The sequence below is a fragment of the Longispora albida DSM 44784 genome, assembly GCF_000379825.1.
Lineage (GTDB): Bacteria > Actinomycetota > Actinomycetes > Mycobacteriales > Micromonosporaceae > Longispora > Longispora albida.
This window is the reverse complement of sequence record NZ_KB903815.1, coordinates 55,735-168,073: the sequence shown is the minus strand read 5'-3', so window position 1 is coordinate 168,073 and position 112,339 is coordinate 55,735. Positions and strand designations below refer to the sequence as shown.

General features: G+C 69.5%; 107 protein-coding genes, 1 tRNA gene and 5 pseudogenes (2 of these 113 running past the window's edge). 50 read left to right on the top strand and 63 right to left on the bottom strand.

From position 1 onward, the window contains the following. The 3 genes from A3G1_RS33980 to A3G1_RS0109020 all read right to left on the bottom strand — a co-directional run. Positions 1-259, bottom strand: partial view of a DUF1707 SHOCT-like domain-containing protein gene (locus A3G1_RS33980; RefSeq protein ID WP_018349154.1) — the start only. It extends 356 nt beyond the left edge of the window; only the first 259 of its 615 coding nucleotides appear in the window; its start codon is at positions 257-259; its stop codon lies off the left edge, out of view. Positions 260-289: 30 nt separating this feature from the next. Continuing rightward, positions 290-1,252 (bottom strand): hypothetical protein, encoded by a 963-nt coding sequence (locus tag A3G1_RS38320; RefSeq protein WP_018349153.1) that lies wholly within the window; start codon positions 1,250-1,252, stop codon positions 290-292. Positions 1,253-1,423: 171 nt separating this feature from the next. Further along, the gene (locus A3G1_RS0109020) at positions 1,424-2,119 is read right to left on the bottom strand and encodes a glycosyltransferase family 2 protein (RefSeq protein WP_026211952.1); all 696 of its coding nucleotides are present in this window, start codon (positions 2,117-2,119) and stop codon (positions 1,424-1,426) included. Between the two features lie 128 nt (positions 2,120-2,247). On the opposite strand from A3G1_RS0109020, the gene A3G1_RS0109015 reads away from it, so the two are divergent. From A3G1_RS0109015 to A3G1_RS42305, 3 genes and pseudogenes are all read left to right on the top strand, one after another. Beyond that, on the top strand, positions 2,248-2,952 hold the full coding sequence (locus tag A3G1_RS0109015; protein ID WP_018349151.1) for a class I SAM-dependent methyltransferase: 705 nt from the start codon (positions 2,248-2,250) through the stop codon (positions 2,950-2,952). 34 nt (positions 2,953-2,986) lie between these two features. After that, positions 2,987-3,901 (top strand): annotated as a pseudogene (locus A3G1_RS42310) (S1 family peptidase); the annotation flags it as partial. A 24-nt stretch (positions 3,902-3,925) separates the two neighbouring features. After that, positions 3,926-4,300: pseudogene (locus A3G1_RS42305) on the top strand (proprotein convertase P-domain-containing protein); the annotation flags it as partial. Positions 4,301-4,481: 181 nt separating this feature from the next. Here A3G1_RS42305 and A3G1_RS0109005 read toward each other — a convergent pair. Genes A3G1_RS0109005 through A3G1_RS33965 form a run of 3 tightly spaced genes read right to left on the bottom strand, consistent with a single transcriptional unit; the run spans position 4,482 to position 9,406 of the window. Then, positions 4,482-5,969: an acyl-CoA mutase large subunit family protein gene (locus tag A3G1_RS0109005; RefSeq protein WP_018349149.1), complete on the bottom strand. Its 1,488-nt coding sequence runs from the start codon at positions 5,967-5,969 to the stop codon at positions 4,482-4,484. Beyond that, the gene (locus tag A3G1_RS0109000) at positions 5,959-7,395 is read right to left on the bottom strand and encodes a class I adenylate-forming enzyme family protein (RefSeq protein ID WP_018349148.1); all 1,437 of its coding nucleotides are present in this window, start codon (positions 7,393-7,395) and stop codon (positions 5,959-5,961) included. The genes A3G1_RS0109005 and A3G1_RS0109000 overlap by 11 nt, the downstream gene beginning before the upstream one ends. Position 7,396: 1 nt before the next feature. Continuing rightward, positions 7,397-9,406: an acetate--CoA ligase family protein gene (locus tag A3G1_RS33965; protein WP_211216262.1), complete on the bottom strand. Its 2,010-nt coding sequence runs from the start codon at positions 9,404-9,406 to the stop codon at positions 7,397-7,399. 210 nt (positions 9,407-9,616) lie between these two features. On the opposite strand from A3G1_RS33965, the pseudogene A3G1_RS41700 reads away from it, so the two are divergent. Next, a pseudogene (locus tag A3G1_RS41700) lies at positions 9,617-9,796 on the top strand (helix-turn-helix domain-containing protein); the annotation flags it as partial. A gap of 47 nt (positions 9,797-9,843) precedes the next feature. Here A3G1_RS41700 and A3G1_RS0108985 read toward each other — a convergent pair. Next, positions 9,844-10,392, bottom strand: a complete 549-nt coding sequence (locus A3G1_RS0108985) for a YciI family protein (protein ID WP_018349146.1) — start codon at positions 10,390-10,392, stop codon at positions 9,844-9,846. A 10-nt stretch (positions 10,393-10,402) separates the two neighbouring features. Continuing rightward, entirely contained in the window at positions 10,403-11,062 is a 660-nt protein-coding gene (locus A3G1_RS0108980; protein WP_018349145.1) for an alpha/beta fold hydrolase, read from the bottom strand. 54 nt (positions 11,063-11,116) lie between these two features. On the opposite strand from A3G1_RS0108980, the gene A3G1_RS0108975 reads away from it, so the two are divergent. From A3G1_RS0108975 to A3G1_RS0108965, 3 genes are all read left to right on the top strand, one after another. After that, positions 11,117-11,911 (top strand): enoyl-CoA hydratase-related protein, encoded by a 795-nt coding sequence (locus tag A3G1_RS0108975; protein ID WP_018349144.1) that lies wholly within the window; start codon positions 11,117-11,119, stop codon positions 11,909-11,911. A 25-nt stretch (positions 11,912-11,936) separates the two neighbouring features. Further along, positions 11,937-12,425 (top strand): bacterial proteasome activator family protein, encoded by a 489-nt coding sequence (locus A3G1_RS33955; protein ID WP_018349143.1) that lies wholly within the window; start codon positions 11,937-11,939, stop codon positions 12,423-12,425. 94 nt (positions 12,426-12,519) lie between these two features. Continuing rightward, a complete protein-coding gene (locus A3G1_RS0108965) occupies positions 12,520-13,314 on the top strand; it encodes an HAD family hydrolase (protein WP_018349142.1) in 795 nt (264 codons plus the stop codon). Here the strand turns inward: A3G1_RS0108965 and A3G1_RS0108960 are convergent. The 5 genes from A3G1_RS0108960 to A3G1_RS0108935 all read right to left on the bottom strand — a co-directional run bounded on the left by A3G1_RS0108960 (position 13,311) and on the right by A3G1_RS0108935 (position 17,477). Beyond that, the gene (locus tag A3G1_RS0108960; protein WP_018349141.1) at positions 13,311-14,126 is read right to left on the bottom strand and encodes an HAD family hydrolase; all 816 of its coding nucleotides are present in this window, start codon (positions 14,124-14,126) and stop codon (positions 13,311-13,313) included. The two genes, A3G1_RS0108965 and A3G1_RS0108960, sit on opposite strands and share 4 nt — an antisense overlap. After that, positions 14,123-15,367 (bottom strand): serine--tRNA ligase, encoded by a 1,245-nt coding sequence (serS, locus tag A3G1_RS0108955; protein ID WP_026211951.1) that lies wholly within the window; start codon positions 15,365-15,367, stop codon positions 14,123-14,125. The genes A3G1_RS0108960 and serS overlap by 4 nt, the downstream gene beginning before the upstream one ends. Positions 15,368-15,819: 452 nt before the next feature. After that, the gene (locus A3G1_RS0108945; RefSeq protein WP_040477892.1) at positions 15,820-16,161 is read right to left on the bottom strand and encodes a metallopeptidase family protein; all 342 of its coding nucleotides are present in this window, start codon (positions 16,159-16,161) and stop codon (positions 15,820-15,822) included. A 16-nt stretch (positions 16,162-16,177) separates the two neighbouring features. Next, positions 16,178-16,987, bottom strand: a complete 810-nt coding sequence (pheA, locus tag A3G1_RS0108940; protein ID WP_157641014.1) for a prephenate dehydratase — start codon at positions 16,985-16,987, stop codon at positions 16,178-16,180. Between the two features lie 76 nt (positions 16,988-17,063). Continuing rightward, complete coding sequence (locus A3G1_RS0108935) at positions 17,064-17,477, bottom strand: ACT domain-containing protein (protein ID WP_018349136.1); 414 nt, start codon at positions 17,475-17,477, stop codon at positions 17,064-17,066. Positions 17,478-17,569: 92 nt separating this feature from the next. On the opposite strand from A3G1_RS0108935, the gene A3G1_RS0108930 reads away from it, so the two are divergent. Then, positions 17,570-18,163, top strand: coding sequence for a TMEM165/GDT1 family protein (locus A3G1_RS0108930; RefSeq protein WP_018349135.1), 594 nt, complete (start codon positions 17,570-17,572; stop codon positions 18,161-18,163). 82 nt (positions 18,164-18,245) lie between these two features. Here the strand turns inward: A3G1_RS0108930 and A3G1_RS33950 are convergent, their stop codons facing one another. From A3G1_RS33950 to A3G1_RS0108915, 3 genes are all read right to left on the bottom strand, one after another. Beyond that, positions 18,246-18,830, bottom strand: coding sequence for a nuclease-related domain-containing protein (locus A3G1_RS33950; RefSeq protein ID WP_157641013.1), 585 nt, complete (start codon positions 18,828-18,830; stop codon positions 18,246-18,248). A gap of 116 nt (positions 18,831-18,946) precedes the next feature. Beyond that, a complete protein-coding gene (locus tag A3G1_RS0108920; RefSeq protein WP_018349133.1) occupies positions 18,947-19,807 on the bottom strand; it encodes a DUF5926 family protein in 861 nt (286 codons plus the stop codon). A gap of 68 nt (positions 19,808-19,875) precedes the next feature. After that, positions 19,876-20,286 carry an ATP-binding protein gene (locus A3G1_RS0108915; RefSeq protein ID WP_018349132.1) on the bottom strand — a complete coding sequence of 137 codons (411 nt, stop codon included), beginning with the start codon at positions 20,284-20,286 and terminating at the stop codon, positions 19,876-19,878. A gap of 140 nt (positions 20,287-20,426) precedes the next feature. On the opposite strand from A3G1_RS0108915, the gene A3G1_RS0108910 reads away from it, so the two are divergent. Then, the gene (locus A3G1_RS0108910) at positions 20,427-21,053 is read left to right on the top strand and encodes a 2'-5' RNA ligase family protein (protein ID WP_018349131.1); all 627 of its coding nucleotides are present in this window, start codon (positions 20,427-20,429) and stop codon (positions 21,051-21,053) included. 16 nt (positions 21,054-21,069) lie between these two features. Here A3G1_RS0108910 and A3G1_RS0108905 read toward each other — a convergent pair whose 3' ends face one another. The 7 genes and pseudogenes from A3G1_RS0108905 to A3G1_RS0108875 form a co-directional block, all read right to left on the bottom strand. Then, entirely contained in the window at positions 21,070-21,405 is a 336-nt protein-coding gene (locus A3G1_RS0108905) for a rhodanese-like domain-containing protein (RefSeq protein ID WP_018349130.1), read from the bottom strand. 89 nt (positions 21,406-21,494) lie between these two features. Beyond that, positions 21,495-22,526, bottom strand: a complete 1,032-nt coding sequence (locus A3G1_RS0108900) for an LCP family protein (protein WP_018349129.1) — start codon at positions 22,524-22,526, stop codon at positions 21,495-21,497. A 56-nt stretch (positions 22,527-22,582) separates the two neighbouring features. Next, complete coding sequence (locus A3G1_RS33945; RefSeq protein ID WP_018349128.1) at positions 22,583-23,644, bottom strand: LCP family protein; 1,062 nt, start codon at positions 23,642-23,644, stop codon at positions 22,583-22,585. After that, positions 23,644-24,714 carry an LCP family protein gene (locus tag A3G1_RS0108890; protein WP_018349127.1) on the bottom strand — a complete coding sequence of 357 codons (1,071 nt, stop codon included), beginning with the start codon at positions 24,712-24,714 and terminating at the stop codon, positions 23,644-23,646. Before A3G1_RS0108890 ends, A3G1_RS33945 begins: the two co-directional genes overlap by 1 nt. Before the next feature lie 139 nt (positions 24,715-24,853). Continuing rightward, entirely contained in the window at positions 24,854-26,053 is a 1,200-nt protein-coding gene (locus A3G1_RS0108885; RefSeq protein WP_083936820.1) for an LCP family glycopolymer transferase, read from the bottom strand. Positions 26,054-26,436: 383 nt separating this feature from the next. Next, positions 26,437-27,891: pseudogene (locus A3G1_RS0108880) on the bottom strand (solute symporter family protein); the annotation flags it as partial. Further along, complete coding sequence (locus tag A3G1_RS0108875; RefSeq protein ID WP_040477945.1) at positions 27,878-28,231, bottom strand: DUF485 domain-containing protein; 354 nt, start codon at positions 28,229-28,231, stop codon at positions 27,878-27,880. The pseudogene A3G1_RS0108880 and the gene A3G1_RS0108875, both read right to left, overlap by 14 nt. Positions 28,232-28,429: 198 nt before the next feature. Between A3G1_RS0108875 and A3G1_RS0108870 the strand changes: the two genes are divergently transcribed. Next, positions 28,430-29,335, top strand: a complete 906-nt coding sequence (locus A3G1_RS0108870; protein ID WP_018349123.1) for a hypothetical protein — start codon at positions 28,430-28,432, stop codon at positions 29,333-29,335. Here A3G1_RS0108870 and A3G1_RS0108865 read toward each other — a convergent pair whose 3' ends face one another. The 5 genes and pseudogenes from A3G1_RS0108865 to A3G1_RS0108845 all read right to left on the bottom strand — a co-directional run bounded on the left by A3G1_RS0108865 (position 29,336) and on the right by A3G1_RS0108845 (position 34,550). Beyond that, positions 29,336-29,845: a flavin reductase family protein gene (locus A3G1_RS0108865; RefSeq protein ID WP_018349122.1), complete on the bottom strand. Its 510-nt coding sequence runs from the start codon at positions 29,843-29,845 to the stop codon at positions 29,336-29,338. A gap of 175 nt (positions 29,846-30,020) precedes the next feature. Further along, complete coding sequence (locus A3G1_RS0108860) at positions 30,021-31,595, bottom strand: hypothetical protein (protein WP_040477944.1); 1,575 nt, start codon at positions 31,593-31,595, stop codon at positions 30,021-30,023. Further along, on the bottom strand, positions 31,592-32,347 hold the full coding sequence (locus A3G1_RS0108855; protein ID WP_018349120.1) for an ABC transporter ATP-binding protein: 756 nt from the start codon (positions 32,345-32,347) through the stop codon (positions 31,592-31,594). The genes A3G1_RS0108860 and A3G1_RS0108855 overlap by 4 nt, the downstream gene beginning before the upstream one ends. Positions 32,348-33,087: 740 nt before the next feature. Continuing rightward, positions 33,088-33,459, bottom strand: a pseudogene (locus A3G1_RS42300) (FHA domain-containing protein); the annotation flags it as partial. A gap of 170 nt (positions 33,460-33,629) precedes the next feature. Then, a complete protein-coding gene (locus A3G1_RS0108845) occupies positions 33,630-34,550 on the bottom strand; it encodes a serine protein kinase RIO (RefSeq protein ID WP_018349118.1) in 921 nt (306 codons plus the stop codon). Positions 34,551-34,836: 286 nt separating this feature from the next. On the opposite strand from A3G1_RS0108845, the gene A3G1_RS0108840 reads away from it, so the two are divergent. From A3G1_RS0108840 to A3G1_RS0108825, 4 genes are read left to right on the top strand one after another with little or no spacing between them, the layout of a single operon-like run. Continuing rightward, positions 34,837-35,985, top strand: a complete 1,149-nt coding sequence (locus tag A3G1_RS0108840; protein ID WP_018349117.1) for a sensor histidine kinase — start codon at positions 34,837-34,839, stop codon at positions 35,983-35,985. Between the two features lie 30 nt (positions 35,986-36,015). After that, positions 36,016-36,750, top strand: coding sequence for a LytR/AlgR family response regulator transcription factor (locus tag A3G1_RS0108835; RefSeq protein WP_018349116.1), 735 nt, complete (start codon positions 36,016-36,018; stop codon positions 36,748-36,750). Beyond that, positions 36,738-37,112 (top strand): hypothetical protein, encoded by a 375-nt coding sequence (locus A3G1_RS0108830; RefSeq protein WP_018349115.1) that lies wholly within the window; start codon positions 36,738-36,740, stop codon positions 37,110-37,112. Before A3G1_RS0108835 ends, A3G1_RS0108830 begins: the two co-directional genes overlap by 13 nt. A gap of 55 nt (positions 37,113-37,167) precedes the next feature. Beyond that, a complete protein-coding gene (locus tag A3G1_RS0108825) occupies positions 37,168-38,655 on the top strand; it encodes a sodium/solute symporter (protein WP_040477887.1) in 1,488 nt (495 codons plus the stop codon). A 288-nt stretch (positions 38,656-38,943) separates the two neighbouring features. On the opposite strand, the gene A3G1_RS41355 is transcribed toward A3G1_RS0108825, so the two are convergent. From A3G1_RS41355 to rfbA, 3 genes are all read right to left on the bottom strand, one after another. Beyond that, entirely contained in the window at positions 38,944-39,573 is a 630-nt protein-coding gene (locus A3G1_RS41355) for an excalibur calcium-binding domain-containing protein (RefSeq protein WP_018349112.1), read from the bottom strand. Positions 39,574-39,705: 132 nt separating this feature from the next. Then, positions 39,706-40,302 carry a dTDP-4-dehydrorhamnose 3,5-epimerase family protein gene (locus A3G1_RS0108810; protein ID WP_018349111.1) on the bottom strand — a complete coding sequence of 199 codons (597 nt, stop codon included), beginning with the start codon at positions 40,300-40,302 and terminating at the stop codon, positions 39,706-39,708. After that, positions 40,299-41,165: a glucose-1-phosphate thymidylyltransferase RfbA gene (rfbA, locus tag A3G1_RS0108805; protein WP_018349110.1), complete on the bottom strand. Its 867-nt coding sequence runs from the start codon at positions 41,163-41,165 to the stop codon at positions 40,299-40,301. Before rfbA ends, A3G1_RS0108810 begins: the two co-directional genes overlap by 4 nt. Before the next feature lie 107 nt (positions 41,166-41,272). Here rfbA and rfbB point away from each other — a divergent pair, with 107 nt between their 5' ends. From rfbB to A3G1_RS33935, 3 genes are read left to right on the top strand one after another with little or no spacing between them, the layout of a single operon-like run. Continuing rightward, positions 41,273-42,253 carry a dTDP-glucose 4,6-dehydratase gene (gene rfbB / locus A3G1_RS0108800; protein ID WP_026211947.1) on the top strand — a complete coding sequence of 327 codons (981 nt, stop codon included), beginning with the start codon at positions 41,273-41,275 and terminating at the stop codon, positions 42,251-42,253. Continuing rightward, positions 42,250-43,131, top strand: a complete 882-nt coding sequence (rfbD, locus tag A3G1_RS0108795; protein WP_018349108.1) for a dTDP-4-dehydrorhamnose reductase — start codon at positions 42,250-42,252, stop codon at positions 43,129-43,131. The genes rfbB and rfbD overlap by 4 nt, the downstream gene beginning before the upstream one ends. Position 43,132: 1 nt before the next feature. Beyond that, entirely contained in the window at positions 43,133-43,576 is a 444-nt protein-coding gene (locus A3G1_RS33935) for a hypothetical protein (RefSeq protein WP_018349107.1), read from the top strand. Positions 43,577-43,723: 147 nt separating this feature from the next. On the opposite strand, the gene A3G1_RS0108785 is transcribed toward A3G1_RS33935, so the two are convergent. After that, positions 43,724-45,208: a sugar transferase gene (locus tag A3G1_RS0108785; RefSeq protein ID WP_018349106.1), complete on the bottom strand. Its 1,485-nt coding sequence runs from the start codon at positions 45,206-45,208 to the stop codon at positions 43,724-43,726. 132 nt (positions 45,209-45,340) lie between these two features. After that, positions 45,341-46,846 (bottom strand): DUF2142 domain-containing protein, encoded by a 1,506-nt coding sequence (locus tag A3G1_RS0108780; RefSeq protein ID WP_018349105.1) that lies wholly within the window; start codon positions 46,844-46,846, stop codon positions 45,341-45,343. A gap of 29 nt (positions 46,847-46,875) precedes the next feature. On the opposite strand from A3G1_RS0108780, the gene A3G1_RS0108775 reads away from it, so the two are divergent. The 3 genes from A3G1_RS0108775 to A3G1_RS0108765 are packed head-to-tail and all read left to right on the top strand — an operon-like array spanning position 46,876 to position 49,350. Then, on the top strand, positions 46,876-47,727 hold the full coding sequence (locus A3G1_RS0108775) for a DNA-formamidopyrimidine glycosylase family protein (RefSeq protein ID WP_026211945.1): 852 nt from the start codon (positions 46,876-46,878) through the stop codon (positions 47,725-47,727). 13 nt (positions 47,728-47,740) lie between these two features. Next, positions 47,741-48,877, top strand: coding sequence for a glycosyltransferase (locus A3G1_RS0108770; RefSeq protein WP_018349103.1), 1,137 nt, complete (start codon positions 47,741-47,743; stop codon positions 48,875-48,877). A 5-nt stretch (positions 48,878-48,882) separates the two neighbouring features. Next, complete coding sequence (locus tag A3G1_RS0108765) at positions 48,883-49,350, top strand: RICIN domain-containing protein (RefSeq protein ID WP_018349102.1); 468 nt, start codon at positions 48,883-48,885, stop codon at positions 49,348-49,350. Positions 49,351-49,355: 5 nt separating this feature from the next. Here A3G1_RS0108765 and A3G1_RS40425 read toward each other — a convergent pair whose 3' ends face one another. Genes A3G1_RS40425 through A3G1_RS41690 form a run of 7 tightly spaced genes read right to left on the bottom strand, consistent with a single transcriptional unit; the run spans position 49,356 to position 56,111 of the window. Then, positions 49,356-49,529 carry a hypothetical protein gene (locus A3G1_RS40425; RefSeq protein ID WP_018349101.1) on the bottom strand — a complete coding sequence of 58 codons (174 nt, stop codon included), beginning with the start codon at positions 49,527-49,529 and terminating at the stop codon, positions 49,356-49,358. A gap of 47 nt (positions 49,530-49,576) precedes the next feature. Beyond that, the gene (locus A3G1_RS33930; protein WP_018349100.1) at positions 49,577-50,044 is read right to left on the bottom strand and encodes a helix-turn-helix domain-containing protein; all 468 of its coding nucleotides are present in this window, start codon (positions 50,042-50,044) and stop codon (positions 49,577-49,579) included. A 51-nt stretch (positions 50,045-50,095) separates the two neighbouring features. Next, entirely contained in the window at positions 50,096-51,481 is a 1,386-nt protein-coding gene (locus A3G1_RS0108750) for a hypothetical protein (RefSeq protein ID WP_018349099.1), read from the bottom strand. 49 nt (positions 51,482-51,530) lie between these two features. Then, positions 51,531-53,420: a DUF8189 domain-containing protein gene (locus A3G1_RS0108745; protein WP_018349098.1), complete on the bottom strand. Its 1,890-nt coding sequence runs from the start codon at positions 53,418-53,420 to the stop codon at positions 51,531-51,533. A gap of 47 nt (positions 53,421-53,467) precedes the next feature. Then, positions 53,468-54,727 carry an MATE family efflux transporter gene (locus tag A3G1_RS0108735; protein ID WP_018349097.1) on the bottom strand — a complete coding sequence of 420 codons (1,260 nt, stop codon included), beginning with the start codon at positions 54,725-54,727 and terminating at the stop codon, positions 53,468-53,470. Beyond that, on the bottom strand, positions 54,727-55,425 hold the full coding sequence (locus A3G1_RS41695) for a CDP-alcohol phosphatidyltransferase family protein (protein WP_018349096.1): 699 nt from the start codon (positions 55,423-55,425) through the stop codon (positions 54,727-54,729). The genes A3G1_RS0108735 and A3G1_RS41695 overlap by 1 nt, the downstream gene beginning before the upstream one ends. Then, a complete protein-coding gene (locus tag A3G1_RS41690) occupies positions 55,422-56,111 on the bottom strand; it encodes a phosphocholine cytidylyltransferase family protein (protein WP_018349095.1) in 690 nt (229 codons plus the stop codon). The genes A3G1_RS41695 and A3G1_RS41690 overlap by 4 nt, the downstream gene beginning before the upstream one ends. Positions 56,112-56,191: 80 nt before the next feature. Between A3G1_RS41690 and A3G1_RS0108720 the strand changes: the two genes are divergently transcribed. The 3 genes from A3G1_RS0108720 to corA all read left to right on the top strand — a co-directional run bounded on the left by A3G1_RS0108720 (position 56,192) and on the right by corA (position 59,289). After that, positions 56,192-56,578 (top strand): CBS domain-containing protein, encoded by a 387-nt coding sequence (locus tag A3G1_RS0108720; protein WP_026211942.1) that lies wholly within the window; start codon positions 56,192-56,194, stop codon positions 56,576-56,578. Positions 56,579-56,815: 237 nt separating this feature from the next. Then, positions 56,816-57,907 carry an aminotransferase-like domain-containing protein gene (locus A3G1_RS0108715; protein ID WP_018349093.1) on the top strand — a complete coding sequence of 364 codons (1,092 nt, stop codon included), beginning with the start codon at positions 56,816-56,818 and terminating at the stop codon, positions 57,905-57,907. Between the two features lie 269 nt (positions 57,908-58,176). Further along, positions 58,177-59,289: a magnesium/cobalt transporter CorA gene (corA, locus tag A3G1_RS0108710; protein WP_018349092.1), complete on the top strand. Its 1,113-nt coding sequence runs from the start codon at positions 58,177-58,179 to the stop codon at positions 59,287-59,289. Between the two features lie 51 nt (positions 59,290-59,340). Here the strand turns inward: corA and A3G1_RS0108705 are convergent, their stop codons facing one another. After that, complete coding sequence (locus A3G1_RS0108705; protein WP_018349091.1) at positions 59,341-59,877, bottom strand: YtxH domain-containing protein; 537 nt, start codon at positions 59,875-59,877, stop codon at positions 59,341-59,343. Positions 59,878-60,037: 160 nt separating this feature from the next. Here A3G1_RS0108705 and A3G1_RS0108700 point away from each other — a divergent pair, with 160 nt between their 5' ends. After that, the gene (locus A3G1_RS0108700; RefSeq protein WP_018349090.1) at positions 60,038-60,562 is read left to right on the top strand and encodes a peptidylprolyl isomerase; all 525 of its coding nucleotides are present in this window, start codon (positions 60,038-60,040) and stop codon (positions 60,560-60,562) included. A gap of 58 nt (positions 60,563-60,620) precedes the next feature. On the opposite strand, the gene A3G1_RS0108695 is transcribed toward A3G1_RS0108700, so the two are convergent. After that, complete coding sequence (locus A3G1_RS0108695) at positions 60,621-61,610, bottom strand: DUF4034 domain-containing protein (RefSeq protein ID WP_018349089.1); 990 nt, start codon at positions 61,608-61,610, stop codon at positions 60,621-60,623. Between the two features lie 93 nt (positions 61,611-61,703). Here A3G1_RS0108695 and A3G1_RS0108690 point away from each other — a divergent pair, with 93 nt between their 5' ends. Next, positions 61,704-62,618: a rhomboid family intramembrane serine protease gene (locus A3G1_RS0108690; RefSeq protein WP_018349088.1), complete on the top strand. Its 915-nt coding sequence runs from the start codon at positions 61,704-61,706 to the stop codon at positions 62,616-62,618. 57 nt (positions 62,619-62,675) lie between these two features. Here the strand turns inward: A3G1_RS0108690 and A3G1_RS33925 are convergent, their stop codons facing one another. Both A3G1_RS33925 and A3G1_RS0108680 read right to left on the bottom strand, forming a co-directional pair. Beyond that, positions 62,676-63,146: a PH domain-containing protein gene (locus A3G1_RS33925; protein ID WP_018349087.1), complete on the bottom strand. Its 471-nt coding sequence runs from the start codon at positions 63,144-63,146 to the stop codon at positions 62,676-62,678. A gap of 348 nt (positions 63,147-63,494) precedes the next feature. Next, complete coding sequence (locus A3G1_RS0108680; protein ID WP_018349086.1) at positions 63,495-63,761, bottom strand: cell division protein CrgA; 267 nt, start codon at positions 63,759-63,761, stop codon at positions 63,495-63,497. A gap of 67 nt (positions 63,762-63,828) precedes the next feature. On the opposite strand from A3G1_RS0108680, the gene A3G1_RS0108675 reads away from it, so the two are divergent. From A3G1_RS0108675 to A3G1_RS0108660, 4 genes are read left to right on the top strand one after another with little or no spacing between them, the layout of a single operon-like run. After that, positions 63,829-64,665 carry a DUF881 domain-containing protein gene (locus tag A3G1_RS0108675; RefSeq protein ID WP_018349085.1) on the top strand — a complete coding sequence of 279 codons (837 nt, stop codon included), beginning with the start codon at positions 63,829-63,831 and terminating at the stop codon, positions 64,663-64,665. Continuing rightward, positions 64,662-65,570: a class E sortase gene (locus A3G1_RS0108670; protein WP_018349084.1), complete on the top strand. Its 909-nt coding sequence runs from the start codon at positions 64,662-64,664 to the stop codon at positions 65,568-65,570. Before A3G1_RS0108675 ends, A3G1_RS0108670 begins: the two co-directional genes overlap by 4 nt. 24 nt (positions 65,571-65,594) lie before the next feature. Next, positions 65,595-65,753, top strand: a complete 159-nt coding sequence (locus A3G1_RS40420; RefSeq protein ID WP_018349083.1) for a hypothetical protein — start codon at positions 65,595-65,597, stop codon at positions 65,751-65,753. After that, positions 65,750-66,406, top strand: a complete 657-nt coding sequence (locus A3G1_RS0108660) for an aminodeoxychorismate/anthranilate synthase component II (RefSeq protein WP_018349082.1) — start codon at positions 65,750-65,752, stop codon at positions 66,404-66,406. Before A3G1_RS40420 ends, A3G1_RS0108660 begins: the two co-directional genes overlap by 4 nt. An 18-nt stretch (positions 66,407-66,424) precedes the next feature. Here A3G1_RS0108660 and pknB read toward each other — a convergent pair whose 3' ends face one another. Genes pknB through A3G1_RS0108625 form a run of 7 tightly spaced genes read right to left on the bottom strand, consistent with a single transcriptional unit; the run spans position 66,425 to position 75,266 of the window. Next, positions 66,425-68,155, bottom strand: a complete 1,731-nt coding sequence (gene pknB / locus A3G1_RS0108655) for a Stk1 family PASTA domain-containing Ser/Thr kinase (protein ID WP_018349081.1) — start codon at positions 68,153-68,155, stop codon at positions 66,425-66,427. Further along, the gene (locus A3G1_RS33920) at positions 68,155-69,654 is read right to left on the bottom strand and encodes a protein kinase domain-containing protein (RefSeq protein WP_018349080.1); all 1,500 of its coding nucleotides are present in this window, start codon (positions 69,652-69,654) and stop codon (positions 68,155-68,157) included. The genes pknB and A3G1_RS33920 overlap by 1 nt, the downstream gene beginning before the upstream one ends. 13 nt (positions 69,655-69,667) lie before the next feature. Continuing rightward, positions 69,668-71,119 carry a peptidoglycan D,D-transpeptidase FtsI family protein gene (locus A3G1_RS0108645; protein WP_018349079.1) on the bottom strand — a complete coding sequence of 484 codons (1,452 nt, stop codon included), beginning with the start codon at positions 71,117-71,119 and terminating at the stop codon, positions 69,668-69,670. Continuing rightward, positions 71,116-72,504, bottom strand: coding sequence for an FtsW/RodA/SpoVE family cell cycle protein (locus A3G1_RS0108640; protein ID WP_018349078.1), 1,389 nt, complete (start codon positions 72,502-72,504; stop codon positions 71,116-71,118). The genes A3G1_RS0108645 and A3G1_RS0108640 overlap by 4 nt, the downstream gene beginning before the upstream one ends. Before the next feature lie 55 nt (positions 72,505-72,559). Further along, positions 72,560-73,996, bottom strand: a complete 1,437-nt coding sequence (locus A3G1_RS0108635) for a PP2C family protein-serine/threonine phosphatase (protein ID WP_026211940.1) — start codon at positions 73,994-73,996, stop codon at positions 72,560-72,562. Beyond that, complete coding sequence (locus A3G1_RS0108630; protein ID WP_018349076.1) at positions 73,993-74,466, bottom strand: FHA domain-containing protein FhaB/FipA; 474 nt, start codon at positions 74,464-74,466, stop codon at positions 73,993-73,995. The genes A3G1_RS0108635 and A3G1_RS0108630 overlap by 4 nt, the downstream gene beginning before the upstream one ends. 5 nt (positions 74,467-74,471) lie before the next feature. Continuing rightward, positions 74,472-75,266, bottom strand: coding sequence for an FHA domain-containing protein (locus tag A3G1_RS0108625; protein ID WP_026211939.1), 795 nt, complete (start codon positions 75,264-75,266; stop codon positions 74,472-74,474). Positions 75,267-75,472: 206 nt separating this feature from the next. Here A3G1_RS0108625 and A3G1_RS0108620 point away from each other — a divergent pair. Further along, positions 75,473-75,558: transfer RNA gene (locus tag A3G1_RS0108620), tRNA-Leu, on the top strand. Positions 75,559-75,599: 41 nt separating this feature from the next. Here the strand turns inward: A3G1_RS0108620 and A3G1_RS40415 are convergent. Both A3G1_RS40415 and A3G1_RS0108610 read right to left on the bottom strand, forming a co-directional pair. Next, on the bottom strand, positions 75,600-75,767 hold the full coding sequence (locus A3G1_RS40415; protein WP_018349074.1) for a hypothetical protein: 168 nt from the start codon (positions 75,765-75,767) through the stop codon (positions 75,600-75,602). A gap of 93 nt (positions 75,768-75,860) precedes the next feature. Beyond that, entirely contained in the window at positions 75,861-76,583 is a 723-nt protein-coding gene (locus A3G1_RS0108610) for a hypothetical protein (RefSeq protein WP_018349073.1), read from the bottom strand. 126 nt (positions 76,584-76,709) lie between these two features. Between A3G1_RS0108610 and A3G1_RS38315 the strand changes: the two genes are divergently transcribed. From A3G1_RS38315 to A3G1_RS0108585, 5 genes are all read left to right on the top strand, one after another. Further along, positions 76,710-77,153: a hypothetical protein gene (locus A3G1_RS38315; protein ID WP_018349072.1), complete on the top strand. Its 444-nt coding sequence runs from the start codon at positions 76,710-76,712 to the stop codon at positions 77,151-77,153. Then, positions 77,072-78,085 (top strand): adenosine deaminase, encoded by a 1,014-nt coding sequence (gene add / locus A3G1_RS0108600; RefSeq protein ID WP_425411376.1) that lies wholly within the window; start codon positions 77,072-77,074, stop codon positions 78,083-78,085. The genes A3G1_RS38315 and add overlap by 82 nt, the downstream gene beginning before the upstream one ends. A gap of 49 nt (positions 78,086-78,134) precedes the next feature. After that, the gene (locus tag A3G1_RS33910) at positions 78,135-79,067 is read left to right on the top strand and encodes a GNAT family N-acetyltransferase (RefSeq protein WP_083936819.1); all 933 of its coding nucleotides are present in this window, start codon (positions 78,135-78,137) and stop codon (positions 79,065-79,067) included. A gap of 27 nt (positions 79,068-79,094) precedes the next feature. After that, positions 79,095-80,006: a GNAT family N-acetyltransferase gene (locus tag A3G1_RS0108590; RefSeq protein WP_018349069.1), complete on the top strand. Its 912-nt coding sequence runs from the start codon at positions 79,095-79,097 to the stop codon at positions 80,004-80,006. A gap of 18 nt (positions 80,007-80,024) precedes the next feature. Continuing rightward, complete coding sequence (locus A3G1_RS0108585) at positions 80,025-80,921, top strand: GNAT family N-acetyltransferase (RefSeq protein ID WP_018349068.1); 897 nt, start codon at positions 80,025-80,027, stop codon at positions 80,919-80,921. Here A3G1_RS0108585 and A3G1_RS0108580 read toward each other — a convergent pair. Beyond that, the gene (locus tag A3G1_RS0108580) at positions 80,918-82,465 is read right to left on the bottom strand and encodes an AMP-binding protein (protein ID WP_018349067.1); all 1,548 of its coding nucleotides are present in this window, start codon (positions 82,463-82,465) and stop codon (positions 80,918-80,920) included. The genes A3G1_RS0108585 and A3G1_RS0108580 overlap by 4 nt on opposite strands. A gap of 123 nt (positions 82,466-82,588) precedes the next feature. On the opposite strand from A3G1_RS0108580, the gene A3G1_RS0108575 reads away from it, so the two are divergent. The 5 genes from A3G1_RS0108575 to A3G1_RS0108555 all read left to right on the top strand — a co-directional run bounded on the left by A3G1_RS0108575 (position 82,589) and on the right by A3G1_RS0108555 (position 86,135). Continuing rightward, the gene (locus A3G1_RS0108575) at positions 82,589-83,353 is read left to right on the top strand and encodes a PaaX family transcriptional regulator (protein WP_018349066.1); all 765 of its coding nucleotides are present in this window, start codon (positions 82,589-82,591) and stop codon (positions 83,351-83,353) included. A gap of 9 nt (positions 83,354-83,362) precedes the next feature. Next, positions 83,363-84,337 (top strand): GTP 3',8-cyclase MoaA, encoded by a 975-nt coding sequence (gene moaA, locus A3G1_RS0108570; protein WP_018349065.1) that lies wholly within the window; start codon positions 83,363-83,365, stop codon positions 84,335-84,337. Between the two features lie 25 nt (positions 84,338-84,362). Continuing rightward, positions 84,363-84,602 carry a MoaD/ThiS family protein gene (locus A3G1_RS0108565; RefSeq protein WP_040477882.1) on the top strand — a complete coding sequence of 80 codons (240 nt, stop codon included), beginning with the start codon at positions 84,363-84,365 and terminating at the stop codon, positions 84,600-84,602. Positions 84,603-84,666: 64 nt separating this feature from the next. Continuing rightward, the gene (locus A3G1_RS0108560) at positions 84,667-85,320 is read left to right on the top strand and encodes a TetR/AcrR family transcriptional regulator (RefSeq protein ID WP_018349063.1); all 654 of its coding nucleotides are present in this window, start codon (positions 84,667-84,669) and stop codon (positions 85,318-85,320) included. Positions 85,321-85,349: 29 nt separating this feature from the next. Next, complete coding sequence (locus tag A3G1_RS0108555; protein ID WP_018349062.1) at positions 85,350-86,135, top strand: rhomboid-like protein; 786 nt, start codon at positions 85,350-85,352, stop codon at positions 86,133-86,135. A gap of 14 nt (positions 86,136-86,149) precedes the next feature. Here A3G1_RS0108555 and A3G1_RS0108550 read toward each other — a convergent pair whose 3' ends face one another. Then, positions 86,150-86,911 carry a MerR family transcriptional regulator gene (locus tag A3G1_RS0108550; protein WP_018349061.1) on the bottom strand — a complete coding sequence of 254 codons (762 nt, stop codon included), beginning with the start codon at positions 86,909-86,911 and terminating at the stop codon, positions 86,150-86,152. A 221-nt stretch (positions 86,912-87,132) separates the two neighbouring features. Beyond that, positions 87,133-89,049: a glycoside hydrolase 5 family protein gene (locus tag A3G1_RS0108545; RefSeq protein ID WP_018349060.1), complete on the bottom strand. Its 1,917-nt coding sequence runs from the start codon at positions 89,047-89,049 to the stop codon at positions 87,133-87,135. A 51-nt stretch (positions 89,050-89,100) separates the two neighbouring features. Between A3G1_RS0108545 and A3G1_RS0108540 the strand changes: the two genes are divergently transcribed. Further along, positions 89,101-90,150, top strand: a complete 1,050-nt coding sequence (locus A3G1_RS0108540; protein WP_051110481.1) for a LacI family DNA-binding transcriptional regulator — start codon at positions 89,101-89,103, stop codon at positions 90,148-90,150. A gap of 11 nt (positions 90,151-90,161) precedes the next feature. On the opposite strand, the gene A3G1_RS33905 is transcribed toward A3G1_RS0108540, so the two are convergent. From A3G1_RS33905 to A3G1_RS0108525, 3 genes are all read right to left on the bottom strand, one after another. After that, the gene (locus tag A3G1_RS33905; protein ID WP_018349058.1) at positions 90,162-90,827 is read right to left on the bottom strand and encodes a class I SAM-dependent methyltransferase; all 666 of its coding nucleotides are present in this window, start codon (positions 90,825-90,827) and stop codon (positions 90,162-90,164) included. A gap of 9 nt (positions 90,828-90,836) precedes the next feature. Then, on the bottom strand, positions 90,837-91,205 hold the full coding sequence (locus tag A3G1_RS0108530; protein ID WP_018349057.1) for a hypothetical protein: 369 nt from the start codon (positions 91,203-91,205) through the stop codon (positions 90,837-90,839). A 64-nt stretch (positions 91,206-91,269) separates the two neighbouring features. Further along, the gene (locus A3G1_RS0108525; RefSeq protein WP_051110482.1) at positions 91,270-91,974 is read right to left on the bottom strand and encodes a hypothetical protein; all 705 of its coding nucleotides are present in this window, start codon (positions 91,972-91,974) and stop codon (positions 91,270-91,272) included. A gap of 262 nt (positions 91,975-92,236) precedes the next feature. On the opposite strand from A3G1_RS0108525, the gene A3G1_RS0108520 reads away from it, so the two are divergent. Beyond that, positions 92,237-93,805: a helix-turn-helix domain-containing protein gene (locus A3G1_RS0108520; protein ID WP_083936818.1), complete on the top strand. Its 1,569-nt coding sequence runs from the start codon at positions 92,237-92,239 to the stop codon at positions 93,803-93,805. A gap of 22 nt (positions 93,806-93,827) precedes the next feature. After that, positions 93,828-94,286: a PPC domain-containing DNA-binding protein gene (locus A3G1_RS0108515; RefSeq protein WP_018349054.1), complete on the top strand. Its 459-nt coding sequence runs from the start codon at positions 93,828-93,830 to the stop codon at positions 94,284-94,286. Between the two features lie 54 nt (positions 94,287-94,340). On the opposite strand, the gene A3G1_RS0108510 is transcribed toward A3G1_RS0108515, so the two are convergent. Genes A3G1_RS0108510 through A3G1_RS0108495 form a run of 4 tightly spaced genes read right to left on the bottom strand, consistent with a single transcriptional unit; the run spans position 94,341 to position 99,838 of the window. Beyond that, complete coding sequence (locus A3G1_RS0108510) at positions 94,341-96,728, bottom strand: endo-beta-N-acetylglucosaminidase (RefSeq protein ID WP_026211936.1); 2,388 nt, start codon at positions 96,726-96,728, stop codon at positions 94,341-94,343. Next, a complete protein-coding gene (locus tag A3G1_RS0108505) occupies positions 96,725-97,552 on the bottom strand; it encodes a carbohydrate ABC transporter permease (RefSeq protein WP_018349052.1) in 828 nt (275 codons plus the stop codon). Before A3G1_RS0108505 ends, A3G1_RS0108510 begins: the two co-directional genes overlap by 4 nt. A 31-nt stretch (positions 97,553-97,583) precedes the next feature. Beyond that, positions 97,584-98,522 carry a carbohydrate ABC transporter permease gene (locus A3G1_RS0108500; RefSeq protein WP_018349051.1) on the bottom strand — a complete coding sequence of 313 codons (939 nt, stop codon included), beginning with the start codon at positions 98,520-98,522 and terminating at the stop codon, positions 97,584-97,586. A gap of 8 nt (positions 98,523-98,530) precedes the next feature. Next, complete coding sequence (locus A3G1_RS0108495; RefSeq protein ID WP_018349050.1) at positions 98,531-99,838, bottom strand: ABC transporter substrate-binding protein; 1,308 nt, start codon at positions 99,836-99,838, stop codon at positions 98,531-98,533. Between the two features lie 194 nt (positions 99,839-100,032). Between A3G1_RS0108495 and A3G1_RS33900 the strand changes: the two genes are divergently transcribed. The 7 genes from A3G1_RS33900 to A3G1_RS33890 all read left to right on the top strand — a co-directional run. Next, on the top strand, positions 100,033-101,961 hold the full coding sequence (locus A3G1_RS33900; RefSeq protein WP_157641011.1) for an endo-beta-N-acetylglucosaminidase: 1,929 nt from the start codon (positions 100,033-100,035) through the stop codon (positions 101,959-101,961). A gap of 35 nt (positions 101,962-101,996) precedes the next feature. Beyond that, positions 101,997-105,062: a UvrD-helicase domain-containing protein gene (locus A3G1_RS0108485; RefSeq protein WP_040477921.1), complete on the top strand. Its 3,066-nt coding sequence runs from the start codon at positions 101,997-101,999 to the stop codon at positions 105,060-105,062. An 80-nt stretch (positions 105,063-105,142) separates the two neighbouring features. After that, a complete protein-coding gene (locus tag A3G1_RS38310; RefSeq protein ID WP_018349047.1) occupies positions 105,143-105,985 on the top strand; it encodes an LppU/SCO3897 family protein in 843 nt (280 codons plus the stop codon). A gap of 139 nt (positions 105,986-106,124) precedes the next feature. Continuing rightward, positions 106,125-110,177, top strand: a complete 4,053-nt coding sequence (locus tag A3G1_RS0108475) for a glycoside hydrolase family 38 N-terminal domain-containing protein (protein ID WP_018349046.1) — start codon at positions 106,125-106,127, stop codon at positions 110,175-110,177. Further along, entirely contained in the window at positions 110,174-110,890 is a 717-nt protein-coding gene (locus A3G1_RS0108470) for a DUF7158 domain-containing protein (RefSeq protein ID WP_018349045.1), read from the top strand. The genes A3G1_RS0108475 and A3G1_RS0108470 overlap by 4 nt, the downstream gene beginning before the upstream one ends. Before the next feature lie 26 nt (positions 110,891-110,916). Next, complete coding sequence (locus A3G1_RS0108465) at positions 110,917-111,816, top strand: ROK family protein (protein ID WP_018349044.1); 900 nt, start codon at positions 110,917-110,919, stop codon at positions 111,814-111,816. A 42-nt stretch (positions 111,817-111,858) separates the two neighbouring features. Further along, positions 111,859-112,339, top strand: partial view of a glycoside hydrolase family 18 protein gene (locus A3G1_RS33890; protein WP_018349043.1) — the beginning only. It continues 929 nt past the right edge of the window; 481 of the gene's 1,410 nt are visible here — the first part of the coding sequence; it begins with the start codon at positions 111,859-111,861; its stop codon lies off the right edge, out of view.

Genomic DNA, 112,339 nt, shown 5'->3' with positions numbered 1-112,339 from the left:
GCCAGCGGCCACTGCGCTTGGTGTCGCCCATGAAGTTCACGATCCGGGGCTGGACGGCCGCGCTGGACTGGCCGACGATCTGCACGTCGGCCATCGGCACGCCTTCCGTCGACTGCTGGAGCTCGACCGCGCTCTCGGCCGCCCAGACCGCGCCGACCCTGACGCTGAACTCCTCCAGGTTGATCCGGCCGTCGCCCACGGCCTTGTGGAGCAGTTCCGCCCGCTGCTGACGGTCGATGTCGGTGATCGGCGTGTCCATGCCTCAGAGGGTACCGAGTGCTGGCGATTCTCAGGTCGGGCGGATCGTGGGCTTCGGCGGGTTGGTCACGCCGAACACCTTGGCCGTGATGTCGCTCAGGGTACGGGCACCGAGGTCGAGCGAGTCACGTTCCGGCGACATCTGGTACATGATGGACAAGGTGTACCGTTCGTCCGGCCCGGCGAACCCGACCGTGCTCGTGCACCAGTGCGACTGCCCGCTGTGGAAGTTCTCCAGCCAGCCGTTCTTGTTGCCGGGGTTCAGGTCGGCACCGGCCGACCACACGCCCCAGTGCTGGACGTCGCTCACCTTGCGCATCGCGTTGGTCAGGTACGACCGGTCGTTGAGGTTGAGCTTGTCGAGGATGTAGGACATCAGGTTCGACAGGTCGTCGGCCCGGCAGGCCAGCGCGCCCCAGTCGTTGTTCGACCCGGCCATCGTCAGCCCGGACATGCCGTAGCGCTCCCGGAAGGCACCGAGCATGGTGTGCTTGCCGAACTGCGCCCAGAGCCGGTCGGCTGCGGCGTCCGACGACCAGGAGAGCATGTCCCTCATGTCCTTGCTCTGCGCGGTGGACAGCTCCCTGTCGCTTTCCAGGATGTGGGTGGCCATCGCCAGCTTGATGGTCGAACCAGTCCACATCTTCGTGTTCGTGTCGCCGGTACGCCAGACGGCACCGGTCTTCCGGTCGCGGAGCACGATGGCCAGCGCACCCGACTTGCCGTCCACAATGGCCTGCGCGGCGGCGAACCTGGCCGGCCAGTTGCAGTCCCAGCCGTCCTTCACCGGGCAGCCGTTGATGGTGACAGCTGGCGGCTTGGTGGGCTCGGCCGGAGGTACCGGCATCGGCGCAGGCACCACGCCCTGGGTGGGGGCAGGCAGCGGGGCGGTTCCGCCGGGCTGGCCCGGTGGGGTGTGCTGGGCCGCGGACGGGCCGCCGCAGCCGGACAGCAGCAACGCGAGCAGCGCGAGAAGCACGAGGGGTTTGCGCATGCCGGGTGACACCTCCTTGGGTGCACCCGGTCGGTGTGGGTGGGTGCCTCCAAGGAAGAGGACGCGGCAAGATCATTGAAAGGTTGACGGGAACTGATTACAGGCCGGTGACGCGAAGACGATTAGGGTCCAGAAGGGACAATCCCCGCTGGACCCCGATGTGGTACCTGGCTAGCTGCCCGGCTTGCGGCGGATCCGCTCCTTGCCGAGGATCCACAGCGCCTCGACGCCGTCCTTCCACGTGATCTTCTTGCCCTCCTCGCGGGACCGCGCCCGGTAGGAGATCGGTACCTCGTACGGGCGGACGCCCCGGCGGAGCAGCTTGCCGGTCACCTCGGCCTCCATGCCGAAGCCACGGGACCGGATGTTCAGCGAGCGGTACAGCGCGACCGGCATCAGCTTGTAGCAGGTCTCCAGGTCGCCGATGTAGCTGTTGAACAGCACGTTGGCCGCGAGCGTGACGCCCTTGTTCCCCATCACGTACCAGAAGGAGTACGAGCTGTGCCCGCCGAAGCTCCGGTTGCCGTAGACGACCTCGCTGTAGCCGTCGATCACGGGCTGGAGCAGCTTCGGGATGTCCTGCGGGTCGTACTCCAGGTCGGCGTCCAGGATCACCATGTAGTCGCCGGTCGCGCTCCGGGCCGCCGTGGCGATCGCCGCGCCCTTGCCCTGGTTGCGCTCGTGCCGGAACACCTTGACCTGCGGGTCGTCGATCGCGGTGAGGATCTCCACCGTGCGGTCCCTGCTGCCGTCGTCGACGATCACCAGCTCGATCTCGCACGGGTAGCTGACATCCAGCGCCTGCTTGACGGCCGCGGCGACCCGGGCTTCCTCGTTGTAGACGGGCATGAGGATGGACAGCTTCACGGCCTGCTCCACGAAGATCGTCGGGTACGGCACCCCCAGCATTTCTTTGGCCGGGTTCTGGCAGGTTAACGAACTTAGGGGGGTTACGGACGCTTGACACCGTGGGAAAAGTTGCCAAACTTCTGCGGGTGACGGCTGTGACGGGAGACACAGGCCTCCAGTCGGAGGTACTGGAGGACCTGAGCGACGCCCGCAACTATCGCCGCTGGCTGGCGGGCCTGGCACTGCCCCACCTGGGCGAGCACCCACTGGAGATCGGCTCGGGACTGGGCGACTACGCGGCGGAGTGGATCGAGCATCTTCCACGCCTGACGGTGTCGGAGGCTGACCGCGCTCGATACGAGCACCTGAGCACCCGGTACGCGGGCCATCCGGTGGTGAGTGCCCGTTTCCTCCAGCTTCCGGGGGAGGGGCCGGGGCCGGTGCACAGCTCGGTCGTCTCGCTGAACGTCCTTGAGCACATCCCCGACGACGTGGCCGCGCTGCGGAACATGGCCTCCTTCGTCCAGCCCGGAGGGAAGATCGTCGCCCTGGTGCCGGCCTTCCCGTCCGCGATGAGCCGCTTCGACCGGATGATCGGGCACCAGCGCCGGTACACGAGGAGGACGATGCTGGCCGCGATGACCGGCGCGGGCCTCACCCCGGAGATCGTCAGGTATGTGAACCCGCTGGGGCTGCTGACCTGGTACCTGAGCGCGAAGGCCCTCCGGATGATCCCGCGCAACGGGCCGGCCCTGCGGCTGTACGACCGGGGGATCGTGCCGGTGGCGAGGATGCTCGACCGGGTGCGCTCGCCGTTCGGGCAGTCGGTGTTCGCGGTCGCCAGCGTCTGAGCCCGCGTTTCCATCCCAGTCCTAAGTCCACCTTTTGCCACACATAAATACGGGTAAAGACTGTCTTAACTGGACCTGTTATAGGGTCTGCGCAAGGGTTTTCCCTGTCGTAACCGCGCCATTCGGGTGGTTACGGTCGCGGTCCCGCTGCCTCAACGGTGAGGCGCGGATCGCGAAGGGACCCCTCACGTTGCGAAAGCTACGAACACTGCTGGCCGCCGTCACGGTCGCCGCTGGAGCCGTCCTCGGCGTCGGGCTGCTCGGCACGGCGGGTAACGCCATCCCGGCCCCGGACTCCAACCACGCCAACATCGTCGGTGGCGGGTCTGCGACCACCACTTACTCCTTCATGGGCTCGATCCAGGTCGGCGGCGGGCACTACTGCGGCGCCTCCCTGCTGTCCTCCCAGTGGGCAGTGACCGCCGCGCACTGCACGTACAGCCAGTCCGGCCCGCTCAGCCCCAGCCAGGTGAGCGTCCGGTTCGGATCGAACAGCCGCTCCTCCGGCGGCCAGCTGTCCGGCGTCTCCCAGATCATCCGGCACCCGAGCTACCAGACCCAGTACGACATCGCGCTGCTGAAGCTGTCCAGCTCGATCTCGGGAGCCCCGATCACGATCGCCTCGGCCTCCCCGGCGGCGAACACCAACGTCCGGCTGCTGGGCTGGGGCCAGACCTGCCCGCAGCGCGGCTGTGACCAGGGACCCGACGGGCTCAAGCAGCTCGACACCCGGATCATCTCCGACAGCAGCTGCCAGGGCATGAACACCGGCAACGAGCTGTGCGTCTACGGCACGACGACGAACACCGCCTGCTACGGCGACTCCGGCGGCCCCGCCCTGGTCTCCTCCGGCTCCGGCTGGGCGCTCGTCGGCGCCACGAGCCGCAGCGGCGACAACAACACCACCTGCGGTACCGGCAACGCCATCTACACCGACGTGACGGCCTTCGCCTCGTGGATCAGCCAGAACACGGGCGGCACCACCACCCCGCCGTCGGGTACGTGCTCCGGCAACAACGGGCAGGCCGTGTCGATCCCGGACGCGGGCGCCGCCGTCACCAGCTCGATCACGATCTCCGGCTGCTCGCGCGCCGCGTCGTCCACCTCGAAGGTGACAGTGGACATCACGCACTCCTACCGTGGTGACCTCGTGGTCGACCTGGTCGCCCCGGACGGCAGCACGTACCGGCTCAAGGCGTCGAACAGCAACGACAGCGCCGCCGACGTGAAGACCACCTACACCGCGAACCTGTCGGGCGAGGCCGGCAACGGCACCTGGAAGCTCCGCGTCCAGGACGTGGCCTCCTACGACACGGGCCGCATCAACTCCTGGTCCCTCGTGCTGTAACCCTGGGGTGGGGTGGGCTGGCCGCTTCAGCAGGTTCCCTTCGCGCCCCGGCCCCAGGGGGCCTCCGCGCGAAGCGAACCGCGGCCAGCCCACCCAACCCGTGCCCAGGCGCCGTTACCCGTGCGACGCCTGCCGGCGCTTCACGGTCAGACCAGTTGTGGAGGCGTCAGCCCGGCTGTGGTCAGAAGATTCCTGTCGCCTGCCAGTTGCCGTAGACCTTGCGGAGTTCCGTGACGATCTCGCCGATCGTGGCGTACGCGCGGACGGCGGCCGTGCACGCTGGGATGACGTTGTCGCCGGCAACGGCTGCTGCCCGGACGTCGGCCAGTACGGCGTCGATCGGGCCGCGCTTGGCCTTCAGCGCGCGCACGGAGGTGACCTGTGCGGCCTCGACCGAAGGGTCCACTGTGAACACATCGAGGGAGCCGGTCGCTGACGGGTACAGGTTGACGCCGACAACGGGTTTGGTGCCGGACTCGACGGCCTGGGCCTGGCGGTAGGCGGCCTCGGACAGCTCGCCGACCAGGTACCCGGACTCGATGCACGCCAGCGCCCCGCCCCGCTCGGCGACCGCTGCCATGACGTCGCGGATCTCGCGTTCCATCGCGTCCGTCCGGGCCTCGATGTACGGTGCCCCGCCCAGCGGGTCGACCACGTCGCCGAGGCCGGTCTCGAAGGCCACGATCTGCTGGGTACGCAGTGCGAGCGTCGCCGCGGCCTCGGTCGGCACGCCGAGCGCCTCGTCATAGGCCGACACGTGCATGGTCTGGATGCCGCCGAGCGCCGCCGCGATCATCTCGGCCGTGGCCCGGACGACGTTGTTGAGCGGCTGCTGGGCTGTCAGGGAACTGCCGGCCGTGAAGGCGAAGATGCGGAGCTGTTCGCTGCGCGGATCCTTGGTGCCGTAGCGTTCCCTGACCAGGGTGGCCCAGACGCGGCGGGCGGCGCGGAGCTTGGCGATCTCGCCCAGCACGTCCATGTTGACGGACAGGAACGTGAACAGGGTCGGGGCGACGGCGTCGACGGACAGTCCACGGCGGACGCACTCGTCGAGGTACGCGATGGCGTTGGCGAAGGTGTAGCCGATCTCCTGCGCGGCGTCGGAGCCGGCCTCACGGATGTGGTAGCCGGACATCGCCAGCGGTACCCAGCGGGGCGTGTGCCGGACGCAGTGCTCGATCGTGTCGACGGCGAGCTTGAGCGAGGGGCCGGGCGGGAAGATCTGGGTACCCCGGGCGATGAACTCCTTGAGCACGTCGTTCTGGATGAACAGCCCGAACTCGTCCGGATGGACGCCACGGTTCTCCGCGAGGGCTGTGAACAGCGCTGTCCACAGGTACCCGATGGAATTGGCGGTTGTCCTGACCTGGCTGATCTTCTCCAGGGGGATGCCGGACATCAGGATCTCGATGTCGGCGAGCGAATCGATCGCGACGCCCACCCTGCCGACCTCGCCGGCCGCGCGCGGATCGTCGGAGTCGATGCCGAGCTGCGTCGGCAGGTCGAGCGCGACGGAGAAGCCGGTCACGCCCTCGGCGAGCAGACGCCGGAACCGCTCGTTGGACTGGGCCGGGGTACCGAACCCGGCGTACTGCCCCATGATCCAGGGCTTCGGTTCCGCGGCGATGCCCCGGGTGTACGGGAACTCGCCGGCCTGCTCAGGCGCCATATTCGGCTCGCAGCACGTTCTTGGCGATCTTGCCGGTGGAGTTGAGCGGGAACTCGGTCCGCCGGATCACCTGCTTGGGTTTCTTGTACGACGCCATCCGCGCCCGGCAGTGCTCCTCGACGGCAGACGGCTCGGCGGTGCCCGTGTACAGGGCGACGATCCGCTGCCCCCAGTCGGCGTCCGGCACACCGATCACGGCGACCTCGGCAACCCCTGCCACCTCGGCGATCACGTTCTCGACCTCGCTCGGGTACACGTTGTACCCGCCCGTGATGATCATGTCGCCCTTGCGGTCGACCAGCCACAGCCTGCCGTCGGCGATCCGGCCGAGGTCGCCGGTGTGTAGCCAGCCGTCGCGGACGACCTTGTGGGTGTCGCCGGCCTCGCCCCAGTACCCGCCCATCACGTGCTCGCCCCGGGTCAGCACCTCGCCGATCTCGCCGTCGGGCAGTGTCCGGCCGTCGCCGTCCACGATCCGCAGTTCGCAGCCGATGGCCGGGCGGCCAGCGCTGGTCAGCAGCTCCGGTACCTGGTGGTCGGCCGCGTCGAGCACCGTCACCGGGGGGATCGCCTCGACCAGGCCGTAGTACTGGACGAGGTTCGGGGTGAGGTGCGTGAGCGCCTGCCGGATCTGCTCGGGTGGCATCGGCGCGCCGGCGTACGCGAGCATCTTCAACTCCGCCAGGCTCGCCCCGGCCGCGAGCAGCCGGGCGACCATCGTCGGCACGAGCGCGGTGTGCGTGACGCCCTTCTCCTTCACCGCCTCAATCACGCCGTCCGCGGTGAAGGACGGCAGGATCACCTGCGTCGACCCGGCCGCCAGGAACGGCAGCACGAAAAGCCCTGACGTGTGGGTGATCGGGCCGGCGTGCAGGTACACGTCGGACGGGCCGGGCGGGCCGCCCAGCACGTCGTAGGTCATGTTCATCAGGCTCGCGTACCGGTTCCGGTGGGTCCGCCGGACACCCTTCGGGCGGCCGGTCGTCCCGGACGTGTAGTTGAGGCTGACCAGGTCGTGGTGTGCCTCGACGGCCCCCGGGGTCATGATCTGCTCGTAGTCGCGGCCGATCACGATCTCGTACGGCAGGTCGAGGCCCGGGTCGTAGCGCTCGTCCCGGATGATCGCCACCGCGCCGGAGTCCTCGGCGATCCGCGCCCAGTCGTCGCGGTGCAGCCGGTAGTTGAGCGCCACGCGGACCAGCCCGGCGGTGGCGAGCGCCAGGTCCGTCTCGACGTAGGTGTTCTGGTTGGGCTGGAGGTCGAGCACCCGGTCGCCCGGCTTGAGGCCCAGGCCGAGCAGGCCGCGCGCCAGCCGGGTCACCCTGTCCCCCAGCTCGGCGAACGTCTGCCTGCCCTGCGGGCCGTCCAGGGCGATCCGATCGCCGTACCGGGCGGCAGCCCTGGCCACGAGCGTGCCAACGTCCACGTCAGACCTCTTCCCTCACACAGGCGGCGTCCAGGACCACGGCTCCGGACGGCCGGACCAGGACGGGATTCAGCTCGATCGCCCAGTCAGCGGGCCAGTTCGCCGTCCGCTCGACGAGCTGGCGGACCACGGAGACGAAAGCGGGAATGTCGCAGGCCGGCGCGCCGCGCCACCCCTTCAGCAGCTTCTCGATCTTCAGCTCGCCCAGCATGGCCTCGACATCAGCGACCGGCAGCAGCCGCACAGCCACATCACCCAGCAGCTCGGCGAGCGTCCCGCCGGCCCCGATCGTGAGCAGCCGGCCGAGAGGGCTGGGCGTGATGCCGACCAGCATTTCCACCCCGCCTTCCACCTGCTCCTCTGCCCACACCTGACCGATGGCTTTGATTTTCTTGTACGCCGTACCAGCACCCGGCCGCGTGACCCCGAGCAGGACTCCCCCGGCCTCCGTCTTGTGCACGAGGCCCGGCGCGACAGCCTTGTAGACGGCCTTCCCCTCGAACGGGAAGTCCTCCGGCCCCTCCAGGAACCGCCCATACGGAACCGGGAGCCCCAGAATCCGCTTCAGCTCCTGCTCGGACGGCGGCTCCGCAGGCACATCACCTTCCGCGGCCTTGGTCTCCGCCCCGGCTGCGTCCGGCACCGGCCGGGCCATCGCGGCGATCGCCCTCGCCGGAGTCGCAAAACAAGGAACGCCCTGGTCCTTGAGTACCCTCGCCGCCTCCGGCGCCAGGTGCTCAGCCCCGGTGCGGGCCACGACCACGGGCTTCGTGAGGGTGGAGACCGACTCGACGATGCCGTCGACGTCCTCGCCCGTCAGTACACAGAAGCAGAGCAGGATCGCATCCACGCCTGGATCCGCGTCGATGGCCTGGAGGCAGCGGGACACCAGCGTCTGGTCGCGCATGACCGTGGCCGTGACGTCGACGGGATTGGCCGCGCTGCCGAAGGCCGGGACGATCGCATCCAGCGTCGCCTGGGTCTCGGGCGTGAAGGCGGCAAGTTCGAGGCCGTGCTCCTCGATCGCGTCGGCAGCCAGAATCCCGGAACCACCGGACGTCGTGACAACCGCGATCCGGCGCCCCGTCCGCACGATCTCACCGGCATCCAACAGCGCGTCCACATCGGACACCCGCTTGATGCCAAGCTGGCGGAGAACAGCCGTCGCCACCCGGTCATCGGTCGCCAGCGCACCCGTGTGCGAAGCCGCCGCCTTCCGCCCCGCGACGGACCGGCCCGCGACCAGCAACGTCACCGGCTTGCCGTACGACGCGAGCTTCCGCAGCGCCGGCCCATCCGAAAGCGACTCGACATAACCAAGCAGTGCCGTGCACTCCGGTTCGGCTGCGAGCCCCGCCAGGACCTCCAGGGCCGTCACGTCAGCCTCGTTGCCGGTCGTCACGACCCAGCCGAGGGGCAGGCCGCGCTCTACGGCCAGGCTCGCCGCGCCGAAGCCGAGCGCGCCGCTCTGGCTGACCAGCGCGAGCCCGCCGGGCTTACCGAGCGTGGTCTGCGCCCCGCCGAACCACGGGCTGAAACTCGCGACCAGTCCGGTGTGGAGGTTCGCGGCACCGATGCAGTTCGGCCCGAGGAGCCGGGTCTTCGTGCCGGCCCTGGCCAGCAGCTCAGCCTGCAACTCCGGCTGCCCGGCCTCCGCGAAGCCCGAGGCTCCGACGATCGCCACCGGTACCTGGTGGCGCGCGCACTGCTCGACAGCAGCAGGGGCGTGCTCGGCCCCCACCATGATCAGAGCGAGGTCGACCCGGTGCGGCAGCTCGGGATAGGCGGGCAGCCCGCAGACCTCGCCCGCCTTGGGGTTGATCGGCAGGATCTGCCCGGAGTATCCGTATCGTAGGAGGTACTCGACCGGCAGCCTGCCCAGCGAGCCCGGCTTGGACGAAGCCCCGATCACGGCGACCGACCGCGCCGCCCAGAGCAGCGGCAACAGCTCGGACGGGGCCTGGCCTGCGTCAGGGGGCGTGGCCCCTGGGGCCGCGGTGGGGGCCTTCACGGGCCTGAGCATGCCACGCATTTTTCACGCCCGTCAAGAACCCGGCATACCCAGCAGTGCCGGCCGGGTCGGCGGTACGTACGGGGAAAACTGATCTCCACGTCTGCGGAAGCCGCAGACCTGATCGAGGAGCAGGCCAAGGCCCGCGAGCTCGATCCCGGCCACGACGCCCCCGAGCGCGTCGCACGGCGTGAGCAGTACGGCGGGGAGATGGCCGCGAGGGTCCGGGGTCACCAGCTCGCCGAACTCCGCAAGCAGGTCGGCCTCACCCAGACCGAGCTGGCCGCCACGGCAGGACTGTCCCAGTCGAGGATCAGCCAGATCGAGAACGGCCAGTTCGAGAGCGTCGAGACGCTACGCGCCTACGTCGTGGCCCTGGGCGGGCAGGTGGACATTGTCGCCAGGGTCGGCGAAATCAGCGTGAAGGTCGCCTGGCTTCAGCGGCGGCCGCCGAACTCCCAGTTGTGCACCTCGATCGCGTCGTACCGCTCGGCCGTCAGCACCGCACGGGCCGCCTCCGGGCCGGCCGCTCGGAGCAGGACGGCCGTGCCGAGCCACGTCGCGGCGTCGTCGGAAAGCAGCGGGCCGTAGGCGACCAGGTCACCGGACGGGTCGGCCGGCACGTCGAGATCGGCCGCCTGACCTGCCCCGAAGCCGAGCACCAGGTACCGGCTGCCGCCCTCACGGCCACCCGGGTACTCCCACATCGTCCGGCCCAGCAGGTTGCGCCAGCGGCGGATCAGCACATCGCGGTAGGCACCCGCCTGGTAGTTGGGTTCGTCGAACGCGAACGCCCGGACGGCGGCCACGTCCGGCAGGTCCACGATGTGCACGCTGCCGGTCGGCAGCTCGTCGTCGGTGAACGTCGGGCCGCGCGCGATCAGCTCCGCCTCGAACTGGTCCATGTAGGACCAGTGCGCCTCGATCAGCGCCTGGCGGAGGGCCAGCGAGCCGGGCCGGTCACGGTGGTAACAGAGGAACTCCATGCCCCCAGTGTCACAGCAGCGCACGCAGCTCCGACAACACCGACGGCCACGCCGCCGACAGCGGGTCGATCAGTCCGAAGTGCTCGGTGTCCGGAAGTTCCACGAGGCGGGAGCCGGTCCGGGCCGCGTAGGCCCTGGACAGCTCCACGGGTACCTGCTCGTCCAGGGTGCCGTGGATGAGGGTGGCGGGGCGGCTGGGCTCGGCTGCGGCGTACACGTCCGGCAGGCCGGCCGGGGAGCCGCCGAGGAAGTCGCGCACGGCCCCGCCGTCGAGGTCGAGCTCGTACGCGCGGGGCAGGTCGGTCACCGGAGCCAGCGCGAGTACCGGGACGGGGCTGAACAGCAACGCCAGGTGCCCGCCCGCCGAGTGCCCGATCACTACACGCGGCTCGTCCAGCGAGGCGAGAGCCGCCCGCACGTCGGCCGAGGACCCCTCCCAGCCCGTCCGGCGGTACTCGATCGTCGCGACCGTGAAGCCCGCCTCGGCCAGCCCGGCGGACAGCGGCCCCGCGTGCGCCCGGTCGTACTCCGGCCGCCAGAACCCGCCGTGCACGAACACGACCAGCGGGCCGGCGCCCCGGAAGTCGATCACCTGGTCGGGGTGCTCGCCGTAGCGCCGGGTCTCGTCGGCTGGCGGGGCTGGGCGTTCGAGTACGTCGCGAGGATCCACCCGCCGATGCTAACGCCGGACCCCGCGCGGCGCCCCGGGCGTTATCGTGTCTCCGTGACGACCGTTGACTACACCGATATCCGCTACACGGTCACCGACCGGGTCGCGACGATCACGATCAACCGGCCCGAGCGGATGAACTCCTTCCGTGGCCGGACGGTCGACGAGCTCATCCACGCTTTCAAGACCGCGTGGGCCAGCCGCGAGGTGGCCTGCGTGATCCTGACCGGCGCCGGTGACCGGGCCTTCTGCGCCGGCGGCGACGTCAAGGAACGGGCGGAGACCGGCGGCTACGGTGAGACCGAGTGGGGCACGTTCGAGATCGAGCGGCTGCACCGGATGATCCGCGACATCCCCAAGCCCGTCATCGCCGCCGTCAACGGGGTCGCGGTCGGCGGCGGGCACGTGCTCCATGTGTTGTGTGATCTGACGATTGCTGCCGAACACGCCCGATTCGGCCAGTCCGGTCCCCGGGTCGGGTCGTTCGACGCCGGCTTCGGCTCGGCGTACCTGGCCAGGGTGATCGGCGAGAAGCGCGCCCGCCAGCTGTGGTTCCTGCTCGAACTGATCGACGCCCCGACCGCGCTCAGCTGGGGACTGGTGAACAAGGTCGTACCGGCTGAGGACCTGCTGACCAGCGCGCAGGACTGGGGCAGGCAGATCGCCAGCTACTCCCCGACGGCCCTGCGGTTCCTGAAGCACTCCTTCAACGCCGACAGCGACCACCTCGGCGGCCTGTCGCATCTCGCCTTCGACGGCCTGGAGTTGTTCAGCCACACCAAGGAGGCAGCCGAAGGGGCACAGGCGTTCGCCGAGAAACGCCAGCCCGACTTCGACCCCTACCGCTGAGCCGTGGTGAGGCAGGATGGAGGGCATGACACAGCCCCCGGAGCAGCAGATCATTCTGGTGAGCGGCGACGACGACCATGATCCGTCCCGCCTGGTCGAGCAGCCGGCCAAGGTCATGCGGATCGGCAGCATGATCAAGCAGCTGCTGGAGGAGGTCAGGGTCGCGCCGCTCGACGAGGCGGGCCGGCGCAGGCTCCGCGAGATCCACCACCGTTCCATCGCGGAGCTGGAGGACGGCCTGGCCCCCGAGCTCCGTGACGAGCTGGAGCGGCTCTCCCTGCCGTTCAGCGAGGAGGAGGTCCCGTCAGAGGCCGAGCTGCGGATCGCGCAGGCCCAGCTGGTCGGCTGGCTGGAGGGCCTGTTCCACGGCATCCAGGCCACGCTCGTCGCGCAGCAGATGGCGGCTCGGATGCAGCTCGAGCAGATGCGCCGTGGCGGCCCGGCTGCCCTGCCGCCCGGCCCCAGCGGCGCGGGCCAGCAGTCCGGCGAGGGCCCGACCGGCCAGTACCTGTAGCGGCGTGACCAGGGCCGGGAAGTTCACTGACCGGCCCTGGAATTTCACCAGCTGGCCCATAACACAGGGTCACCACATCGGATAACGTCGGACAATGACGACCAAGCTCGTTGCGACCGATCTGGACGGCACGCTGGTCCGCACCGACGGGACGGTGAGCCCCAGGACCCACGACGTCCTCCGCCGCCTCGCGGCCACCGGCATGCCGATCGTCGGCGTCACCGGCCGGGGCCCGCGCCTGATCGACCTGTGCCGGCTGGACATTCCCAGCGCCAGTTTCCTCGCCCTCGCCCAGGGCGGGCACGTCATCGACACCGGCTCCGGGGCCTGGCTGAGCGAGATCACTGTGGACGGCACCGTCTTCGCGAAGGCCGTCGACCTGATCGAGGCCGAGGCCGGAGAGCTGCACTGCACTGTGGAGGCCGACACGGCCCCCGAGTCGCCGCTCTGGGGCGACCCCGGTCCGAGCTGGCCATACCCCGGCACGTGGAAGCCGATGGCCCGCCAGGCGGCCCTGTCCGGCCCGATCCTCAAGGTCTTCCTCCGCGCGCAGGGCCTGTCACCCGACGAGCTGCTGGCCGTGGCCCGCCGGGTCGTACCGGTGACGTTGTGCGAGGTGACAGAGGCCGGCACCGGCTTCATCGAGCTGACCCCGCCCGGCGTGACCAAGGCGGCCGGGCTGGCGGTCATCGCCTCCGCGCTCGGCGTCAAGCCCTCCGAGGTGCTGGCCTTCGGCGACGCCCCGAACGACGGGCCGCTGCTGGCCTGGGCCGGGCGGGCCGTCGCCGTCGCCAACGCGCACCCGGAGGTCATGGCCCTCGCCGACGACGTCACCCACAGCAACGACGCCGACGGCGTGGCCAGCTACCTGGAGCAGCGCTTCCTCTAGAACCAGCGTTCCAGCGCCATCGCGACCCCGTCCTCGGCCACGGTCCCCGTGACCTCGTGCGCCGCGGCCTTCACGGTCTCGGTGGCCTGGCCCATCGCCACGGAATGCCCGGCCCACGCGAACATCGGCAGGTCGTTGCTGCCGTCGCCGATCACGGCACACTCGCTCGCCGCGATCCCCAGCCGACCGGCCAGCGTGGCCAGCCCGGAGGCCTTCGAGACCCCGGGCGCTGTCACGTCGATCCAGCCGGAGTAGCCCAGCTCGATCCCGTACTCGGCCTCGCTCAGCAGCCCGGCGACCCTCGCGGCCTCCGCGCGCCGGCCAGCCATGCCCGCCAGTGAACCACCGGCGTCCCCGGCCAGCCGGCAGATCATCCGGCTCGTCGGCGTCGCGGTCATCTCCTCCAGCGTGACCTCGGTCAGGAAACCGACCGGGTACTCCTGCACGAAGGACGAGGTGTACAGGTAACCCTGCGTCTCGTACTCGACGGCGAACCCGGCGTCCGGCACGGCCTCGGCCAGCACCCGCGCGGCGTGTCCCGGGTCGAACACCGTCCGGAAGATCACCGAGGCGGTGTCGAGGTCGTAGCCGACCGCGCCGTTGGAGCAGACCAGCTCGATGCCGGCCAGCCCCAGGGCACGCGCGGTCGGCAGCGCGTTCCACACGGCCCGGCCCGTCGCGACCGTGACGACAGCGCCGCCGTCGATCGCGCGGGCGATGGCCTTGCGCACCCGCTCCGACGGCACGGCGAAGTCCTGGGCGTAGGGGACCACCGTGCCGTCGAGGTCGAGCGCTACCAGCCGCGGTGTCATGCCACCTCGAGAACTTCCTTGCCCAGGAAGGGCTGGAGGGCCTTCGGCACGCGGATCGAGCCGTCGGGCTGCTGGTGCTGCTCGAGGATCGGCACGAGCATCCGGGTGGTGGCCAGGGTGCCGTTGAGCGTGGCGACCGGCGCGGTCTTCGCCTCGGCGTCCCGGTACCGGATGTTGAGCCGGCGGGCCTGGAAGGTCGTGCAGTTCGACGTCGAGGTGACCTCGCGGTACTGCTGCTGCGAAGGCACCCACGCCTCGCAGTCGAACTTCCGGGTGGCGCTCGACCCGAGGTCACCGGCAGCGACGTCGATCACGCGGTAGGCGAGTTCGAGCTTGCCGAGCAGCTCCTCCTCCCAGGCGAGCATCCGCTGGTGCTCCTCGATCGCCTGGTCGGGGTGGCAGAACGAGAACATCTCCACCTTGTCGAACTGGTGGACCCGGATGATGCCCCGGGTGTCCTTGCCGTAGCTGCCGGCCTCGCGCCGGTAGCACGACGACCAGCCCGCGTAGCGCTTCGGCTCGGCCAGGTCGAGGATCTCGTCCTTGTGGTACGCGGCGAGGGCCACCTCGCTCGTGCCAATCAGGTAGAGGTCGTCGGCCGGCAGGTGGTAGACCTCGCTGGCGTGCGAGCCGAGGTAGCCGGTGCCCTCCATCGACTCGGGCTTGACCAGGCTGGGCGTGATCATGGCGGTGAAGCCGTACTGCACGGCCTGCGCCATGCCCAGCTGGAGCAGCGCGAGCTGCATGAGCGCGCCGACGCCGGTCAGGAAGTAGAACCGCGAGCCCGAGACCTTCGCGCCCCGTTCCATGTCGATGGCGCGGTGCAGCTCGGCCAGTTCGAGGTGGTCGCGGCCGGCCGCGGCCAGCTCGCCGATCTCCTTGAGTACCAGATAGTCGTCTTCCCCACCCGGAGGCGCGGCATCCACGACATTCGGCACAGCCAGGTGCGCGGCGCGCATGGCTTCCTCTGCGGCGGTGACGGCCGCGTCGGCCTCCTTGACCTCGGCCGAGAGGCCCTTGGTCCGGGCCAGCAGCGCGGTCTTCTCCTCGCCCTTGGCCTGTGCTACCTGCTTGCCGAGCGTCTTCTGCTCGGCCCGCAGCCCCTCGAAGTGCGCGACGGCCTTGCGGCGGGACTCGTCGGCGGCGAGCAGGGTGTCAACAGCCGTTTCCGACTCACCACGGAGTCGCTGGCTCGCGCGGACAATATCCGGGTTATCGCGCAACAGGCGCAGGTCAATCATGCTGCCCGAGTTTATCGGGCCGCTCTGCCAGCCGCACTGGGGATACCGTGCCGATATGCGGACAGCCCGCCAACGAGCACACAGACCGCCCCAGCGGTGAACGTCCAGGCACCAGGCGCATCAGGCCAGGTCAAAACCGCAAATAAACCACTCAGTTGTACCGTGCCAGTGCAGCCCACCAGCATCCGCCGCAGCGGCATGCTCCCGCGTCCGCTGAGCACCCACAGCGCGGCGCAGAGCGTGCCAACCGCGCCGACCAGGCCGAGGGGTACCCGGCCAGCCTCCTCGGCCGGCCAGGTCAGCAGGGTCGCCAGGGACATGTCCCGTCCCCAGGGCAGCAGGAGGCCCGCAAGCTCGGCGACACTGCCGATGGCGACCAACAGGAGCCCCACACGCCACATACGTCTAATTGACGCTGAGCGATGACTCCAACACAACAGCCGTTCGGCCCTTTACCCCCAGCCCAACTCGTGCAGATGCTCGTCGTCAATCCCGAAATGGTGGGCTATCTCGTGCACGACGGTGATCGAGACTTCCTCGACAACGTCCTCTTCGGACTCACAGATCGCCAGCGTCGGCAGCCGGTAGATCGTGATGGTGTCGGGGAGCACGCCGGAGTAGTCCCAGCCGCGCTCGGTCAGCGCATGGCCCTCGTAGAGGCCCAGCAGCTCCGGGTCCTCGGGCGGGGCGGAGTCCTCGACCAGCACGACGACGTTGCTCATCAGCTTGAGGAGCTCGGCGGGCACCGCGTCCAGCGCGTCACCGACCAGCTCCTCGAACCGTTCCCGGCTCATCTCGACAGGCACGTGCCTATCTTCCCCCACTCACGTAGCTGCCGAGGAACGTCACCTTGGCACAGAACCGTTCCAGCGCGCCGAAGGCCTCGGCGATTGGCCGGTCACTGATGTGCCCCTCGCAGTCCAGGAAGAAGACGTACCGGCCCAGCGCCTCACCCGTCGGCCGCGACTCGATCCTGGTCAGGTTCACGCCACGGCTGGCCAGCTCCGTGAGCACCTGGAGCAGCGCGCCCACCTGGTCGTGCGCGATGTAGACGGCCAGCGTCGTCAGATCGTTCCCCGTGGCCCCCGGCCCGGTACCCGGCGGCGCGACGAGCACGAACCGCGTCGTGGCCGCCTGGTCCCCGATGTCGGAGTGCACCGGTGTCAGCCCGAGCTGCTGTGCCGCGATCGGTGACGTGATCGCCGCCGGGATCTCTCCACTTCGGACGGACAGCGCCGCGGCGGCGTTCGAGAGCATGTCCACGACAACGGCGTCCGGGTGGTGCTTGGCCAGCCAGCGGCGGCACTGCGCGCTCGCCTGCGGGTGCGCGCCGACCCGGTCGGGAGCCTCGTCGCCGACGAAGACGAACGTGACCGGGATCAGCACCTCGCGGATGATCTCCAGCGGGCTGCCGGCCACCAGCTCGTCGAGCGTCACGTCGACGCCGCCGCCGACCGAGTTCTCCACTGGCACCAGCGCGGCGTCCGCCGTACCGAGCCGGACGACCTCCAGCGCCTCCGGCACACTCCGGCAGGGCACCAGCTCGTCACCGTCACCGGCAAAGGTCCTCAGAGCCGCCTCGGTGAACGTTCCGGCAGGTCCCAGGTATGCGTACTTCACGGCCCCATTCTGCGCCCTGCCCACCCGAGATCGTGGGACCCCTCATGTCGCCATAGCAGCATGAGGGGTCCCACGGTCACTCCGACGGCAGGTCGCCCGACAGGCGGTGGCCGGCCTCCGAGAGGGCGGCGATGGCCTCGCCCAGGCGCACCGAGTTCACCAGGAGGTAGTCGGTGTCGTAGGTCGAGAAGCAGAAGATGTTGACCCGGGCCTCGGCCAGCGGGACGGAGAAGGCTGCCACGATGCCGGTCAGCGTCAGGTTCACCGGGCCGACCACCCGGAAGCAGCGCCAGCCGGGCTCGACGGTCGCCTCTGCCGGGGCCAGCTCGGCCGGGCACATGACACTCGTCTCGTACGGCGTCCACGTCACCGACACCGCCTGGCCCGGCTTGCCGGAGGCGGCAGCGTCGACGAGGGGCTGCGGCACACCGGAACCGGCGGGCAGGCGGCAGATGGCGTATTCACCCGGGAAGAGATCAAGGTCCAGCACGCAACGAAGCGTACAGATTCACGGCCGTACAGTGGCGACCGCCGCTCGGTGACCCCGATCGCACCGGCTGGGCTGGTTCCTCACTTAGGGTGATGGCCGTGGAGTATGCAGCACTACTGGCGACGTTTGGCCTGATCTTCCTGGTCGAGCTGCCCGACAAGACCCTGATGGCCACGCTCGTGCTGTCCAGCCGGTACCGGCCGGGCCCCGTGCTGGCCGGCGTGTCGGCGGCCTTCGCCGTGCAGTGCGCCATCGCGGTCACCGCCGGCTCCGTACTCACGCTGCTGCCTGCGGCTGTCGTGCTCGCCGTCGTCGCGCTGCTCTTCGGCCTGGGCTCGTTCCTGCTGTTCCGGGAGAGCATGCAGAAGGAGGACGAGGCAGAGAACGGCGGGCACGTCGAGGCGCCCTGGTGGCGGATCGTGCTCACGAGTTTCGGCGTGCTCTTCGCCGCCGAGTGGGGCGACGCCTCGCAGCTGGCCACGGCCGGGCTGGCCGCCAAGTACCAGTCACCGTTCTCGGTTTTCCTCGGCGCGTTCCTGGCGCTCGTCGGGGTCGCGACCGTCGCCGTACTGCTCGGGCGCGCCGTGCTCCGCTACGTCCCTCTCAAGTGGATCCAGCGGGGGGCTGCCGTGCTCTTCGCCGGCTTCGCGCTCTTCGCCGTCTACGAGCTGGTCAAGGCGCTGTAGAGAAAGAGGCAGGCAGCAAACCCGGTACAACGAAAGGGTTTGCTGCCTTGGGTGGTGCGGTGAGCAGGCGCGCAGCCTTGCCTTACGCGGCCTTCAGGGTGGGTGCGTCAGCGGGTGGCGCCCAGGTGGAGGGCCGGGCAGCCACCTCGTACAGGGTGTCGACGGAGCGTGACGAGAGGAAGCTGCCCCGGGAGAGCAGGATCCGGTCGATCTCGCGGTAGTGCGCGATCAGGCAGCCCTTCGGCAGACCCTGCATCGACAGCTGGCCAGAGCCGACGAACACCACGATGGGGATCACCGGGATCTGCCGGCCGGTGGCCTTCGTCAGGGCGGTGGACGCCAGCTTCGCGTCCCTCCGGGCCGAGGCGATGAACGGCGGCCGCTTGCCGTCGATCTGCACCACGTCCCCGGCCACCATCACCCGCGTCCGGCCCTGCGCCTTCACCTGCACGGTGAAGATGCCGCCCGGGCCGAACAGCAGGAAGTCGAGACTGCCGGGCAGGCCGAAGGACCTGGCGTCCAGCACCCGCCAGTCGGGGCCGAGCCGGTTGATCCGGTCGATCACGCGCTGGCGGGCAGCAGCTGACTGCCTTTCGGCCTTGACTGCCCGACGACGCTCCAGCCAGCCGAGGGACATTCCTGGGCCGGGAAGGTTGGCATCAGTCATCGGTACCGCACTCATCACGCACCTCGCCAGTTCGGGACTTGACACTACGTTAGGTGATCCAACCCTTACGTTGCGAGGTTTGGTACGTGAGTGAATGGGAACTATCTCAAGTGGAACTATCGCAAGGTGAGCTGTCGCGCGGTCAGACCCTGCTTGGCCTGGCGCTCCGCCGGGCTCAGCTCGGCATCCGACCCGTACGCCTCCGTGAAACGCTTCACGAAGTCGGCCAGCGGCTGCTCCCACTCGGCTGCCTGCGGCTCCAGCGGCACGTCCCAGACCGGCACCAGCAGGCCGTGCGCGCGGAACATGCCCGCGAACTTCGTGCCCTCGCCGAGCAGGATCTCCTGCCGGGCGGCCAGCCGGGCCAGCGCGTTCAGCCCGCGGTCCTCGTCGCCGCCCAGCACCCAGCGGATGTGGGACTTCTCGACGACCTGGCACCAGTAGGCGCCCTCGGCGGCGGCGAGCGCCTTCGTCGGGTAGATCGCCTCGTTGGCTCGCTCGACACCGGCGGTCACGCCCGGGTCGTCCACATCGGAATCCAGCCAGAACTCGAAGCCTTCGTGCACCGTGACCTCCAGCGGCACCTCTTCGAGGATGTCCTGGAGCCTGGGGCCCTCACCCGGCAGGGCGGGAACCGACACGGGCTGGCCGGGCTGGGTCTCGAGGCCGCGCAGGATCGCCACGGCGATGTCACGGCTGATGTCGCCGGACTGCACGTGCCGCTGGAGCGCGACGAACACCCGGCCGTCGGGCTTGGTCATGGCGGGCCACGCCATCGGCAGCACGGTCGCCAGGATGACCTCACGGCCCTCGACGGCGAACTCGGGCTTGAGCTTCAGCGGGGCGCTGGCGGCGGGCACCAGCTCCCGCAGCGCCACCCACTGCACCTCGCCGGGCAGACCCTCGAATGGCCGGGGCACGAAGACGTCGCGGATCTTCTGGCGCTTCTCGCCGGACTTCTTTGCACGCTTGCTCACCCTGAGAGGGTACGTCCTGCTGTCCGAGTTGTACCAACCGGGCAGCTCACGGGGCCGCCTGAGCCCCGCTACGCCCGCCTCAGCTGCGCCCAGACGCACTGGCCGAGGCCGTCACGGATCACGCCCCAGCGGTCCGCGAGGGCGGCAACGATGCCCAGCCCCCGGCCGTTCAGCGACTCGGGGCCGACCCGGCGGACGTGCGGCACCTCGACGGCGCCGCCGTCGGTGACCCTCAGCTCGATCTCGTCCCGCCCGAGCTGCCAGGCCACCCGCACGCCGCCGTCCGGCAGCGGCCGGGCATGGCGGACGGCGTTGCCGACCAGCTCGGAGACGATCGCCGTGATGTCGGCCAGGGTCTCGGGATCGACCCGGCCGGTGAGCTCGACGGCCAGGCGGCGGCGGGCCATCCCAGCTGCCTGGGCATGGTGCGGCACGACCACGACGGACGCCCGTTCGCCCAGCTCCACGCAGCCGCTCACGCCTCCCCCATCCGCCCAGGTACTCTCCGGCGACCTTCCGACAAAATACCCCGATACCGGGCAGTGAAACAGGCCCCCGGCGGAACTTCCGCCTCCTGTTCCGCCGGTGACGCCGCGGGGTGTGGCCTAGTGTGCCTGTTATGACCGTGGTGAATCACTGGACCGAACTCCCGCGCTGGTCCCCGGGCCGGGCTCTGTACTCGTGTTATCTCACTTTCGCCGGTCATCCGGCTCTGCACCAGCTCATTGACACCTATCAGACCGCGCTGGCGGATCTGCCCAATCTGGACCTCATCCTGCCCCAGTGGCGGCACATGACCATCCAGGGGATCACCTTCACCGACGAGCTGACCGAGAAGGAGATGTCCGCCATCGAGGCGGCGGTCCGCAAGGAACTCAGCCACGTCCCGCCGCTGACAGTGTGGACGGAGCCGGAAATCCTCGCAAGCGATTCGGTCTATATTCCCGTCGGCCCGATCGAACCTCTGACGCAGCTCCGCGAGGCCATCAGAGCCGGCGTGTTCTCCGTTGTGGACGAATCCCGGCTCTACGCGCTGCCGGGCCAGGAGACCGGGGAGTTCGAGCCGCACGTCTCCGTCGCCTACGTCAACGCCGACGGACCGGCCGAGCCCTTCCGGACCCGGCTGGCCGCGCTGGAGATCGAGCCGGTCGAGCTGCGGATCACCGAGGCCTCGCTGATCGCGCTGACCAAGGACGACCACAAGTGGTCGTGGACGAGGGAAGTCCCGGTCCCGCTCGGCGGGTGACCAGTTTTTCCGGTTACTAGATGACCGTGCCCGGCTGGGCGTTCCCGTCGACGACCGGGCGCCCGGCCGAGGCCCAGGCCTGCATGCCGCCGTCGAGGTTCACGACGTTGTCCCAGCCCTGGCCCTGGAGGTACGCGACGACGCGTGCCGAGCGGCCGCCGACCCGGCAGATGACCACGACCGGGTCCTCCTTCGGTACCTCGGCGAGCCGGGCCGGGATCTCCATCATCGGCAGGTGCACGGCGTCCGGGGCGTGGCCGGCGGCCCACTCGTCGTCCTCGCGCACGTCGAGCAGCAGCGCGCCCTCGGGGAGCTCGGCCGGGGTGACCTGGGGAATCTGGGTACCAAACATGCCTATGAGCTTATTCCAGCCTCGGCACGTCCCGCGCGGTGCGGAGCGCGGTTTCCGGTGCGCCCCGGAAACCGCGAGGGACTCGGTGCTCACCTGTTGACGAGGTCGGGGTTCCGCACCGTGAAACTGGCCAGGTCGCCGTCCCGGAGGGCGGCCAGCATGGCGGTGGTCCGCTCGGTGGGCAGGGCGTAGGAGACGCCGCCGATCCAGTCCCAGGCGACCGGGAGCTGGAGCATCACCAGGCCGGACGGGCGGAGGTCCCGGAGGGCGAAGAGCAGGTCGGCCGGGGCGTAGGCGGTGTCGACCGTCAGCGAGTCCCCGGCGGCGCGCAGCACCTTGTCGAGCTTGCGCGGGTCGGTGAGCGTGCCGGAGTCGAAGCCCTGCTCCAGTACCGCCTTGATGAACTGCTGCTGGTGCCGCTGCCGGGTCACGTCCCCGTCGGGGAAGTCGCGCTGGCGCACGTAGTCCAGCGCCTGGTGGCCCTGGAACACCTGGCAGCCGGGCTGCCACGTCATTCCTGTGTGGATGGAGGTCGTCTCCACGTCCACGCACAGCCGGACCCCGCCGATCGCCTCGACCAGCTTGGCGAAGCCGCTGAAGTCGATCACGGCCGCGGCGTCGAACCGCAGGCCGGTCAGGTCGTGCAGGGTGGCCGCGAGCAGCCGGTAACCCTTGGCCTGGTCGAAGGGCGGGCCGGCCCCGCCGTACGCGAAAGCAGCGTTGACCTTGTCGAGGCAGCCGCTCTCCGAATCGGGGCAGCGCGGGATCTGCACCTGGAGGTCGCGCGGGATCGACAGCACGAACGCCTGGTCCAGGGTTGGCGCCACGTGCAGGATCATGATCGTGTCGGAGCGCCAGGCCTCGTTCTCCAGGCCGCGCCGGTAGTCGGAGCCGACGAGCAGGATGTTCAACGGGCCGGTGACCTGGCCGCCGGTGCGGGTCACGCCTTCTGGCAGCAGATCGGCCCGGTGCAGGCTGCTGGTGTACCGCTCCAGGAGCACGCCGCCGGTCACGAGCCCGCCGGCGCTGGCCAGCATCAGCAGTGCCCCGATGCCGATGCACCACAGGGTCCACGCCGGGGCGTGCACGCTGCTCAGCCTCGGGATACGCACCCTGCCCATGCGTACCAGGCTAGGCGGGGAAAAGGGTCAGACGGGGGCGAACGCCGAGGACGGGCCTACACGCCCTTCAGCTTCGAGGCCAGTTCGGGGTGGCCGGCGATGAACGCGTCGATCTGCCCGCCGATCAGCGCCTGGAACATCTGCCCGCCGAGCGGCTGGGTCAGGATCTCGAAGGACTCGCCGTTGATCATCTTCGGCGTGTGCGGCACGGACAGCGGCACGATGTCGGTCGCCTTGATCCCGCGCAGCGCGAGGACGAGATCAATGAAGTCGAAGCCGCCGAGGTCCATCTGGAGCGACCGGCCGGCCTTGCGGATCACCGCGTCGAGCTTCTTCGGGTCCTTCAGCATGTCCTTGCTGGTGGCCTGCTTGATGATCTGGCCGATGAACTGCTGCTGGAGCTTCTGCCGGTCGTTGTCGCCGCCGGGCAGGTCGTAGCGCTGCCGGACGAGGGCCAGCGCCGAGTGACCGTTGTAGTGGTTGCAGCCCGCCTGGAACTGGTAACCCTTCAGGCCGGGCTGGGTGGACTTGAAGCCCTGGTCCAGGCACATCGTCACGCCGCCGAGCTCACCGGTGATCTCGGTGAAGCCGTACCAGTCGATCATGCCGGCCATGTCGAACTTCACCCCGGTGAAGGACTCCACGGTCTGCCGGAGCAGCCGGAGCCCGCCCGGCAGGTCGCGCTTGTCGCCGGAGCCGAAGGCGAAAGCCGCGTTCAGCTTGGCCTGGCACGGGTTGTTGCCGCCGTAGCACTTGGAGATGCTGACCTGGAGGTCGCGGGGCAGCGCGAGCAGGTACACCCGGTCGAGGCTGGCCGGGATGTGCGCCCACATCACCGTGTCGGAGCGGACCAGGTTGGTGTCGTCCTTACGGGCGTCGATGCCGGCCAGCAGGATGTTGATCGGCCCCTTGACCGACCGCTTCGGCTTCTCCTTGCCGCTGTCGTCGAGCACGCTGACGCTGGCGATCGAGCCGGTGTACCTGTCGATCAGGACCTGGCCGGTGATCAGGGTGCCGACGGAGGCGATGGTGAGCACCATGCCGAAGATCAGGCAGATCCTGGCCCACAGTGGACTCTTACGCTTGCGGTGCACGCCCGCCTTGTCCGTGGTGGCCATCAGCCGGGCAGCTTCGACGTGAGGTCGGTGTTGGCCACCAGGAAGCTGTCGATCCGCTCGTCGGCCATCGCCTTGAACAGCTCGCTGGCCCGGGGCTGCTCCAGGCTCTCGTAGTCCGTACCGTTGATCTTGAGCGACTTGTGCGGCACCTGCATCGGGATGATGTTCTCCGGGGTGATGCCCTTCAGCGACCAGACCAGATCCGAGAGCTCGTAGCCGCCCTTGTCGAGGACCAGCGAGTCGCCGACCGTCTTGACCAGCGCGTTCAGCTTCACAGGGTTGGTCAGCACGTCCTTGCCCATCGCCTGCTTCAGGATCTGCTTCACGAACTGCTGCTGGAGCTTCTGCCTGCCGTAGTCGCCGCCGGGCACGTCGTAGCGCTGGCGGACCAGCTCCAGGCCCCGGTGCCCGTTGTAGTGCTGGCAGCCCTTGGGGAACGTGTAGTCCGAGTGGTGGGACTTGATCGGCGTGTCGAGGCACATGGTCACGCCGCCCAGCTCTCCGGTGATGCCGGTGAAGCCGTACCAGTCGATGATCCCCGCCATGTCGAACCTGGCCCCCGTCACCTGCTCGACGGTCTTGACCAGGAGCTGCATCCCGCCCTCACGACCCTTGCCGTTGCCCATCCCGTCGCCGAAGGCCTCGTTGATCTTCTCCGTCCGGCCGCCGAACTTGGACGGGGCGAAGGCCGGGATCTCCACCCGCAGGTCGCGCGGGATGGACAGGATGTAGGCGCTCTTGTGATCGCGGGGGATGTGCACCCACATGATCGAGTCGGCGCGCTGGAACTTCTGGCTCTCGGGATCGTCCTTGCGGTAGTCCAGGCCGGCCAGCAAGATGTTGAGCGGGCCGTCGACCTCGCGGCGGGCCTGGTTCTCCGGTTCGCCACGGCCGAGCAGGTCACGCTGGGTGATCGAGCCCTCGACCTTGTTCTTCACCAGCTCGAAGGCGACAAGGGTGCCGCCGGCTCCCAGGCTGAGCACGAGGCCGAAGACCAGGCAGAGCCGAGCCCACAGGGGGCTGCGCCGCTGGCGGTGCACCCCGGGCAGGTCTGGCTTGCCGGACGTCACGGTCTCCTCTGCTCGGTGCTCTGGCCACAGGCTCGCGCTGCTGTGGGCGGGGGCTGATGGTCACGGACCGCGAACGGCGCCGAGTTCGGACCCTATGCCAACCGTGGCCCACCCGCCACCCGCACGAACCGGACCTTCATCACTTCTGGGGCGGGTTAGCCTGGACCCACTCGGCGATTTTGTCCTTGTTGACCGCTTCGTACAGAGCCTTGGCCTTGACCTTGTCCGAGAGGATGACGCTCTCTCCATCGACGGTGTCCGTGCCGGCGTTGGGGCTAGTCATGAAGGTCAGGTTGTTCGACCGCAGCCCCCTGAACTGGATGGCCATGTCGATGAGCTGGAAGTCCTTGTCGACGACGAGCGCCTTGATCGCCGAGTCGAGGAAGGCCTTGAGCTTCACCGGGTTGGTCAGCGTGCCGGTGTCGGCCGCCTTGTCCAGCATCGCCTTGATGAACTGCTGCTGGTGCCGCATCCGGGCGAAGTCCCCGTCCGGGAACTGCTTGCGCTGCCGGATGTAGTCGAGAGCCGCGTCGCCGGAGAAGTGGTTCATACCCTTCTTCCAGCTCCGGTGGCTGGTGTAGCCGTGGATCGACGTCACGTCCTGCTCGACGTACATGTCGACGCCGCCGAGCGCGTCGGTCACCGCGCGCAGCCCGTCGAAGTCGATCAGGGCGACGTGGTCGACACGTACCCCGGTGTATCCCTCCACAGTGGCCACCGTCAGCGGCGCCCCACCCCATGCGAAGGCCGCGTTGAGCTTGGCCATCTGGTTGCCCGGGCCGCCCTTCGGATTCTTCGGGACGTGCACCCAGAGGTCACGGGGCAGCGAGATCACGTACGCCTGGTCGTGCTTCGCCGTCACGTGCAGCAGCATCATGGTGTCGGCCCGCGCGTCGGCCTCGATGTTGTCCGGGTTCCGCGAGTCGCTGCCGAGCAGCAGGATGTTGAAAGCGCCGTCGACCGTCTTGGCCGGCCGGTTGCCGACCAGGCCCTCGAAGGCGTCGGTGCGCTTGACGTCGTCGTTGAGCCCGCTGAGGTACGACCAGGCGCCGAAGCCTGCCGCGATCAGCGCGATCACGAGCACCCCGGACACGACGAGGGCGATCCGGCCCCAGCGCGGCCTGCGCTTACCCGGGCCCTTGCCAGCACCCTTGCCGTACGCGGTCCCGCGCGGCGGCTGGACTGGCGGGCGTCCGGAACCCACGGCTGCCCGGCCGGAAGGGCGGTGCGGCGCGGCGGGCGCGACGTCGTCCCACGGGTCGGCCGGGGGCTGCTGCTGCGGGCGGGCTGCCCGGCCGGAGGGGACTGACGCGCGGCCGGTTGGTCGGGGCTCGGTCATGTCCCCAGGGTACGTGCGGCCCGCCAGGGTAACCGAGCCGACACTGTGTGCAACATGGACCGGGCAGCCGGAGAAATGGTGAATAGATCCCCAACTGCCCGGTATTGCGGTACTCAGTGAGCGTTGGCCCCGGTCAGTGCCCGGACCTCCAGCTCGGCGAACTTGCCTTTGTCCTGCTCACGGGACGTGAGAGCCCCCACAGCCGCGCACAGGAACCCGATCGGGATCGACAACAGCCCCGGGTTCTGGAACGGCACCGGCGCGACAGCCGTGCAGCTGATCAGCGCGGTCGGATTGGCGACAGCCTTCGAGGTCACGGGTACCCCGCAGGCGGCGGCCGACTTCTCGTTCAGCGCGGCCGGCGGCTGCGTGTCCGACGCGCCGCCCCACATGACCGGGCTCAGCAGTACCAGCAGAACTGCCGCGACGAGCCCGCCGTAGATCCCCCACAGCGCGCCACGGGTGTTGAACCTCTTCCAGAACAGGGAGAAGAGGATGGCCGGCAGGTTGGCGGACGCCGCGATGGCGAAGGCCAGCGCGACCAGGAACGCCACGTTGAGGCTGCGGGCGAAGACCGCCAGGACGATCGCCACCGCCCCGATCGCGAAGGCCGCCACCCTGGCGACCCTCACCTCCTGCCGCTCGTCGGACTTCCCGCGCTTGATCACGTTGGCGTAGAGGTCGTGGGCGAGGGAGGACGAGGAGGCGAGGGTCAGCCCGGCGACGACGGCCAGGATCGTCGCGAACGCCACCGCCGCGATGATCGCCAGCATCAGCGCCCCGCCGAACTCGCCGCCGAAGTACCTCTTGCCCAGCTCGGCGGCCAACTGCGGTGCCGCGGTGTTCCCGCTCGGGTCCTGGCTGGTGATCGCCTTGCCGCCGACCAGGGCCGCCGCGCCGAAGCCGAGGGCCAGGGTCATCAGGTAGAAGGTGCCGATGATGCCGATCGCCCACACCACGCTCTTGCGGGCGGCTTTCGAGTTCGGCACGGTGTAGAAGCGGATCAGGATGTGCGGGAGCCCGGCCGTGCCCAGCACCAGCGCCATGCCCAGCGAGATCAGGTCCAGCTTGCTGACCATCGTCCGTAGTGGACTGTCCAGCTCGCGGCCGTATTTCAGACCTGGTTCGAGGAAGGCCTGGCCCTTGCCCGACTTCTGCGCGGCCGAGGACAGCAGGTCCGACAGGTTGAACTTGAAGGCGGCGAAGACGAGCAGCGTCATCAGCAGCGCGCCCAGCATCAGCATGAACGCCTTGACGATCTGGACGTAGGTGGTGCCCTTCATCCCGCCGATCACCACGTACGCGATCATCAGGACGCCGATGATCACGATGGTGACGACCTTCGCCGTCTCCGGCCCCATCCCGAGGAAGGTCTGCCCCTCCTTGATCCCCAGCAGCAGCGCGACGAGCGAGCCTGCCCCGACCATCTGCGCGAGCAGGTAGAAGATCGAGACCACGATGGTGGACACCGAGGCCGCCGTCCGCACCGGACGCTGCCGCATCCGGAAGGCCAGGACATCACCCATCGTGTACCGGCCGGAGTTGCGCATCAGCTCCGCGACCAGCAGCAACGCCACCAGCCACGCGACGAGGAACCCGATCGAGTACAGAAACCCGTCGTACCCCGACAGCGCGATCATCCCGGCGATGCCCAGGAACGAGGCGGCCGACATGTAGTCCCCGCCGATCGCCATGCCGTTCTGGAAGCCGGAGAACGACCGGCCACCGTCGTAGAAGTCCGCGGCCGTCTTGTTCTGCCGGCTCGCCCACACCGTGATGGCCAGCGTGACGGCGACCAGCACGACGAACAGGACCAGCGTCAGGTTACGCGCGAGCATCGGCGGACTCCTCTTCCTCCAGCTCGGCCCGGATCCGCCCGGCGGCCGGATCGAGCCGCCGGCCGGCGTAGCTGGCGTACCACCAGGCGATCAGGAACGTCGAGGCGAACTGGAGCAGCCCGAAGACCAGCGCCACGTTCACCTCGGCGAACACCTTCGTGCCCATGAAGTCACGGGCGAAGGCCGACAGGACGACGTACAGCCCGTACCAGGACAGGAAGGCCACGGTCACCGGGAACACGAACCGGCGCAGCGCACGCCTCAACCCGGCGAATTCCGGGCTGGCCTGCACCTCCTCGTAACGGCCCTGACTTTGTTCTTCTGACATCTCTACCGCCATGAAGGTCGGATGCATGTGACGTGGCACACCGTAGAAACGATCATCAGGGCCGGGCGGTGATCCCCGGCCCGCGACCGGCGAACGGCGCCCCCGGTGCGCCGAACGGCCACCGGACGTCCGTTCGCCGGCTTGGCCGGACACAGTGGACCGGCCGATAATGATCTGGCTCGATCCGGCCCAGCCCCTCAGGAGGTCGCGATGTCCACCGATCAGCAGACCGCCCCGCCACCAGCGCCGCCACCGGCCACAGTGGAGCAGCACCGCATCCGGCGCCGGCTCGGCGAACGCTGGCTCTACGTCCAGACCCGCCGGATCGAGGGTCGCCCCGTCGTCCCGCTCGACAGCGTGCTCGGCCCCTTCGACGGCTCGTTCTCCGCCAGGGCGCTCGTCCCGCTCGCGCTCCTCAAGGGTCAGTATCTGGAAGGACAGCGCTATCTCGTACCCGACGACTGGCGCCTCATCCGCGAGCGCATCGAGGAGGGTGTCCGCACGGCGCTGACGCTCCCCGAGCCGCGCGTCGGCGCACCGGACCCGGTCGAGGCGTTCCTCAGCACCCGGGCCGCCGAGGTCGGGGCCGAGCTGAAGGCCCTCGCGCAGCGCCGCGTCCAGCGCGAGTACTTCAAGGGCACGATCTTCGGCGTCTTCGCCAGCCTCCTGCTGCTCGCGATCCTGTACCTCCTGATCGCCGCCTGCTTCGAGCTGTTCGCCGACGGCCTGCGCGGCAACAACAAGATCCTTGTCGAGCACGCGCTGGTCGCGATCGGCGGCGGGGCCGGCGGCGCGACGCTCAGCTCACTGATCCGGCTCCGCAAGCAGGAGGTCGAGAACCACCAGGCGTCCGGCATCCGGGCTGCCGCCATCCGGATCATGCTCGGCTGGTTCTTCGCAGGCGCGATCCTGTTCCTGGTCAAGGGCGAGCTGGTCAACATCTTCAAGGTCCCGGACGCCCCGCTCGCCGTCTGGTTCTACTGGGGGGCCCTCGGCTTCCTCGGCGGCTTCAACGAGGCCTGGGTCACCGACCTGGTCACCAAGAAGACAGCCGACGGCGCCAAGGACGCGGCCAAGAAGGCAGTAGAAGACCTCAAGGACCTCGTGAAGAAGTGATCAGCCGAGAGTGCGGTACCGGCCCCGGTGGTACACCAGCGGTTCGGCCTCGCCCAGTTCGACGTAGCGGATGACGCCCTCGACCAGCTCGCCGTAGCCGCACGGCCGGGTGTTCTCCACGGTGCACCCGGCCCAGGTCGTGGCGCCGACGAGAACCGGGCCCCACTCGGTCTCGGTCCAGCCGTGGTTACGGAAGGCGCCGCCGGGGACGGGTACGAGACCGGCGAACTCATCGGAGATCCGTTGCTGGCTGCCGTCGAGCACCATCACGGCGAACGTACCGCTGGCGGTCAGCGCGTCGAACACCTCCGACTCCGGGTCGAGCAGGCCCAGCACCCGGCCCGGCTCGCCGTCGGCGATCAGCGTCGAAGCGACCGGCAGCCCGGCCCGCCCCGGCTCGGCCCCGGCCGTCCACAGCGTGACGGTCGAGGCCAGCCGCCCGCGAAGCCGCCGTACGGGCCCGCGCTCCGGCTCGGGCGTGGCGAACGGATGCTCAGGATGAATCCCCATCCGCCCATTATCCTGCCCATCCCTCATCAGCCACTCCTTTCGTGAGCTGATCAGGATGGCCGGGGCCTGGCCCGTCCACTGTGAAAAAATTGTGGATTCTCCATGCCAGGCGTGCGCACAACCAACTGAGGCCGGCCGCGCTGTCGCGTGGCCGGCCTCGGGTGCTGCGGGGTTACTACCGTGACGGCGTCACGGCTGCGAGGAGTTCCGGGGCGCGGCGGTTGAGGGCGTCGCCGCCGATGAGGGTGCCGATGAGGACGGCGCCCACGCCGTACGCGACGCTGACCGGGATCACCACGACCGACCAGGCCGAGCTGCCAGCCCACCAGGCGAGGAGGGCCATCGGGGCGGCGAGTACCAGGGTCGCGAGCATCGCCGCGATGTTGACCAGGCCCTTCATGCACCCGCCACCGCTGTTCATCGCGAACGGGTTGCTCGACTCGGGCAGGGCGTAGGCGGCGTACACCGAGAGGATGGACATCATGCCGGCCGCGACGCCGAACGAGGCGTATGCCGTGCCGAGCGCGCCGGCGATGTTGCCGTACTGCCCGGTGAGCGCGCCGAGCGCCGGGACGATCACGGTCAGCGCAGGGACCGCGATCAGGGCGAGCCCTGCGGCCCGGCCGCGCAGCTCGGTCCGGCCGGGTACGCCGGCGAAGATGTGCTGGGAGTAGGACGCGCCGCCGAAGCCGAACTGGTTGCCGGCCGACAGGGCGAGGAACACGCCGACCCAGGTCGCGCCGAACGCGATCGGGGACTTGGCCGGGCCGACGCCGAGCGCGATGGGCATCGCGGCGCTCGCCGCCACCATCGACAGCAGGGTCGCACGACGGCGGGGGTCACGCCACCAGCCGCGCATGTCGGCGGCGACGATCGCGCCGTACACGGTCTTCGGGGTCCGGCCGAGGACGGCGAGCACCTTGCCGTTGTCCTGCTTGCCTGCCTGCACCCCGCCGACAGCTCCGATCATGGCGGACTCGATCGACCGGTCCCACCAGACCAGCATGAGTACCAGCACGACGAGCGAGCCGGCCAGCTTCAGGACGCCCAGCAGCGGGCGGCCGTCGGCGAAGTCGTAGAAGGCCGTGTACGGGGCCGCCAGCGGCGACCAGCCGGCCGCGCGCAGCGCCTCTCGTACCGCCTCGACGTTGCCAGCGGCCATCGAGTTGCTGCCAAGCGAGATCATCGGGCCGATCATGGTGAACAGCAGGGTGACGCCGATCAGGGCCAGGTCACGGGAACGGCGCGACCGGAGCGCTGCGGCGAACCCACTGGTCACGGCCCGGCTGCCGACCACGCAGAGCAGGGTGCCGAGCACGACGCCGATCGCGGCGGTGAGCGCGCCGACGACCCCGTCGACCAGGGCGCCCGCCAGGATCAGGCCCGCCGTGGCGAGGAAGGTCGCGATGGCGGGTACACCCAGGAAAGCCGCAGCCAGCAGGCCGGACAGCAGCGAGCGCTTGGGGATCGGGAGCAGCGCGAACCTGGCCGGGTCAACGGTCTCGTCCACGCCGAACATCGCGACGGGCATGACGATCCAGCCGATGACGATGAACGTGCCGAGCATCGCGACGACGCCCTTGCCCACGCCGTGCGAGAGCTGGCTGGTCGCCGCGAACATCGCGAAGCCGGCCGCCGCGAGCAGCAGGCCCATGATCGCGCTGAACACGAACGCGACGACCCGGCCGGTCTTGCCCTTGAAGCCGTTGCGCAGGATGCGCAGCTTCAGGCCGAGGAAAACGCGGATCATGCCAGCCACGCCAGTTCTTCACCGAGGGCTGTCCGGCCGCCGGCCTGCTCGACGAAGATCTCCTCGAGCGGGCGGCCGCCCCGGACCTCGTCCAGCGTGCCGACCACCTTGATCACGCCGTCGGCGAGGATCGCGACGTGACTGCACAGCCGCTCCACGACCTCCATGACGTGCGAGGAGAAGATGACCGTGCCGCCGGAGCGGACGTACTTGTTGAGAATGTCCCGGATCGTCGCAGCCGACACCGGGTCAACCGCCTCGAAGGGCTCGTCGAGCACCAGCAGCTTCGGGGCGTGCAGCAGCGCGCAGGCCAGGCCGATCTTCTTCTTCATGCCGGCCGAGTAGTCGACGACGAGCGTGCCGCGCGCGTCGGACAGGCCGAGCACGGCGAGCAGCTCGGTCGCCCGGGCGGAAATCTCGTCGTTCGGCATGCCGCGCAGCAGGCCGGTGTATGTCAGCAGCTCCAGCCCGGTGAGCCGGTCGAACATCCGGACGGCGTCGGGCAGGACGCCCAGGAGCTTCTTGGCGGCCGTCGGGTCCTGCCACACGTCGTGCCCGAGCACGTACGCGGTGCCGGCGTCCGGCCGGAGCAGGCCGACGGCCATCGACAGCGACGTGGTCTTGCCGGCTCCGTTCGGGCCGAGCAACCCGAAGAAGGAGCCGGCCGGGACGGCGAGGTCCACGCCGGCCACGGCTGTCTTGTCTCCGAACTTCTTCACCAAGCCCCGTAGCTCGAAGGCATTCTCGATCATGGGCCCAGCGTACGGGGCCTGACCGGCCGCTTCGTCATCCTCGGGAACCAGCGGACCATCCCTCAGCGGGAGGATCGTCAGGGGCGTGGAAGGCGGAGAGCGATGGTCGGCGCCTCCGCCATGATGCCGGAGGATGCCGGGGCGGCCTTCGCCGGACGCCGCCCGGCCCTGGCCAGCTCGACGCCCTGGTGGAGTTCCACGACGTCCTGCTCGCCGACGACCGCTGTCTGGTCCCTGCTCAGTTCGGCTTTCTGCCCGTTGCTCTTCTGTACGACGGTGCCGTTCGTGCTCAGGTCACGCACCACGAGCCCGTCCGGCCCGGCCGACAGCTCGACGTGCGCCCGGCTGACCCACTGGAGCGCTTCCTCGTCCAGCCACGGCCCGAGCATCACGCCCTGGGCCGGCGCCCGCCCGACCACCACGGGCCGCAGCGGATCGACGGGGAACCTGGTCTTCGCCGCACCCTTCACCCACACCGTCACCGCCATCGCCTGCGGCCGGGCCCCGTCGTCGCCGAGGGGCTGGCCGTGCCGGGGGCAGGTCGGATGGCCGGTGGTGAGCAGCAGCGGCACCGGTACGGGCTCACCCTCCGGGCAGCGCCACCGCCGGGCGAGCACCGCCTGGGGCGGGACGACTCCGGGGCGGTCGGCGCGGACAGGCGCGGCGCCCTGCCGGTCGATGAGCGCGACACCGCCGATGCCCGGTACTGGCGCGTAGGCCATCGCGACGGGCAGCGGGTTCCGGCTGACGACCGGGAGGCCCGTGATCGCGTGCAGCTCGATGAGGCGGCGGCCCGGTTCGACGTCGGACAGGACCTCGATGAGCCCGTCGTCTGCCCAGCGGCGGAGCACCATCTTCTCGTTGGAGGTGAGTTCGAGGCTGGACAGCAGTCCGCGCTCGGCGACCGCGTAGACCGGTACGGCCGCGTCGTCGAGCTTCACCGCCAGGGCGTCGATCACCGTGCCGACGCGCGGCAGGTACAGCGGGCGGCCGCCGTCGAGCTCCTGGGCACGGAGGAGTTCCCCGATGTCCAGGATCGCGCCGGCCAGGACCGGATCCATGCTGAGCCGGTGCTCGATCGCGTCCAGTACCTTGCTGATCTCGAAGCGCAATGTTCCCCCCAAGGCTATTGACGCAGGTCATGGGCTGCGCCGGGGGAGATGCTACCGGCAGGTCATCCGGATCGGGGTGTCCTGTCGCCGACTCGGCGCGACAGTCACGGTACGCACATGCAAAAGCCGATCCCGGACCCGTCGGCCCAGGATCGGCTTCGTGCGTACTCTCAACGGCCGGCTTCCCTGCGGAGCAGCGCGCCCAGGTCCTCCGGGGCGACGCTCGCGTTCCGCAGGCCCTTCTGGGTGAACCAGGTGCCGACGTTCTTCGCGTCGCGCTCCAGGAACTCCCCGCCGCGCGGGTTGGCCACCACGTCGACGATCTGCGGCAGGTCGATGATGTAGAGCTGCCCGTCCTTGACGAGGGTGTTGTACGGCGAGAGGTCGCCGTGCGCGTACCCCTTCTGGGCCAGCGTCACCAACGCCTCGACGAGCTGCTCCCACACGTCGGTGAGATCGTCGCCCTCGAGCCGGGCGTTGGCCAGGCGTGGCGCGCCGGTGCCGTCCGGTTCCCCGATGAACTCCATCAGGATCTCGGTGCCGGTGATCTGGACCGGGTACGGCACGGGAAGGCCCCACTGGTAGCAGGTCTTCAGCGCGTTGAACTCGGCGATCGCCCACTGTCCGGCCAGAACTTCCTTGCCGAACGACGTCTTGTTCTGGATGGCCCGCATCGTGCGGGACTCCTTCACCCTGCGGCCCTCGGTGTACCCGGTGTCGCGGGTGAACATCTTGTGGTCGGAGCTGCGATAGCGCTTGGCCGCCATCACGACGCTCCTGTCCGTGTCGGGTACCCAGCGCCGGACCAGGAAGACGTCGCCTTCCTTGCCGGTCTTCAGGATGCCCATCTCGGTGTCGACGGCACCCAGGTCGGTGACCAGCCACTCCGGGTACGGCAGGGGGCCGCGCTCGGTGGGCGGGGAGGTGTCCCAGGTGGACCAGCGGTCGCCGTCGGGGCGGCCGTCGGTGTCGTCGGAGATGTCCCAGTCCTCGTGCGACTCGAAGAACTTCTCGTACTGGACGTCGTCCTCGTCGAGACGCTTCTTGCCACGGGAGCGGGCGCTGAAATTAACGTGGTACGTGTCGCGCATGATGTGTGAGGTTCTCCTTGGGAGTGCCTCACCGGGGCGCAGTACTGCCTTGGCAGTACTAGAGAAAAGTAGGTGCGCTCAGACGGTGAGGCTGGGGACGGTCTGGCTGGACAGCGCAAACCGCATGACAGTCGTTGACATTGGTTCCGCCCCCTTCCCGGGACTCGTCCGCTCACACCGGAGCGTGACTCGCGCTCGCCGTGAGCGCGTCGCAGGCAAGTCTGCATGGGACACCGGCATCGCGCAAGGCTTTTTTTACCTGGTGTGACGGAGGATATTGGCAGCGATGAACGCTGTCTGGGCGGTGGCGGCCCTGGCCGCAGCCTTCGCGGCCGGGCTGGTCGCGCTGCTGAGACTGCGCCAGCGCCGCGGCATAGCGACCCAGCACCAGCGGGCGACCTACGAGGTACTGCGGACGGCTGGCCTGGCCGCCGAGCCGCTGCGGGCCGGGCTCACCGAGGCTGCGGCGGCGAAGTCCGTCCGGCACCTGAGGCGGCTGATCGGCGCGAGCGGCCTGGCGCTCCTGGACACCGAGCAGGTACTCGCGTGGGACGGCACGGGTGAGCACCACGCCGAGCAGGTACTCCGGGCGACGAAGGCCGTGCTGGCCGCCGGGGACCTGCCGTGCGACCGGCTCGACTGCCTGATCCGTGGCGCGGTGCTCGTCCCGCTGGAGACGGACGCCGGGCGGGTCGGGACGCTGGTCGCGCTGGCCGACGAGCCGGTGGCCCCTGGCCTGGTACAGGCGGCGATCGAGACGGGGCGGTGGGCGGCGACGCAGCTGGCGCTCGCCGAGCTGGACTCGTCGCGGGACAGGCTGGCGCGCGCCGAGCTGCGCGCGCTCCGGGCCCAGATCAGCCCGCACTTCATCTACAACGCGCTGTCGGCCATCGCCTCGTTCGTGCGGACGGACCCGCAGCGGGCCAGGGAGCTGATCCTGGAGTTCGCGGAGTTCACGCGGTACAGCCTGCGGTCGCATGGTGAGTACACGACGCTGGCGGAGGAGTTGCGATCCATTGATCGATATCTGACGATCGAGAGGGCGCGGTTCGGTGAGCGGTTGCAGGTGCGGCTGCAGATCGCGCCGGAGGTACTGCCGGTGTCGCTGCCGTTCCTGTGCTTGCAGCCGCTCGTGGAGAACGCCGTCCGGCACGGGCTGTCCCGCAAGCCCGGCGTCGGAACGGTGACGATCGTGGCGCGGGATGCCGGAGCCGAGTGTCACCTGAGCGTGGACGACGACGGGGTGGGCATGGATCCGGAGCTGCTGACCGAGGAAGAGTCGGGCGACGGGCAGCACGTCGGATTGTCGAATGTGGACGAACGTTTGCGGGCGGTGTTCGGGGAGGAGTACGGCTTGGTGGTCGAGACTGGCGTCGGCGCGGGTACGCGGATCATGCTCCGGATTCCCAAGTTCCACCCGGCGGTGCGGTCATGAGAGCGGCGCGGTCATGAGAGCGGCGCGGTCATGAGGCCGCTGCGGATTCTCGCCGTCGACGACGAGCTGCCGGCTCTGGACGAGCTGGCGTACCTGCTGCGCGCCGATCCCCGGGTCGGCAGCGTGGCGACGGCCAGCGACGCGACCGAGGCGCTGCGGGTACTGCGCTCGGCGGACGTGGACGCGGCCTTCCTGGACATCCGGATGCCGGGGCTGGACGGGATGGAGCTGGCCCGGGTACTGCACCGGTTCGCGGCGCCGCCGGCCGTGGTGTTCGTGACCGCGTACGACGACCGGGCAGCCGACGCCTTCGACCTGGGCGTTCTCGACTACATCCGCAAGCCGGTCGAGCCGGAGCGGCTGGCCGAGTCGCTGCGGCGGATCCTGTCGGCACGCGGCACGAAGGCACCGGTACCCGAGCCGGCCGTCATCCCCGTCGAGCTGGCCGGCACGATCAAGCTGCTGCCCAGGTCCACTGTGCACTGGGTCGAGGCGCAGGGCGACTATGCCCGGCTGCACACGGAGGAGGGCTCGCACCTCGTGCGGATCCCGCTGGCGGTGCTGGCCGAGCGGTGGGCCGAGGCCGGGTTCGCCAGGATCCACCGGTCTTTCCTGGTCCGGCTCGACCAGATCAGTGAGCTGCGGATGACCAACTCGGGCTATGTCGTGGTCGTCGGCGGCCGGACGCTGCCGGTGGCCCGCAGGCACACCCGGGAACTCAAGGATCTGCTGCTGCGGTCGGCGAGGGAAGAATGGCACCGCTGAGCAACCGCCCGAAGCGGACGCGCGTGGTGCTCGGGGAGGTGGCCCGGGCGCGCAAGGTCAGCCAGGCCCGGCGGGAGCTGGCCGAGCAGACCGAGATCGGCGACGCGCTGATCCGTGGCCTGGTCCGGGCGCAGCTCGCCCTCGCCCTGCGGCTCGCGCTGATCGTCGGGCTGGGGCTCGGCACGCTGCCGCTGCTGTTCAGCGCCGCTCCGGCGCTGGCCAGGGTCAAGATCTGGGAGATATCCCTGCCCTGGCTGCTTCTCGGCCTGCTGCCCTATCCGTTCCTGGTCGCCGCCGGCTGGGTGTACGTGCGGATGAGCGAGCGCAACGAACGCGACTTCACAGAACTGGTGGAGAAGTGACGGCAGAGTGTGGGACCCCTGAAGTCGCTATAGCGACTTCAGGGGTCCCACGATCATGGGGGGTGCTCGGGTGAGCTGGGCGCTGGCCGGGATCGTGCTCGTCACGCTCGTGACCCTGGTGATCGGCTTCTACGGGCTGCGGGTGGCCCGGACGACGAGTGACCTGCTCGTCGCCTCGCGCTCGGTCAGCCCGCGGTGGAACGCCGCCGCGATCGGTGGCGAGTACCTGTCGGCCGCATCGTTCCTGGGCATCGCCGGGCTGGTGCTCAGCTACGGGCTGGACGTGCTCTGGTACCCGATCGGGTTCGCGGCCGGGTACCTGGCGTTGCTGTTGTTCGTGGCCGGGCCGTTGCGCCGGTCGGGTGCCTTCACGTTGCCGGACTTCTGCGAGCTGCGGCTCGGGTCGCGGAAACTGCGGCGGCTCGTGACGGCCTTCGTCGTGTTCATCGGCTGGCTGTACCTGCTGCCGCAGCTCCAGGGAGCCGGCCTGACCCTGCGGACGGTCACCGGCGCGCCCTACTGGGCCGGCGTCGTGCTGGTCGCCGCCGTGGTCACCGGGTCGGTGGCGCTGGGCGGGATGCGGTCGATCACGTTCGTGCAGGCCTTCCAGTACTGGCTGAAGCTCACGGCGCTCGCCGTACCCGTCGTGTTCCTGCTGCTGCGCTGGCGGTCGAGCGGCTCCGGCGCGCTGGTGACTCCGGAGTCACCGGTCGGCACGGAGTGGCTGCTCGGGGGCGGCACGCCAGCTCAGGGGCTCTTCGGCACGTACTCGCTGCTCATCGCGACTTTCCTCGGCACGATGGGCCTGCCACACGTGCTCGTCCGGTTCTACACGAATCCGGATGGGCGCGCCGCCCGGCGTACGACATTGGGGGTCTTGGGGTTGGTGGGGGTGTTCTATCTCTTCCCCACCATCTATGGCCTGCTCGGCAGGATCTACACGCCGGGGCTGGCCACACCGGATGCCGTGGTGCTGGTGCTGCCGGGGGTGGTGCTCGGGGACGGGCCGCTCGGGCAGGCCCTCGGTGCGCTGGTGGCCGCAGGGGCCTTCGCTGCCTTCCTCTCCACGTCATCGGGTCTCCTGACCTCGGTGGCTGGCGTGCTGTCGACCGACGTGCTCGGCCGGGGCTCTGTGCGGGACTTCCGCTGGTCGGCGGTGATCGCTGGCCTGGTGCCCGCCGTGCTCGCGCTCAGCGTCGACGGGGTGGACGTGTCCAGAGTGGTCGGCCTGGCCTTCGCGGTGGCTGCGGCGACCTTCTGCCCGCTGCTGCTGCTCGGGATCTGGTGGCGCGGCCTCACCGACGCAGGCGCTGCGGCCGGCATGATCGCCGGGGGCGGGGCCGCTGCGGGTGCCGTGGTCTTCACGGTGTTCGGCGATCCGGGCCACGGCTGGCTAGCGGTCCTGGTTACCCAGCCTGCGGCGTGGACGGTACCGATGGCATTTGCAGTAATGGTGCTCGTGTCGCTTGCGACCCGGCGGCGGGTGCCAGCGGCTGTGGGCCGCATGCTGCTCCGGCTGCACGCCCCCGAGTCGCTCGTCTGAGGGCCTAGTAGGCCGTGGACTGCACACGGACGACCGTGCCGTAGACGGCGACCACGCGGTCGGGGCGGCTGGTCACCGGGCGGGTGGTGCGGGACCGGGGACGGCCGAAGAACAGCTTGCGCATGACGACTCCTCGCTTGATCTGCTGGGCGCTGCCACGGGTGGCGCTGCCGCATCATGACGACATCATTATGACGTCATGATGCGGCGCCATGTCAAGCGTTGGCGTCAGCCTATTCAGTTGTACCCGTTGTGAGCTGGGCTTTTATTGGCGTCAAAGTGGTGTCACTACTCGCAAGCGATGCCGTCCTTGTCCCGGTCGAGGGCGTCACGGTAGCCGGGCTGACCCCGGTACAGCGGGGCTTTGCCCGCCGCGCGGACGGCGTCACAGTTGGCGTAGTAGACGGGCGCGCTGCCGCCTCCGCCACCTCCGGTACCGCCGCCGCCCGTGTTGGTGTCGGTCTCGCAGGCGATGCCGTCGTTGTCGGCGTCGAGGGCTGCTCGGTAGCCGGGCGAGTTGCGGTACAGCGGGGCCTTGCCGGCGGCGCGGACGGCGTCACAGTTCGCGTAGTAGACCGGGGCGGGTGCTGTCGTCTTCGGGGCGGCCGGCGTCGGTACCGGCGGGGCGGGCGGTGCCGTGGTGGGGACGGGTGCGGCGGTGGTCGGGGGCGGCGGCGCGGGCTGTGTGGTCGCCGGTACCGGAGGAGGGGTGGTGACCTGGGCAGGCTGCGGAGCCTCCTGGTGGTTGCCCTTGTTGTCGGTCTTCGGCTGCGGGTCGACGAGGATCGCACCGCAGGCCGCCAGGCCGCAGCAGAGGAACAGGATGACGGCCAGGGCGGCCGCCACGATGATCGCGGCCTTGGCACCGCCCGGGAGGGCCTGCCAGGACTGCTTGCCGGGGGTCTTGCCGGGGTTCATGGTCTTCGCTCCAGGGAGGGGTCAGGCTCCAGGGGAGGGGCAGAAAGCCTGACCCTATGAGCCACCCACGGCACCCGTCTGGCCCACAGAACGTGACGATGCAGATGGTGAACCTAACGACAAGCCAGGCAACTACCCGCGCAACGTCGCGTAGAACTCCTGGCAGGCGGCGTAATCGGGGAGAAGTCCGGCCTCGCGGAGCTCCGCCAGCCGGGGAGCCTCGGCGTCACGCGGTGAGAGCTGCGGATCGTCCACCGGCCACTCGATGCCCAGCTCCTCGTCGAAGGCGTGCAGCGTGCGCTCGCGCTGCGGCGCGTAGTTCTCCGAGCAGAGGTAGGAGACGGTCGCGTCGTCGGTCAGCGCGCAGAAACCGTGGCCAAGGCCCTCCGCCACGTACACCGCGCGCCGGGAAACGTCGTCGAGCCGGACGAACTCGTGCTGACCGAACGTCGGCGACCCGACCCGCAGATCCACGACCAGGTCGAGCACAGCACCCCGGACACAGTGGACGTACTTGGCCTGGCCCGGCGGCACGTCAGCGAAGTGGATCGCGCGGACCACGCCCTTCGCCGAGACCGAAAGGTTGGCCTGGGCGAGGCGGAGCGGGTGGCCGGCGGCCTCGGCGAGCAGGTCGTGGCGGTACGTCTCCAGGAACAGGCCGCGCTGGTCGGCGTGCTGGACCGGCTCGACGGCGAACGCGCCGCCGATGCTCAGGGGGCTGATCTTCATGCGTTGTCCAGGATGTCGAGCAGGTAGGTGCCGTAGCCGCTCTTCAGCAACGGCTCGGCGAGGGCCGCGAGCTGCGCGTCGTCGATCAGCCCGGCCCGCCAGGCGACCTCCTCCACACAGCCGATCTTGAGACTCTGGCGCTCCTCGATCACCCGGACGAACTCGGCAGCCTGGACGAGCGAGGCGAACGTGCCGGTGTCGAGCCAGGCCGTGCCCCGGTCGAGGATGCTGACCTGGAGCTCGCCAGCCTGCAGGTACGTGTCGTTGACGGCCGTGATCTCCAGCTCGCCACGGGCGCTCGGCTTCAGGTTCTTCGCGATCTCCACGACACGGCTGTCGTAGAAATAGAGACCGGGGACGGCATACCGCGACTTCGGCTTGGCCGGCTTCTCCTCGATCGCGGCCGCACGGCCGTCGGCGCCGAATTCGACAACGCCGTAATCCTGGGGATTTGCCACCTGGTACGCGAAAATTCGCCCGCCGTGCAGATCGGTGTGCTCCGACAGACGCCGGCCGAGGCCAGCGCCGTGGAAAATGTTGTCGCCGAGAATGAGGCCGACCGGTTCGCCGGCGATGAACTCCTCGCCGAGGACGAACGCCTGGGCGATCCCCTCCGGCCTGGCCTGGACGGTGTACTCCAGCCGCAGCCCCCACTGCGAGCCGTCCCCGAGCAGCCGCTGGAACTGCTGCTGGTCCTCGGGGGTGGTGATCACCAGGATCTCGGAGATCCCGGCCATGATCAGGGTGGACAGCGGGTAGTAGACCATCGGCTTGTCGAAGACCGGCATCAGTTGCTTGGACACGGCCTTCGTGATCGGCCACAGCCGGGAGCCGGTGCCACCGGCCAGCAGGATTCCGCGCACCGGGGCAGTTTAGAGCAGCATGCCGCCAGTCCGGCGATTCACAAATTTGACAGTTTGACGGTCAGTGAACAGTCACGGAAGCAGGCTACGATCCTCTGTTCATGGGCATGAGAATCCTGGTTACCGGCGGGGCCGGCTTTATTGGTTCGCATTTTGTGCGTACCGCGCTGAACGGGCGGCTGGCCGGTGTCGAGGTCGATTCCCTTACAGTGCTGGACAAGCTGACGTATTCCGGAAACAGGGCGAATCTCGACCCGGTGGCCGACGATTCCCGGCTGACCTTCGTGCACGGTGACATCTGCGACGCGGCCGCCGTCGGCCCGCTGGCCGCCACCCACGACGCGATCGTGCACTTCGCGGCGGAGACCCACGTCGACCGGTCCATCGCCGGCGCAGCGCCCTTCGTGACCACGAACGTGGTCGGCACCCAGGTCCTGCTCGACGCGGCCCTCCAGCACGGCGTGAAGCGCTTCGTGCACGTGTCCACCGACGAGGTCTACGGCTCGATCGAGACCGGCTCGTGGACAGAGGACTGGCCGCTGGCCCCCAACTCGCCGTACTCGGCGTCCAAGGCGTCCTCCGACCTGCTCGCTCTCGCCTACCACCGCACGCACAAGCTGCACGTCTCGGTGACCCGCTGCTCGAACAACTACGGCCCGTACCAGTTCCCCGAGAAGGTCATCCCGCTGTTCGCCACGAACCTGATGGCCGGGCTGACCGTCCCGCTGTACGGCGACGGCGGCAACGTCCGCGACTGGCTGCACGTCGACGACCACTGCCAGGGCATCGGGCTCGTCCTCGCAGGCGGGCGGCCGGGCGAGGTCTACAACATCGGCGGCGGTACCGAGCTGACCAACAAGGACCTCACCAGCCTGCTGCTCGAAGCCACCGGCACCGGCTGGGACCGCGTCGAGCAGGTGAGCGACCGGCTCGGGCACGACCGGCGGTACTCGGTCGACATCACCAAGATCTCCACCGAGCTCGGGTACGCGCCGCGGGTCGAGTTCGCCGCCGGGCTGGCCGAGACCGTCCAGTGGTACGCGGGTAACCAGGCGTGGTGGCAGCCGCTGAAGGACCGGATGTCGTGACCAGCTGCCTGGTGACCGGGGCCGCCGGAATGCTCGGCACCGACCTGGTGGCGACACTGACGGCCAGCGGATACGACGTGACGGGCGCTGACCGCTCCGCCCTCGACATCACCGACGCCGAGGCTGTCCGGCGCGCTGTGGCCGGCCACGACATCGTTTTCAACGCCGCCGCGTATACCAATGTGGACGGTGCGGAGTCCGACGAGGCCGCCGCAGTGCTGATCAACGGCACGGGTGCCGCCATCGTGGCCGGCGCGGCTGCCAAAGCCGGCGCGCTCCTCATCCACGTCTCCACCGACTACGTACTCCCCGGCGACTCGGCCACCCCCTACGCCGAGGACGCCGGAACCAGCCCGATCAACGCCTACGGCCGCAGCAAGCTGATCGGCGAACGCGCCGTCCTCGCAGCCGGCGGCCACGTCGTCCGCACCGCGTGGCTCTACGGCGACAACGGGCCGAACTTCGCAGCCACCATGCTCCGGCTCGCCGCCGACCGCGACACGCTCGACGTGGTCGACGACCAGCACGGCCAGCCCACCTCCGCCTCAGCCCTCGCGAAGCAGCTCACCGCGCTCGCCGGAGCGGCCCAGGCCGGCCAGGCGCAGCCCGGGATCTACCACGGCACGGCGAGCGGCTCCACGACCTGGCACGGCTTCGCCAGGGCCATCTTCGAACTGTCCGGCCTGGACAGCCGCCGCATCCGGCCCACCACGACGGACAAGTTCCCGCGCCCGGCCCGCCGGCCCGCGTACAGCGTCCTGGGCCACGCCCGCTGGGCCGAGGCCGGGCTCACCCCGATGGCCCCGTGGCGCGAGGCCCTGGCCGCAGAACTGGCCCGGCCCGGCTTCCTCGCCCTGCGCACGGCAGCCGGGGGCTGACGTGGACCGCGTCGCACCGAACCTGACGTTCGGCGAGCTGATCGCCCAGACGCCACAGGTGATCCTGGACGCCCTGCCCCAGCACGTCCGCTGGAAACTCGACCGGCTCTGGGCACTGGACCTGCCGGTACACGAGTTCCCGCTCACCGAGCTGGACTACCTGCTGGACCTGCCGCTGTGGCAGGACAACGGCCGGCGGTTCCAGGTCACGCCCCGGCAGGTACAACGCTCACCGGAAGCCTTCCCGCACCACCTGGCCCGCGTACAGGCCGCCGACCTCGCCTACCCGGTGCACATCGTCACGCACCACGGCCGCCCCGTGATCCTCGACGGCTTCCACCGCCTCCTCAAGGCCGCCCTGGAGAACCGGACGACCATTCCAGCCATGGTCCTCACCGACGCCCAGTTCAGCGCCCTGGCCCCAGTACCCCCAAACAGCCCTTGATCTGCACTTTCATCTCTTGATCTTGATCTAACGCGAAGTGGCCCGCTGAGCGCGGGGCTGGCAAGCATTGAGCCCGTCTAGATACCGGTGTTGTATCTAGACGGGCTCAATGCGCAGTCCAGCGTCGCGCTCAGCGGGTCCAAACGGTCAGTAAGCGCCGCGGCGGGCTACTACCACGCCTACGGTTCTCCACAGGGTTCGCAGGTCCAGCAGCAACGACCAGTTGTCCACGTAGTACAGATCCAGGCGGACCGCGTCGTCCCAGGACATGTCCGAGCGGCCGGAGACCTGCCACAGGCCGGTCAGGCCGGGGCGGACGAGCATGCGGCGGCGGACGTCGCCGAGGAAGTCGCCGTCCTCCGCCGGAAGCGGCCGGGGTCCGACGAGTGACATCTCGCCCTTGAGGATGTTCACGAGCTGGGGCAGCTCGTCCATGGACGTCTTGCGGAGCCAGCGGCCGATCGGGGTGACCCGGGGATCGTCCTTGATCTTGAACAGCAGGCCGTCGGACTCGTTCTGGTCGACGAGGGTCGCCAGCCGCGCCTCGGCGTCGACGTACATGGTGCGGAACTTCCACACCTTGAAGTTGCGCGACTGGAGGCCCAGGCGGCGCTGCCGGAAGATCACCGGCCCCTTCGGGTCATTGATCTTGATCGCGATGCCGATCGCGAGCAGCACCGGGGAGAGGATGATCAGGCCGAGTGCCGCGGCGACCCGGTCCATCAGGTTCTTCGCGACCCAGCCGATGCCGGACAGGGTCGGCTCCTCGACGTGGAGGAGCGGCAGGCCCTCGACCGGGCGGATGTGCACCCGGGGGCCTGCGATGTCGGTGAGCTGCGGGGCGACCACCAGGTCGATGCCGGTGCCTTCGAGCTGCCACGCGAGCCGCCGCAGGTCGGCCGAGTCGGCCCCTGCCGCACCGCACACCGCGATCGTGTCGGCGCCCAGCTCCCGGACCAGCTCGACCAGGTCGCGGTTGGCGTACACGGGGACCGGGGTCTCCACGCCACGCGCCGCGCCGTAGCCCTCGGTCAGGTACAGGCCGACGGGGGCCATGCCAGCCTCGACGTTGCGGCTGATGACGGTGTGGACCTCAAGCGCCTCGGGCAGCGCTCCGACCAGCAGCACGCGCTGGACGCAGCGGCCGCGCGCGCGCAGGCTGTACAGCACCCGGCGGGCGAGCACCCTGGCGATCAGCAGCAGGATCAGGCCGAGCAGCAGGACAACGCCCACGGACATACGCGAGGCGTCGGTCTTCGTGCTCATGACGGTGAAGGAGACGACCGCGACGGCCGTCCAGAAGGCGCGCAGCACGCGCTTGCTCTCGTCGGAGCCGACACCCAGGTACCTGCGGTCGTATGCTCCGTGGCCCCACAGCACCAGCACCCAGCCGAGCGGCAGGAACAGGTACGCCACGATGTAGAACCATGCCGGGGTCGGAGCTTCCGGGTCGACCACGAAACCGGAGGCCGCCTGCGGGATCCACGAGATCGTGGCGAAGCTGGCGAGCGCGATGGCCGCGAAGTCGCCGAAGACGAGAGCGGCCGAGTACCACCATGCCCAGGTCGCGCTCGTCCCGGTCCGGTTGCCGCGGAAGAACGCCGAGCGTGGTACGCCGTTGGTCACCGGCACGGTCTCGGTGTCATCGCCAACCGCCTGTCTGTCGCCGGTTGCACCGGCTGTCCGGCCTTCTTTCCCGGCCGGTCGCTGGAGGCTCGTCGTCACCTCAACAGGCCCTCCGGCAGTCTGCTGCTCACGGCTCCCCTAGTGTGCCACGGCCCCCGCCTCGTCTTCTGACGACCGGCCGACATTATTCGGTGTGTCCGGGTCGCGTCGAGTCGGGGTCGGTTGCGAACTTCCGCCGATCCTCGCGACGCCCGTTCCTGTGACGCCGATCCACGCGACCGCGCCGAGAAGCAGCACTCCCGCTGTCCCGGCGCAGAAAGCGTACGCCGGTGACGGCATCGACGTAACCTGCTCACGATAACGGAGGGTCACCTCCATCACGGCGTAGATGTGCAGCAATCCGGTAACAAGGGCAACCATCCGGGTGAACCGTACAGCTAGGTCACCGGGGAGTCCCTTGGTGAACGCGGCCAGTATCACCAGGCCGAGGCCGGCCGGCATCGCGTACCTGCCGTGGGAGTACCAGCCGACCTTCGGCACGAAGTACAGCTCCAGCGCGGCGAGGACGGCGAAGCAGGCGGCGGCGGTGCCCAGCCAGGCGAGCTGGTATCGGCGGCCCGCGTACAGGAACGCCGGGATGGCCAGCGCCGCCACGAACGCGTACCAGCCCAGGATCGCCCAGCCCGGCAGGGTCAGCTCGCCGTAGCTGAACTGGCCGACCACCTGGTTCAGGTAGAACGGGGTGCGGATCCGCACGATCTGCTCAACGGTTTGCGAGAGCGAAAGATGCGCGGCGCGTTTCGTGTCGTCGGGCAGCGTGTTGACCGAGGAGACAACCATCCACAGTGCACCGAGCAGTGCCGCGATGGCCAGGCCGCCGAGCAGCCAGCGGAACCCGTTGTTCCTCAGGAGTTCACGGATCCGGCCGCGCTTCGCGAAGACCAGGCAGGCGAGCACGATGATGCCGAGCAGCACCGGGCCCAGGTGCCGGACGGTGAGCAGCAGGGCGCCGCTGACCCCGGCCGACCAGAGCAGCAGCCGTCCCGGGGCTCCTTCGCCGCGCACGATGGCCAGGAGGCTCACCCAGGCCAGGACGCCGGCCGCGATCTCCAGGCCGTTCGGGTTCACCGAGCCGGCCAGGTTCATCATCATCGGCGTCGAGACGAGCAGCAGGCCGCCGACCAGGTACCTGTTGCGGAGCCGCCACGCGATCGCCAGCGCCGTCGCGAGCAGCGCCGCCGACAACGCTGCCGACAGGACCCGCGCGGCGATGATGCCGTCCAGATCCGGGCTGACGAGCAGCGGCAGGCCCACGACCGCGTAGTAGACCGGGCTGTACCGTGCCGCGGCGCTGTACACCTTGACCGTGGCGTCACCAGCGGCGGTACCGGCGGCGGGCGGCGGGGTCTGGCAGCTCGCCGCGAGCCTCTTCTGATCCAGGCAGGTGAGGTAGTCGTTGTGCGGCAGCAGGCTGGCCGGGGCCTCGACGTGGTACCCGTCGAGGACGAGCTGGCCGGTGACCACGGAGTACGCCCGGGGAATGTGCTGGATCTCGTCGTACGTGCCGTTGACGGGAACACCCGCCGCCCAGGCCGAGCCGAGCAGCAGATATCCGAGGAAGGCGAGCAGCCAGACCCGACGCATGGGGAGCAGCGTACCGATACGCTCGGGGAGTGCCCGAGTTGCCGGAGGTGGCGGCGCTCGCCGCGTACCTGCGGGAGCGCGCGGCCGGGCTGACCGTGACCCGGGTCGAGATCGTCGCGCTGAGCGCGCTGAAGACCTACTCCCCGCCTGTGACGGCGCTGGAGGGGCAGCCGCTGGTGACGGCTGGCCAGGTCGGCAAGTACCTCGACATGACGATCGGCGGGCTGCACGCTGTCACGCACCTGTCCCGGGCCGGCTGGCTGCACTATCGCGAGGAGCTCAGCCCGGCGCCGCTGAAGCCGGGCCGGGGGCCGATCGCTGTGCGGGTGCGGCTGAGTGACGGGTCGGGGTTCGACCTGACTGAGGCCGGTACACAGAAGCGGTTGGCTTTCTATGTCGTCTCCGACCCGCAGGAGATCGAGTTCGTCCGCACCCTCGGCCCGGATGCCCTGACCATCGACGAGGCGGGCTTCACCGAACTGATCAAGAAGAACGCCCAGGTCAAAGGGGTACTGACCGATCAGAGAGTCATCGCGGGCATCGGCAACGCCTACTCGGACGAGATCCTGCACCTGGCGAAGCTGTCGCCGTTCGCGATCGCTGGCAAGCTGACCGGCGACCAGCTGCACGCGCTGTACGAGGCGACGCAGGACATCCTCCGGCACGCCGTCGAGAAGACGACCGGCCAGCAGGCGGCGACGCTGAAGGCCGAGAAGCGGGCCGGGCTGCGCGTCCACGGCCGGACCGGGCTGCCGTGCCCGGTGTGCGGGGACACGATCCGCGAGGTGTCGTTCGCGACGTCGAACCTCCAGTACTGCCCGACGTGCCAGACGAAAGGCAAACCGCTGGCGGACCGCCGCCTGTCGAAACTCGTGCGTTGATACGTTGAACCGCGTGAAGGTCGTCATCGCGCACAACCGGTACTCGTCAGCGCAGCCGTCCGGCGAGAACACGATCGTGGACAGCGACATCCGCCAGCTCACCGCGGCCGGTGTCGAGGTCGTCCCGTTCCAGCGCAGCTCGGACGAGATCCCGACGCTGCCGAAGAGCGAGAAGGTGCTGCTGCCGGTCTCCCCGCTGTACGCGCCCCGGGCGCAGCGCGAGCTGGCCGCCCTGATCGAGCGCGAGCGCCCGGACGTGCTGCACCTGCACAACCCCTACCCGCTGCTGTCGCCGTGGGTGGTGCGGACGGCGCACAAGTACGGCGTTCCGGTCGTGCAGACCGTCCACAACTACCGGCAGAGCTGCGCGAACGGCCTCTACTTCCGCGACGGGCACATCTGCAAGGACTGCCTGGGCAAGGCTTTCCCGTACCCGGCGATCCAGCACTCCTGCTACCGCGGCTCGAAGGCGCAGAGCATCGTCATGGCCAGCACGATCGCCGCGCACCGTGGCACGTGGCGGAGCCTCGACCAGTTCATCGCGCTGACCCCGGCGATCGCCGAGCACCTGCTGACCCTGGGCATCCGCGAGGACCAGATCACGGTCAAGCCCAACTCGATCGCCGACCCGGGCATGTCTGCCGATCCTGGTCAGGGCTTCCTGTTCGTCGGCAGGCTCACGGAGGAGAAGGGCATCGGGCTGCTGCTCGACGCCTGGGCCAAGCAGCCGGCCGGGACACTCACGGTCATCGGGGATGGCCCGCTCCGTGACCGCGTCGCTTCGGCTCCGGGCGTGGAGTACCTCGGCCAGCAGGACCAGGATTCTGTACGCGAGGCGAGGCGCGCCACGGCAGCCCTGATCGTCCCGTCCACCTGGCTCGACCCGCTCCCGACCGTGATCATCGAGTCCCTCGCCGTCGGCCGGCCCGTCCTCGGTACCGCGATGGGCGGCATCCCGTACCTGATCGGCGACGCCGGCTGGGTCGTCGAACCCACCCCGCAGGCCCTCGCCGCCGGCCTCCAGCAGGCGGCAGCCGAGGCTCCGGCCCTCACGGAACGCGCCCGCGACCGGTACCTGCGCACCTTCACCCCGGAGGTCGTGCTCAGCCAGCTGCTGAACATCTACGAAAAGGTGCAAATGGTACGTTAGCTGGCATGTTTGCCTATCGTGCCCTGGCCGTCGTGTGCGGTGTCTCCGCCGCCGGCTTCGCAGTACCCGCCGCTGCGGCGATCCCCGACAACTCGTTCACGGTGCGCAACATGGACAGCGCGCTGTGCCTCGAGTACGCGCCCGACCAGAAGGCCACCGTCCTCACGCCCTGCGAACAGGGCAACCGCCGCCAGCTCTGGCAGCTCGTCGAGCAGGGCGACTCCGTGGCTCTCGCCGGCGCGACGCGCAACATCTGCGTCACCGGCTACGACGGCGAGAACCGGATCGGCACCCACAAGTGCGACAACCGCGACGGCCAGACCTGGACGGCCATCGTGGACGAGAGCGGCCACTACATGCTCCAGAACGACCTGACGACCCAGTGCCTCGCCACCACCATCGGCGGCACGGTCACCGCCACCCCCTGCAACGGCAGCTCAACCTCCCGCTGGCAGCTCACCCCGGTGAACTGACCGGCTCACTCGCCGCCGAGTGACCAGACCCGGAAACGCTGGTCGGTCCGGAGCAGGAACCCGAACCGGCCAGCCCCGGCCTTCTCCACAGCCTCGATCACCCGATCGGCCGCGTCCTCATCAGACAGCTGGCCGCGCTTGGCCCAATACTCGACCTGCTGGCCAAAGACCGTTTTCACCGCCTCCGGCGCTTGGTCAGCAGCCCAGCAGAGAAACTGTCTACCGTTCAGTCCTCGTCGAAGCCGTGGTCATCCATGTAGGTCATGAATTCCACGTAGGCTTCCACGCGCTCCTTGTGCTGCCGCGCCTTGTAGTCGAGGACGTCCTTCAGCATCACTCTCCGATGTGTACCGACTTTGCGAGACGGGATCTTGCCGTCGTCGAGAAGCCCTACCAGGGTGGGGCGGGAGACGTCGAGGATTTCGGCCGCGGCACTCGTCGTGAGCTCACGGGCGAGCACCCCGAAGTACAAGCCTTCGCCACGTGTCAGCGCCCGGGCCGCGTGGTGAAGCAGGTCCACCATGTCGGGCAGGAGTTCGACGGACCGGCCATCGCGAAAGACCAGCTGCGCGCCGTCGGACGGCGCGATCTCTGCGAGCCCGACTAGTCCGGCCAGTGCCGCTCGGGCAGTACTGTCCGGGTCGGCGGCGGCCCGGGACAGCTCTTCAGCAGTCTGCTTCAGCGTCATCGCCATGCCCCAAGGGTCACACTCAAACGAAACAAACGCAAGCAGCTTTCGTTTGTTTCAGTTATCCGTCTCGGCCGGCGTTCCGTACTGCTGCCAGGACTCCGCCGCGAGGAGGAGGATCCAGAGCGTGCCGCCCGTGCCGCCGAGGAGCCAGTCGGACGTGGCGATCGTCGGGACGGCGGCGATGGCGGTGATCGTGAACCAGCGGGCGGCCCGGCGGCGTGTGGCGTGCCAGAGGAGCAGGCCCAGGCCGCCGAGGAAGGCGAGGACGCCGAGGATGCCGCCACGGCGGAGCGCCCCGAAGAACGCGTTGTCCGTGGTGAGCTTGGGCGGCTTGACGTTGGGGTCCTCGACGGCGTTCTTGCGGGTGACCGTGCCGCGCGCGTCGTGGGAGTTACCGAAGAGCTTCTCGCCGAGCGAGTCGGCCTTGAAGTCCCGGACGACCTGCTTCCAGGTCTCCGTGCGGCCGCTGGTGAGGTCGGAGCCGCCGGTCGCGTTCGGGTACCGGTTGTAGACGAGCCACTGCGGGCCGCCGGAGCCCATCATCAGCGCGGCGAGCAGCACGAACGGCACGAGGGTTCGCAGCAGCGACTTCCGGAACTCGAAGAACGCGTGCACCAGTGCCGCAGCGAGCGCGAAGCCCCACGCCGTACGGGACGTGACGAGCAGGAGCATCAGGAACGACGTCGCGAGGGCCCCGTACCGCTGCCAGGCCGCGAAAGCCTTGTCTGGCGCGATCCGCAGCGCGACGAGCACGGAGATGAGCGCGATCGAGTTCGGGTGGTACAGGAACCCTGGCCCGCCCCAGAAGCGCAGTTCCATCTTCCGGCCCCAGGCCGTCTCGGGGACGGCGTGCAGGTCATCGAGGGCGTTGCCGGAGCCGGCCAGCAGCAGCAGCCCGAGCGCGATCAGGAACGCCGCCGCGATGGCCGGCGTCGGGTCCTTGCGCGTCTTCCTGATCACGGCGAGGACCGCGAGGGCGCCGAGGACGAACAGGCCCCCGTACACGACGCGCTGGGCGCTGACCTTCCACGCCAGGCCGAACAGCGCGCCGAACGTGCCGAGGATCCAGTAGGCGAGGCCGAGCCACGCCGCGCCGAGCTTCGGGAGTTTCGCCAGGTCACGCAGCCAGGGGAACGTCCACGCCGCGAACACCGCGCCCTCGGCGGCCAGCAGGCCCCACACCACGGCTGGCTGCTCGCTGAAAGACCAGCTCAGGATGCCCGCCCCGACGAAGAACCCGCCGATCACCAGCCCCCGCACCGTCAGGCCCGGCAGGCTGAGGGCCAGGCCGATGATCGCCCAGCCGATGGCGGCGGCGAGGAACGCGCGCAGGCCGTTGGCCGAGTTCTCCTGGGCGGCCTCGATCAGGCCAGCGGCGCCAGCCACCACCAGCCCGGCCAGGGCGAACGGCTTGTAGCGCTGAGACGTCAGGAACGGCATCGGGCCACCTTACCGGGCAGCCCGATGCCATCCACGCTCGTGACCTGGGTCAGGACAGCGGAGTCCAGGGGCCGAACGGGACGTCGGCACCCGGAGACTGCTGCCAGCGGGCGTACACGCGGGCGTCCGTGCCGATCGTGAACACGAAGGCCTGCCCGTCGTAGGCCGTCACAGCCGCCGGATAGTCGAGAACAGTGCCCTTGATGTCGGTCCAGCTCGTGAACCCGCCGTTGGCCGAGCTCTGCTTGGTCATGCTGACCCCGGTACCCCGGTTGCGCTCGAAGTAGAAGATCCGGCCGCTGGCCAGGACCGATGCGGGCTGGCCGACGCCGCCGTGCCCGCCGATGTCCACCACGTTCGTGCTCCACGTGCCGCCGGCCACGGTCTGGAACGCCGTCACCATGTTGCCGGTGGCCTCTTCGCGGTAGGCGATCTGCGTGCGCCCGTCGCTGTTGAGGGTCGCCTGCGGCGCGCTGGCCGGGCGGACGGACGGCAGGTTCTCGTTCCGGACGAAGCCACCGTTCGGCGACGACTGGTACCAGTGCAGGATCTTCGCCGGGGTGCTGCCGAACACCTCGATCCGGCCGCCGGGGCCGCGCACGGCCGACAGCCCGTCGAGGACAGCCGTGCCGCCGAGGTCGACCCAGGACGACCAGCCGCTGTTGGGGGAGTTCTGGTAGATCGTGCTGACGCCGCCGCCACCGTTCTGGACGAAGACCTGCATGCGCCCGTCCTCGTTGGACACGACGGTGGGGGTTCCGACCTGGGATGCCGTGCTGCTGCCGGCGTTCGGGCTGCCCATGTCGGCCCAGTAGGTGCGCCACGCCCCGTTCACCGCGATCTGCGGGAGCGAGATGAGGTGGTCGTCGGACAGCCGCCGGGCGATGATCTCCAGCCGGCCGTCCTTGTTGGTGCCGACGGCCAGGCCGGGTGCGATCAGGCCGCCCGGGTCGGCGAGCGTGGCCGTGGCCCACTGCCCGTCCATCGTCACGTAGTGCGTGTCCACCTTGCCGTTGCGCACGACGAAGGCCTGCGGGCGGCCGTCGGCGTTCCGCCCGGCCCAGGCCGTGCCGCGCGACCAGCGGTACTGCATGGTGTGCAGCCAGTTGGTGTCCGGCACGAAGGTGTCGTGCTTGTCGCCGGGCCCCGCGTACGCGTCGAAGATCGCCTTCTTCTTCGCCGCCTCGGTGGCCGTCAGGTTGTGGACGCTGTACTTGATGTTGTACGTCCGGTAGTTCACCCGGACGTGCAGCCCGGTGTACCGGTCGTCGGCGTTGTCGGTGAAGTGCGCCGAGGCGACGTGGTCACCGTGGTCGTCGGTGGCGTAGCGCGCGTCTTCCGGGTGGTTGTCGAGCGCCCGGATCACGCTGGGCTTGTAGGCGTTCATGATGCCGGCCAGGACGTCCAGCGCGACGGCCTTCGTGTACGCCTGCTCGTAGCCGACCAGGCCACCCTCGGTGTTGACCGTGTTGTGCGTCGCGCCGTTGTACAGGTCGTCGAGGAGCCCGTCGCGGAGCCCGACGAAGATGACCTGGACGCCGGTCCGGGCGCTGAGCGCGTACCGCTCGACCTTGCGCCCGCCGACGGACCAGGCGTCGCCGATCCACTCGTTCTGCGTGTCGAGGTCGCCGTCCTCCAGGCCGGTCATGGCGGCGTAGGCGTTCATGATGCCGCGCTGCCGGTTCCTGGCCTTCTGTTCCTGGCTGCTGCCGACCCCGGTGAGCTGGCCTGCGGTCATGAAGACCGTGAGCGTGTCGTATCCGGCGGTCAGGGTCGAGCTGATGTCCGGGTTCATGAACAGCAGGTCGTCGTCCTCGTGCGCGACGACGTTCATGAACATGTCGTTCGACGGCGTGGCCGCCGACGCCGTGCTCTGTCCACTCAGGACCACCGCGCATGCTGTCGCGACGGCGGCCAGCTTCGTTCTCTTCGAGAACAAGGTTTCACCCTCCCCATGATCAACTTCTTGGGGAGGCTACACAGTGGTCAGCGCTGAGGCTCCGGCCGCCGGGGCCCGTGGGCTGCGAACCAGTACAAAATGATCATGGCGATGAAACCCACGGCGGCGCCGGTGGTGAGGCCCCAGGCCGCACCCGTCAGTGAGCCGTCTCGCGCACCAAGAACGACACCGGTGAGGCTGGTCGCGGTGAAGACCGCGTACTGCATGAAGAGGAACTTCCCCTGCTGCATGCCGCGCAGCGCCGCCGTGAAAGGAATCTGCATCAGATAGATCGCCGCCTGGATGGCCACTGGCAGGGCGATCGGTTCGACAAAAGCATAATCGCCATTTTTGTACCAGCCGAGCACCGGCCCAGTCACAGCCACCACCACGGCGATCGCGGCAAGCCCGACGACAAGACCGAAGGCCGCGACCCTGAACGTGAGCCGGCGCAGGGCCGGCAGGTCACCGGCGCTGGCGAACCGGGAGAAACGCGGGACCATCAGCGCGTTCATCGCCGTGATGAAGTTCTGGAGCGGCTGGAGCACGACGAGCTGGGCGAGCCGCAGACCGGCGTACGCGGCCTCGGTCAGGAACTCGGCAACGATCACCGCGATCAGCATCGTCTGGCTCTGCCCGATCACGGCGCTGCCGGTGAACCAGCCGGACAGGTGCCTGGTCTCGGCGAACCAGTTCCGGATGTGGCCACGGAGCGGGTTGAGGCGGCTGCGGAACAGGAAGAGGAGGCTGCCAGCGGTCGCGCCCAGCCCCCAGGCGACGAGCAGCGTCCCGCCCTCCCGCCAGCCGGCCAGCAGGAACGCCGTCACCGCAGCGGCCTGGGTGAGCACCCAGGTCAGGTCGACGGTGAGCGCCCCCGCCTGCTCGCGGGCCGCCAGGTACGTGTGCCGGCCGGTGTCGTGCGTCATCAGGGCCGGCAGGAACGGGATCGCCCAGATCAGGTCACCGAACCACTCCGAAGGGCCAAACAACCACAGCCCCAGGCAGATGACAGCACCCGCGACCGAGAGCGTGAGCGTGCTCGCGAGGGCGTCCTCCTCGCGCTGCCGCCGCTCCGCCCCGTCGTACCGGGACACGTGCGCCAGCACCACCTCACCGACGAAGGCCCGGCTGATCCCCATCACGAAGTAGACCGTGGTGATCGAGATGAGCACGGCACCAGCGCGGTCCGGGTCGAGCACGGCGGTCGCCAGCAGCGCGTTGCCCGCGCTGGCCAGCCCGAACACCGCCTGGTCGGTGAACCCGAGCAGGATGCGCCTGCGGCCGGTCGCCGGTGCCGCCACGGTCATCAGCCGATCTTCTCCCGCCAGGCACGCTGGGCGGCCCGTGCGGTGAACGCGATGCTGGCCAGCAGGAACAGCCCGTTGACCGCGGTGAAGGCCACGACCACCCAGATCGTCCACTGAGGCGCGAAGGCGAGCACGAGGCCGATCACCGTGACGACGAAGGCGTAGTCCCGGATCAGCTTCACCAGGCGTACCGGGAGCGACTGGGAGGTCACCATGCTCACCCCGGCGTCGTCCTGCGCCATCACGGAGGTGACCAGGTTGACCATCCACGTGCCGGCGAACAGCGCGTAGATCCAGGCCGGGGCGTCCGGCGAGTACTCGGCGGCCACCGCGCTCGTCGCCGCGCACAGCGCGATCTGCAACGCCACGTCACACAGCACGTCGATCCGCGCCCCGGCCGCGCTGCCGGTCTTCGTGACCCGGGCGAGCTGGCCGTCCCCGCAGTCGATGCCGTACGCGACGTGCCACAGCAGCAGCGCGCCGAGCCCGACAGCCATCGGCGCCGTACGCGACGGCGCGGCCAGCAGGACCATCGCGCTCGCGCCGAGCCCGAGGACCAGGTTGGCCATGCTCATCATCGTCGGCGACAGCCGCGCCCTGTACGCCGCGAGCGCCGTCACGGCGCCGATCCGCTGGCTGACCAGCACGGTGCCGAGCCCGCCGCCACGGTTGGCGGCGTAGAAGGTGGAGAGGTTCACAGGGTGTTGGCCCGTTCCAGGTCCTCGTCGAAGTCCACTTCGACACAGCCGAACCGCGAGATGTCGATCGCGCGGAAGCGCAGGCCCTCGGCGCCGATCGCGTTCTCGATGCCGCGCTCGAAGTAGTCCTGCTCGTCGACCAGTGCCAGGTGCTCGACCAGGGCCGGGCGGTCGGCTGCCGACACGTAGTTGATCCCGACGGCCTCGCCGAGCCCGCCGGTCACCTGCTTGGACAGCTCCTTGATGTAGCCGGCGCCGTCCAGCGTGTACTTCACTTCCTCGTCGGACACGCTGGCGGTGTTGACGGCGACGAAGCTCTGCTCGGCGCTCAGCGCCTCGGCGAACGTGCCGAGCAGCGCCGGGTCGAAGACCACGTCGCCGTTCATCCACAGCACCCCGCCGGGCGGGGCCAGCCGCAGCGCCTTGAGCAGGCTCTTGGAGGTGTTGGTCTGGTCGTAGAACTCGTTGTAGACGAAGCTCGCGTCCCCGGCGGCCGCCTCCATGACCAGGTCCTTCTTGAACCCGACGACGATGGAGATGTACGCGCTCGCCCCGTACGCCCCCCGCAGGTTCTCGAGCTGCTGGCGGAGGATGCTCCGGCCGTCGCGGAGCGGGGTCAGTGGCTTCGGATGCGGTCGGCCGAGGCGGGTACCCATCCCTGCGGCCAGGATCACGACATTGCGCACTGCCGAAGGATAGCGCCAATTTCCTGGCCACCCGCCGTACGGTGCGCGAAGATAGCCGTACGGTTACACGGGAGGTAGTCATGCGTGTACGTGATGCGATGAGTACCGAGATTCTCACAGTCGGACCACAGCACAAGCTGCGTCAGGTGGCCCGGCTGATGTCCGCCCGGCGGTTCGGTGCCGCCGTCGTCATCGACCCCGACTCCCCCGGCATCGGCATCCTCACCGAGCGGGACGTCCTCAACGCGATCAGCTCCGGGCTCGATCCGGACATCGAGGAAGCATCCGACCACCGCACCCCAGACGCGGTCACGGCCGGGCCCGACTGGGATCTCGACCAGGCGGCCGCGACGATGATCCGGGGCGGCTTCCGGCACCTGATCGTCATCGAGGGCGACGAGGTGATCGGCATGATCTCGGTGCGGGACATCGTCCGCGCCCGGGTACAGGCCACCGCCAAGGTCTGAGCGTCCGGGTCCGGGGCCACACGGGCCCGGCGCCCGCCGCGCGGCCGGGGACGTGGTGCCCCGGCCGGCTCGCCTGCGCGTTCCCGCGCGGGTGCCGTCCGCATGATCCACGTTCCGCGCGGCCGGGCGCGGCAACTTCGGCGGCCACCGCGACCAGCGGCGGAAGGTTTCCACCAGCCTGTGGGAGGCGCTACACGCGCGTGAAGATCGTCTCCGGCCCGGCCTAGACTCGGTCACATGACCGCCGAGCAGCTCATTTCCTTCGCCAGGGGCGCGCCGTCCCTGGACATCGTCGACATCGAGGGTCTGAAGGCGGCGGCCGTCCGCGCCTTCGACGCCGACCCGGCAGGGGTCACGGCCTACGGCACGTCGGTCGGCTACCTTCCCCTCCGGAAGTGGATCGCCGACAAGCACGGCGTGGAGCCGCCGAGCGTCCTGGTCACCAACGGATCGCTCCAGGCGGACGCGTTCCTTTTCGAGCACCTGGTGTCCGAGGGCGACGTGGTGATCGTCGAGCGGCCGACCTACGACCGCACCCTGCTCAACCTGCGTAACCGGGGCGCCGACGTCCGGCAGGTCACTGTGGACGCCGACGGCATCGACACCGACGAGCTGCGGGCGCTGCTGGAGTCCGGCGTCCGGCCGGTCCTCGCGCACATCATCCCGAACTTCCAGAACCCGGCCGGCGTCACGCTGTCCCTCGAACGGCGGCACGCGCTGCTGGCCCTGGCGGCCGAGTACGGCTTCACGATCTTCGAGGACGACCCGTACGCCGACATCCGGTTCCGGGGCGAGGCCCTGCCGAGCATGCTCTCCCTGGACACCCAGGGCGTGGTCGTACACGCGTCCTCGTTCACCAAGACGGTGTGCCCTGGCGTCCGGGTCGGCTACCTGGTCGGCAAGCCCGAGCTGATCGGCGACATCGCGGCCAACGCGACGAACCTGTACATCTCGCCGAACATGCTGGCCCAGGCGACCGTGTACCAGTTCTGCCTCTCCGGCGCCCTGGAGAACTCGATCAAGACCGTGTGCGCCGCGCTGGGCGAGCGGGCCCGGCTGCTCGCTGAGTCAATTAGGCGACACCTGCCCGAGGCAAGCTTCACCGAGCCCGACGGCGGGTACTTCCTCTGGGTCGACCTCGGCGAGGGCGTCGACGTGGACAAGCTGCTCCCCGCGACGGCCAAGCACAACGTGGCCGTGGTCAAGGGCAGCGACTTCCTGCTGGAGGGCGGTAAGAGTTCGCTGCGCCTGGCGTTCTCCGCCGTCACCGCCGGCGAGGTCGACGAGGGTGTCCGGCGGATCGCGGCAGCGGTTCGCGAGATCTCCTGACCTTCCGGTAACCCCTGTCGTAAAAGCGTCAGCAGCCCTTGGCGCAATGTCGCCATCGCGAATGTGTTTCTTTTCCGCATCGCGGTGACTAACAATGCGTGCCAGCACCGCAAAAAAGCCCTCCCCAGGACAGTGCGGTGCGCAAGGGCACCATGCCCCCAAGGGCACCGGGCAGTTTCGGTCGCATCCCCCCGTAGCGACCGAAACTGCCCGGTGCTGTTTGCCGGGGGTTTTCGATGTGCCGTGCGGGACGTGGGAGGCTTTCAGGTATGGCAGAACAGGAACGCGGCCTCAGCCGCGCACTGTCCGCCCCGGCGCGGGCGGTCAGCCGCATCCTCGCACCAGCTCCCGCCGTCACCGCCAGACCGGCCCTGCCGGAACACGGCACCGGCCTCGTCGACTTCGCCCTGTACGTCGACGGCGTACGCCAGGACGGCGAGTGGACGTACCAGAGCGCGTACGCCTCCGCCCGCTCCACCAAGCACGCCTTCGTCTGGATCGGACTGCACGAGCCGACCCCGGAGGAGTTCTCCGGCATCGCCGAGGCGTTCAACCTGCACGAGCTGGCCGTGGAGGATGCCGTCAAGGCGTTCCAGCGGCCGAAGCTGGAGCAGTACGAGGACATGACGTTCGCCGTCGTCCGCACCGCCAGGTACATGCCGCACGCGCAGCTCACCGAGACCAGTGAGGTCATCGAGACCGGTTCGGTGATGCTCTTCATCGGCGAGCACTACGTGATCACCGTCCGGCACGGTGCCGCCTGTCGGCTCCGCCCGGTCCGCGAGGAGCTGGAGCGCCGTCACGAGCTGCTCGCACAGGGCCCGTGGGCGGTGTTCCACGGGGTCGTCGACCGGATCGTCGACATCTACCTCGACGTGGCGGCCGCGGTCGAGGACGACCTGGAGATGCTGGAGGCCAGCGTCTTCAGCCGGGAACGCCGCTCGAACATCCAGGAGATCTACCAGCTCAAGCGGGAACTGGTCGAGTTCAAGCGCGCGGTGATGCCGCTGCAGCGCCCGTTGCAGCTGCTGGTCAGCGGCCAGATCGGCGGGGTACCGAAGGAGCCGCGGCGCTACATCCGCGACGTCAACGACCACCTCCAGCGGGTGATCGAGCAGCTGCTGTCCTACGACGACCTGCTGAACTCGGTGCTCCAGGCCCGGCTGGCCCAGGTGACCGTCGACCAGAACAACGACATGCGCAAGATCGCGTCCTGGGCGGCCATCGCCGCGGTACCGACCGCGCTGGCCGGCATCTACGGGATGAACTTCAAGTTCATGCCGGAGCTGGAATGGCGCTACGGCTACCCGATGGTGCTGACCCTGATCATCGTGATCTGCGGCAGCCTCTACCGCTTCCTCCGCCGCTCCGGCTGGCTCTGAGCACGCCACAGGGGACCCCGGCGGGGTCCCCTGTGGACAGTGCCTGCCTGCTTACTTCAGTTTCTTCACCCCGGTGGCGACCGAGTCGGCGACGTCGGAAGCCGCGCCACGCACGGTGTCCTTGACCTCGCCAGCCGTCTCCTTCACCTGGTCGGCGACCTCACGAGCCTGGTCCTTGACCTCACGGGCCTTCTCCCGGAACCGCTCCGACGGCGGCTCCTCGAAGTCGAGCACGTGCACCGGCTCGTACTCGTCCCAGCGGGCGTTACGCCGCTGCATCACGAGCGCGACGGCCAGCCCGGCCAGCACTCCAATCCCAAGGGCTCCCGCCAGCATCGGCCACGCCGGGCGGCGCTTGCGCCCGCCGAGGGCCACCGTCACGTTCTCCAGCCCGTGGAGGGCCGCGCCCCGTGCTTTGTCCATCCGGGGACTCACCATCTCCCGTGCCTGCTCAACCCGCGGATTCAGCCGCTCGGCCGCGCCGCCGGCGATCAGGGCCGCGACCTCCTTGAGGTGGCTACCCGCCTCGCCGAGCTCACTGGAGATCTGCTCCGCCCGGGTCGGGGTTTTCCGTCCTAATCCCAGCACTGTGCCCCGCCTCCTCACGTCGATTAGGTCTCATCCTGCACGCTCAGGGTGGCCACTGCCACCGAAACGGAGTTACCCATCCGCCGGGCGCGTCACACCGGCCATGACAGGATGAACCCGAGATTTGGCAGTGCAACGCAATGCAACCCAAGGAGTTACCGTGTTCGCCACGCTGCACACGAATGTCGGCTCGATCCGCGTCGAGCTGTTCCCGAACCACGCGCCGAAGACGGTCGCCAACTTCGTCGAGCTCGCCGAGGGCACGCGCGAGTACACCGACCCGCGGACCGGCCAGCCGGGCAGTGGCCCGTACTACGACGGCACGATCTTCCACCGGGTGATCGACGGCTTCATGATCCAGGGCGGCGACCCGACCGGTACCGGCCGCGGCGGCCCGGGCTTCACCTTCAAGGACGAGATCCACCCGGACCTCCAGTTCAGCGAGAAGTACCTGCTGGCGATGGCCAACGCCGGGCCGGGCTACCAGAACCAGGGCACCAACGGCTCGCAGTTCTTCATCACGGTCACCACGCCGGACTGGCTGAACGGCAAGCACACCATCTTCGGCAAGGTCGCCGACGACGACTCGAAGAAGGTCGTCGACGCGATCGCCACCACCCAGACCCTGCCGGGCGACCGGCCGGTCAGCGAGATCCGGATCGAGTCGGTCACGATCGAGCGCTAGTCACACCGCTTTCAGGGCCCGGGGACCAGCTGGTTCCCGGGCCCTCGCGTTCGCCAGCTCAGCCGGCCCACTTCCACGCGGCCTCGTAGCCCTCGGCCTGACGGAGCCAGAAGTAGCCCCAGGCCGGCACCGATCCGAGGTACGGGCCGATCTCGTCGAGCACCCGGCGGGCGTCGGCCTTCCGCCCGCCGAGGACGTAGCCGAGAGTCTCCCAGTGGCGGCAGGTCATCGAGCGGCCCAGCGGGCGCGGGCCACCCGAACGCCACTTGGCGACGGCGGCGTCGAGTTCCCGCTGGACCTCGGGCTGCCGGAAGTACGCGCCACAGGCCTCACGGGAGGCGTCGGAGCGCTTGTCCCAGCCGAACTCCCGCATCGCGTACTCGAAATGAGCCAGGTGAACGAGCATCGGCACCGTCGAGCCGGCCGGGGCCTCGCTGCCGGCCGCCCGCGCGATCGCGAACATCTCGTGATGCGATCCGTACCATTTCTCGCAGTAGAAGCTCAGCGCCGTCAGCCACAGGTCGAAGTTGGCCGGGTCGCGTTCGAGCCCCTCGTCGCAGGCGTGCTGGAACTCGTCGCGCAGGCCACGGCCACGCGCGAAGCAGGCGTTGGCAGCAGCGGCCCACGGGGACGGATCGTCCGGCCCGAGTTCGACGGCGCGCCTCGCAGCCTCCGCCGCCCGCTCAGAGAAGTAGTCGAAGCCGGCGAACTGCTCGCGTGACGTGTGCTTGGCCGAGGCGGCTCCTCGCACCTCTCCAGCCTGGTCGAGCAGCAGGTTGGCGGTGATGACGGCGGCCACCTGGTCGTCCGGTGCGGCTGCCGTCCAGTCGGCCAGCCACGAACCCTGGCTGGCCACCGTGCTGAGGACGGAGATGCGGCGTCCCCACAGTTCCCAGTCGCCCCGGGCCGCGTGCACCACGTCCCTGGCTGCCGTCCAGTCGCCGGCGAGCGCCTTCTGCCGTGCTGCCCGTACGTCCAGGTCGTCCTGAGCCATGTCGGTGTCGAGAGGCGGCACGGGGGTGCCACGGCCGAAGATCCGCTTGAACATCAGCAGAGCCTAGTGGCCGATGGCGACCGCGCACCGCCCGCCGCAGAGGCAGGATCGGCGGTTCGGCCACGGATTCGCGTATCGTTGCCCGACATGGAGGCCAGCCCAGTCCCCACCTGTTACCGGCACCCGGACCGCGAGACCTACGTCCGGTGTACCCGGTGTGACCGGCCGATCTGCCCTGACTGCATGAGCGAGGCATCGGTCGGCTACCAGTGCCCCTCGTGCGTCGCCGAGGGCCGGTCCACCCAGCGGCAGGCCAGGGGCTGGTTCGGCGGCGGCCTGTCCGGGCAGCAGGGCTACGTCACGATGGCCATCATCGGGCTCAACGTCGCGGTGTTCCTGATCAGCATCCTGGTCAGCAAGGGCCAGGCGATCGGCGGCAGCCTGTTCGGCGGCTCCACGGTGCTCCACGAGTGGGGCGGCATGGCCGGGCCGAACGTCGCGCTGACCGCACCGTGCGGCGACGAGATGTGCTACACGGGCGAGACCGCGCCGGGGATGTACAACGGCGGCCTGTGGCGGCTGGTCACCCCGATGTTCCTCCACTATGGACCGCTGCACCTGCTGCTGAACATGTGGGCGGTCTGGGTACTGGGCCGCAACCTCGAGTACGCGCTCGGCCCGCTGCGGTTCGCCGCGCTCTACCTGCTGGCCGGCATGGGCGGCAACGTGGCTGCCCTGCTCTTCCAGCCCAACGCGCCCACGGCCGGCGCCTCCACCGCGATCTTCGGCCTGTTCGGCGCGATCTTCCTGGTCCTGCGCAAGCTCGGCCGGAGCACCTCGGCCATCCTGCCGGTGCTGATCGTCAACGTCGTGATCACGTTCGTCGGCGCGCGGTACATCTCCGTGGCCGGGCACATGGGCGGGCTCGTGATCGGCGCAGCTGTCGCGGCTGGCCTCGTCTACGCGCCGGCCAAGCAGCGCACGGCAGTCCAGGTCGCGGTCGTGGCCGGCATGACGCTGTTCCTGCTGGCGCTGACCGCCTTCGCGATCGTCACCCACTGACGGCATGTGGGGCCCCTCATGTCGTCATAGCGACATGAGGGGCCCCAACACCACTGGCTAGCGGCCCGTCCACAGGTGGCGGAGGGTGTCGGCGACGTCGGAGGGCTGGGCGCTGAGCTCGGCCGCGCCGAACAGGTACAGCTGCTCGCCGGCGTCGACCTCCAGCAGCTCCGTGCGCAGGCCGAACCGTGGCCGGTTGTCCACCCGGATCTTCTCGACCGCCGCCCACGGCACGTGCTCCCTGCGGAGGCCGGCCACGAGGGTCAGGCCGGTGACGTCGGCAGCCACCCGCTCACGGAACACCAGATCCCTGGCCGCCAGCCCGGCGATCGCCAGGGCGGCCAGCAGGGCCAGGGACAGCTTGACCGGATCGCCGAGATTGGCGGCGGCGAGCACCAGCAGCAGCACGGCACCGGTGACCTTCCACCCGATCACCGCCGCCCGGACCCGCCAGACGAAGTGATCACCACCCGGGTCCTGCCCTGCGGGCGTGGGACTGGCCGGCCGGATCGCTGGTTCCTCATGCACCAGCCCAGGATGGCATCCCCGGCTCCCGGAAACGAGAAGCCAGCGGTTATCCACAGCCTGTGGATAACCGCTGGGGAAAACTACACCCGTGTGATCAGCCCCGAGGGCACACCTGCGCACCGGACACCCGACGATCCGGGCACCCGACGCAAGAAGGCCCTGTCGGCCCAAGTACACCCGGCAAGGCTCTTGACCTTGGCCCTTGATCTAGATCTTCAAGCTTTTGATCTTGATCTAAGGCGAAGTGGCCCGCTGAGGGCGGATCTGGCAAGCGTAAGGACTTCCCTCGTACCGGTGTTGTACGTGGGAAGTCCTTACGCGCAGTCCAGATTCGTCCTCAGCGGGTCTCTACCGCCATTTGGAGAAGACTAGGAGGCAGGCGATTAGGGAGCCGAAGCCGATCCCCAGGTTCCAGTACCGCAGGGACTCGACCGGCCAGAGCCCGCCGGACAGGTAGAAAACCACCAGCCAGGCAACGCCGATCACGAAGAACGCGATGGCCAGGGCCGGAACCCAGACAGGGCTGGGCCGGTTGGCAGCCGCGGTGGTGCGGCCAGGGGTCAGGTCCGCCGGGGGCGTGTAGACCTTTTTCTTGCGAATCTGTGACTTGGGCACGGTGCTCTCCTGATACGGGCGTCACCAGCTAGCGTAGTCAAGAAGACGCGCAGCACAAGGAGCAGGAGTGTCGAAGTCCACGGAAGTCCGGGCAGAAAGCATTGGCCCGGGGCGCCGGCTGCCCTGGCGGCGCACCTTGCACCGAGCCCGGGCCGCCCTGCGCCGCCGCCCCGGCAAGTGGCGGGGCCCGTGGTCGTACCTGGTGCCTGTGATCATGCTCGGAGCTGGTGTCCTGTTCGCGTCGAGCGCGCTCACCGCGAAGGGCACGGCCCTGCGCAACGACGGCAGCGGCGAGCTGAAGCAGATCATCGAGGTCCGCCGGAAGCAGGTTTCCGAGCAGGAGGACAAGGCCGCCCGGCTCCGGCGGGAGGTCGACGGTGATACCGAAGCGTTATCAGGGCTCGATCCCCGGATCGCCGAACAGCAGCGCCGCGCGGCGGCTTCCCGCGAGTCCGCCGGGATGACGGCCGTGCGCGGGCCCTCGATCACCGTGCAGCTCGACGACGCGCCGCGCCAGGCCGGCGGTGATCTGCCCAATGGCGCCCGGCCGGACGATGTGGTGGTCCACCAGCAGGACGTACAGGCCGTCGTGAACGCGCTGTGGGCCGGCGGGGCCGAAGCCATGACGATCATGGATGTCCGCGTGATCTCCACCAGCGCTGTACGGTGTGTCGGCAACACCCTGCTGCTGCACGGCCGGGTGTACTCGCCGCCGTTCAGGATCGTCGCGATCGGCGACCCGGCCAGGATGATGGCCGCCCTCGACAACGCGCCGGGGGTCCAGGAATTCCGGGCGGCCGTCCGCGCCTTCGGGCTCGGGTACGAGGCCCGTACCAGTGGAGAGGTCACCATGCCCGCCTACACCGGCTCGACCGGCGTGACCTCGGCCCAGGTGGCCCAGTGACCCACGAACCAGAACACGGCCCGGCGCCCCACGAGCACGACGACGACAGCCCCCGCTCCGACCTGACCGCGATGCTGCCCATCCTGGACACCGCGCCCGAGGGGACCCGGGTCGTGCCCAGGCACAAGTCCGGCGGGCCGCAGGTCATCAAGCTGCGGCCGGTGCAGCAGGAGGACGGCGGGTACAAGAGTGTGTACGCCGAGCTGACCCGGCCGACGCCGGCCAGCATCTTCCGGGGCGTCGTCCGGGGTACCGGCGAGGTCCTGATCACGATGGGCCTGGTCGTGCTGTTCTTCGCCGCGTACGAGATCTGGGGCAAGACGGCCGAGATCAACGGCCACCAGGACACCCTGACGCAGCAGCTCGACAAGGAGTGGAACCAGCCGGTCGCCCCGACGACCGCCCCGCCGGCCTCGCCGGGAGCGACCCCGTCGAAGGCGCCCGCCGCGTACCCGGGCAGCGCCCTGGCCAGGCTCTACGTCCAGAAGATGCGCAAGGACCCGTGGGTCGTGGTGGAGGGCGTGAAGCCGGCGGACATCGAGTTCGCCCCCGGCCACTACCCGCAGTCGGCCAAGCCGGGCGCCGTCGGCAACTTCGCGGTCGCCGGGCACCGCGCCCCGGGTATCTGGTGGGACATGGACAAGGTCGGCGCCGGCGACATCGTGGTCGTGGAGACCAAGGACACCTGGTACGTCTACCGGGTCTACCAGAACCGGATCGTCAAGCCGAACGCGATCGAGGTCGTGGCCCCCGTCCCGAGCAAGCCGGGCGAGCAGCCGAAGAAGGCCGTGCTGACCCTGACCACGTGCAACCCGAAGCTCGACAACTACGAGCGCATGATCGTGCACGCCGAGCTCACCAGAACCCAGCCGAAGACCGCTGGCCGCCCGGCGGAGCTGGCCTGATGAACCTGGGAAGGAGCTGAGCTGATGTACGCGTGGATCTGGCGCAAGCTGCCCTTCGGCGTGCCCGGCAAGCTGGCCGGCTCGCTGCTGCTCCTCGCGGGGATCGCCGCGCTGCTGTGGTGGGTGGTCTTCCCGGCCGTCGACCCGCTGCTGCCGATGAACGACGGGCAGATCACGGAGTGAAGATCCTGGTTGTGGACAACTACGACTCGTTCGTCCACAACATCGTGCAGTACCTCGGCCAGCTCGGTGCCGAGTGCGTGGTGCGGCACAACGACCAGGTCTCCCTCGCCGAGGTCGAGGGGATGGCCGGCGTCCTGCTGTCCCCCGGGCCTGGGACGCCCGATCACGCTGGCATCTGCGTGCCGCTCGTTCGGCGGTACGCCGGCCAGCTGCCCATCCTCGGCGTCTGCCTCGGGCACCAGGCCATCGCGGCCGCCTACGGCGGCGTGGTGGAACGCGCACCCGAACTCCTGCACGGCATGACCAGCGAGGTCCACCACTCCGGTACCGGCGTGCTCGCCGGGCTGCCTGATCCGTTCACGGCGACCCGGTACCACTCGCTGAGTGTCCGGCCCGGCACGCTCCCGGAGGAGCTGGAGGTCACCGGGCACACCACGTCCGGCGTGATCATGGCGCTCCGGCACCGGGAACTACCCCTCGAAGGCGTCCAGTTCCACCCGGAGTCGGTGCTGAGCCAGGGCGGCCACCAGATCCTCGCCAACTGGCTGGCGGTGTGCGGCTACCCGGCGGCCCTCGCCCGCGTACCGGAACTGGCCGCCGACGTGGAACGGGTCCGGCTCGCCGCGTGGGCTGAACCGGACCCGTCTCCCTGACACCTGCCTGGGCATGTCCTACGGCGTCGCCGTACCTGTCGGGGTACCCGAGGTGGACGGCGTCGGCGTGGGCGTCGGCGGGCTGCTCGTCGGCGGCGGCGTGGGCTGGACGATGATCGTGATCAGGTCACCGGCCTTGGCCGACTTACCGGAACCCGGCTGGGTCTCGATCGCCGCGCCGGGCTGCTTGCCAGCCACCGGCGACGAACGCGGGACCTGGTTGACGTTCGTGAACCCGAGATCCCGCAGCCGCTGGGCCGCCTGGTCACCGGTCAGGCCGTCCACCGGCGGGATGATCTTGAGGTTGCCCTTCGACACCGTCAGCGTGACCGTGCTGCCGTACTCCGCTTCCTTGTCGGCGGCGGGCTCGGAACTCACCACGTTGCCGGCCTTGGCGTCGTTGTCGACCTCGGTCACCGCGACCGCGAACCCGAGTGCCTTCAGGTTCTTCTCCGCTGTCGCCCGGTCCAGGCCGACCACGCCGGGCACCTTCTCGGCGCTCCGGCCGCCGCAGACGTTCGCCGTGGCCCTGGCGTCGTCCTTGTCGACCTTGGACTGCGGCGAGGGGTTCTGCCGGACGATCTGGTCCTTGACGCAGGTCTTGTCGAAGACAGGATCGCCGAAGGTCAGCTTGATGCCGAGCTTCTCAGCGTCGGCGAGCGCCTGCTCCCTGGTCTTGCCGACCAGGTTCGGCACTGTCACCGTGGTCTCCCGGTTGGCCAGGTAGATCCCCGTGCCCAGGGCACCGGCCGCGACCAGGCCGAGGACGACCAGCATGACGATCATCCAGGTCGACGCCTTGCGGCGGGCCGGATCTGCCACCCTGGCCGGTGATCCGCTACCAGGCTGAGCCTCGAACACCGCCGTGCGGTCGTCGTCGGACAGCACGGGCGTGGCCAGCACCGGACGGCCGGCGGCGGCCCGGAGCAGGTCGGCACGCATCTCGCCAGCCGACTGGTACCGGTTGGCCGGGTTCTTCGCGAGCGCCTTGAGCACCACGGCGTCGACGTCCGGCATGATGTCCCGGCTGAGCTGGCTCGGCGTGCGCGGGTTCTCCCGGACGTGCTGGTACGCGACGGACACCGGGTTGTCGCCGGTGAACGGCGGGTGCCCGGTGAGCAGCTCGTAGAGGACGCAGCCGGTCGCGTACACGTCGGAGCGGGCGTCGACGGTCTCGCCGCGCGCCTGCTCCGGCGACAGGTACTGGGCTGTGCCGATCACGGCGCTGGTCTGCGTCATGGTCGACGTGCCGCCGGACAGCGCCCGCGCGATACCGAAGTCCATCACCTTGACCTGGCCGGCCTGGGTGAGCATCACGTTCCCGGGCTTGATGTCCCGGTGGATGATCTGGTGCCGGTGGCTGAACTCGAGCGCGGCGCAGATGTCGGCCGTCACCTCGAGGGCCCGGCGCGGCTGGAGCCGTTCCTCGACGGCCAGCACCTCTTTCAGGGTGCGGCCGTTGACGAACTCCATGACGATGTACGGCAGCGACTCGCCGTTGGCGCCGCGCTCCTCGCCGGTGTCGTACACCGCGACGATCGCCGGATGGTTCAGCGAGGCGGCGTTCTGCGCCTCCCTGCGGAACCTGGCCTGGAACGTGGCGTCCCTGGCCAGGTCGGTCCGGAGCATCTTGATCGCGACGTCCCGGCCCAGGCGCAGGTCCCTGCCCCGGTGCACCTCGGCCATGCCGCCGTACCCGAGCAGGTCACCGACCTGGTACCTGCCCCCCAGCAGGCGATGCTCGGTCATCAGAAACCGCCGCCGATGGGGGGAAGCGTGGTACCGCCGGACGGCCGGCCGCTCGGCGTGGCCGAGGGGCTCGACGGCGTCGAGGGCTTGTCGTCGTCTTCGCCCTTGGAGACGTTCACGTTCACTTCCCGGGTGTTCCGGTCGACCTCGCACTGGAGATCGACGACGGTACCCTTCTTGGCGTTGTCGTCCACGTCGTTGCGCTTCGGCTTCAGGTTCTGCTTGCGCAGCTCTTCCTCGACCTTGTTGTACTGCTTGCCCTTGAGCTGCTCGCAGTTGACGACCAGGATCGTCCGGCCCTGCGGCGTCTCCGGCTGCCGTGGCGAGGACTTGGTTGCCGTCGGCGTCGGCGTGGTCGTCACGATAGGTACATTATCCGAGCTGTTGTTCTTTTTATTGTTCTTGTCGCTGCTCGCGATCAGCGCCCACGCGATCCCGCCGAACACCAGCAGCACCGCGACCACGCCAGCGATGCCGGCGATGAGCAGCCCGTTGCCCTTCTTCGGCGGCTTGACCGGCTCGTAGGTCTGCTTCGGCTGCGGAGGCGGCGGCACGGCGGCAGCGCCCCGCATCGCCCCCTGCGTCCGGTCGGCAGGCGGCACGGCCGGCATGACCGAGGTGCGGGCAGGTGCGGCCGGCTGCGCGGCGGTGTGTGGCAGCGGCTGGCCAGCCGACAGCGCCCGGGCAGCGGCACCCATCGCGGCGGCGCTCGGCCACCGCGCGGCACCGTCCTTCGCCATCGCCCGCTCCACGAACTGGCGGATCTGCGGCGGCACGTCGCCCGGGAGCGCCGGCGGCGTGTCCCGGATGTGCATCATCGCGACGCCGAGCGGGTTGTCGCCCTCGAACGGGCGGCGGCCGGCGACGCACTGGTAGGCGACAACGCCCAGCGAGTACACATCGGACAGTGGCCCGGCCGGCTGCCCGGCCGCCTGCTCCGGCGACATGTACGCCGCGGTGCCCAGCGTCGAGCCCACGGCCGTCAGGTTGCTGCCGGCCCCGGCCCGGGAGATCCCGAAGTCGGTGAGCACCAGCGAGCCGTTCGGGCGGACCAGCAGGTTACCCGGCTTGACGTCCCGGTGGATGATGCCGGCGTCGTGGGCGGCCTGGAGCGCGTCGGCAGCCTGGGCGATCAGGGCCATCGCCCGCTGCGGGGTGAGCCTGCCGACCCTGGCCAGCACGGCGCTGAGCGGCTCGCTCTGCACGTACTCCATGACCAGGTACGAGGCCCGGCTGCCGCCCGGCAGCTCGCTCTCGCCGAAGTCGTAGACGTCCACCACGCCTGGGTGGTTGATCGTCGCCATCGTCCTGGCCTCGTCGCGGAACCGCTCCACGAAGCCGGGCTCCTCCAGCAGGGCTGGCAGGAGCACCTTGACAGCGACCGTCCGGCCCAGGACGGTGTCCTCGGCCTTCCACACGTCCCCCATGCCGCCGCTGGCGATCCGTTCGGTCAGGGTGTACCTGCCGCGTTCGCCCAGCGTGCTGCCTGGCGTGAGCATTCCTCGAACTCCCTTACTTCGCGAGTGCCGCGTTCATCACGGTGCCGGCCAGCTTGGTGGCCTCGCGGCTGCCACCTTCTCCAGCCCGTTCCAGGAAGACGGCTACCGCGATCTTCTGGTTCCCCTTGATCGCGAACCCGACAAACCAGCCGTGCTCGTCGGCAGCCGCGCCGGTCTCCGCGGTACCGGTCTTCCCGCCGACCTTCACGCCAGGGATCTTCGCCGCCGTGCCGGTGCCGTTCTCGACGACCGACACCATCATCTCCTGGAGCCCACTGGCCACGTCAGGGGTGACCGGACGGCTGAACACACCCGGGTTGGCCTTGTCGATGACGCTCAGGTCGGGGCCCTGGGTCTCCGCGACCAGGTACGGCTTCATCAGGGTGCCGCCGTTGGCCACGGCTGCGCCGATCAGCGCGCCCTGGAGCGGGCTCATCGTCACGTTCTGCTGGCCGATCGCCGAACCGGCCAGCACGGCCGGGTCCTTGTCGTCGAGCGGGCCGGTCTCGCTGGCCACGCTGACCATCGGCGTCTCGAACTTCGTCCCGAACCCGAAGGCCTTGGCCTGGTTGCTGAGCGGTCCGGCCTTCAGGTCCTCGACGGCCATCCGGGAGAACGCGGTGTTGCACGAGAACGTGAGCGCGGTCTTCAGCGTCACCTCGGCCTGCGGGCAGATCGACGGGTGCGCGTTGCGGATCACGTGCGTGGTCTGCGGCGGGCGGTACTCCGAGCCGGCCTTCACCATGCTGTCCGGCGTCAGGCCCTTCGACAGCGCCACGGCCGAGTCAATGATCTTGAAGGTGGAGCCCGGCGGATACCGGTTCGCGAACGCCCGGTTCAGCATGGGCTGCGCCGGATCGTTGTTGTACTTCGTCCACGCCTCCTGCGCCGTCGCCCCGCTGTTACTGCTCAGCGGGCCCGGGTCGAAGCTCGGCGTCGACGCGGTCGCCAGGATCGCGCCCGTCGTGGCGTCGATGGCGACCACGGCACCCTTGCGGTTGCCCAGGCCGGAGAACGCCGCCTCCTGCGCCTTCTGGTTGATCGTGAGCTGCACCGAGCCGCCGGCCGCGTTCTTGCCGGTCAGCATGCCGGTCAGCCGGTTCACGAAGAGGTCACCGGACTTGCCGGACAGCAGGTCGTTCTCCGCGTACTCGATGCCGGCGTTGCCGTAGTGGATGGACTTGTAGCCGACGATGTGGGCGAAGGCCGGCCCGAACGGGTACTCCCGCTGGTAGCGCAGCTCGCCGCCCGTGTCGACACTCTTGGCGACGATGACCCCGCCGCCGAGCAGGATCTCGCCCCGCTCGTTCTTGTACTCGTCCAGCCGGACCCGGCCGTTGTACGGGCTGTTGCGGTACTCCTCGGTGATCGTGCCCTTGTAGAACTGCACGTAGTTGAGGTTCACGAACAGCAGACCGAACAGGACCAAGGCGACGATGCCGACCCGGCGCAGTGGCGCGTTCACGTGCGGATGACCTCCGTATGCGCGTCCTGCAGCTTCAGCGGCTCCTTCGGCGTGGCCAGCACGGGGCGGCGCGCGGCGTCGGAGATCCTGATCAGCAGGGCGATCAGCAGCCAGTTGGCCATCAGTGAGGACCCGCCGGCCGACAGGAACGGCGTGGTCTGGCCGGTCAGCGGGATCAGCTTGGTCACACCACCGACGATGACAAACACCTGCAAGCCCAGTGTGAACGAGAGCCCGCCGGCCAGCAGTTTGCCGAAGGAGTCCCGGACGCCGACCGCCGTGCGCAGCCCGCGCATCACGACCACCATGTACAGGCAGAGCAGCGCGGTCAGCCCGAACAGGCCGATCTCCTCGCCGAAGCCGGCGGTGATGAAGTCGTTCTCCGCCTCCGGGATGATCGTCGGCTGCCCGGCGCCGGGGCCGGTGCCGAACAGGCCGCCGGTACCGAAGCCGAGGAGCGACTGCACGAGCTGGTAACCCTTGCCCCGCGCGTCGCTGAACGGGTCCCACCAGATCGACACGCGGAGCTGGAGCCGGGACACCATCGAGTGGGCGAGGACCGCGCCACCGGCGAACGTACCGAGGCCGATCAGGATCCAGCTCACCCGCTCCGTGGCGATGTACAGCATCACCACGAACATGCCGAAGTACATCAGCGCGGTGCCGAGGTCCTGCTCGAACACGAGCACCAGCATCGAGAACAGCCAGACGGCCAGCACCGGGCCGAGGTCACGGCCGCGCGGGAAGTCGATACCGGCGATCCGCTTGCTGGCCAGCGAGAGCACCTCGCGCTTGCGGACCAGGTAGTAGGCGAAGAAGCACAGCAGCGCGACCTTGGCGAACTCGCCGGGCTGGAACGACACCGGGCCGAGCCTGACCCACAGCTTCGCGCCGTTCACCTCGGACAGGCTGGACGGCAGCACGGCGGGGATCGCGACCAGCACCACGCCGGCCAGGCCGAGGCTGTAGGCGTACCGCGAGATCGACTTGTGGTCGCGGACCACGATCAGCAGCGCGCTGAACAGGCCGATCGCGACCAGCGTCCAGATCAGCTGCTTGAAACCGAGGCCGGAGAACACCGACAGGCCAGCGCGGTCCTTGAGATTCAGCTCGCCCAGGTCGAGGCGGCGCAGGAACACCACGCCGAGCCCGTTGAGGAGCGCCACCGCCGGAAGGATCACCGGATCGGCGTACGGCGCGACGAACCGCACCACCACGTGCGCGGCCAGCAGCACCAGCCCGAGCATCACGGGCAGCACCCAGAAGTCGGCGGTCACCTCGCCAGCCGAACCGGCCTCCGCGGCCGCGCTGAAGATCAGCACGATGCCTATCGCGCCGAGCAGCAGCAGAAGCTCCGTGTTACGCCTGGTCGGCGTACGCGGCATCGCCCCCGCAGGTGCTGCGGGGGCTGGCGGAATGACCGGTGCGCTCATCCGAGCGCTACTTCCGGGTCCGGCACGGGTTCGGAATGTCCCGCGGGGTCTCGGCGGTCGCCGACGCGGAGGCCGAGGCCGTGGCGCTGACGGCAGGTGCCGGGCTCCCGGTCGTGCCCGGGGTCGGAACAACCGACGGAGTACCCGAGGGCACCGGCGCCGGCGAACTCGGGACCGGCGTGGGAGTCGGCGTGACCGGCGACGGGCAGACCGGGATCAGCTTGTCGTTGGTCGCGTCGTCGTTGCTCAGCTCGGCGAGGAGGGCCTGCGCGTTCTTCAGGTCCTCGAACTGCACACCCTTACGAACCTTTTCCTGTACCTGCGGGGTCAGGTCCTCCACCCGCCGCTCGCTCACCACGTCCACCCGGGACAGCTTGAGCCCGGCGAACGAGCCCGGCACGCCCTTGAAGATGGCGACCTGACCGGAGTCGGTGACCCCGACGTAGTACTGCGCCTGGGTGAAGAACCACGTGCCCAGCCCGGCACCGGCCAGCACGACCACGGCCAGCAGGATCAGCAGCGTGTTACGGACCGGGTGCCGCTTCGGCCCCTCGTCCTCGTCACCGGCCACGGCCGCCAGCGGCTCCTCGGGAGCGGCCGGCCTCGGCGGCGGCAGGGCGAGCGCGGCGGCCCGCCCGGCCGAGCTGGTCAGGTCGATCTGCTGGGTGACGTCGCCCCGGTCGCGCGCCGCGGCACCGCCAACGATCGGCGTGCCCTCGACGATGTCGCTGTCGGTCAGGTCCGCGATGATCACGGTGATGTTGTCCGGGCCCCCGCCGCGCAGGGCGAGCTGGATGAGCCGTTCCATGCACTGCGCCGGATCGGCCATCTCCCGGAGGGTGTCGCCGATCGTCTCGGCACTCACCACACCGGACAGCCCGTCCGAGCAGATCAGGTACCGGTCGCCCGGCCTGGCCTGCCGCACGGAGAACTCGGGGTCGACATCCCGCCCGTCCAGCGCCCTGGTCAGCAGGGAACGCTGCGGGTGGCTGCCGGCCTCCTCTGCGGTGATCCGGCCCTCGTCCACCAGCATCTGGACGTACGTGTCGTCCTTGGTGATCTGGGCGAACTCGCCGTCGCGCAGCAGGTACGCGCGGGAGTCTCCGATGTGGACCATGCCGAACCGGCTGCCGGAGAACAGCATCCCGGTCAGCGTGGTACCCATCCCCTCAAGCTGGGGATTGGCCTCCACAGTGGCCCGGAGGCGCTGGTTGGCCGCCTCGACCGCCCGGCGCAGCGGCTCCACGAGATCGTTGCCAGGAACGTCCTCGTCGAGCGGCGCGAGCACGCCGATCACGATGTTGCTCGCCACGTCACCGGCGGCCATGCCGCCCATGCCGTCGGCGACAGCCAGCAGGCGCGGGCCGGCGTAGACGGAGTCCTGGTTACCGTCCCGGATCAGACCGCGGTCACTGCGAGCCGCGTAACGCAATGTCAGAGTCATGACCGTAGCTCTAGTGACGTGCGCCCGATGCGAATCGGCACGCGCAGGGGGACAGGGGTCAATCCGGAGACCTTAGCGTTATTGAGGTAGGTACCGTTAGTGGAACCCTGATCCTGCAGGAACCACTGCCCGTCGCGGGGGACGAGCTGGGCATGGTGCGCCGAGGCGAAATCGTCGGTGATCACCACCGTGCAGTCCTCGGCCCGGCCAATCGTGATCGGCGTGTCCGCGAGCGTGATGGTCCGCTCCGGCCTGCCGTCCTCCTTGACCGACAGCAGGTGGGCCGCCTTGCCCCGTTTCACCTTCGGACCGGCTGCGGCCGGCCCGAGCCCGCGCGGGGCCGCGACGAGCCCCGAGGACCGTGCCCCGATGAAAAGGTCGCGCCGGACCACCCCGGCCACTGCGAACACGAAGATCCACAGCAGCACGAGGAAGCCGAACCGTGCGACGGCGAGGACGACGTCCGGCAAGGGAACTAGCCGTCCACGCGGAAGGTCAGTGACGTGGTACCGATCTGGATGACGTCGCCGGGATTCAGCGCGACGGCCGAGACCCGCTGGCTGTTGACCAGGGTCCCGTTCGTCGAGCCGAGGTCGGTGAGGACCACCTGGGCGCCGTCGAAGTCGAGCCGGGCGTGCCGGCGGGAGATGCCGACGTCCGGCAGCCGGAGCTGGGCCTGCTCGCCGCGGCCGATGACCGTCGAGCCGATCGCCACCGCGTACTGCCTGCCGTCGCTGGACACCAGCCTCGGGGTGCGCGCGCCGGGCCCCGGCGGCGGCGGGTAGCCACCACCCTGGTCCTGGCCGAACCCCGGGCCGGGGGGCGGCGGGTAGCCACCCTGGTCGTAGCCGGGCTGCTGCGGCGGCGGGGCGTACGCCGGCTGCGGCGCGACCTCTCCGCCCGTGTAGACCTCGGCAGTGACCCGGAACATCCCGGTGTCCAGGCCCTCGCCGCGCTCGACCTCGACGATCACGTCGCCGTACACGGTCCAGCCCTGCTCGCCGATGAACTCGGCCTGTGACTGGGCCAGCTCCTGAGCCAGGGCGGCAGCGTATGGCGCCAGCCGCCCGTGGTCGTACTGGGAGAGGTCAATCACATACCTGTTCGGCACGAGGGTCCGGCCCCCAGCCAAGATCGCCTTGTGGGCCTCCGCCTCGCGTTGCATGGCGTTGAGGATCTCCACGGGGTGCACTACCCCCTTGAAGACCTTCGCGAAGGCCCCTTCCACCAGGCCTTCCAACCTCTTCTCGAAGCGTTGCAGAACGCTCACCGGCTCCTCCTCGGGTACCCGACGCAGATGATGGTATCCGGAGCGGGCCACCTGCGGACGAGTCGCGTCCCAAGGTCGTGCTAGAGTTCCCCAGCACGACAAGCAATACCCCCTGGTGGGGTAAGCTTCTCGGGTCGCTGAGGGGGTTTGCCGCCCGGACGCGTTGTTCTTGGGGCTGGATCTCTGATCCCAGTCGCAAGCAACTAGGGGATGTGGCGGAATGGCAGACGCGCACGGTTCAGGTCCGTGTACTCGAAAGGGTGTGAGGGTTCAACTCCCTCCATCCCCACCACAGAGGAAGGCCCTCGGAGGAGACTCCGGGGGCCTTTTCTGTTACCTGCGCAGCGTGTGGTCGCTCGGCGGCGCGATCCCGCCGGCCACGAGGTGGAAGGCCTCGGCCAGCACTCTGATCTCCGCCGGGTCTTTCGTGTCCGCACCGTCGATCCGGTTCAGCAGCGACTGGCGTACCGACTCGATCCGCGCCCGGGATGATTCCAGCATTCCCGTACCCTATCGAGATCTTGAGTCCGGTTTGCCACATTTGCCGAATCGCCAAACTGGCCGGCGATCCCGGGCGTGTTCCCGCGTCCTGGTTCACGCCTCCCGGGCCGCGAGCCAGTGCTGCCGCTGCTTACTGTGCTCGGGCGGCTCGGTACCGAGCGGTTCGAGCTGGTGGTCCACGCGGAAGCGCAGCCGGTACCCGACGGCGGCCCTGGCCCGCCGTAGCCAGGCCGGATAGCTCGCGGCCTCCGGCGGGAAACCGAGCCCGTACCTGAACCAGGGCGGCTGCACAGTGGACGCCGCGTGCGCGGTGATCACGTCGTCGATCCGCCGGTCGAGTTCTGCCTTCGCGAGCTTCGCGGTGTCGAGGGTCGGCCGGTGGTCGTCGAGGTACGCGCGATGCCTGCTCAGCTGGTCCTCCAGCTGGTCGCGCGCGGAGATCGCCTTGGCTGCCCTGGCCCGCAGGACGCCGAGGTGGCCCCGGTCGAGCCGGAGCTGACGGGCCAGCGCGTGCCGCCGGGCCGGCTGGAACCACGCGGCGGGCGAGGCGAGCTGCGCTGTCAGATCATCGACATGCCCGGCGAGCCGTTCCTCCGCGGCCACGGCGGCCGCGGCCTCGGCTCTGGCGACGGCGAGCCGCCCGGAGTCCGGTGCGCCCGGCGCGCGGGCCGTGACGGTTTCCCCCGCCGTGACCTGCCGCCACAGGAGACGGTCGTCGTCGCCCGTCGTACCGGAGCTGCCGGAACTGTGCGTGAGGGCCGATCCGCCGGGAAGCACGGTGAACGGGCGGGCGGGTGCTGCGCCTGAGTCGAGCACGGAGCCTCTTAAGACCAATCGGGCGAAGCGCGGGCGAACCGTCGCCCGGCACGGCGCCATTCGTTGTACGGGTGACACCCGGGGAGCCAGGAGCCATCGCTAATCGTACAAGTTAGGCATAATCGAATGAATCATCCCACGGAGAGTTTCGCTGGCCCCCGGGGCGGCGCTGACGAGGTCCAGCAGTTCCGCGGCCAGGCACGTCAGCTCCCCGGCCCGCAGCAGGGCGCGCCGGACGGGGACCGTTCCCTCGGCCTCCGCAGCGAACTCGTCCAGCAGCGCAGCGACCTCGCCCAGCAACAGGCATCACTCGGGCCCGGCCCGGCCAGGCAGGCCGAGCCGCCACCACGGGAACTGCCGCCGCTCATCGAACCGGTCTACGACCCGGCTGTGCTGGAGTTCTCCGCCGAGGCGCTCGCCGACCACCCGCTGCTGCGCGGGCTCCTGATGGAGCTGCCGCCACGGGGCGGGCAGCCGCCGAGCGTGGAATGGCTCGACCGGTGGTTCGAGGCGACCAGGTCCATCCTCGAACTGCTGTACAGCCAGGGCTCGTACAAGATGGGTGCATGACCCCGAAGATTGAGCTGCACGTCCACCTCGAGGGCACGATCAGGGCGCAGACCCTGCTCGACATCGCCCGGCGCAACGACCAGCCGCTTCCGGCCGACACTGTCGAGGGGCNGGCGAGCCTGTACGAGTTCACCAGCTTCGAGCACTTCCTCCAGACGTGGATCCTGACCACGAACTGCCTGCGGACCGCCGTGGACTTCCGCCAGGTCGTCGTCGACTACGCGGAGGAGGCGGCGGGCTTCGGCGCCGAGTACATCGAAGGGATCTTCTCGCCCTGTGAGCGGGTCATCCGCGGCGTGCCGTGGGCGGAGATGTTCACCGGTTACGCCGAGGGCGCGGTGGAGGCCAGGGAACGGTTCGGTGTGGACATCCGCTTCACGCCGGACACCCACCGGGGCATCGGCGACATGGAGCTGTGCGAGGAGTTCGCCCGGCAGTGCGTCCGGTACCGGGATCTCGGCGTCGTCGGGATCGGCGTCGGCGGGGCGGAGCGGGGGCTGTCCCTCAAGCCGTTCCAGCGGATGGTGGACATCGCGCGGGACGGCGGCGTGGCCTTCGTGCCGCACGCCGGCGAGGGCGCCGGGGCCGAGTCGGTCCGTGAGGCGCTGGAGATGGATCCGCACCGCATCCGGCACGGCATCCGGGCGGTCGAGGACCCGGCGCTGGTGAAGGAGATCGCCGACCGTGGCCTCGTCCTCGACGTGTGCCCGATGTCCAACCTGCGGACGAAGGTCGTCGCCAGCCTCGCCGAGCACCCGCTGCCCCAGCTCGCAGCAGCCGGGATCCAGTGCTCGATCAGCACCGACGATCCGGCGATGTTCGACACCGACCTCGGCAGGGACTACGAGGCGGCCGCGAGCATCGGCTACACGGCCGAGCAGGCCTACGCCGCTGGTCTGGCCGGGGCGCTGGACCACCCGTCGCGACGCTAGGAATTGATGATCACGAAAAATCGGTGGCGGTGGCTGTTAGACAGGACGCGTGACTTCTGATGCCTTGAACCGCCCCGATCTCGTCATCCGGCCGGCCACGCCCGAGGACGCGGAGGCGATCGTCGCCATCAAGCGGGCCGAGGTTGCCCACTTCACCAACAGCGTCGCCCACCACCTCCAGGAGGTCCGCTCGACGCCGGAGCGCTCGCTGCCGCAGCGGCTCGTGGTGACGGTGGGCGACGAGATCGCCGGTTTCGGCGGCTGCGCCCTCAACACCTTCACCGACGAGGCGGGGGCCGCCGGTGCCGGGATGCGGATCGCGAAGCGTTTCCGGGGCCTCGGGCTCGGGTCGGCGCTCTTCGCCGAGATCGAGGCGCACCTGCTGGAGATCGGCGCGAAGCGCGTACAGACGTGGACGACGGACGAGCCAGCCGACATGGCGTGGGCCGCCGCCCGTGGCTACGAGAAGAGCCGCGACGTCACGTACTCCAGTGTGGACCTCGCAAACCTGCCGCCGATGCCGGAGATCCCGGCCGGCGTCACGCTCGTCCCGGTTGCCGAGGCTGGCCCCGAGGTCGTGTACGAAGTGGACTGCGTCGCCTTCCTCGACGAGCCCGGCGACATGGCCAGCATCGCCATCCCGTACGACGAGTGGGTCGCCAAGTTCTGGGACAACCCCGACAACCGTGGCGACCTCGGCTACGTCGCGTACGTCGGCGGCGCGCCCGCCGCGCTGACGATCGTGGAGGGCGACCCGGCCGGTGACCGGATCTGGGCCAGCGGCACGGCCGTGATGCCCGACTACCGTGGCCGGGGCCTGGCCAAGCTGATGAAGTCCGCCTCGCTGCGTGCCGCCCGTGACGCGGGCATCACCGCCGCGTTCACCGCGAACGACGCCGCCAACGCGCCGATGCTCGCGGTCAACACCTGGCTGGGCTACCGGGCGACGCACGCCCACTGGTCCTTCCTGCGTACCTACTAGGTCCCCTCTCACCTCCTGGACACTCCCATGACTGACTACGTGATCCGCCCGGCCGTGCTCGACGACGTCGAGCAGTGGGTGACGATCCGGCAGGCGATCCAGCCGTACATGTGCGCGAGTGTCGAGGCGCAGAAGAGCTGGTTCGTGGCCGCCTCACCCAAGGCGCGCACCCGGCGGATCGTCGCGGTACGCGAGGACGGCCGGATTCTCGGCTTCGCCACCGGTGGCCTGAACGCGACGGTGTCCGAGCCGGTCGGGGAGCTCTCGCTCAACGTGCATCCCGAGTTCCGGGGGCAGGGTGTGGGCAGCGCGCTCTACGCGGAGATCGAGGAGTACGTGCTGAGCATGGCTCCGCTGCGGATGCGCGGCTGGTCGACCGACGAGCCGGAGGCGCTCGACTGGGTGCGCAGGCGCGGCTACGAGCCGAAGTCCTCCGACCGCTGGTCGCGGGTCGACCCGCGGAACCTGCCGCCCGTCCCGCCGGCCCCCGAGGGCGTCGAGCTGATCGCGCTGCGGGAGCTGGGCCCGGAGGCCGCCCACGCGTTCGACACCGCGGCTTTCGCCGACGAGCCCGGGGACGTGCCGTACGAGGGAATGCCCTATGAGGACTTCCTGGCCCGGGTCTGGAACAGCCCCGACATGCAGCTCGACATCAGCCTGGTGGCGATGGCCGGCGGCAGGGCTGTGGCAGCCACTTTCGTCGAGGCGAACCTGGCTGCGGGCAAGGCGATGGCTTCGGGCACGGCGACACTTCCGGAGTACCGTGGCCGTGGGCTGTCCAAGTACCTGAAGTCGGTGTCGCTGCGCAAGGCTGCCGAGGCCGGGGTGACGGCGGCCTACACCGGCAACGACTACACCAACGCTCCGATGCTCGCGATCAACGACTGGCTGGGCTACCAGGTGGTCGCCACCCAGTGGTCGTGCGTGAAGGAGCTCTGACACCAGGGGAGCGGCGCGATGCTGATCCGGGAAGCCACAGTGGACGACATGCCGGGTATCGCCCGGGTCCGGTCAGCCGCGATGATCGTCCCGCTCACCACTCCCGGTGGCCTGCTCCGGAGGTACGAGTCGCGGCCGGCCCGGCTGCGCTCCCGTTACCTGGTCGCCGAGGCCGGTGGCGAGGTCGCCGGGGTGGCGCAGGCCGGGTTCAGCCCGTTCGGCACGGAACCCGGCCGGTGCGCGATGGTGCTGGCCGTGCACCCCGGCCACACCGGGCAGGGCATCGGCTCCGCACTGCTGGCGGCCGCTGAGGAGCACATGCGCTCGATCGGCGGCCGCGAGGTGACGGCCTGGGCGATGGCCGAAGCCCAGGGCTGGGCCAGCCGGCGCGGGTACGAGACGACCCGGCCGGCCTCCGTGTCGATGGTGGACCCCCGGGCGGTGCCGGCCGTCCCCGAGCCCCGGCCGGGCGTGACGCTGGTCAGCCTGGCCGAGGCCGGGCCGGAGGCGATCCACACGATCGAAGCCACCGCGGTCGTGGACATGCCCTCCGTCGGGCCGGCGACCACCAGGCCGTTCGCGGAGTGGCTGCCCGCCGTCTGGGACAACCCGGATCTGCTGCACGAGGTGGGCGTCGCCGCGCTGGTCGACGGGGTTCCGGCCGCGTACACCCTGGTCGAGGCCGACCTCGCGAACGCACGGAGCTGGTCGGGCATGACGGGCACCCGGCCGGAGTACCGCGGCCTCGGCCTCGCCAAGCTGGTCAAGGCCGAGGCGCTGCACCGGGCTGCCGCCGCAGGGATCACGGCCGCGTACACGGGCAACGACAAGGAGAACGCGCCGATGCTCGCCGTGAACCGCTGGCTCGGCTACGAACCGGTCGCCGAGCAGTGGGTGTGCGTCAAGGAGTTCTAGGTGTTGCGGAGCATGTAGCGCTGGACCTTGCCGGTGGAGGTGCGGGGCAGGGCCGCCACGAACTCGACCACCCTCGGCATCTTGTACGGCGCGATCTCCCGCCGGCAGTGTTCCTGGAGTTCGGCGGCCTTGCCCTCGTCACCGGTCACCCCGGCGGCGAGGACGACGTACGCCGCCACGACCATCGTCCGCTCCGCGTCGGGCTGGCCGACGACGGCGCACTCCACGACCTCCGGGTGCTTGAGCAGTGCCCATTCCACCTCGGGCGGCGCGATGTTGAAGCCGGCCGAGATGATCATGTCGTCGCTGCGGGCCTGGTACCAGAAGTAGCCGTCCTCGTCCTGCGCGTACGTGTCGCCGGTCAGGTTCCAGCCGTCCTGGACGTAGACCTGCTGGCGCTCGTCGGCGAGGTACCGGCAGCCGGTCGGCCCCTTCACCGCGAGCCGCCCGATCACGCCGGGCGGCACGGGCTGGCCGTCGTCGCCGAGGACCGTCGCGACGTAGCCGGGTACCGGCTTGCCCGTCGACCCGGGCCGGATGTCGTCGTCGGCTGCCGAGATGAAGATGTGCAGCAGCTCGGTCGCGCCGATCCCGTCGATCAGCCTGATCCCGGTCGCGGCCAGCCAGGCGTCCCAGGTGGACCGGGGCAGCGGCTCGCCGGCCGACACGCAGCGCCGCAGCCTGAGGCCTTCGGGCGGGAGCAGCGGCAGCATGGCCCGGTACGCCGTGGGCGCGGTGAACAGCACCGTCACGTTGTGCTCGACGAGGGCCGGTAGCAGGATGTCCGGGGTGCCCTTCTCCAGCAGTACCGAAGAGGCACCCACGCGCATCGGGAACACCACGAGACCGCCGAGCCCGAACGTGAACCCGAGCGGCGGCGAGCCGGCGAACACGTCGGTGGCGTCCGGCCTGAGCACCTGAGCCGAGAACGTGTCGGCGTTGGCCAGCACGTCCCGGTGGAAGTGCATGGTCGCCTTGGGCCGCCCCGTGGTACCGGATGTGAAGGCGAGCAGGGCCACGTCGTCGGCAGCAGTGTCCACATTGCTGAACGTGGCAGGTTTGCTCTCCGCCGCCTTGCGCAGCTCGGAGAACGTGACCTGGGGCTGGAGCTGGCAGGCGAACCGGTCGTCCACCAGGGACAGATTGATCGACGCTATCTCGTCGATGACTTCAAGCTCGTGGTCGCGGAGCAGCGGCATGGTGGTGACCACGACGCCGCCGGCCTTGAGCACCGCGAACCAGCAGGCCACCAGCCAGGCGTTGTTCGGGGCGCGCAGCAGCACCCGGTTGCCGGACACCAGGCCGTGGTCCTCGGTCAGCACGCGGGCGATCTGGTTGGCGTGCGCCAGCAGGTCGCCGTACGACCAGGTCTCGCCGTTGCTGATCAGGCACGGCGCGCTCAGGTCCTGGGCCAGGTCCAGCAGCTCGACGGCGCAGTTCAGCCGGTCGGGGTAGTCCAGGAGAAGCAGCTCAGGCCATTGATCAGCCGGGGGGAGGTGATCGCGGGCGAAGGTGTCGACGTGTGAGCTCGGCGACAGATCCATATCCGAAGTATTCCGCTCCTGTGACGGGAGTCAAGAGGGCGCTACATATATCCTCGTCAGAGTGAGTGAACCCAGCCCCTCCTCCGCTCCGTGGCACGTTCTCGGCACCCCCTGGGCCAGACAGTGAACGAGAGCCCCCGCGCGCTGATCGTCACCGTCTACGGGCTCTACGCCCGCGAGACCGGTGGCTGGATGTCCATCGCCGCCCTGATCCGCATCCTCGGCGAGCTGGGGGTCGACGAGCCGGCCGTCCGCTCGGCGATGTCCCGGCTCAAGCGCCGTGGCCTGCTCGAACCCCGCCGGCACGACGGCTCCGCCGGATACGCCCTCACCGAGGCTGCCGCGCACCTGCTCCGCGAGGGCGACGAGCGGATCTTCCATCCCCGGCGCGGTCAGGTCAGTGACGGGTGGGTGCTCGTCGTTTTCTCGGTACCCGAGACGGAACGCCAGCGCCGCCACACCCTCCGCTCCCAGCTCACCCGGCTCGGTTTCGGTACCGCCGCCCCGGGTGTGTGGGTGGCGCCGGCCCACCGGTACGCGATCGTCCGCGACACACTCGACCGGCTCGACCTGTCGCAGTACGTGACGCTGTTCGTCGGCGAGACCCCGGGGATCGTGGACATCGAGGCCTGGTGGGACCTGCCGGAGCTGCGCACGCTCTACGAGGAGTTCCTGGCCGCCTACAGCGCTGTGACCGGCGAGAACGCGCTGGCCGACTGGGTGCGCGCGCTGACGGCCTGGCGCCGGCTCCCGTACCTCGACCCGGGCCTCCCGCACGAGTTGCTGCCCGCCGACTGGCCGGGGACCGCCGCCCACGACCTGCTGCACACGCTGGAGCGCAAACTGGCGGGTCCCGCGCATGACCGGGTAGCGGAGCTGTTGAGCTAGCGTAGGGGCATGCTCTTGGATGACCGGTACGGCCGCGTCGCCACCGATCTGCGGGTGTCACTCACAGACCGGTGCAGCCTGCGCTGTTCGTACTGCATGCCACCCGAGGGCCTGCCCTGGCTGCCGAAGGACGAGATCCTGACCGACGCCGAGGTGATCCGGCTGGTCGGGATCGCCACCGGGCTGCTCGGGGTGACCGAGGTCCGGTACACGGGCGGGGAGCCGCTGCTGCGGCCCGGCCTGGTGGAGATCGTCCGGCAGACCCCCGTGCACACCTCGCTGACCACGAACGCGATCGGGCTGTCCCGCCTCGCCGTGCCGCTGGCCGAGGCCGGGCTGGCCCGGGTCAACGTCTCGCTGGACACGCTCGACCGCGACCGGTTCGTCGCGCTCGCCCACCGGGACCGGCTCGCCGACACCCTGGCCGGGATCGAGGCCGCCGCTGCTGCCGGGCTGACCCCGGTCAAGCTCAACACCGTGCTGATGCGCGGCGTGAACGAGGACGAGGCGCCGGCCCTGCTCCAGTTCGCGCTGGACCACGGCTACGAGCTGCGGTTCATCGAGCAGATGCCGCTGGACGCCCAGCACGGCTGGAGCCGGGACAACATGGTCACGGCCACGGAGATCCTGGAGTCGCTGTCCGGCTTCGGGCTGACGCCTGATCTCAGTACGGTGCGGGGCTCCGCGCCGGCCGAGACGTGGCTGGTCGGCGGCGGCCCGGCCCGGGTCGGCGTGATCGCCAGCGTGACCAGGCCGTTCTGCGGGGACTGCGACCGGACCCGGCTCACCGCCGACGGCCAGGTGCGCAACTGCCTGTTCGCCCGGGGCGAGAGCGACCTGCGGACCCCCATGCGGGCCGGGGCCTCCGACGCCGAGCTGGCCGCCCTGTGGCGCACGGCGATGTGGGGCAAGCTGCCCGGCCACGGGATCGACAACCCGGCCTTCCTCCAGCCCGACCGCCCGATGTCGTCCATCGGCGGCTGACTTCTTCCTCGTACTGGTGGTGGAGATGCTGACAGTCCGTTACTTCGCCGGTGCCCGCGCGGCGGCTGGCCTGCCGGAGCAGCGGGTGGCGGCCGGGACGCTCGGCGAGCTGGTGACCACGCTGTCCGCCGAGCACGGCGAGGAGCTCGCCCGGGTACTGAAAGCCGCGTCTTTCCTGGTCAACGAGGTGTCCTGCCGGGATCACGCGGCCGCGCTCCCGGCCGGGGCCACTGTGGACGTGCTGCCGCCCTTCGCCGGGGGGTAGTTTTCTGTGAACTCAACTGTTCAGTTCAGGCGCTGTTAGGCTGACCTCCGGACGGAGGTACGGCATGGGACCGAGCGAGATGCCCCGGGTGCCCAGCGGCGACCGGGCCAGCAGGAAGCGGCAGGCCATCGTGCGCGCCGCGCGGGAAGCCTTCGTCCGCGACGGGTTCTCGGCCGGGATGGACACGATCGCCGCAGAGGCCGGCGTGTCCAAGGTGACCGTCTACAACCATTTCGGCAGCAAGGAAGCCCTGTTCCAGGTGGTGATCGGGGCGGCGCTGGAAGACGCGCTGGCAGCGGCCGTCGAGGGCACGGCCGCCCGGCTCGCCAGCCGCGAGGACCTGCGTGACGCTCTGGTGTGGACGGCCAGGGCCTGGGTCGACGCGATGACCCAGCCCGGCATGCTCGCCCTCCGGCACCTGGTCGTCAACGAGGTACGCCGCTTCCCGGACCTCGGGGCCGCATGGCAGCGCAACGGGCCCAGCCGGGCGTACCCGGCGCTGGCCGAGGCGTTCGGGCAGCTCGCGGCCGAGGGCCGGCTGGTCATGCCCGATGTCGAGCTGGCCATCGTCCAGCTCTACGCCCTCGTCCTGTACCCGCACCTGGTCCACAGCGCGTACGGCGTCACGCTCGGCGCGGACCTGACGACGGGGCTGATCGAGCACGGGGTCGACATGTTCCTGGCCTACTACCAGTACGTGCCGGTTTCCGGGCACTGAATGGCGGGCCGCCCGGGATAGTGGGTGGCATGGCGCTGGTGTTCCTGGGACTCGTGCTCGCCTGGTACCTGCTCAAGGCGCTGGGCCGGGTGTGGCAGCCAGCGAGCGAGGCCGTCGCCCGCCTCTCGCCGTACACCAGGCGGCTGCACCGGTGGGTGATGTTCGCGCCGGCCACCTTCGCCTACGTCGCCGTGTTCACCGCGACCACGCTCGTCCAGTTCTCGGCGCCGCCGCACCTGATCAACGTGCTGACGACGATGCAGAGCACGAACCTGGCGCACCTGAGCGACGAGCCGATCCGGGCGCTGGCGACGAGCGCGATCTGGGTGGCGGAACGCGGCTACGGGCTCGGCCTCTACATCCTCGTGTACGCGACGGTGGTGGCGTGGGCCGAGCGCAGGTACGGCACGCCGCGGATCATCTTCGTCTGCCTGTTCGGGCACGTCGCGGGTACCTTGCTGACCGCGCTCGCCGAGCGGCACGCGATCGCGGCCGGGCACGAGTCGGAGCTGCTCCGGTACACCAACGACGTCGGCGTGAGCTACATGATGGTCGCCGGGTGCGCGGCCGCAGCCCTGCTGCTGCGGGGCTGGAAGCAGTGGCTGGTGATCGCGGGACTCGTGGCCGGGGTGCTGGTGCCGTTCGTGGTCACCCGGTCCATCTGGGAACTCGGGCACCTGCTCGCGACCCTGTGCGGGCTGTTCGCGGCGTGGCTGAGCCTGCTGCCGGCTCCGGCGCGCGAGGTCGCCGGCGTACCGGCGAAAGGGGTACCCATGAAAAAGAAGGAAGGCCACGCGGACGCCGGAGCCGCGTGACCTTCCGTTGTGCGCTACTCGCCGGCGCGGTCGGCGTTGGCCAGGATCGCGTCCCGGAGGTAGACCGCCAGGCCCTCGCCCGCCTGGTCGATGTTCGTCGTGAACCGGGGGTCCTCGACGTACATCACCGCCAGGCCACGATGGATCTCGTACGCGCACTCGTAGTACCACCGGCTGATGTGCTGGCGGTGTTCCTCAGCGAGGTCGCAGACCTGCGGATCGTCGGCCGGCAGGCCCTGCCGCATCGCGAGGACGAGCCGCGAGTTGATGCTCTCGCCCTCGGACTTGATGGCCTCCCAGTCGGCCTTGGTGTAGCTGCTGGTCCGGCGCGCGGATTCCTTGTAGGCGTCCGTGTTGCCCCAGCGCTGCTTCACCTCGTCCGCGTACTGGTCCGGGTCGTGGTCGCCGAACACCTCGAACCGCTCCTCCGGCGTGAGGTTGATACCCATGTGCTCTGCCTCCAAGGCGAGTTCGATCGACGCCACCATCTCCTGGATCTTGCCGGCCCGGCCCAGCAGCAGCTCTCGCTGACGGCGCAGGTGCCCGGCCGGGTCGATGCCCGGGTCGCTGAGGATGACGGCGATCTCGTCGAGGGGGAACCCGAGCTCGCGGTAGAACAGGATCTGCTGCAACCGGCCGAGATCGGCGTCGGAATACCTGCGGTACCCGGCTGACGTGCGCCCGCTCGGACTGAGCAGGCCGATCTCGTCGTAGTGGTGCAAGGTCCGCACGGTGATCCCGGCGAACTTCGCGACCTGTCCCACCGCGTAGCTCACGGGCTGGCCCCCTTCTCTGTCGCACTCCAGGGTTCAGCCTGCCGCTACGTGAGGGTCAAGCCGGAAAAACCCGGGTGGGAAAAGGAGAGAGAAATGGGGATTTGGGGAGGCGGCGGTCCTCGCCGACCGCCAGCCTCCACGAGTTTGCCGGCCCGGTCCTCACAGACCGGGTCGGCGTCCCCCTCGACCCCGGAGTACACCGCCCCCGGAGAAGCGTGACGTCATCCGAGCCTGACCACTCTGACGTCACATGATGAGAGAGTCACTTCCCCCACCATAGGTTCCCCGTTCAGAGTGGCGCTCCCCACAGGCGCTCGCATGACGGCCGTCACTGGTACACGACTTGCGTTGACCAGGATCCCATAGCGGGTGCCGTCCGCGTGCGTGATCGCGTCAACCATGACCCGCGGGTCGTCGGCCGTGATCGGGCGCTCGACGCCAGCCAGCACGGAAAGGGCCTGGTAGAGGCGCCAGGTGGCGTCGTCGGGGTTGGCGTTCGGCCGGTACGCGGCGAAGGCCTCCACCGGGACCGTGGACAGCACGAGCCGCCCGGCCCCGGCCTCGGTGACGAGCAGGGCAGGCCAGCCGTCGGCGTCCCTGGCGATGACCGTGGCGGCTCCCGGCCGGACGGGCAGCCGCGAGCGGGTGTGCTCCGTCCCACCCAGCGGGAACGTGATCCTGGTACCGGCCGGGATGTCCCCGAAGTCCCGCTCGAACGTCCACGTCGCGTCGTCCACCGGGTCGGTCAGCCCGTAGAACAGCTCGGACTCCACGCCGAAGACCTCCTCCGGCCGCCACCACGGGCCGCGCTGGTGGATGTCGACGCCCGCGAAGTACGAGACGTAGACCGTGGCGCCCGCCTCGGCCTTGGCCCGCAGGTCACGCCACGTCGGGAGCTGGAGAGCCTTGGCGCACGGTACAAGCCAGAGCTTGGCTTCCTTGTCCGCCAGGTCGCGCTCCCTGACGACGGCCGGGGACAGGTCGGCGGCGCGGGCCGAGATCCAGGACTGGAAGCCGCACTCGGCCACCGGTACCGAATCCTCCTGCACCGTCATCGGGAGGTCCTCGTCCAGATAGGAGCTGATCAGGAGCCCGACGTCGGAGGGCGTGCGCTCGCAGTTGGCGAAGTCGATGGCGGACAGCAGCTCGGAGAAGGCCGCGAGTTCACGCAGGGCCGGCTTGGGTACCGAGTCGGGAGTCGTCAGGCCGAAGCCCTGCTCATAGCCGCGGAACGAGTACGGCCGCTGGCTGGGCAGGTCGAAGTCGGTGTTGTTCCACGCCACCCAGCCGGTCGCCCCGGCCAGCAGCGAACTGTGCAGGACAACCCGGTAGATGTCCGCGACGTGCGCGTCGGAACTGAACGTCGACGAGGCCCCGAACTCCTCCAGGATCACGGGCAGCTCGCCGGTCTGGGCCAGCTCGCACGCCCACGCGTGCCTGAGGAGGAGGCGGGTGGCGTCGTCGCCCATCGGGTACACGTGCGGGCCGGCGAAGTCGATGACCTCGCCGAGCTCGCGGAGCCGGTAGCCGTTGTCCTTGCCGCTGACCTCCAGGCCCCACGCGCCGTCACCGAGACTGACCGGCTGGTGGCCGCCACCGGCCCTGACGGCCTGCGTGCAGATCCGCGCCCAGGCGAGCACGTCGGCGTGGCGGGGCGGGCCAGCGCGGAACTCGTCCGCGTACAGGGGCATCTCGTTGGAGATCAGCCAGCCGGCGATGTTCGGCTCGTCCTTGAGTGCCGCCGTCACGGTGGCGATGTAGTGCGCCTGTTGCCCGAGCAGCCAGCCGTCCGTGTAGAAGTCCCGGCCCTGCCGCCACGGGACGTCCCAGTTCTCTCCGGACATGTGCCCCACGAGGAAGGTCGGGACAACCCTCATTTCGTACCCGGCGGCGAGGCGCACGAACCGCAGCTGTGCGGCCAGCCCCTCCGGGTCCACGAAGTCCGGCCGTGGCATCAGGTCTGGCCAGAAGCAGAACGTGCGGACCAGGTTCAGCCCGTGCCCGGCCAGGACCTCCAGCTCACGCCGGATGACCTGTTCGTCGAACGTCCGCCACATGAACGGGCCACCGGCAGCCGACCAGTAGTTCGCGCCCAGCCAGGTGCCGCCGGGCAGCCGTTTCGCGGGTCTGTGCAGCATTCTGTGATCAGACAACGTTGTCTAGGGCAAAGTCAACTACGCTTAGCAGTCATGACCGCCGCAGTTTCGTCCTCCGGTGCCCTCCCTCCCCGGCGCCCGACGATGAAGGACGTCGCCGCCCACGCCGGCGTGGCACTGAAGACCGTCTCCCGCGTGGTGAACGGCGAACCGGGCGTCGGCCCCAGCACCCTGGCCAGGGTCGAGGAGTCGATCGTCGCCCTCGGGTACCGCCGCAACGAGAGCGCCAGGCAGCTCCGCAGCGGCCGGGCCGGCACCCTCGCGATGGTCGTCCGCGACATCGCCGACCCGTTCTTCGCCGCGATCGGCCGGGCAGTCGAGATGGCCGCCCACCGCGACGGCCAGGTCGTCATGATCGGATCGACGCACGAGGACCCGGCCCGCGAACGCGAGGTCGCCCTCGCCTTCTGCGCCCGCCGCCCCGACGCCCTGATCCTCGCCCCGATCGCCGACAGCCAGGAGTACCTGCACCCCGAGGTCGCGGCAGGCCTGCCCGTCGTCGCGATCGACCGGCCGGCCCACGACCTGCTCGCCGACAGCGTGCTGTCCGACAACGCCGGCGGCGTCCGCTCGGCCGTCGACCACCTGGTGCGGCACGGGCACCGGCGCATCGGGTACCTCGGCGACGACGAGATGGTCTTCACCGCCCGCGAGCGCGTCATGGCGTACCGGGCGGCCCTCCGCGACAACGAGATCGTCACCGACGAGGCCCTGATCCGGCTCGCGGCCCCGACAGCTGGCGGCATCCAGCGCAGCCTCGACGAACTCCTGGGCCCCGGCCCGGTACCGGGAGCCCTGGCCGGCTCCGGCCCGGTCACCGCCCTGATCACGGCGAACAACCGGATCACAGCCGAGGTACTCCGCCAGCTCCCCAGCCTCCCCAGCCGCCCGGCCCTGGTCGGCTTCGACGACCTCGAACTCGCCGACCTCATCACCCCGGGCCTGACCGTCGTGGCCCAGGACGCCGAGGGCATCGGCCGCGCCGCGATGGAACTCCTGGAGTCCCGCCTGGCCGACCCAGCCCTCCCGGCCCGCGAGGTACGGATCCCGACGAGGCTGATCATCAGGGGCTCGGCGGAGTAGCAGGCGCTGGGCTAGACGCAGGGCATTGACGTCGGCTGGGCGGCGCTGAAGATCAGCGTGCACGTCTGGCCACCAGCTGGCTCGGTGACCGTCCAGCGATCGGATAGCACAAGGCCTGCGGACCGAAGCTGAGACACCCACTCGCCTGGCTCCAGGAGCCATCGGCGTACCGGGAACCTGCGGCCGTCACGGGTGGTCATGTGGTCGTGGCGCGTTCCGAGCCAGTCTGGGACGGGCACGGTGAACAGCAGGATCGCTTCGGGGTGCATCGCGGTGGCGATGGCAGGTAGGAGCTGGTCCGGGTCGGTGAGGCCGATAGCGCCGAAGATTGAGAGATAGATGTCGGCGGGTCGTGCTGTGGTGAGGTAGTCGAGGGCGTCGGCGCAGTGGAAATCGATATGCGGCCAGGCCGCCTGTGCCCAGCGGATCTGTTCCTCGGCAATGTCGATGCCGGTGCAGAGTGCTCCGGCTCCCGCGAGGGCGGCGAGGTTGTGTCCGCGTCCACAGCCGAGTTCGACGACGGTCTTGCCGGTGACGTTGCCGAGAAGTTCGATGCCGGGTCCGTGGCCGGGGTACTGGGTGAGCTCGAGGCGGCCGGCCGTCGTGCCATCGGGAGTTCCGGCCAGTCTGGCCTGGTGGTTCCACGCGGCTGCGTTGACGGCGGCGGCTTCACGCATCGGGTGCTGCTAGCTGCCGGTGACTTCGAGGCAGGCCTGGACGTTGCGGGCCTTGCGCGCGTTGCCGATCAGGCTTTTCGCAATGGCCTTGTAGTCCTTCGCCGCCGCTCGCATGGCGGCTATGTCGGCGGCATCGGCTCCGACGTTGTTCTTGATCCACCGGTCGATGTTGCGGGCGACGTGCTCGGCGAGCTCGGCCTGCTTGGTGAGCACGGAGCGGAGATGCCCGGCGGACTCTGTCCACAGAAACGGGTGCGGTGGCAGCCCGGCTCCTGCGGTGTCGAGCTGGTAGTTGGTGTACTTGAGCGAGGTGTTCACGCCGTCGAGGGTGTCGCGGACGACGACGACACGTCCTGTGGTGTCCCTGGGTACTGCCATACTGCCTCCAGTCGATGCTGGTGGAGAACCACCGCCGGATGGTCCTCCACCGCGGGCCTCCGGGCTAGTTGTCCAGCCCGGCCAGGCTGCGCTCGATCCACGGCCCGCGCATCTGCGAAAGTTCCTTGCGGAACCGGTCGATGTCGGTACCGAACGGGACGACACAGCCACCGCTCATGTTAGGGGCTCCCTGGCATCCGTGGACGAGCCTGCCGCCCAGCGCCGCGTGTGCCAAGATGCTCTCCCGGCGGCGGGACTCGTTGAACCAGGTGCCGTGGTACAGCTCGTCGAGGACGTGCGCCTCGTGCTCGTCGAGGTCGTAGACAACGCGGGCGGTCGCGCACAGCATCCAGGCCGGGGAGGCGTTGCTGATCGTCCCGTCCAGCTCGACCCGGTTGAGGGCCATCAGCGTACCGAGCTCGCGGAGCATGACGAGGGTCTTCGGGGTGGCGAAGTCCAGTTCGGGGTTGTCAAGGTGCTCGGCGCGGAACATGTGCGCATAGACGGAATGGGCAGCGTGGAGGACCTCGGCGGGGTCATCGGTGGTGCGACCGTTGGCCTTCACGAAGTCCAGGACCATCTGCTCGATCGTCACGGCGTCGGTCTCGGTGGCAGTGAGCAGCTCGGCGGTGACCTTGTCCCATTCGCACAGCAGCCACGAGGGGTTGTTGTACCGGAAGAAGAATTCGGCCGGGTTGATGGTGAGCTTGTGGCCGTCGACAGCGACGCCGGCAACGCGGTTCCACTCGCGGGTGAAAGGCACAGGCATGTGAGCTTGGATCTGCGGTGCCTTAGTCGTGGTGGCGGACATGGCTACCTCCTGGTGATCTGCTGAGGGAACGGGATGGACACCGCGTCGACGATGACGCTGCATTCCCCTCCGGCTGGGTGCGGTCCCGGCAACCGAGCTTCAGTGAGTGCGTCGACCGCCGGGTCCGCTGTGAGTAGCCTGTTGCCTACAGTCGGTCGTTCCCAAGATGTGAGCTGTGTGCCCACATCGGCCAGCCCACACCCGGTGAGGTGACAGGCACATGGAAACCTTTGGGCAAGCCCTCCGCCGGATCCGGCGCGAGCGGAGCCTGTCCCTGCGGGCACTGGCGCTGCGGGCCCGGTTCGACTTCAGCTACCTGGGCCAGATCGAGCGCGGCGCGCGCTGGCCTTCCCCTGAAGTCGCGGCCGGCTGTGACACGGCCCTGGGTACTGGGGGTGCTCTGGCGGGAATCTACGCCCGGGAGCAGCAGGCCCGCGATGGCTTGAGGCTCGCACAGCGTCAGCCCACACCAGCCCACACCCAGCACCTGGGTTCTGACCTGTGGACATCCCTGGCTGTGCCTACATTGGGCACGCTGATCAACCAGGGAGGCGAAGACGTGAACCGCCGTGGCTTTCTCGTCAACACCACCCTCGCCGCAGGCGGGCTGGCGTCGCTGCCGTTCAGCCACCCCGGTCACGCCGCCGACCACAGCGGCTATGGCCGCGAGCTGACCCTGATCGGCCCGGCCGGGAAAATGTTCACCGGGTCAGCAGTCTCCGCCCTGGCGTTCCCCGCCAGCGACGGCGATCGGATCCTGGCCGCCGTCCCCGAGGGCCTGGCCGGCGGCCGGTTCCTCCGCCGTCCCCAGCGCGGCCTCGTCGTCGGCATCACCACCAGCGAGGACGGGCCGAAGATGTACGCCCTCGACAGCCGCCAGGCCCGCCGCCGCCTCATCCACGCCGCCCCCGGCGCCCAGCTGATCATCCCGCCCGCCTACGTCCTCGACGACGTGACCCTTGGCCTGGTGTGGGCCGTGGCGAACCTCGACGACGCGCTCCTCGGCGACGACACACTCCTCACCGACTGCCAGCGTCAGCTCGCCGGATACGAAACCCTCAACCGGTCCGCCGCCGGCCGCGAATCTGCGGCTGACCTCGCTGCGGTGTCGCAGGCATGGCTCGGGTCGGACTTCTGCGCCCGGTACATCCTCCGCCACACCGAAGCCCTCACCGCGCTGCCGTCGTTCTGGACCCGGGAACAGCGCGGAGAGGAAGCCAGCACCTGGCTGCTGTTCACCCACAAGTACGCCTACCTCCAGGCCGTCACTGGCCGCTTCGCTGCCACCGGCGAGCAGGTCACCCGCTCGTTCTGCATCCCGCCTGAGCAGGTCACCACCTCCCCCGCACCAGAGCGGGTACTGCTCCTGCTTGCCGCAGCCCTCATGGAGTCCTTCGGTATCCGGGTCGAGGTGACCGCCGCGCCGGAGTACACCGCCGTCGAGGGGTTCGTCAGCGACGGGCGGCACGCGATCCTCGCCAACTGGGTCGGCGGCGACAGCCTCTGGCACGTCGATGTCACTACCAGCCGCCCTGTCCTGCGCGAGTACGCCGATGCCACCGGCCACACCACCGCGCACTCTGTCATCACCGCCAGCGACCCGGCCCGCAGGCTACGGTCCCTGGCCGCCTACCTCGACCTGAACTGGGCCACGGTCACCATCCGCTGCGCACAGCTCGCCGACTACGGTCTCGCCGGGCTCACCCAGCCCCGCAGCCGCCTCATGGCCCTCACCGGAGCCGAACGGGCCTGCGAGTACCTCGCAGACCTCCAGCACCACACCTACTAGCCCCAGCCACAGAGGACACAACGTGCGCAGTCACGAGCTCACCATCGGACGGACCATCGGTGTCACCTTCGACCACGGCGATGACTTCTTCACCGCCCTCGCCGACGCCTGCCGCGCCCACAAAATCCGCCAGGGCTATATTCCGTCCTTCATCGCAGGCTTCTCCGAAGCCCGCATCGTCGGCACCTGCGACAAACTCGACAACCCGGCAGCGCCCGTCTGGTCAGCCGTCTATCTCACCAACGCCGAAGCCTTCGGTGGTGGCACCCTCGCCTATGACCCCGAATCCGACACCGTCCAGCCTCACATCCACATCGCCGTCGGCCTCAAAGAACGCTCCGCCACCGGCCTCACCAGCCACCTCCTCAGCGCACAGGTCCAATTCCTCACCGAAATGATCATCGTCGAAGTACTCGAACCCCAGATGCGCCGCGTCCGCCAGCCCGACCTCTACGACGTCCCACTCCTGCGGTTTGGCTGACCTGCTTGGGAGAGCCGCCCTCGGGAGAGGGCAGCTCACCCAAGCCCAACTAGCTCAGGTGCCCCAGGCTTCGAGTTCGTAGATTCGGGTGGCTTGGTCGGTGGTTTGGGTTGGGGTGGTGATGTTGAGGCGGATGTAGCGGGCTGTTGTGGTGACCGGGTGTGTCGTTGTGCTGGCTGTGTTGGCGGTGACTGTGACGGCCGTGGTCCACGGGTCTGTTGTGGAGGATCGGGTCTGGATGGTGAAGGCCCGGGTGTTCCAGGATGTCGACTCGCCGCCGGCGCCGGCGTGTTTGACGATGAACTGGTTCAGGGTGCGGGCCGAGCCGAGGTCGACTTCGAGCCACTTGGCCGAGGCGAGTGAGCACCACTTGTCGGTGTTGCCGCCGGTCACGCTGCCGTTGACGGCCTTGACGGCTGACTCGTTCGAGTTGCAGGGTGTGGAGCTGGTGGCCGGGCGGTTCAGGGCGAGGTTGGTGGAGGTGGGGGTACCGCTCCACGGGACCGTGGTTGTGGCGGCCGTGGAGCGGGTGGCCGTCGCGGAGACCGACTCGACTTCGAGGGTTGTGCTGGTTTCGGTGCCGGCCCGGTCGAGCTTGGGTACGAAGTAGGCGTCGTTGGTGGTGCCGCCGAGGTACGTCCGGGTGTTGTCCGGGTTGCGGCGGTAGACGTTGTAGTGGTGGGCGCCGGTGACCGGGGACCACGACACGCGGAGCTGCTTGGTCGTCGTGGAGACGTCGGTGGTGCCGTCGACCGTGAAGGTGGCCGGGGCCGGCGTGGTGGCCGTCGCGTTGCGGACGGAGAGCTGGCCGACCTTGACGTTGACGGTACCGGCGGCGGCCTGGAAGCCGAGCTGCGCGATCGTCTTGCCGGCGTAGGCGGACAGGTCGAGCGTCTTGGTTTCCCAGCCGGTACCGGTGGTGGAGCCCAGCGGCAGGTGCGTGAAGGTATTCGGGGCGTCCGTGAAGGAGACGGAGGCTGAGAGGTTCGTGGCGCCAGCGGTTGCCGTCTTGAGGGTGACGGCGAGCTGGGTCGTGGCGGAGACGGGCAGCGCCGTCTGGTACAGGCGAATGGTGTTGGTGGCCGAGATCGAACCGGACAGTGAGAGGGACGATCCGCCGTTGTAGGCGTCGGTGAAGTCGAGGCGTGGCGTGAGTTTCGTGCCGGTGGACGACACCAGCCAGCGGTAGGTCGGCAGGACGTCCTGGACGGCGAGGTTGTTCCAGCCGCCGGTGTTCGTGATCTGGCCGTCGACGGCGTAGATGCTGCCCTGGCCGGTGTTGAAGCTGGTGGTGAAGGGTAGCGAGGTGACGGGTGTCGACTCGGCGATGTAGGTGGACAGGCCCTTCCACGAGCTGGAGGTCGTGGTGTTGGACGGGTCGCCGTTCGCGCCGGTCCAGTAGCGGGCGTCGCGGGTCATGAAGTCGTCACGGTTGGCGGACGACTTCCAGGTCCACTCTGGACGGTAGATGCCGAGTGAGGTGACGTGTGGCTGGCCGGAGGGGAAGAGGCCGGACCAGTTGACGCTGCTGTTGTAGCCGTTGGCCTCGGTGTCGATGCCGGTCGCGAGGTCGAACTCGCTGCGGCCGAGGGCGCGGGCGTTGGTCCGGGAGGATGTCAGGTCGGACGACGACCAGTTGAAGTTCAGGAACATCGAGTCGGAGACCCGCGAGGAACCTTCCTGGAGGAACGAGTCGTTGCTGCTGTTCAGCGCGTCCTGCCAGGAGATGCCGCCGGATTCGACCATCGAGTCGTACCACATGAACTCGGTCGGCGAGGTCCGCGCGTACTTCATGAAGTCGCGCAGCGACGTCGACAGCGCCGCGTCTCCGCCGGCCGTCTCCTGGTTGATGAACCAGCCGTCGAAGCCGTAGTGCTGGGCGACCTGGTTGAGCTTGTCGGCGACCGGGTACCGCGTGCCGGACTTCACGACGAAGTCGCGGACCCACTGGATCTGGCCGCCGTACGCGGTGGGCGGGAAGAACACCGTCCCGTACACCTTCACGCCGTTGCGGTGCGCCGCGTCGATCACTGTCGCGTTCGGGGCGAGGATCAGGCCCTCGCCGGCCGAGCCGCCCCAGAAGACGAGCGTGTCGACGTACTGCCAGTAGCCGAACGCGTAGTAGCTCTCGGCCAGTGAACCCTGCGAGGGGTTGTTGGAAGTCGGCCCGAACGAGACGAGGGAGGCGACCTTGCCCTCTCCAGCCCTGGCGTTCGTGTTGGCTTTCAGTGCGGCGTTCTGGGTGCGGGGTTGCATTGGTACCCGGGAACGGTTGAACCTGGCGTCCGGGTCGGTGGCCGGATCCCAGGTGAGAATGGTGTTCGGGTACCAGTAGGAGGCGTACGGCTGGGGTGCCGGAGCTGCGGAAACAGCGGGGGCTGCTGCTGCCGGTACCGATAGAAGTGACGTTGCGGCGAGTGCTGCCGCGACCAGAAGTCTCATCCTTTGAGTGCTCCTTCTCCGAGGCCCTTGAAAAAGAATCGCTGGAGCGAGAAGAACAGGGCCAGCAGCGGGAGCACCGAGATCATGGTGCCGGCCGCGACCAGCCGCTGGTCGTTGGAGAACGTGCCGGACAGGTACTGCAGGCCAACAGTGAGGGTGTACTTGTCCGGGTCGGACAGAATGATCAGCGGCCAGAGGAAGTCGTCCCAGGCCGCCATGAAGGACAGCAGGGCCACGACGGCCAGTGTCCCCTTCACGCTGGGCAGCGCGACCCGGCGGAACCGCTGCCAGGCGTGTGCCCCGTCCACCACCGCGGCCTCCTCCACCTCGCGGGGCAGGGCGAGGAAGGCGTTGCGCAGCAGCAGGACGTTGATCGCACCGGCGCAGCCCGGCAGCCACACCCCAGTGAGGGTGTCCGCGAGGCCCATTGAGCGCACGGTGAGGAACATCGAGATCAGGACAGCCTCGCCGGGGATGAGCAGCGTGGCGAGGAAGGCCCAGGTGGCCAGCCTGCGGCCCCGGAAGGTGAACCGGGCGAGCGCGTAGCCGCCCATCGCGGCGAACAGGCAGTTGCTGACGACGGAGGCCACGCCGACGAGCAGGGAGTTGATCGCGTATCGCCAGACGGGCACGATCTCGCCGACCTTCACGTAGTTGTCCAGCGTCGGATCGGACGGCAGGAACTGCGGCGGGTAGGTGTAGATGTCCTCGGCCGGCGACTTGAGCGACGTGGCCAGCTGCCACGCGAACGGGCCGATCGAGATCAAAAAAACCAGGACCAGCAACAGGTAACGCAGCACGATCTCGCTGCGGCTCGCCCTCATGCCACAACCTCCACTGTGTACCCGGTGAGCCTCACGCCCGGTCCTCCGTCCGGTTGAGCCGCAACAGCAGCAGGGAGAAGCCGAGCGTGATGACGAAGAGCACCAGTGACAGCGCCGAGGCGTACCCGACGGAGCCGTCCAGCCCCCGGCCGACCATCTGGATCAGGAACACGAGGGTGATGGACTGCTGCCCGGGGCCCCCGGAGCCGTTGGACATCACGTAGAGCTCGGTGAACACCCGGAACGCCGAGATCGCCGACAGGGTGCCGACCAGGATCATGGTGGAGCGCAGCGCCGGTACGGTGACGCTGCGGAACCGGCGGACGGCCCCCGCGCCGTCCAGGGCTGCCGCCTCGTGGAGTTCCTTCGGAACGTTGGCCAGGGCTGCCAGGTAGATCACCATGTAGTAGCCGAGGCCCTTCCACACGGTCACCGCCATCGTGGAGAAGAGCAGGAGCTGCGCGTCGGTGAGGAACCCGACCGGCTCGTTGACCCACCTCATCGACTCCAGGAAGCCGTTGACGAGCCCCTGCGTGCCGAGCGCCCACGACCAGACCAGCCCGACCACGACGGCCGAGGCGACGACCGGCGTGTAGAAGGTGGCCCGGAAGAACGCGATGCCCGGGATCTGCTTGGCGACCAGCAGCGCGAGGAACAACGGCAGCAGCACCATGAGCGGCACGACGACGACCATGAACAACGTGCTGTTGCGGACGGCCAGCCAGAACTGGCCGTCGCCCGTCATCTCCCGGTAGTTCGCCAGGCCGGTGAACTCGCCGCCGCCCAGGGGCGTGGCGTTGGTGAAGGACAGCACGACCGTGTTCACGAACGGGAACAGCGAGAAGAGGACAGTGACGGCCAGCGGGACGACGAGGAACAGCCACGGCGTCCACCACCGGTGCCTCTGTACCGTGCGTGCCCGCCGGGCCCGGGTGGTTACCCGGGCCCGGCGAGTACTGGCGCGTTGCAACACGATGGTCAGCCGGCCAGCAGCTTGTTGCAGTCCTCGGCGGCGGTGTCCAGCGCCTCCTTGGCTGACTTCTGGCCGAGCATCGCCAGCCCGACCTCCCGGTCGAACACCTTGCTCATCCGGTCGGAGAACTGCGCGGGCGTGTAGCTGACCGCCTCCTTGATCTGCTTGCTCATCTCGATCCGGTACTTCTCCTCGTCGGCGTTCTTGTCGGCGCGCGGGGTGGAGAAGAACGGGTCCTCATAGGACTTCGGGGTACTCGGGAAGATGGTGACGATCTTCGCGAACTTCGCCTGGTTCTCGGGGTTGGTCACGAAGTGGCCGAACTCCAGCGCCGTCCGCTTGTTCTTCGACTTCGCGTTCACCGACAGGCCGAGGATGTACATGTTGCTGTGGCCGGTGTTGGTGAGCTGCGGGGCGATGGCCACGTTCGGGTACAGGCTCGGCGCGTTCTGCTTGATCTCGGTGAGGAAGCTGGCCGAGCCCGGTACGAGAGCGATCTTGCCGGCCAGGAAGTCGGTGTTGGACTTGGCCCCGTCGCGGGTAAGCGCGTCCGGCGGCATCGCGCCGGCCTTGAACAGGTCGACGTAGTCCTGGAGCGCCTTCACACCCTCCGGGGTGTTGAAGGTGAACTTGGTGCCCTCGTCGTTCATCACCTTCACGCCGTGCAGCGCGAGGTCGACCAGGCCGGGCTTGGCCGACAGCGCCCAGATCTTCCCCCCGCTGTTCTGGGAGATCTTCATGCCGAACTCCTTGAACTCGGTGAAGGTCTTCGGCACCTGCTCGCCGGACATCCCGGCCTGCTGGAGGAGTGACTTGTTGACGAAGTTGCCGCCGGTCGTCAGGTACCAGGGGAAGCCGTAGCTGCCGCCCTTGCCCGGGATCTCGTACGCCTTCCACGAGCCGGCCGTGTAGTCGTCCTTCGCCTTCGGCATGGCTTCGGCGATGTTGACCAGCAGCCCCTGCCTGCTCATCGGCAGCGCGTTGTCGGCGCCGATGTTCACGACGTCGGGCAGGGTCCCGGCAGCCGCGTCGGCGAGGATCTTCTGCTGGTAGCCGTCCGGCGGCAGGTCGATCCACTTCACCGTCGTGCCGGGGTACTTCTTCTGGAAGTCGTCGATCATGCCCTGGATGTAGTCGGTGAACTTCGGTTTGAGGGACAGGGTGAGGAAGCTGACCTCGCCCTTGACCTCGCCGCCGATCGGCGTCCCGCCATCTTTCTTTTCGCCGCCGAGGCCGCACCCGGCCAGGGCGAGCGCGGTCGTGGCGAGCGCGGCGATCAGGCGGATCCGGGTCCGGTGCTTGTGGCTGCCCACTGGTGAACTCCCCACTCTGGTTGTCCGTGGGTGGCAACCTAGAGCCGGAATGACAACGATGTCAAGAGATGCTCATCGTTATGGCAGAGCAGAGGCACAGCGGGATATTCCCATATGGCGGAACCCTTGCGATCGAGATGACAACGTTGCCACGATGGACCATCCATACAGGACTTCAATCCAAGGGGGTCGAAGTGGCAACGGTCAGTCGGCGGGCGCTCCTCCTCACCGGAGCTGCCGGCACCGCAGCGGCACTACTCCCCGGTCAGCCCGGCCAGGCGCGGGCCGGGACAGGCACCGGACAGCCCTGGGCGTCCAACTGGTTCCCCGCCGACGTGCTGGGCTGGTCGCCGGGTGGTGATCCCGACGCGCCCTTCAACCGGAGCACGACCCCGCTGGCCCGCCGGATCACCGACCGGCACACCACGGCCAACCCTGAGGCCAGGCCCCGCCGGATCATGGGCCTGTCCGTCTTCGCCCCCACCGACGGCAACCCGGCGCAGGGCAGCGCGCAGTTCGACTACTACACCAGCGAGTTCTGGCAGTACATCGACCGGGTGATCTTCTGGGGCGGCTCGGCGAGCGAGGGCCTGATCCTCGCGCCGAACCCGACCGTCACCGACGCGGCCCACCGCAACGGCGTGCCCGTCTACGGCACGGTCTTCTTCCCGCCGAACGTCTACGGCGGGAACATCGACTGGGTCCGGCAGCTCGTCGTCAGGGACGCGCTCGGCCGGTTCCCGGTCGCGGCCAAGCTCGCGGAGATCGCGGCACACCACGGCTTCGAGGGCTGGTTCATCAACCAGGAGACCGACGGGGCCGACGCGGCGCTCGCCGAGCAGATGAGGCTCTTCGCCGTCGAGCTGAAGAAAAAGACCCAGGTCATCTGGTACGACGCGATGAACGTGACCGGTGCCGTCGGCTGGCGCGGCAGGCTCGACGCGCTCAACGCCCCGTACTTCGCGACCTCGGACACCATGTTCGTCGACTTCCGCTGGGACTTCCCGGACCTGCCGTCCTCCGCCGAGTACGCGCGGGGCATGCGGCGTGACCCTTCCGACCTGTTCGCGGCGGTCGACACCGGCTGGCGGCAGTTCAAGGTGCAGCTCGACTTCGACGCGGTGTGGGGCGACTGCGGGCTGTCGGTCGGGCTCTACCGGCCGGACTTCACGCTGACCAGCATCGACGACAAGACGCAGTACGAGGCGCGCGAGTCGCGGTTCTGGGTCGGCGCGGACGGCGACCCCTCGACATCGACGGCGGACCACGAGGGCTGGCGGGGCGTGTCGGCCAAGGTCGCCGAGTCCACTGTGGTGACCGGGCTGCCGTTCAGCTCGACGTTCAACACCGGGCACGGGCGGCTGTGGGCCGACCGGGGGCGGGTCTGGCAGCGCGGCGACTGGAACAACCTGACGGCCCAGGACATCCTGCCGACGTGGCGCTGGCTGGTCGGCGGGTCACCGCTCACGGTCGCGTACGACTACACGACGGCGTGGCACGGCGGCTCGTCACTCAGGATCAGTGGCCAGCTCGGGGAGCGGGCGACCCTGCCGCTGTACGCGACGCGGTTGCGCGTGCAGCCGGGTACGCGGCTGGCCGTCACGGTGCAGGGGAGTGCCCGGCTGGCCGGCCTCGTGCGGTTCCTGGACGCGCCGGACGTGGACGTCGAGGTGCCGCTGCGTCCCGTACGGAACCCGGCGGGCTTCACCTTCGACCCCGAGCCCGGCGACGTGATCGCGGAGGAGCCGGAGGAGGACGAGGACAGCGGCTGGCGTACCTGGGCCGCCGACCTGTCCCGGCACACCGGCCGGACGCTGGTCCGGGCCGGGATCGCGATCAGGCCGGCCGGTGCGCCGGGTGACGTCACCCTGCGGCTCGGCCGGTTCGCGCTGGACCTGCCGGGCACGGGCACGGGGACCCGCCGCCGCGTACCGGTCACGAAGGTCGAGCGGTTCGGCGCGGCGGCGCGGGTGCAGTGGCGGGGCGGCGCGGGCCGGTACGAGATCCAGGCTGTGGAAATGAGCGGGAATCGCACCTGGCTGGGGTGTACGACGGCGAATGCCTTCTATGCCTGGGCTGTGCCGTCTGGTGCGCGGATCGAGGTTTGGCGAATGAGTCAGTGAATCCGGCGTGCCCGCTGCGCGCAGGCGTGGCGGGCATGCCAGGATGGGCTGCCGTGGGAGAGACGAATCCGCAGGGCCGGTTCTACGCCGACCTGCACATCCATTCCAAGTACTCCCGTGCCTGCTCCAAGGACTGTGACCTGGAGAATCTCTCCTGGTACGCCCGGCGCAAGGGCATCGGCCTGGTCGGCACCGGAGACTTCACCCACCCCGCCTGGTACGAGCACCTGAGGGAGAACCTGGTCGAGGCCGAGCCCGGCCTCCACGTCCTCCGGCCGGACCTCGGGTCGGCGATCAACCAGCGGCTGCCGAAGAACCTGCGCGGCCAGACCCGCTTCATGCTCTCCGTAGAGATCTCGACGATCTACAAGCGGGGCGACAAGACGCGCAAGGTGCACCACCTGATCTACATGCCGGACCTGGAGGCGGCCGCCCGGTTCAACGCGGCGCTCGGCCGGATCGGCAACCTGGGCTCCGACGGCCGCCCGATCCTCGGCCTCGACTCCCGCGACCTGCTGGAGATCACCCTCGAAGCCAGCCCGGACGGCTACCTGGTCCCCGCGCACATCTGGACGCCGTGGTTCTCCGCGCTCGGTTCGAAGTCGGGCTTCGACGCCATCGCCGACTGCTACGCGGACCTGGCCGACCACGTGTTCGCGGTCGAGACCGGCCTGTCGAGCGACCCGGAGATGAACTCGCGGGTGTCCTCACTGGACAGGTACACCCTGGTCAGCAACTCCGACGCCCACTCGCCGCCCATGCTCGGCCGCGAGGCGACGGCCTTCTCCACCGGCTTCGACTACTTCGCGATCCGCGAGGCGCTCAAGACCAGGGACGGTTACGAGGGCACCCTGGAGTTCTTCCCGGAGGAAGGGAAGTACCACGCCGACGGGCACCGCAACTGCGACGTGGTGCTCGACCCTGCCGAGACGATCAAGCTGGGCGGCCGGTGCCCGAAGTGCGGCAAGCCGGTGACGGTCGGCGTGCTCAGCCGGATCGAGGCGCTCGCCGACCGGGCGGCAGCCCCCCTCTCACCGTCCACAAGCATCATTCCGCTGCCGGAGATCATCGGCGAGCTGTCCGGCGTCGGCCCGAAGAGCAAGACCGTCGCGACCAGGATCGACACGCTGGTGGCCGAGCTGGGGCCCGAGTTCGAGATCCTGACCAGCGTGCCGATCGAGGAGGTCACCAAGGCCGGCGGCGAGCTGCTGGGCGAGGCGATCGGGCGGCTGCGGCGGGGCGAGGTGCGGCGGGAGTCCGGCTACGACGGCGAGTACGGGAAGATCAAGCTCTTCGATCCCGAGGAGCTGAGGTCCGAGGCGACGCTGTTCGACGGGCTCTTCGAGAAGGTCGCGCCGAAGAAGAAGCCCAAGCGGCCCAAGCCGGCCCCGCAGCCGGCCTTCGACTTCGACCTCGAACCCGTCTCCGAGCCGCAGACCCCGGCGCGTGACCTGCCGGCCCCGTCCCCGCACGAGCCGATGGAACCCGTGCTGCTGGGCATGGAGGAAGTCGGTACCGGCCTGCTCGACCGGCTCGACGCGATGCAGCGGGTGGCAGCCTCCGCCTCGTCCGGCGCGATGCTGATCGTGGCCGGTCCGGGTACCGGCAAGACACGGACCCTGACCCACCGCATCGCGTACCTGGTCGCCGAGCTGGGCGTCGAACCGGAACAGTGCCTCGCGATCACCTTCACCCGGCGGGCGGCAGGCGAGCTCACCGAGCGGCTGCACGCCCTGCTGCCCGACCGCGCCGACCGGCTCACCGTCGGCACCTTCCACAGCCTCGGGCTGTCGATCCTGCGCGAGCACACCGGGCGGTTCGGGCTGCCGGAGAACTTCACGATCGCCGAGGATGCCGACCACGCCAGCGGTGTGGTCAGCATGGACGAGCTGATCAGCCTGCCGGTGGAGCTGCTGTCGGCGGATCCGGGGCTGGCCGACCGGTACCAGGCGCGGTGGCCGTGGATCTTCGTCGACGAGTACCAGGACGTGGACGAGCAGCAGTACAGGCTGCTGACGCTGCTGAGCCCGCCCGACGGGAACCTGTACGCGATCGGCGACCCCGACCAGGCGATCTACGCGTTCCGTGGCGCCGACGTGAAGTACTTCATGCGGTTCAGCGAGGACTTCCCGCAGGCCCGGACGGTCCGGCTGACCCGCAACTACCGCTCGGCTGCCCCGATCCTCGCTGCTGCCGTGCAGGCCATCGCGCCCGGCTCGCTCGTCCAGGGCCGCATCCTCGAACCGGCCCGCCGCGACACCGACGCCGAGCTCGTCGGCCTGTACTCGGCGGCCAGCGAGGCCGACGAGGCCGACCACGTCGTCCGGACCATCGAGGAACTGGTCGGCGGCTCGTCCCACCACGCGCTCGACTCCGGCCGGGCGTCCGGGCACTCCACCCTCGAACTGTCCTTCTCGGACATCGCCGTCCTCTACCGGACCGACGCCCAGGCCGCCATCCTGCTCGGCGCGCTCGAACGGGCCGGCATCCCGGTGCAGAAGCGCTCGCACAACCGGCTGACCGACCGGGCGGGCGTGAAGGCGATCGCGAAGGAGCTGCCCTTCCAGACCGGTACGGTCGCCGCCCGGATCCGGGCCGCCGCCGCCGCGCTGACCGGCGGCAGCCTGACCGGGGCCGGGCTGGACGCCGCCGACGTGCACACCGCCGTCGAGCTGCTGGCCCCGCTGGCCCGCCGGTGCGGTGACGACCTGGACCTCCTGCTGACCGAGCTGCGGACCGGGGCTGAGGTCGACGCGCTCGACCCGCGCGCCGACACTGTGACGCTGCTGACTCTGCACGCCGCCAAGGGCCTGGAGTTCCCTGTCGTGTTCCTGACTGGCTGCGAGGACGGCCTGCTCCCGCTGCGCTTCCCCGGCGCGGAGTGCGACGAGGCCGAGGAACGCCGCCTGTTCTTCGTGGGCATGACCAGGGCGCAGGATCGGCTGTACCTTTCGCACAGTCCCCGCAGGTACCGGCACGGTGCCGAGCGGGAGCTGCCGCCCAGCCCGTTCCTGTCCTCAGTAGATCCGTCCCTGCTCGCGCGGCGTGGCGCCGGCGTCACACGGCGTAAGCCCAAGGATCAGCAGCTTCGATTGCTGTAGCGCGGGGCAAGTATGGTGGTGCCGGGTTCGTTTCGCGGGTGGCACTGGCTCGGACCCCTTCACCCCTGAGGAGCACCACCATGTCGATGTACGGGCCGCAGCCCGGCGGGCAGCCAGGAGACCCCAACCAGCCCCAGTACGGGCAGCAGCCGAACGACCCGTTCGGCGCACCTCCGCAGCCCGCACCCGGCTACAACCCGCCGACGCAGCCGTACAACCCGCAGCAGCAGCCCGGGTACGGCCAGCCCGCCGACCCGTTCAGTACTCCGCCCGGGGGCCAGCAGCCGTACGGCCAGCCAGCCGACCCGTTCAGCGCGCCGCCCGCCGACCCGTACGCCGGTGGCCAGCAGCCCGGCTACGGCCAGCCCGGCTACACCCAGGCGTACCCGGCGCAGCCGATGTCCGGCCCGCCCATGTCGGGCCCGCCGATGCAGCCGTGGGGCCCGCCGCAGGCGGAGAAGAAGAGCAACGGCGGCCTGATCGCGCTGGTGATCGTCGCGGTGCTCGTGCTGTGCATCGGTGGTGGCATCGGCGGCTACTTCCTGCTCAAGGATGACGACCCGGTCACGCCGGTCGCCGACAAGACGACGTCGCAGTCGACTCCGGAGACGAGCAAGTCGTCCACCCCGAGCCCGACGCCGACCACGAAGAGCCCGACGCCGCGTGCCAGCACGTCCTCTTCGGACGCCGACGTCGCCCTGCGGTACACCCCGGTTGGGGTCTGCCTGCGTAACGACGGCACCAACGACGCCCCGAAGATGGTCAAGGTGACCTGCGGGACGGGCACGTACGAGGTGCTGAAGAACATCGCAGGCAAGGCCGACGGTGCCGCGTGCACCGGAGTGGCCGGCTACACCACGCACTACACGAGCAAGCACCCGGTCGAGGCGCTGAGCTTCACCCTCTGCCTCAAGCGGCGGTAGCCGCAGCAGTAAGCCACGGAGGGGCCGCCCGGTATCCGGGCGGCCCCTCCTGCTGTGTGCCGGCACCACCGTTCACATCGACACCAATTCATCTATGACAACGTTGCCATGAGCCCTGAGCGGCCCTTAGAGTGGCCGCATGCAGATCACCTCTGCCGAGTCCACCGACCTTTTTGTCGGGAGTGAGGCGGCCCCACGTCAGGTCCTGCGCGTCACGATCGTCCGGGACACCACCGAGAGCACGGCCCTGGAAGTCACCGGCGAGGCGAGCGGGGCGGCGGAGGTACCGCCGGGCGCCGGGGAGGTGACCGTCGAGGTCGGGCTGGAGACCAGCCAGGAGCGGGCAGCCCGGATCACGGTCCGGGCCGGCTCGGCCAGCCTCGACGGAATGTTTCACGTGGAACAACCCGGCTACACGATGCACATGATCTCGCACTTCCACTTCGACCCGGTCTGGTGGAACACGCAGGCCGCGTACACGAGCTCGTGGGAGTGGCTGGCCGGGGACGGCTCGACGCGGCCACTGTGGGAGCGCAACGCGTTCCACCTGGTCGACGCGCACATCGAGCACGCGCTGCGCGACCCGGACTACAAGTTCGTGCTGGCCGAGCTGGACTACCTCAAGCCGTTCTTCGACGTGTACCCGGAGCGCAAGCCCGTCCTCCGCGCCCTGGTCGACGCGGGCCGGGCCGAGCTGATGGGCGGGACGTACAACGAGCCGAGCACGAACCTGACCGGCGCCGAGGCCACGATCCGCAACATCGTCCACGGCGTCGGGTACCAGCGGGGCATCCTGCACGGCGACCCGCGCACCGCCTGGCAGCTGGACGTGTTCGGCCACGATCCGCAGTTCCCCGGCTATCTGGACGACGCCGGGCTGACCGGCAGCGCGTGGGCGCGTGGCCCGTTCCACCAGTGGGGGCCGATCCAGAAGAACTTCGGCGAGGCGAAGAACGACGCACGGGTGATGCAGTTCCCGAGCGAGTTCGAGTGGCTGTCGCCGAGCGGCCGTGGCGTGCTGACCCACTACATGCCCAACCACTACTCGGCGGGCTGGTGGATGGACTCCTCGCCCGACCTGGCGACCGCCGAGCAGGCCGTCTACCAGCTCTATCGCAATCTCAAGCCGGTCGCGGCGACCCGGCACATCCTGCTGCCCGTCGGCACGGACTACACCCGGCCCAACAAGTGGGTGACGGCGATCCAGCGGAGCTGGAACGAGCGGTACGTGTGGCCGAGGTTCGTGTGCAGCATCCCCAGGGACTTCCTCGACGGGGTGCGCGCCGAGCTGGACCGGCCGTCGCCGCAGACCAGGGACATGGGCCCGATCTACACGGGCAAGGACGTGTCCTACATCGACACCAAGCAGGCCCAGCGGGCTGGCGAGGTCGCGGTCACCGACGCCGAGAAGCTGTGCACGGTCGCCGCGCTGCACGGCCTCGGCCGGTACCCGGAGGCGGCGCTCGACAAGGCGTGGCGGCTGCTGGCCTACGGCGCGCACCATGACGCGATCACGGGTTCCGAGTCGGATCAGGTGTACATCGACCTGCTGGCGGGGTGGCGTGAGGCGCACGATCTCGCGGCTGAAGCGCGCGAACGGGCGCTGGAGGTCCTCACCGGGCAGATCGGGCTGGATGCCGAGTCCGCCGTCGTCACGAACACGCTGGGGTTCGACCGGACGGACCTGGTCCAGATCCGGACCGACAAGATCATTGAGGGTGTACCGTGCGTGTCCGAGCGCGGCACCCTGACCTTCCTGGCTTCGGATGTCCCGGCGCTGGGCTGGGCGTCGTGGCCGCTGACCGAGGGCGTCGCTCCGGGGTGGACGGCCGCCGAGGGCTGCACGATCACCAACGAGACGTACACGGTCACCGCGGACCCCGCCCGTGGCGGCGCGCTGTCCAGCATCCGGGCGCACGGCCGTGAGCTGCTGAAGGACGTGGGCAACGAGCTCCGGCTGTACGAGGAGTACCCGGCGCACCCCGACTTCGGCGAAGGCCCGTGGCACCTCGTGCCGTCGGGTGGCGTGGAGTCCTCCGCCGCGAGCCCGGCCCAGGTGCGCCGGGAGACCAGCCCGGCCGGCGAGCGGCTGGTCAGCACGGGCGAGTTCGGCGGGCTGCGGTACGAGCAGACGGTCACCCTGTGGCGCGGTCTCGACCGGGTGGACTGCTCGACGCGGATCACCGGGTACGCGAGCCAGGACAAGCTGCTCCGCGTGAAGTTCCCCGTGGACCTGCCGGGCGCGCTGCCGGTGTGCGAGGTGGCCTCGGCGGTGATCGGCCGGAGTTACGCGCTGCCGGACGTGGACGTGACCGAGGCGCCGTGGACGATGGACAACCCGGCGAACACGTGGTTCGGGCTCGGCTCGACGGCGCGGGCGGTGTTCCAGGACGGCACGGAGCGGGCGCTGGGCGTCGCCGAGGTCGTCGTGCCGGCCCTCGACCAGGCCCCCGAGGCCCGTGATCTGGTGATCGCGCTGGCCAGGGCCGGGGTGACGGCGACGACGGCGAGCGCTGACTGGTCGCGGTACGGCTGGCTCGACGTCGACTCCAACCTGCCCGACTTCCGGATCGTCCTCGGCGGCCCGGCCGTGAACCCGCTGGCCGCCGAGATCCTGGGCGAGCTGGATCCGGGGGATCACGCCGCCGTCTGGGTACCGGCGATGAAACCCCTGCCAGAGGTCTGGCAGCCGAATGCCGACCTGCGGGACGCACGTGCCCTTCCTGCCCTGATCGTCCTCCGTGACCTGGACGGGCTCATCGAGGACCTGGCCGACGCCCGCGTGGGTGCCGTCCTGCTCGGTGAGAACACCGAGCCGCTGGCCGACGCCACGGTCGCCCTGCTGACCTACGGCCTGCCCGGTTTCGCCGTCGACCCGGCCGGCGGCATGCATCTGTCGCTGATGCGGTCCTGCACGGGCTGGCCGTCCGGCGTGTGGCTGGACCCGCCGAAGCGCACCGCGCCCGACGGGTCGAGTTTCCAGCTCCAGCACTGGACGCACGAGTTCCGCTACGCGCTGGTGGCCGGGCCTGGCGACTGGCGGGCTTCCGCGTTGCCTGCCAGGGGTCAGGAGCACTCGGCGCCGCTGCTGCCGGTGCTGCGCCCGGCTCAGGAGGGCCGGTTCGGGCCGCGTGAGAGCTTCCTGCGGATCGAGCCGCAGCGTGAGGTGCTGTTGCAGGCCCTCAAGCCCACCGGGAACCCGATGGCCGAGGGCCTGGCCGCGACCGTCGACCCGGCGCGGAGCGTCACGCTGCGCCTCGCGGAGAGCACCGGCCTGGGTCGCGAGTACACGGTCGAGGGGCTGGGCCTGGGCGAGTTCCGCTCGGCGAACCTGCTGGAGCAGGACTCCGGCCCAGCATCGTCCACTCTGGATGGATTCGAGGTCGCGACCGTCTTGGGCCGCCCGGCCTCGGTGGATGGCGATGGGCCAGTGCTGGGCCGCCAGGCCGAGATCGCCCAGCCTGTCTTTTCCCGGTACTGGCTGCACAATCGCGGCCCAGCCCCGCTCGGCTACGCCCCGGTGACCATCACGGCCGGGCGCGACGGGGACGGCGTGACCGTGACGCTCACGAACCAGTACCAGGACTCGGCCGTCGAGGGCGTCGTCACCTTCGACGTGCCGGAAGGCTGGACAGTGAGCCCCGCACAGCGCGTGTACCGGATCGAGCCGGACGGCCACACCCAGTTCACGGTCGAGGTCACTCGCGACGGTGACGCCGGGAGCCTGCTCTTTCTGGCAGCCAGGACGGAGCACGCCGGTCAGGTGTTCGAGGACGTGGTGACCTTCTCGCCGGAGCCGCCGCCGGTGATCGAGAGCATCCCGGAGGACTGGACAGCCGCCCAGGGCACGCAGTCCGTGACGGGCCGCGACACCGGCCTCGGCCTCGGCGTACAGGCCAGCCACGTGGTGATCCGGCCGGGTACGACGAAACGGATCGGCCTCATGCTCGCGAACACGACCGGCAGCGAGATCCGGGGCGAGATCGAGCTGGTCTCGCCGTGGGGTACGTGGGAGTGGCTGCCAGAGCCGATCCGGGGCTTCACCGTACCGGCGGATCAGTCCACAGTGGTCACCTTCGACGTGTCGGTGCCCGAGGACGCGATGCCCGGTGAGTACTGGGCGATGGCCAAGGTGATGTGGTTCGGCCGGTGCCAGTACGCGCCGACGATCCGGCTGGAGGTCACCGGATGACGGTCATCGGTTACGTGGACGGCGCTCCCGTCCCGGTGAGGCTGCTCGACGTCCGGCTGGCCGAGCTGCGCGCCGCCCGGCCGCATGCCCTGCCGGTGCCGGAGAGCCCGGAGGGCAGGCAGTTCCGGCGGTGGACGGCGCAGGTACTCCTCACCGAGGCCCTGTGCGCCGGCTCCGACCTGAGCCTGGCCTCGCTGGCCCCGGTGCTGGACCAGGCCGGGGCGGTGGACTTCGGGTCGATCACGGCAGCGGCGTACGAGCGCTCCCCTGCCGTCCGGGCGGCGTTCGTGGCGCGGACAGCCGGGGTGACCGTGCCGGAGAGCGAGGTCGACCGGTACTGGGCGGCCACCGCACAGGACACACCCGAGCAGTGGACCCTGCGGCACCGGCTCAACGGGGGGCCGTGGGGGACACTCGGGCCTGCCCGGCTGGCCGAGCTGCCGCAGGCCGTCGCGGAGGAAGTCCAGAGCGGCAGAGGTACAGCTCGCGACGCGCTCGGCCTGCACGAGTTCACCGTGACCGCCCACCGGCCAGCCGAGCCCGCCGACGCCACCGCGCACCGGCCAGCCATCCGGGACCGTCTGCTCGCAGCAGCCCGCCGCCAGGCCTTCGCCCTGTGGCTGGACCAGGCCCGCGCGTCGCGGCTCGTCCTCGTACCGGGCTGCGAGCATCCTGGTGATCCGGGCCAGCCCGACAATCACCACAGGCACTGAGACTGACTGCATTGAGAGCGGAACACATGACCGAAGCGGTGATGGCACTGGACATCGGCGGCACGAAGCTGGCCGCCGGCCTGGTGGAACGGGACGGCACCGTGCGATCGGCAGTCACCTGCCCGACGCCGGCCACCCGGGATCCCGAGGAGGTGTTCGGCGCGGTTCTCGACCTGCTGGCGCCGTTCGAGGCCCCGGTGATCGGGATCGGGTCGGCCGGGCCGCTCGATCCGTTCCGGGGGACGGTGAGCCCGCTGAACATCCCGGCCTGGCGCGAGTTCCCGCTCACCGACCGGCTGCGGGCCGCGCGCGGTGCCGAGGTCGTCCTGGCCGGTGACGGGCACTGTTTCGCCCTGGGCGAGTACTGGCTGGGCGCGGGCAGGGGCAGTTCAGCCCTGCTCGGCATCGTCGTGTCCACCGGGGTCGGCGGCGGCCTGATCCTCGACGGGGGCGTGGTCCTCGGCCCGTCCGGCAACGCCGGGCACATCGGGCACGCGATCGTCTCCGCGGACGGTGTGGAGTGCGCGTGCGGCAGCCTGGACTGCGTCGAGGCCTACGCCTCCGGCCCCTCGATGGTCCGCTGGGCGAGCAGCCAGGGCTGGTCAGGCCGAAGCGGGCGTGAGCTCGCCACCTCCGCCCGCGAAGGGCATCCGGTGGCGCTCGCGGCCTTCGACCGGGGGGCGCGTGCGCTGGCGGCCGGCATCCTCAGCGCGGCGGCCATTGTGGACCTCGACCGGATCGTGATCGGCGGGGGCATCGCGGCTGCCGGGCCGCTGCTCTTCGACCCGCTGCAGTCGTGGCTGGCCAAGCTCACCGGGCTCGGTTTCCTCCAGGGCCTGGAGGTGCTGCCGGCCGCGCTGCCCGACGCGGGCGTGATCGGCGCGGCGGCCCTGGCGTACCAGGGATCGGCACAGCTAAATAGTTAAGACTATTGACAGTAGAGTCGCGGGGCGGCCAGGGTGGAGGCCATGCCAACCAAGAGAAGAAGGTCACTGGCCCTGGCTGGTACGACGCTGGTCGCCGCGCTGGTGTCGCTCCTGCCGGGCGCCCCGGCCCCCGCGTCCGCCGGAGACCAGAGCGGCGTGCCGAAGAAGGTCGTCACCGCCTACTTCGCCGACTGGGACGTCTACGGCAGGCAGTACTTCGTCAAGGACATCCCGGCGACCAAGCTGAACGTCATCCAGTACGCCTTCGGCTATCCCACCTTCGACCGGGCCACCGGTGCCGTCGGCTGCGCGCCGGTCGACCCGTGGGCCGACTACCAGCAGGTCTACTGGTCCGGGGAGAACACGGTCGACGGCGTCGCCGACAACTACCCCGACCAGCGGCTCTACGGCAACTTCAACCAGATCCGGAAACTGAAGGCCAAGTACCCGCACCTCAGGGTCGAGATCTCGCTCGGCGGCTGGACCAAGTCGACCTGGTTCTCCACGGTCGCCGCCACCCCCG

What these genes read in the sequence shown, in the direction of transcription:
- A3G1_RS38320 (WP_018349153.1), bottom strand. Translation starts at nt 1,252, where the DNA reads ATGCGCAAACCCCTCGTGCTTCTCGCGCTGCTCGCGTTGCTGCTGTCC.
- A3G1_RS0109005 (WP_018349149.1), bottom strand. Translation starts at nt 5,969, where the DNA reads ATGGCGCCTGAGCAGGCCGGCGAGTTCCCGTACACCCGGGGCATCGCC.
- A3G1_RS0108985 (WP_018349146.1), bottom strand. Translation starts at nt 10,392, where the DNA reads ATGGAGTTCCTCTGTTACCACCGTGACCGGCCCGGCTCGCTGGCCCTC.
- A3G1_RS33955 (WP_018349143.1), top strand. Translation starts at nt 11,937, where the DNA reads ATGACACAGCCCCCGGAGCAGCAGATCATTCTGGTGAGCGGCGACGAC.
- A3G1_RS0108965 (WP_018349142.1), top strand. Translation starts at nt 12,520, where the DNA reads ATGACGACCAAGCTCGTTGCGACCGATCTGGACGGCACGCTGGTCCGC.
- A3G1_RS0108960 (WP_018349141.1), bottom strand. Translation starts at nt 14,126, where the DNA reads ATGACACCGCGGCTGGTAGCGCTCGACCTCGACGGCACGGTGGTCCCC.
- serS (WP_026211951.1), bottom strand. Translation starts at nt 15,367, where the DNA reads ATGATTGACCTGCGCCTGTTGCGCGATAACCCGGATATTGTCCGCGCG.
- A3G1_RS0108945 (WP_040477892.1), bottom strand. Translation starts at nt 16,161, where the DNA reads ATGAGCCGGGAACGGTTCGAGGAGCTGGTCGGTGACGCGCTGGACGCG.
- A3G1_RS0108930 (WP_018349135.1), top strand. Translation starts at nt 17,570, where the DNA reads ATGGCCGTGGAGTATGCAGCACTACTGGCGACGTTTGGCCTGATCTTC.
- A3G1_RS33950 (WP_157641013.1), bottom strand. Translation starts at nt 18,830, where the DNA reads ATGACTGATGCCAACCTTCCCGGCCCAGGAATGTCCCTCGGCTGGCTG.
- A3G1_RS0108910 (WP_018349131.1), top strand. Translation starts at nt 20,427, where the DNA reads ATGACCGTGGTGAATCACTGGACCGAACTCCCGCGCTGGTCCCCGGGC.
- A3G1_RS0108905 (WP_018349130.1), bottom strand. Translation starts at nt 21,405, where the DNA reads ATGTTTGGTACCCAGATTCCCCAGGTCACCCCGGCCGAGCTCCCCGAG.
- A3G1_RS0108900 (WP_018349129.1), bottom strand. Translation starts at nt 22,526, where the DNA reads ATGGGCAGGGTGCGTATCCCGAGGCTGAGCAGCGTGCACGCCCCGGCG.
- A3G1_RS33945 (WP_018349128.1), bottom strand. Translation starts at nt 23,644, where the DNA reads ATGGCCACCACGGACAAGGCGGGCGTGCACCGCAAGCGTAAGAGTCCA.
- A3G1_RS0108885 (WP_083936820.1), bottom strand. Translation starts at nt 26,053, where the DNA reads ATGACCGAGCCCCGACCAACCGGCCGCGCGTCAGTCCCCTCCGGCCGG.
- A3G1_RS0108875 (WP_040477945.1), bottom strand. Translation starts at nt 28,231, where the DNA reads ATGGCGGTAGAGATGTCAGAAGAACAAAGTCAGGGCCGTTACGAGGAG.
- A3G1_RS0108870 (WP_018349123.1), top strand. Translation starts at nt 28,430, where the DNA reads ATGTCCACCGATCAGCAGACCGCCCCGCCACCAGCGCCGCCACCGGCC.
- A3G1_RS0108865 (WP_018349122.1), bottom strand. Translation starts at nt 29,845, where the DNA reads ATGGGGATTCATCCTGAGCATCCGTTCGCCACGCCCGAGCCGGAGCGC.
- A3G1_RS0108860 (WP_040477944.1), bottom strand. Translation starts at nt 31,595, where the DNA reads ATGATCCGCGTTTTCCTCGGCCTGAAGCTGCGCATCCTGCGCAACGGC.
- A3G1_RS0108855 (WP_018349120.1), bottom strand. Translation starts at nt 32,347, where the DNA reads ATGATCGAGAATGCCTTCGAGCTACGGGGCTTGGTGAAGAAGTTCGGA.
- A3G1_RS0108845 (WP_018349118.1), bottom strand. Translation starts at nt 34,550, where the DNA reads ATGCGCGACACGTACCACGTTAATTTCAGCGCCCGCTCCCGTGGCAAG.
- A3G1_RS0108840 (WP_018349117.1), top strand. Translation starts at nt 34,837, where the DNA reads ATGAACGCTGTCTGGGCGGTGGCGGCCCTGGCCGCAGCCTTCGCGGCC.
- A3G1_RS0108835 (WP_018349116.1), top strand. Translation starts at nt 36,016, where the DNA reads ATGAGGCCGCTGCGGATTCTCGCCGTCGACGACGAGCTGCCGGCTCTG.
- A3G1_RS0108830 (WP_018349115.1), top strand. Translation starts at nt 36,738, where the DNA reads ATGGCACCGCTGAGCAACCGCCCGAAGCGGACGCGCGTGGTGCTCGGG.
- A3G1_RS0108825 (WP_040477887.1), top strand. Translation starts at nt 37,168, where the DNA reads ATGGGGGGTGCTCGGGTGAGCTGGGCGCTGGCCGGGATCGTGCTCGTC.
- A3G1_RS41355 (WP_018349112.1), bottom strand. Translation starts at nt 39,573, where the DNA reads ATGAACCCCGGCAAGACCCCCGGCAAGCAGTCCTGGCAGGCCCTCCCG.
- A3G1_RS0108810 (WP_018349111.1), bottom strand. Translation starts at nt 40,302, where the DNA reads ATGAAGATCAGCCCCCTGAGCATCGGCGGCGCGTTCGCCGTCGAGCCG.
- rfbB (WP_026211947.1), top strand. Translation starts at nt 41,273, where the DNA reads ATGAGAATCCTGGTTACCGGCGGGGCCGGCTTTATTGGTTCGCATTTT.
- A3G1_RS0108780 (WP_018349105.1), bottom strand. Translation starts at nt 46,846, where the DNA reads ATGCGTCGGGTCTGGCTGCTCGCCTTCCTCGGATATCTGCTGCTCGGC.
- A3G1_RS0108765 (WP_018349102.1), top strand. Translation starts at nt 48,883, where the DNA reads ATGTTTGCCTATCGTGCCCTGGCCGTCGTGTGCGGTGTCTCCGCCGCC.
- A3G1_RS33930 (WP_018349100.1), bottom strand. Translation starts at nt 50,044, where the DNA reads ATGGCGATGACGCTGAAGCAGACTGCTGAAGAGCTGTCCCGGGCCGCC.
- A3G1_RS0108750 (WP_018349099.1), bottom strand. Translation starts at nt 51,481, where the DNA reads ATGCCGTTCCTGACGTCTCAGCGCTACAAGCCGTTCGCCCTGGCCGGG.
- A3G1_RS0108735 (WP_018349097.1), bottom strand. Translation starts at nt 54,727, where the DNA reads ATGACCGTGGCGGCACCGGCGACCGGCCGCAGGCGCATCCTGCTCGGG.
- A3G1_RS0108720 (WP_026211942.1), top strand. Translation starts at nt 56,192, where the DNA reads ATGCGTGTACGTGATGCGATGAGTACCGAGATTCTCACAGTCGGACCA.
- A3G1_RS0108715 (WP_018349093.1), top strand. Translation starts at nt 56,816, where the DNA reads ATGACCGCCGAGCAGCTCATTTCCTTCGCCAGGGGCGCGCCGTCCCTG.
- corA (WP_018349092.1), top strand. Translation starts at nt 58,177, where the DNA reads ATGGCAGAACAGGAACGCGGCCTCAGCCGCGCACTGTCCGCCCCGGCG.
- A3G1_RS0108695 (WP_018349089.1), bottom strand. Translation starts at nt 61,610, where the DNA reads ATGTTCAAGCGGATCTTCGGCCGTGGCACCCCCGTGCCGCCTCTCGAC.
- A3G1_RS0108690 (WP_018349088.1), top strand. Translation starts at nt 61,704, where the DNA reads ATGGAGGCCAGCCCAGTCCCCACCTGTTACCGGCACCCGGACCGCGAG.
- A3G1_RS40420 (WP_018349083.1), top strand. Translation starts at nt 65,595, where the DNA reads ATGTACGCGTGGATCTGGCGCAAGCTGCCCTTCGGCGTGCCCGGCAAG.
- pknB (WP_018349081.1), bottom strand. Translation starts at nt 68,155, where the DNA reads ATGACCGAGCATCGCCTGCTGGGGGGCAGGTACCAGGTCGGTGACCTG.
- A3G1_RS33920 (WP_018349080.1), bottom strand. Translation starts at nt 69,654, where the DNA reads ATGCTCACGCCAGGCAGCACGCTGGGCGAACGCGGCAGGTACACCCTG.
- A3G1_RS0108640 (WP_018349078.1), bottom strand. Translation starts at nt 72,504, where the DNA reads ATGCCGCGTACGCCGACCAGGCGTAACACGGAGCTTCTGCTGCTGCTC.
- A3G1_RS0108635 (WP_026211940.1), bottom strand. Translation starts at nt 73,996, where the DNA reads ATGACTCTGACATTGCGTTACGCGGCTCGCAGTGACCGCGGTCTGATC.
- A3G1_RS40415 (WP_018349074.1), bottom strand. Translation starts at nt 75,767, where the DNA reads ATGCTGGAATCATCCCGGGCGCGGATCGAGTCGGTACGCCAGTCGCTG.
- A3G1_RS38315 (WP_018349072.1), top strand. Translation starts at nt 76,710, where the DNA reads ATGAATCATCCCACGGAGAGTTTCGCTGGCCCCCGGGGCGGCGCTGAC.
- A3G1_RS0108590 (WP_018349069.1), top strand. Translation starts at nt 79,095, where the DNA reads ATGACTGACTACGTGATCCGCCCGGCCGTGCTCGACGACGTCGAGCAG.
- A3G1_RS0108585 (WP_018349068.1), top strand. Translation starts at nt 80,025, where the DNA reads ATGCTGATCCGGGAAGCCACAGTGGACGACATGCCGGGTATCGCCCGG.
- A3G1_RS0108580 (WP_018349067.1), bottom strand. Translation starts at nt 82,465, where the DNA reads ATGGATCTGTCGCCGAGCTCACACGTCGACACCTTCGCCCGCGATCAC.
- moaA (WP_018349065.1), top strand. Translation starts at nt 83,363, where the DNA reads ATGCTCTTGGATGACCGGTACGGCCGCGTCGCCACCGATCTGCGGGTG.
- A3G1_RS0108565 (WP_040477882.1), top strand. Translation starts at nt 84,363, where the DNA reads ATGCTGACAGTCCGTTACTTCGCCGGTGCCCGCGCGGCGGCTGGCCTG.
- A3G1_RS0108560 (WP_018349063.1), top strand. Translation starts at nt 84,667, where the DNA reads ATGGGACCGAGCGAGATGCCCCGGGTGCCCAGCGGCGACCGGGCCAGC.
- A3G1_RS0108555 (WP_018349062.1), top strand. Translation starts at nt 85,350, where the DNA reads ATGGCGCTGGTGTTCCTGGGACTCGTGCTCGCCTGGTACCTGCTCAAG.
- A3G1_RS0108545 (WP_018349060.1), bottom strand. Translation starts at nt 89,049, where the DNA reads ATGCTGCACAGACCCGCGAAACGGCTGCCCGGCGGCACCTGGCTGGGC.
- A3G1_RS0108540 (WP_051110481.1), top strand. Translation starts at nt 89,101, where the DNA reads ATGACCGCCGCAGTTTCGTCCTCCGGTGCCCTCCCTCCCCGGCGCCCG.
- A3G1_RS33905 (WP_018349058.1), bottom strand. Translation starts at nt 90,827, where the DNA reads ATGCGTGAAGCCGCCGCCGTCAACGCAGCCGCGTGGAACCACCAGGCC.
- A3G1_RS0108530 (WP_018349057.1), bottom strand. Translation starts at nt 91,205, where the DNA reads ATGGCAGTACCCAGGGACACCACAGGACGTGTCGTCGTCGTCCGCGAC.
- A3G1_RS0108525 (WP_051110482.1), bottom strand. Translation starts at nt 91,974, where the DNA reads ATGCCTGTGCCTTTCACCCGCGAGTGGAACCGCGTTGCCGGCGTCGCT.
- A3G1_RS0108520 (WP_083936818.1), top strand. Translation starts at nt 92,237, where the DNA reads ATGGAAACCTTTGGGCAAGCCCTCCGCCGGATCCGGCGCGAGCGGAGC.
- A3G1_RS0108510 (WP_026211936.1), bottom strand. Translation starts at nt 96,728, where the DNA reads ATGAGACTTCTGGTCGCGGCAGCACTCGCCGCAACGTCACTTCTATCG.
- A3G1_RS0108505 (WP_018349052.1), bottom strand. Translation starts at nt 97,552, where the DNA reads ATGAGGGCGAGCCGCAGCGAGATCGTGCTGCGTTACCTGTTGCTGGTC.
- A3G1_RS0108485 (WP_040477921.1), top strand. Translation starts at nt 101,997, where the DNA reads ATGCCAGGATGGGCTGCCGTGGGAGAGACGAATCCGCAGGGCCGGTTC.
- A3G1_RS38310 (WP_018349047.1), top strand. Translation starts at nt 105,143, where the DNA reads ATGTCGATGTACGGGCCGCAGCCCGGCGGGCAGCCAGGAGACCCCAAC.
- A3G1_RS0108475 (WP_018349046.1), top strand. Translation starts at nt 106,125, where the DNA reads ATGCAGATCACCTCTGCCGAGTCCACCGACCTTTTTGTCGGGAGTGAG.
- A3G1_RS0108470 (WP_018349045.1), top strand. Translation starts at nt 110,174, where the DNA reads ATGACGGTCATCGGTTACGTGGACGGCGCTCCCGTCCCGGTGAGGCTG.
- A3G1_RS0108465 (WP_018349044.1), top strand. Translation starts at nt 110,917, where the DNA reads ATGACCGAAGCGGTGATGGCACTGGACATCGGCGGCACGAAGCTGGCC.